The sequence below is a fragment of the Solibacillus sp. FSL K6-1554 genome (assembly GCF_038005185.1).
GTDB classification, from domain to species: domain Bacteria; phylum Bacillota; class Bacilli; order Bacillales_A; family Planococcaceae; genus Solibacillus; species Solibacillus silvestris.
On the sequence record NZ_JBBOSS010000001.1, the window covers coordinates 3,957,672 to 4,052,092 of the forward strand.

Sequence of the window (94,421 nt, forward strand, 5' to 3'; positions counted from 1 at the left end):
GCGCTTCAGATTGGGCAATTTCGTTTTCATGGTGAGGGAATGTTAAATCCTGTCCGCCTGCGTGAATATCGATTGTATCACCTAAATGCTCGCGTGCCATTACAGAACACTCAATATGCCATCCTGGACGTCCTTCTCCCCATGGTGATGCCCACTTAATTTCGCCTGCTTTCGCCGCTTTCCATAATGCGAAATCCAACGGGTCTTCCTTTTTCTCGCCGGCTTCAATACGTGCTCCTACTTTTAAATCATCGATAGATTGGTGACTTAACTTACCGTAGCCATTGAATTTACGTGTACGATAATAAACATCGCCTTGGGATTCATATGCGTAGCCTTTGTCGATCAGCACTTTTATAAACTCGATAATATCATCCATATGCTCTGTTACACGTGGATGGGCATCCGCCTTTTGGCATCCAAGCGCCGTAATATCTTCAAAGTAAGCAGCGATAAAGCGATCTGTTAAGACAGAAGTTTCTTCACCTAATTCATTTGCTGCTTTAATAATTTTGTCATCCACATCGGTAAAGTTCGAAACGAATTTCACCTCATAGCCTGCATACTGTAAATAGCGGCGTACTGTATCATAGACAATTACCGGACGGGAATTCCCAATATGAATGTAATTGTATACAGTCGGTCCGCATACATACATTTTTACTTTGCCTTCCTCCAACGGAATAAATGGTTCTTTTTGTCTTGTCAACGAATTGAAGATTTGAATCGTCATATTGCCTCTCCTTTTTCATAGTGCTCTTTTCGATGTTTATTGGATTAATTTGTCATTCCAATGAAAAAAGCGTCTCCATCACCTAAAGAAGGTGACAGAGACGCTAGATGCGCGGTTCCACTCTGGTTGAAAAAGTAGCCATACTTTTTCCGCTTAAAGTCCTGTAACGTGGACAAATCGATTTAACCTACTGCAAATTCAGTTAAATACTCAAAGGTGCATTTCAGCTTTGCCTTAACCTGGATCACTTTCAGCCGGTGGTGATCCTCTCTAATAAGGGGTGCGCAGCGTACTTCTCCTTCTCAACGTGCTATCACTTATAGAATTATATTCATTTTACATCTATTTTCAGAGAAATCAATCATTTTATCCATTCTAGAGAACTGTTAAGTAAGCTCCCTAGATACAAAATGGATTACTTTGCAAATTTTTCAACACGTGCAATTGTTTTTTCCTTGCCGATTAAAGCAATGGCATTCGGTAATTCCGGACCATGTGTTTGACCAGTCGTCACAACACGGATTGGCATAAACAGATTTTTACCTTTTACACCCGTTTCTTTTTGCACAGCTTTAATCGCCGCTTTAATTGAAGCGGCATCAAAAGTTTCTAAAGCTTCTAATTGAGTTTTAAATGAAGCCATAACAGCCGGCACAGTTTCACCCGCTAACACTTCATTTGCTTCTTCATCATATGCAATTTCTTCTGTGAAAAATTGGCTCGATAATTCTACGATTTCTGCACCGAAGCTCATTTGCTCATGGTAAAGCGCGATTAAATCAGAAGCCCATGCATGTTGCTCTTCTGACAGCTCTTCTGGAAGTAAGCCTGCTTTTTGCAAGTGTGGCAATGCTAAAGCAACTACCTCTTCATGAGACATTTTTTTAATATATTGGTTGTTCATCCATGTTAGTTTTGTTTTATCGAACATAGATGGTGATTTTGATAAGCGTTTTTCATCAAACAGCTTTACAAATTCGTCATGTGAGAAGATTTCCTCTTCTCCTTCCGGTGACCAGCCAAGCAATGCAAAGAAGTTAAACATCGCTTCCGGTAAGTAACCAAGGTCCTTGTATTGTGTAACGAACTGGATGATTGATTCATCACGTTTCGATAATTTCTTGCGCTCTTCATTTACGATTAATGTCATATGACCATATTGCGGATATTCCCATCCGAATGCGTCAAAAATCATCATTTGTTTTGGTGTGTTTGATAAATGCTCTTCCCCACGGAATACATGTGTAATTTCCATGAAGTGGTCATCCAGAACTACGGCATAATTATACGTTGGAATACCGTTTGCTTTTACAAGTACCCAGTCGCCGATATCTTTTGATTCGAACGATACTTCGCCGCGAACTAAATCAGTGAACTTATACGTAACATTTTCCGGAACACGCATACGAATTGTGTGCGGGATACCAGCAGCCTCTTTTTCTGCAACTTCCTCTGCTGTTAAATGACGGCATTTCCCATCATATGCAGGTGCTGCAACACCTTGTGCTTTTTGTTTTTCGCGTGATGCTTCAAGCTCTTCTGAAGTACAGAAACATTTATACGCTTGTCCGTTTTCCAGCATTTTTTCTGCATGCTCTTTATAAATATCAAGACGTTCCATTTGACGGTAAGGTGCATATGGGCCACCGATATCAACGGACTCATCTGGAGTAATGCCTAACCAGCGTAAGTTATCAAGTTGAGAAGCTTCCCCGCCCTCTACATTACGCTCAATATCTGTATCTTCAATACGTACTACAAAAGTACCGTTGTGATGTTTTGCATATAAATAATTGAATAAAGCTGTACGTGCGCCACCGATATGTAAGAATCCTGTTGGCGATGGTGCATAACGAACGCGAACTGTTTTCGTCATAATATTGCCTCCTAATTTTAGCGTCAAAACGCTCTACCTTTTCCGCATATAAAAAGTTTACTTTTATATGGATATGAACGGACATTATATTGTCCAATATCGGCACAATAGATGTCTTTTAAACTTTAACCATTCTACCACTGTAAGTTATTAAATTAAAGTAGCGTGTGCCGATTTTTGACACACGCCCTCAATTTTATCGCACTTTATGCTTTTACTAAAAGAATCGTTGCCATTGCTGCAATTCCTTCTTCACGGCCAACAAAACCTAACTTCTCTGTTGTTGTCGCTTTTACATTAACTTGCGAAGGTTCCGCATTCAGTAGTTGTGCGATACGGTTTTGCATCTGTGAAATATATGGGGCCATTTTCGGACGCTGTGCCATAATCGTACAATCCACATTGCCTAATTTATATCCGCGCTCTTCAACCATCTTCCAGATGTGTTCAAGTAACTTCGCTGAATCTGCATCTTTCCACTCCGGATCTGTATCAGGGAAGTGACGGCCGATATCCCCCTCACCAATTGCACCTAATGCCGCGTCTGTTACTGTATGTAAAAGTACATCGGCATCTGAATGACCTACTAAACCGCGCTCATGTGGAATTGTAATACCACCTAAAATTAATGGACGTCCTTCTGCAAATTCGTGAACGTCAAACCCTTGTCCAATTCGAAACATATCGTTGCTAGCCTACAAAGTAAGCTAGCCTTCACCTTCTTTCTGGTAATCTCATTATCATTAGTATAATCAACTTGTCCGAAAAAAGCCTCGCAAACCTATTTTCTTTTCAAGGTATCTTCTATTTTCGTTGTTTTAAAATAGCTTCCCCAAAAATCAGATCTTCCTGCGTTGTCATTTTTACATTTTCATAACTGCATTCCACAATATGAATATCATGTCCTAAACGCTCCACGAGCATCGCTTCATCCGTTCCTAAAAAACCCACCTTTTCAGCTACATCCTCAGCTTCTGCCAGTAAATCATAACGGAACGCTTGTGGTGTTTGAACCATCCATAAAGACTCCCGGTCAACGGTTTCTTTAATAAGACCGTTATGGACGACCTTCATCGTATCTTTCGCACGAACTCCTGCAATAGCCGCTCCTTTTTCATAAGCGACTTTTGCAAGTTCGGTAATTTTCGGAATAGTAATAAAAGGTCTTGCAGCATCATGAACAAGGACAACATCCACTGCACTCATTTCTTTTATGCACGAATGCACTGAATGTTGGCGTTCTTCACCACCTGTCGGCAGGCCTTTTACTTTTGTAATATTATGTTTATCAATGAGCGCCTGGATAAATGGCCGTTCCTCATCTTTTACGGCAAGCCAAATTCCTGTACAGTTTTCATCATGTTCAAAAACAAGAAGTGTATGAACTAAAATCGGTTTATCCGCTAAGTTTAAAAATAATTTATTTTGCCCGGCACCCATGCGCTTTCCGCTTCCTGCTGCCGGCAAAACGACTTCATAACGCAAAATGCTTCACATCCTAATCCTCTTTTGGCTTGGCGAAAATCATACGCCCTGCCGATGTTTGAAGTACGCTCGTTACCGTCACTGTAATTGCCTGGCCAATATAGCTTCGGCCGCCTTCTACTACAATCATTGTACCGTCATCTAAATAGGCCACACCTTGATTGTGTTCTTTCCCGTCTTTAATGACTACGACTTGCATATCTTCACCCGGAATTACGACCGGTTTCACCGCATTTGCCAAATCATTAATATTCAATACTTGTACACGGTGCAGTTCACAGACCTTATTTAAGTTGAAATCATTCGTCAGTATTTGGGCACTCATGTTTTTGGCTAATCGAACCAACTTTAAATCCACTTCAGACACATCTTCAAAATCAACTTCCGTAATAAGTACCTTCGACGCACGTTCGTCCTGAAGCCGTTTTAAAATATCTAGACCCCTGCGACCACGCGTACGCTTCAATGTATCAGATGAATCCGCGATATGCTGTAGTTCCGTCAATACAAACTGAGGTACAACTAAAACCCCTTCAACAAACCCTGTTGCTGAAATATCAGCAATACGGCCATCAATAATGACACTTGTATCAAGTAATTTATACTGCTCCTGATCCTGAACTTCCTTGACAGAACCGTCACTCTGACGCTTTTTCGTCGATTTCCCGGAAAAAATCTGCAACAGCTCATCCCGTTTACTAAAGCCTAACCGGAAACCAAGATAACCAAGAACAATGGATAAAATAGCAGGAACAACAGCGGTAATAACCGGAATGTTCATTTGATTGATCGCGACACCGACCAATGTTGCTACACATAATCCTACGATTAAACCGAGCGTACCAAATAATAAATCCGCTGCAGGCAATTTGAATAATACTTCCTCTAACCAAGTAATTAATTTCACAAAGTAATCAGATAATGCAAACGATAAAACGAATAACAAAGCAGCACCTATCGCAACACTGAAATATGGATTATTAAGCCAAGGATTGGATGATAAGTTCATGAATGCATATAATGGCGGTAAGAAAATGAGGCCTAATGCTCCACCGATAAATAAAAATGCTACTTGAATTATTTTCTTCAACATTTGTTTCACCTCCAATTAATAATTATACATCTAAAGTTTCATTCATGCGAAGCCCAGGTACCAAAAGCAAGGGTAAATAAACAACAAACGCCAATTGCATTCCAATATTAGGATTTTACCCATTTTTTTAGATTATTCCCTATTTTTTTTAGTTAGATTTGCGCGATATAAATTCAATAATGAAGTACCTCATTCTAAATTCCCGTTCCCTGTAGTTTAAACAAACTAATGAATATATTATATTAATATAATATTTAAACCTAGAAGAGGAGAATACGTTTTGAATACTGCAAAAGAAGTAAAAATTACTACTGTTGATCCGTCTGCAATCGGTCTATTCGGTTTGGCGATTGTAACATTTGTTGCTTCTACTCAAAAGTTAGGCTGGACAGAGGGCTTAGGTTTGGTTATTCCTTGGGCAATATTTTTAGGTGGTATTGCGCAATTTTACGCATCTGTCTTAGACTCAAAACATAATAATACATTCGGTACGACTGCGTTCGGCGCATACGGTTTATTCTGGATGGGTGTAGGTATGAGCTGGTTCGTTCAAGCCGGTGTATTTGGTGCAACATTACAGGCATCTGTATACATCTCAGCTCGGTGTTGTGTATTTAGGTTATTTAATCTTTACCCTATTTATGACGATTGGTGCAGCTGAAACAAATAAAGTTCTATTCGCGATCTTTGTAATGATCGACTTCTTATTTATTGGTCTGGCATTAAGTTCATTTGGAATTATGGAGCACGGTATGCATTTATTAGCAGCCAACTCTGAATTAATCATTGCTCTTTTATCACTTTACGGTGCAGGTGCTAATGTATTGAACAAGCATTTCGGCTTCAATTTCTTACCGATCGGAAAGCCTTTTGGTATTTTCACAAGAGACGCATTTTTAAAGAAGGAAAAAACAGTAAAGCATAATTTAAAAAAGGCATGAAAAGTTTTGACTTTCCATGCCTCTTTTTTGTACGAGTTACTGGAAACCCGTTCCCTATAAATTTTGGAAAGATTCCCGCAGTGCATCACTGATTGTTTCGACACCGACGACTTGTATGTCCGGTGGGAATTCCCATCCCCCAATATTAGAAGCTGGAATAAAGGCGCGTTTAAACCCTAACTTTGCCGCCTCCTGTACACGTTGCTCAATTCTGGAAACACGACGTACTTCACCCGTTAAACCCACTTCACCGATAAAGCAATCTGTCGGACGTACTGTCTGATCTTTAAAGCTTGAAACTATACTTGTTAAGACAGCTAAATCAATCGCAGGCTCATCCAGTTTCACACCACCCGCAACTTTAATATACGCATCCTGTGCCTGAAGCATCATGCCCATACGTTTTTCCAATACCGCCATTAAAAGCTGAACACGGTTTTGATCAACCCCGGTTGCCATACGCTTCGGATAATTAAAACTGGTTGGTGTAACAAGCGACTGTATTTCTACCAAAATTGGGCGTGTCCCTTCCATCGATGCAACGATTGTTGAACCAGGGGCACCTTGTGAACGTTCCTGTAAGAACAGCTCGGACGGATTCAATACTTCCTTTAATCCCCCATGGAGCATTTCAAAAATTGCAATTTCATTTGTAGAACCAAAACGGTTTTTCTGACTGCGTAATATCCGGTGGTTATGGTGACGTTCCCCTTCAAAGTAAAGCACCGTATCTACCATATGTTCTAAAATACGCGGACCGGCAATCTGCCCTTCTTTTGTAACGTGACCAACAAGGAAAATAGCGATATTTTTTGTTTTTGCAATACGCATTAATTCTGCTGTACATTCACGTACTTGTGACACACTGCCCGGTGCACTAGTAACTTCCGGATGGTGCACCGTTTGAATCGAATCGACAATGACAAATTTCGGTTGGACTTCATCGATTGTTTGATTTAAAAATTCCAGATTCGTTTCCGAGTAAATATAAAGCTCCGGCGTATGTACACCTAAACGTTCAGCACGCAGCTTTGTCTGACGTACAGATTCTTCACCGGATATATATAAAACACGTTTTCCCTGATTGGAAAGAAGCGCTGATACTTGCAGTAGTAATGTCGATTTCCCGATACCCGGATCACCGCCTATCAGCACGAGTGAACCTGGTACAATACCGCCTCCGAGTACACGGTTAAATTCATTCATTTCAGTAGCGATACGTGTTTCTTCTTGTACTTCCACATGAATAATAGGGGTTGCTTTTGTAGCCGTTGTAGAATGCTGGAACGCCCCACGTGGCCCTTTTGAGATGACTTCGACTTCTTCATTCATCGTATTCCATTCGCCACAGCCAGGACAGCGCCCCATCCATTTTGCTGCTTCATAGCCACAGCTGCTGCACATAAATTTAGATTTCTTTTTTGCCATTTTGCTAGCTCCTTCGAATGTTTGTTCCTATAATTGTACACGAAACAAAATTGAATACCCACTATTCCGTCGCAAGTTTCTTTTTCGGTTAGCTTTTCATACATATAGCAATTCCTGTAGATTCCGTTTAATTGCGTATGTGTGACCGGCGACCCAGCAACTTCAGTCTGCATAAAAAAGACGAGGCAGGAACTATCCCGACTCGTCTGGTTTTGTTAATTTGTTGCTACTTTTTCTTGTGTACGTACGACAAACTCATCATTTTCATAGTCAAGTACGACTGTTTGTGTTTTATCTAAAGTACCTTTTAACAGTTCTTCGGATAAACGGTCTTCCACATGTTTTTGTAATGCACGACGTAATGGACGCGCACCATATTGTGGATCATAACCTTCTTCTGAAATTTTCTCAAGCGCTGCATCTGTAAGCTGCAGTTCGATATCCTGCTCTTTTAGACGTTTCTTTAATGAATTCGCCATTAATGATACGATTTCTTTTAAGTGATCCTTTTCTAATGAATGGAATACGATCATTTCATCAATACGGTTTAAGAACTCTGGACGGAACGCCTTTTTCAGTTCTTCCAGCATTGTGCTCTTCATGTCTTTATCTTTCGATGCATTTAAACCGGCACCGAATCCAACATGTTTGCGGTATTTCAGTGCATCTGCCCCAACATTCGATGTCATAATGACAACTGTGTTACGGAAATCAACTACACGACCTTTTGAGTCAGTTAAGCGGCCGTCTTCCAACACTTGTAATAAGATGTTGAATACATCCGGGTGCGCTTTTTCGATTTCATCCAGCAGTACAACTGAATATGGTTTACGACGAACTTTTTCTGTTAATTGACCGCCATCATCAAATCCTACATAGCCTGGAGGTGAACCGACTAAACGAGAAGTCGAATGTTTCTCCATATACTCGGACATATCTACACGGATCATTGCATCTTCATCACCGAACATTACTTCAGCAAGTGCTCGTGCAAGTTCCGTTTTTCCGACACCAGTAGGTCCAAGGAAGATAAATGAACCGATTGGACGTTTTGGATCTTTTAAGCCGGCACGGGCACGACGGATTGCACGGGAAATTGCTTCTACTGCTTCACCTTGACCAACTACGCGTTTGTGTAATTCTTCTTCAAGATTTAATAACTTCGCAGATTCAGCCTGAGCAATTTTCGAAACAGGAATTCCCGTCCACATCGCTACCACTTGTGCAATATCGTCTACATATACTGTAGATTCTTCTTTGCCTTGTTTTTCTTTCCACTCTTTTTTCAGTTGTTCAAGCTCTTGTTTCAGCTTCTGCTCCGTATCACGCAATGCAGCAGCTTTTTCAAATTCCTGTCCTGAAACAGCAGCATTCTTTTCAGACTTAATGCCTTCCAGCTTATCTTCTAACTCTTTTAAATTAGGTGGAACAGTATAAGAGCGTAAGCGCACTTTTGAACCAGCCTCATCAATTAGGTCAATTGCTTTATCCGGTAAGAAACGATCCGAAATATAACGATCTGATAATTTTGCTGCTGCTTCTACCGCTTCATCCGAAATTTTCACACGGTGATGTGCTTCATAACGGTCACGCAAGCCATTAATAATTTGGATTGTTTCTTCAACAGATGGCTCATCAACTTGAATCGGTTGGAAACGACGCTCTAATGCTGCGTCTTTTTCAATATATTTACGGTACTCATCCAATGTAGTTGCACCGATACATTGCAGTTCGCCTCGTGCCAATGATGGTTTTAAAATATTCGATGCATCAATCGCACCTTCTGCACCACCTGCACCGATCAATGTATGAAGCTCATCGATGAATAAAATAATATTGCCGGCCTGACGAATTTCATCCATCACCTTTTTAAGACGGTCTTCAAATTCTCCACGATATTTTGTACCTGCAACAACTGTTCCCATATCGAGCGTCATAACACGTTTATCGCGTAATGTTTCAGGTACTTCATTATTGATGATTTGCTGTGCCAATCCTTCTGCAATGGCCGTTTTACCTACACCCGGCTCCCCGATTAGTACCGGGTTGTTTTTTGTACGACGTGACAGTACTTCTACAACACGTGTAATTTCTTTAGAGCGGCCGATAACCGGATCAAGTGAACCTTCACGCGCCACCGCTGTTAAATCGCGGGCTAAACTATCAAGTGTTGGTGTATTTACTGTTTGCGTCATACTGGAATTACCGCTAGTGTTTGAGTCATTGTTACCTAATAACAGTAAAACTTGTTGGCGGGCTTTATTGATACTTACACCTGTATTCGCCAATACGCGGGCAGCAACGCCTTCACCTTCACGAATTAAAGCTAATAAAATATGCTCTGTTCCGACATATGCATGCCCTAATTTACGCGATTCATCCAATGAAAGTTCGATTACTTTTTTAGCACGTGGTGTGTAGTGAACGATAGGACCTACATCTTCTGTGCCTTTCCCAACAAGTTCCTCAATGCCGGTTTCGATCATTTGAGGGCTAATATTAATTGCTTCCAAAGCTTTAGCGGCAATTCCGCCACCTTCACGAATTAAGCCAAGTAAAATATGTTCTGTTCCGATTTCTTTATGCTTAAGACGAATTGCCTCTTCTTGAGCAAGTTGTAATACCTTTTGAGCACGTTGTGTGAATCGATTAAACATCATAGAAAATCCTCTCCTTTTTCCCCATTGTTTGTAGCTTCATCTTGCTCGTTTAACTTTTCTTGCAACAGCTTCGCACGATACATGTCGCGTTCTGCTGGTTGTAACGTAGTACCAATATATTGCTGAATGAGTCCAGGTTGCATAATAAGCATGCACTCATTTAGTTTACGCTGTGAAATTGCTTCTAATAATCCTAAACTTACCCCAAGACGCACATTTGATAAACAGCTTGCCGCTTCTTCACTCGTTAAAATTTTTGCGTACTTTAACGTACCGAGGGAACGGCTTAAACGGTCTTCCAACGCGGAGGGGGCACGCATCAATAAATTTTTGCGTGCAAGCTCTTCCTTTTTGATAACTTGCTCGACAACATCCTGAAGCTCCTGTAAAATTGTTTCTTCTGATTTACCTAATGTAATCTGGTTCGAGATTTGATAAATATTGCCTAAATTTTCACTGCCTTCCCCATATATACCCCGCACAACCATTCCTAATCGTGTCATCATCTGAATTAATGGATTCATCTGTTTCATCATTGTGAGTGCAGGTAAATGGAGCATGACAGATGCTCGAAGCCCTGTTCCGACATTTGTTGGGCAACTTGTCAAATAACCATAGCGGTCTTCATATGCGTAATTAATTGACTTACTTAAGTAGCGGTCAATATTACGAGCCTTATCAAATGCTTCTTTTAAATTCATTCCTTGCGTAAGACTCTGTATACGAATATGATCCTCTTCATTTACTAATATGCTAATGGATTCATCTTTTGTTAAAAAAAATGATCCAATTTTTTTTCTTCGTGCCAAATTCGGACTGATCAAATGCTTCTCCACTAAAATTTGGCGTTGTAAAACGGGCATATCTTTTATTTGGAAATAAGAAAACTGATACGGATTGTCATCTAAAGATAATAATGACTGCATCATTTTTTCTTCGATCATTTGTGCTTCCTGTTCTGTAAAACTAATCGGAAATCGAGTATTGGCAATATTACGAGCAAGCCGAATGCGCGTGCTAATGACGATATCTGAATCGCTTTCGTGCTGCATCCAGCTGGGACTGGCATTCGTTAAAAAATGCTCGATGTTCATGCGTTCCCCTCACCTTCCTGTTTTATTTTACTTTCCAATTCCCTAACTTCATCACGTATGGAAGCTGCATCTTCAAAACGCTCTTCCTCAATTGCTTGCTGCAGTGATGAACGGAGCTCTTGGATTTGTTGTTCCACTTTTTCTTTTGAAGGTCCTTCTTCCACATATCCTACATGCTGAGTACCTGCCTGCAGACGTTCAAGTAGCTGTGGTAATTGCTCACTAAATGTTTCGTAACATTGACCGCATCCAAATTTGCCTTGCTTTAAAAACTGTCGGTACGTAAACCCACAGGATGGGCAGGATTTTGGGCTGGCAGTATTTGTTGTCGTGCTTTCTTTCTTTGCATTCACAGGTACGAAATTAAACCAATTTGAAATAAGCTGCTGAAGTGATGCAGGCTCTTCATTTACGTCAAATTGAAATGGATGAAATTGAGTTGCACATACTTCACAGTAGTGACGCTCGACTTTTTGACCATTGTGAACTTGAGTAACGGTAACATTGGCATGACGCTGTTTACAATGCTCACATATCATAATAATCCACCTCTACTTTTCAAAAGAAATCGTTTGTAGCATTGCGTGCATAATCCGCGCTCTTAGCTGATCACGCAGTGGTAAAGCTACCTGTAATGTGACACGATCTAAAGCGGCCTTCATAATGCTTGCTTCTCGCTCTGTAACGATATCCTCTTCCAATAAACGGAAAATAATACGCTCAGCATTAGTTTGGGCTATGGCGTTACCTATTTGTGTTTCCATTTCGTCCAGTAAATTTTTCTTAGAGTGGATTGTTACACGCAAAATCCGAATATAACCGCCACCACCCCGCTTACTCTCTACATAGTAGCCATGCTCGGTCGTGAAACGCGTATTGATAACGTAATTGATTTGGGAAGGAGCACAGGCAAATTGCTTTGCTAATTCATTTCGCTTTATTTCAATATGTCCCTGTCCCTCTAATTCAATAACTTCCTTCAAATACCCTTCAATTATGTCAGATATATTCCTCATGCTGTCTCTCACCTCTCATCAACTGACTTTGACTATCTTTGACTTAAATATACAATATTTATTTTTCGAAATGCAACTAATCACTCTTGTTTTAGGTTTCCCTATTTTCACATTAATAAATCCCTATTTATGTAAAAAAGCGGTAAGGTGTTTTTTAAACAAACCTTACCGCTTTTATAAACTTTGCCAAGACGAGGATAAATTATACCCAGCGTCCGACGATTGGATAATTCCAGTGCTGATCAGACAATGCTTTAACAATACCGATGATCGGTGCAATCCAGAAGATGGCTAAAAATACCAACAGGAATGGTAAACCAATTAATATAACTGAAAGGACACCTGCAATCGCTATGAAGATACCGAATACGATTTGGAAAAGCAATGCTTGAATCGCTGTACGCTTTACTTCATCTTCAGAACTTATTAAGAAAAACAGAATCGGTACTAAGAACGGCGCAAAGAATGCACTGGCATGAATGATGATTTTCGACCATTTAGATTCCATTTGTTATCAACCTCACTTTAGTTTATTAGCTTATTTACGGATAATATTCGTAAAAGTTTCATAGAGAGGGCAAAAAATCCCGAATTTTTATTTCGAGATTTCCGGTGATGTCTGTAATTGGTCAATATGGGCCTCTATCTTTCGGGTTGTCCCCTTCTTGCGGAAATAAGAAGTAGGAAATAATCGCCGTTAAGATGGTTGCTCCAATAACTATTAATATCCGGTCGCGGCCGCCTACTTCTGCATAATTGTTTACAAGCATAATATACGATGCGATCGCCACCCCAAGTGACAATGGTATAACAAATTTCAAACGCCCTTTATGAAACTTCATTAATACAACGCCTTTCACTATTTACTGCATCCATTTTAATTAGTTATTATATTACCTCATATACAAATTACTGTAAATTTTTTATCCTTATAGAATAATTCTGATATTATCCGATATAAGCAGTAAGATAGTATTATTCTATAAATACACGAAACGAGGAAGAACATGGGTATTCTGTTTTCAAGAGCGACAAAAGTTTCAAACAAGCCATATTTTGATATAGCTAATTATGCACAGCAAGTAAATTTGGATGTTTCAAACTATCCTAACTTACATAAACAGCTTCAGTTGCTAAAATTAACGAAAGAGGATTTAGCTGTTATTAAACAGTTAGAACCTTTTGCACAACAGGTTGTCCCGGATATGGTGGAAAAGTTTTACGGTGCAATCAGTTTAAGTCCGGAACTCGTAGATGTTATTGGGAGTTCAGCTCGAATGGATCGGCTAAAAGGTACATTAACGAAGCATTTAGAAGCGATGTTCAACTGTAATATCGATTCACAATATATAGAGGAGCGACAAACGATTGCGCATGTCCATGTCAAAATCGGACTTCAATCCAAGTGGTATATCGCTTCATTCCAATCGCTAATGACAACGTTTATCGACTTCATCAGTAAAATAGAAATGTCGAATGTTGACATGGCTAAAGCAGTTGATGCTTTTTCAAAACTCATTAACTTCGAGCAACAGCTTGTGATTGAAGCATATGAAAAAGAAGAGCAACGAATACGTACTGAAAGTTTAGATGTAAAATACAGAATTGTAGAGCGAATTCAACATACTGCACAAGAGTTAACACATATTAGTGATCAAACTAATGCATCATTACAGGAAATCGCGAGCCAATCAGAAGAAATTGCTTCCAATACAAAACAAGGTTTAAATTTAGTAGCGGAAACAGAAAACAAATCAACAACAGGCACTACATATTTAATTAACCAGACAGCAATTATGACCAACATTTTGGATCGTGTGGATACACTTGAATCGTCAATGGTTAAACTCCGTCAATCGTCTAAAAAAATTGCTGAAATTGTAGGATTGGTAACAGGTATTGCTGATCAGACAAACTTGCTTGCATTAAATGCATCGATTGAAGCAGCACGTGCAGGTGAACACGGGAAAGGGTTTGCCGTAGTAGCTGATGAAGTCCGAAAGCTTGCTGAAGAAACTAAAAATGCGGTTCAAAACGTCTCTCATTTAATTAAAGAAACCGAACTCAGTATTTCACAAATGTCCGACTCTGTTTCAAGTGTTGATGAGCAAGTAAAAATGAGCGTAGATACGCAAAAAAGCTTGGCGGATTCCTTTACATCGATTACAGAAGCGGTACATGGAATTAAAACGCAATATGAAAACACGAATGAGGACATTCATGCCATTTCTTCTGTTATTACCGGTTTGACACATACAACAAATGATGTCATGACATCATCCGATTCATTGCTGCACATTGTCCAGGAACTGCATGATTAATTTTGCTTAATTACAAAGGGGATATCAACTGGCATTTTGCCTTTGATATCCCCTTTTTTTATGCACGGCGTTTTTTTGATAATGCACGCTTTTGTTTTCGATGTTCCTGACGAATTGGGCCTGTTTCAAATAAATGACGTTCGAAATCCGTCTCCGGTTCAACTCCCGGCACTTCTTTCGGCTTGCCATATTCGTCAATCGCGACCATCGTTACGAAAGATTCCGTCGTTAATTTCTTTGCACCTGTTTTAATATTTCTTGATACAACCCGTACATATACTTCCATCGAAGTACGACCTGTTCCAGATACAACAGCTTCCAGTTCAATCATATCGCCTGCATAGGCAGAGGATACGAAGTCTACTGAGTCAAAAGAAGCAGTAACAACTTCACCTTGGCAATGTTTCATTGCTGCAATCGCAGCAATTTCATCAATATATGCTAACACTTTCCCTCCAAATATCGACTGATGATGATTTGTATCAGGAGGCAGTACTAATCGTGTTTGGATAGATTTTGAAAAGCTCATTGGCAGAGTATTTTTCATAATCTTCCTCCTTTCTAGACTACACTCCATGTTACTATTCGGAAGATGGAAGTGCTAGTACAAACTATTCATAATTCAACTTCATCGTAATAAATTTTAAATCGGTCATTTCTTCCACTGCATACTTAATGCCTTCTTTACCATATCCGCTCATTTTGACGCCCCCATACGGCATATTATCTACACGGAATGTTGGAATATCGTTAATGATGACCGCACCTGCTTCAATTTCTTCCGCGGCTTTCATTGCATCTGTTAATACATTTGTGTAAATACCGGCATTTAACGCAAGCTCCGATTCATTTACAAGTGCAATTGCTTCGTCCAGCGTCTCATATGGCACAATGGATACAATCGGCGCAAAAGTCTCTTGGCAAACAATTTTCATATCGGGCTTCACATTCGTCATGACAGTTGGGGAGCAAGTACGCTCTGTAAATTCAGCTCCCGTTGCAACCGTTGCACCTTGCTGTTTTGCCTGTTCAATCCATTCTTTTATACGGCTAACTTCATCCGGGTGAATCATTGCACTCACATCCGTTTTTTCATTATGCGGATCACCGACAACTAGTTTCTTTGTCTCTTCTACAAATGCCTTTGTAAATGCTTCATAAATTGAAGAATGAACATAAATTCGTTGCAATGAAATACATACTTGTCCAGCAAATCCAAATGCACCGCCTACACAGCGTTTCATAATTTTTTCAAGCGGTGTTGAAGGCTCAACAATGAGTGCCGCATTTGATCCGAGCTCTAGTGTAATTTTCCGCAAGCCGACTTTTTCTTTAATCTTCAAGCCAACCGCACCACTACCCGTAAACGTCACTTTTTTCACAAGTGGATGTGTTACGAGTGTCTCGCTCAATTCCCCGCCGCTACCTGTCACGATTTGCAATGCGCCGTCCGGTAAACCTGCTTCTTTGAAAATTTCCGCCATCGCAAGTGCACTTAACGGGGTTTGAGATGCAGGCTTTAGTACAACTGTGTTCCCTACAGCAAAGGCTGGACCTAATTTATGCGCTACGAGATTAAATGGAAAATTAAATGGTGTAATTGCTGAAACTACGCCTAAAGGTACTCGCTTTGTATAACCGATTCGATCTTTTACACCTGGTGCTGCATCCATCGGAATCGTTTCGCCTGTACTTTGTTTAGCCGCCTCTGCAGCAAATTGATACGTTGCAATAGTACGATCCAATTCAGTAAGCCCTGCAGAGATTGGTTTTGCCGCTTCATCTGCTAAAATTTCTGCAAGCTCGTTTTTACGTTCACGCATGATTTCCACGACTTTGTATAAAATTTCTGCGCGCTCATAAGCAGTCGTATTTTTGAATGATTTGAATGCTTGATGTGCGCCTTCGATTGCGCGCTCCACGTCCCCTGCCGATGCTTTTGCTACATTTGCAAGCACTTCTCCTGTATAAGGTGCCGTTAACTTACTTGTTTCATTTGTACTTTCCCAAATGCCGTTAATCCACAATTTTGTCTGTTTCATTTTATTCACTCCTTACTATTGTTTACCCAAATTAAAAAAATATATCGAGAATATCGATGGCAAGTAAAATTGGGATATCATCTATATAATCGCTCATCTCAAGAGCCTGCAAAAATAATAAACTATCATTGAAATGAGATAACAGTTCGTTTTCAATTAACCTTTTCAGCACATACTGGGCAGCGGTCATTAAAGCATACGCTTGCATCCCAGTAAACATCGGGAGCTTAACGAGTGCTCGTTCCATTTCAACAATTTCATCGACAACTTCCGATGTAGCCCCTACTAACGCCATCAAAGCTAAATATGGATATGACCTTTTCTTCACTTTCACACCATTATTTAAAAATGACTGCTTCATCGCGACTACATACTCAACTAATACCGGCTGAAACTCCTCGTTATACAATGGCAATAGCTGTGTCATTGCTTGCAAGGCATCCCCATTTTTAAAACCTTTGCCGTGCAAGGCATCATAGTATTTCCGCATTGTTTGAGCTAGCTTAACCGGATTATTTTTCTTTTTTGTCAGTAAAACTGCATATGGAATATCATCTTTACCGGTCAGGAAAAAATGATGCTTTTTCATTTCATCATGTAATGCTTTTGCTTTTCCAGCATGTGCTTCATCCACTAAGAAAAGGGCCGCAATTTTTTGATAGCTGCTGTATTTAAACCCTGCATTCAATAATGCCTTTTCATTTAACTTTATACGATGAAGCTCCTGTTCAGGTTGTGGGTGCAAAGCGAAATGGGCTAAAATTTTATATGTTAAAACTGAATTATTTGATGGTGTAGAGAAAAACTCGAAAAATGATTGCCTTGATTTTTGATTATGTATTTCTTTTACATTTTTCTCAAATGCAGGGCCATTAAATGTTTCACGTGAAAATGTAAATTGTACTGCTAATGGTATCCTGGCAGCACTTTGTACGTCCGCACCGAAAAAAAGCTCCATCCGCTCATTATTATTTTTAAGTAATTGTATAAAAGCTGTTTGATCCATCAGTACACCCTCCTTACCTTGATTATACGCCTAAAATTTTAGAGTGAAAAAAATTTGATTTTTTCTCCACAAAAAAGAGGAATGCTGATTGTTGAACCAGCATTCCCTTTTACAACTTTATACTTGAAGCTCATCAAGCTCTTCTTTTGTGAAAGCCCGTGATCTAGATAAAAAGCGTTTTCCTTCGACGCCCTCTAACGAAAACATTCCGCCACGCCCATCGACGACATCAATAATAATCTGTGTATGCTTCCAATAATCATATTGGTTTTTGTGCATATAAAATGGACTTCCGCCAATATGACCGAGCAATATATCTTGGTTGCCGATAATTAAATCGCCATCCGGATAGCACATTGGAGACGAACCATCACAGCAGCCCCCCGATTGATGGAACATAACCGGGCCGTGGCGCCCTTTCAATTTCTCGATCAACTGTAGTGCTGCTTCGGTTGCTATAACGCGATCAACCAAATTCTGCACCCCCTCTCTTAGAAGAAGCCTAAGCGGTTTTCATCATAACTTACTAGCAAGTTTTTCGTTTGTTGATAGTGGCTTAACATCATTTTATGGTTTTCGCGACCAACACCACTCATTTTGTAGCCCCCAAATGCCGCATGTGCCGGATATGCATGATAGCAGTTCGTCCATACACGTCCCGCCTGAATACCACGGCCAAAGCGGTAAGCAGTATTCATATCACGTGTCCATACACCTGATCCTAATCCATATAATGTATCATTTGCGATTTCCAACGCTTCTTCTTTCGTTTTAAATGTTGTTACAGCAACAACCGGGCCGAAAATTTCTTCCTGGAAAATACGCATTTTATTATGACCTTTAAATACAGTCGGTTTAATATAGTAGCCGTCTGCATAATCACCGCCTAAATCATTTTTCTCGCCGCCGATTAAGCATTCCGCGCCTTCCTCTTTACCAATTTGTAAATAGGATTGGATTTTTTCCATTTGTTCCGATGATGCCTGTGCACCCATCATTGTATCTGTATCTAAAGGGTTGCCTGTTTTAATTGCTTCAACACGCTTTAATACGCGCTCCATAAATTTCTCGTAGATTGATTCCTGAATAAGTGCACGAGAAGGACATGTACATACTTCACCTTGGTTTAAAGCAAATAATACGAAGCCTTCAACCGCTTTATCCAAAAATGCATCATCTGCATCCATAATATCTTCAAAGAAAATGTTCGGTGATTTACCGCCCAATTCCAGAGTAACCGGAATCAGATTTTGAGATGCATATTGCATAATAAGGCGACCTGTCGTCGTCTCACCTGTAAATGCTATTTTACCGATGCGCGGATTCGATGCTAACGGCTTTCCTGCTTCTAAACCGAAGCCATTTACAACATTCAGCACACCTGGTGGAAGTAAATCTTCAATCAGCTCAACAAGCACTAAAATTGATGCTGGTGTTTGCTCAGCCGGCTTTAATACGACACAGTTTCCTGCAGCAAGTGCAGGCGCCAGTTTCCATACAGCCATTAATAGTGGGAAATTCCATGGAATAATTTGTCCAACTACACCAATCGGCTCATGGAAGTGATAGGCCACTGTATTTTCATCAATCTGACTAAGAGATCCTTCCTGTGCACGTAAAGCACCCGCAAAATATCGGAAGTGATCAATACCCAAAGGTAAATCTGCATTCAAAGTTTCACGTACCGCCTTACCGTTATCCCATGTTTCTGCAACGGCCAGCATTTCTAAATTTTGTTCCATACGATCTGCAATTTTCAGTAAAATATTCGAGCGTTCAGTTGCCGATGTCTTACCCCAGGCATCCTTTGCCGCATGGGCTGCATCTAAAGCAAGCTCGATATCTTCTTCCGTAGAACGCGCGACCTGGGTAAATACTTTCCCCGTAACAGGAGTAATATTGTCGAAGTACTCCCCCTTTACTGGCGGTGTCCATTTACCACCGATAAAGTTGTCATAACGCTCCTTGAAATTTACTAATGCGCCATCCGTGTTTGGATTTTGATACACTGCTGCCATTGAAATCTCTCCCCTTTGCACAAATTGTGGTGACCATACCTTCTCATAAAAAGGCAGTGCTGACATCCATGCTGTAAAGCTCACTTTTCTGTGAGAGGTATCTTCATCTATTATATTGTCAGAAAAGTTGAATCATTTCAAATATTAAACTACAATTTCCAGATTATTTTATTATTCCCTATTCTGTTATACTGAAAATGAAGAGATTACTATAATAAAAATGTATAAAATGGGTAAATTCCAGTAAAGATAAGTTTATCCATCCATTGGATAATCAACTGTCATTTCGAACGAAGTATTACAAGTACAGATAGACTCCTGTATACTGAAGATATTCTATTAGTAGGTGAAAAATTATGAGAATCAATAAGTTTTTAGCAGAAACCGGCATCGTGTCCCGTCGCGGTGCAGATAAATGGGTAGAAGATGGCCGTGTAAAAATCAATGGGGTTGTTGCGACAAACGGCAGCCAAGTTGAAACAGGCGATGAAGTATTAGTTGACGGTAAGCCTGTAAAAAGACAGGAAGAATTAGTTTACATTGTACTGAACAAGCCTGTTGGGATTACAAGTACAACAGAAAAACAAATTGAAGGAAATGTTGTGGATTTTGTAAATCATCGGCTTCGTATTTTCCATATCGGACGTTTGGATAAAGATTCAGAAGGTTTACTGCTTCTTACAAATGACGGAGATATCGTCAATGAAATTTTAAGAGCAGAAAACCATCATGAAAAGGAATATGTCGTACAGGTAGACAAGCCGATTACCGATCAATTTATTCACGATATGAGCTCGGGAGTGGAAATTTTAGATACAACGACATTACCTTGTCGAGTAGAGAAGGTGTCTTCTAAAGTGTTTAAGATTATTTTAGAACAAGGATTAAATCGCCAAATTCGCCGAATGTGTTCTGCACTTGGCTATTCTGTACAGCGATTACAGCGCATTCGTATTATGAATATTCATATCGGCAATTTAAAGGTCGGACAGTGGCGTGACCTTACAGATAAAGAAAGAAATGAACTATTTCAGTTACTGAACTACACACCAAAGCAATAAGAAATGTTCAAATATCCAGATAACGAATGCATTATTTGGTAGTATTTGTTAGAGTCTTTATAGAACAAGTCCGCTATTTTCGATAGGAAAGTAGCGGACTTGTTATTTTATAATCCGCCTAAATAAGCGGCTCTTACTTCATCGCTCTCCTGCAGTTCTTTTGCTGAACCTGTTAGGACGATTTTGCCTGTTTCCAAAACGTAGGCGCGGTGGGCAACCGATAATGCCATATGTGCGTTTTGCTCTACAAGCAATACTGTCACACCTTCTTTGTTGACCATTTCAATAATGTTGAAGATGTTTTTTACCATAAGAGGGGCTAGACCCATTGATGGCTCATCCATAATGATCAGCTTCGGCTTAGCCATTAAAGCACGGCCCATCGCAAGCATTTGCTGTTCTCCGCCTGATAAAGTCCCTGAAAGCTGCTTGCGTCGTTCCAACAGACGAGGGAACAACTCAAACACATGATTTAAATCCTTTTTTATAGCCTCTCGGTCATTCCGTAAATAGGCACCCAATTCCAGATTTTCTTCCACTGTCATGTTCGAAAATACGCGACGTCCTTCCGGTACATGGGAAAGCCCTGCCTTTACGATCGTTTGTGCCGGCTTTCCATCGATTGCCGCACCTAAATATTCAATCGAACCCCGCTTTGGCTTCAGTAAACCTGAAATTGTTTTTAGCAATGTACTTTTCCCTGCTCCATTGGCACCGATCAGTGTTACAATTTCGCCTTCTTTTACTTCGAGGGAGATTCCTTTCAATGCTTGGATATTACCATAAAATACATCGATATCATTAATTATTAGCATATTATTCTGTAACCTCCTCACCTAAGTAAGCCTCAATTACTTTCGGGTTTGAACGGATTTCTTCAGGTGTCCCATCGGCAATTAACTGTCCGTGGTCAAGTACGTAGATTCGCTCACAAATACCCATAACTAAGTTCATATCATGTTCGATCAATAAAATCGTTAAATCAAATTCCTTACGAATAAAAGCAATTAGCTCCATTAAATCATGCGTTTCCTTTGCATTCATCCCGGCTGCCGGTTCATCCAATAATAATAGCTTTGGTGCAGCAGCCAACGCTCGGGCTATTTCCAGGCGTCGCTGCATTCCGTACGGCAAATTTTTCGCAAGCTCGTCACGGTATACATCAAGCCCGAATATTTTCAAGAATGCTAATGACTCCTGTTCCATTTTCTCTTCGCCTTTAAAGTGACTTGGCAACCTGAAAATGCTCGAAACTAAATTATGTTTTGCCAAACCATGGTTAGCGACCTTTACATTATCCAGTACAGACAACTCTTTAAATAGGCGAATATTTTGGAATGTCCGGCTAATACCTTGGCGTGTCACCTTATATGGATCCAGGCCGCCAATTGCTTTTCCGTTGAATATAATTGTCCCTTCCGTTGGTGTATATACCCCTGTGAGCATATTAAATGTGGTTGTTTTCCCTGCACCATTCGGGCCGATTAAACCTATCAACTCTCCTTGATTCAAATGCATTTCTACATTTTGAACAGCCTTTAAACCCCCAAACTGAATACCTAGCTTTTCTACTTTTAGAAGTGCACTGCTCATACGCGTGTACCTCCTTTTTTACCAAACTTGAAGTATGCTGTGATCTCTTTTGAACCTAATAAACCTGTAGGTCGATAAAGCATAACTAATATTAAAATCAGTGAGTAAATAATCATCCGCGTTTCCGGGAAGTCCTGTAAATACGTAGAGACGAATGTCAGTAATACTGCTGCAATAACAGAACCGGATAAACTGCCTAATCCGCCCAATACGACGAATATTAAAATATCAAATGACTTTAAAAACCCGAATGCTGTCGGCTGAATAATATAATAATTATGGGCATAGATGGCACCCGCCACTCCAGCGAAGAACGAACCGATTGCAAATGCGACAACTTTGTAATAGGTTGTGTTAATGCCCATTGCGTCAGCCGCAATTTCATCTTCACGTATGGAAATACACGCACGACCATGACGAGAATTTGTAAAGTTCGAGATGACGAGAATTGTAATGAATGTCGCAAAAAAGGCATATGTCCATGTTGACTGATGGGCAACTTGCAAGCCTGCTGCACCACCTACATAGTCAGTATTCACAAATACAATTCGAATAATTTCAGCAAACCCTAGCGTAGCAATCGCCAAGTAGTCGCCTTTTAAACGAAGTGAAGGAATTCCTACAAGCAATCCGGCAAGTGCTGCGACAATAGCGCCAATTAAAATGGCTGTAATAAATGGCATGCCAAATTTCATTGTACAAATAGCCGATATGTAAGCTCCGACAGCTAGAAAACCTGCATGCCCTATCGAGAACTGACCTGTAACCCCGATAATGACATGTAAACTTACCGCCAAAATAACATTAATACACATTGCTATGAACATGTTTTGATAGTAGAACTGGATAACACCGTTGGAAATCAATAATTGAACAACTGCATAAATCACAAGTGCTAGGACGGCATAACCCCAAAAGATTTTCGATTTTTTCATGCTGTTCACCTACACTTTCTCGCGCGTATTTTTACCGAAAATACCCGCTGGACGTAATATTAGAATTAAAATCAGGATGACAAATGCGGCTGCATCTCGCCATAATGAATATCCAAGTGCCGAAACAACTGTTTCAACAACCCCTAGTACAAGACCGCCTACCATTGCCCCCGGAATAATGCCAATACCACCTAACACAGCGGCAATGAATGCTTTAATACCAGGCATAATCCCCATTAACGGATCAATACGTGTATAGTAAATACCAAAAATTACGCCTGCAGCTCCTGCCAGTGCGGAACCAATTGCAAATGTGGCTGAAATCGTATTATCTACGTTAATGCCCATTAAACGAGCTGCATCTGCATCATGGGATACGGCGCGCATTGCTTTACCGATCTTTGTTTTATGAACAATGAATTGTAATAAGATCATTAAGAAAATCGAAACAGATAAGATGAATATCGCCAGTGTACTGATTTGTGCACCGAAAATTTCAATATTTTTCGTTGCAAATACAGACGGATACGCCTCTGGTGACGGACCTCTAAAGAAAATTACCGTATATTCAATTAACAGTGAGACACCGATTGCCGTAATAAGGGCTGCGATTCGCGTTGCATTACGCAGTCGCTTATAGGCGACACGCTCGATTATTACTCCAATAACGGCACATAATATCATCGCGATAATAAGGGCTAAAAAGACATTCATTTCCCAACGTGCAATGGCATAAAAGCCGATAAAAGCACCAAGCATGAAAACATCACCATGGGCAAAGTTGATGAGCTTAATAATTCCGTATACCATCGTATAGCCTAGTGCGATTAGTGCATAAATACTACCTAGCGAAATACCATTCACTAATTGTTGGATCCATTCCATACAGTTCACTCCTTTTTTCTCTATTAATGTATGAAAAAAAAAGGGAGGCTAGTTCCGCCCCCCTTACTCGTAAAAAATTAAGGATTAACTTTAGAGTTGAACTGTTGTTTGCCGTCTACGAATTCTAGAACTGTTGCAGATTTTACTGGGTTGTGGTTTTCGTCAACTGTGAAAGTACCTGTTACTAAGCTTAAATCTTTCGTTGATGCAAGCTGCTTTTGAATTGCTTCGCCTGTAATGTCTCCATCTACACGCTTAATCGCATCAACGATAAAGTAAATCGAATCATAACCTAATGCATGGAAAGCATTCGGTGATTTGCTGTACTCATCATTAAATGCTGTAACGAAGTCCTGAATTTTTGAATCCGGATCTTCAGATGAGTAGTGGTTAGTAATAAAGGTATTATTTAACGCATCAGCACCCGCTAATTCAATTAGTGTTGGCGAATCCCAACCATCAGCACCCATAAGCGGTACGGTAATACCTAATTCCCGTGCTTGTTTTACGATAATCCCTACTTCTTCATAGTAGCCAGGGATGAAAATGAAATCAGGATTTTTCCCTTTAATATTAGTTAATTGAGATTTAAAGTCTACGTCCTTTGCAACATACGCCTCTTCTGCGACTACCGAACCGCCATTTGCAGAAATAGTTTCCTTAAATGATGCGGCTAAACCTTTCGCGTAATCTGAAGCATTATCCGCGAAAATTGCCACATTTTTAGCTTGTAGTTCATTTGTCGCAAAGTTTGCTGCTACCGTCCCTTGGAATGGGTCGATGAAACAAGTACGGAATGCATATTCATTTACTGTTCCGTCATCGTTTACTGTTACATTTGGTGCAGTACCTGACCCTGTCACCATCGGAACTTTATGCTGACTTGCGATTTGTACTGTTGCAACGGAGTTCCCTGAAGTAGCCGGCGCTAACATTGCCACTACTTTTTCTTGTTCTGCTAATTTCATGGCAGCAGAAGTTGCTTCCGCTGTTTCTGATTTATTGTCGACTGGAATGTACTCCAGTTTTTTTCCATCTATACCGCCTGCTGCATTAATTTCTTCAATCGCCAATTTTGCTCCATCATTAATCGATGATCCGTATGAAGCTACAGCACCTGATAATTCTAAGTTGGCTCCGATTTTAATCGTGTCGCCAGCTGCATTGCCGCCGTCTCCTGATCCAGAAGAACTAGAGTCATCTGTACCACAACCAGCTAACACCCCTGTTAATAAAGCTGTTGCCATGAATAATGAACCATACTTTTTTGTCTTTTTGTGATTTGTCATCATCATTTCCCCCTTAGTCATACTACAAATGTTAGATATTTCTGATAATTATAACCAATACCCTACATTCGCACAATCTAATTTTTCAATATTCAGAATAAATCCACGAGAATAATATAAACAATTATTCCAACTTCTGTATTGTAATCGAATACTAATTATTAGTCTAGTATGATTATTCTGTTAATTTTATGTATTCTAAATTTACAGTCTACTATTTTCTGATAATAAAAAAACGCCGTTTATTGTTTCGGAATACGAAAAACGACGATACGTTCATTTTCATTTTTTTCATGGCGTAATTTTATATCTAAATAGCAATGTAGTGACTGCTCTTGTTGCAGGAAATCCATATAGTCAGGGGATGGATAATATAAAATAATATCTACTATTCGCGGGTATAACGTGATGGAATCCATAACATGCTTTATAAACTCACGAAATACATGTACTGAAAAGGGGTTGAAGAAGAAAAAGACATTATCGTGCTTTTTAATTTCATATGTCTCGGCGATGATGTTCAAAAATTGAATCGGTGCTTGTTTCTTCTTTACCTTTTTTAAATATTGCTCTGCATTATGTTCCGCTTCTGTAAAAAACTTCTGATCCATTTCAATGCCAATAACGGGAATATGGAAGCGATGATATATATAAATAGGAACACGCCCTTTTCCGCAGCCGATATCCAGAAAATGTGCTTTAGGGGGTAGCTCGTAGGATTCGAATAATTGCTCCAGTCCGCTATAGGGTGTAGGTTCATAGCGATGGTATTTTGCTAATTTGGGAAAACCGTATTGATAGCCGGTTGTTTCGATATTTAGCATATGATCATATTGCTGCTCGTTCATTCATTCACCTCACTAACTAGTTTAAAAAAATATATTTCTATAACGTTAATCTAAATTGAAGCTATATTTAAGCTCATGTTCAAGCAGCCACTGTTTTCTCCATAAACCGCCTGCATACCCTGTAAGTTTACCATTTTTGCCGATAATCCGGTGGCATGGGACGATAATACTTATCACATTTTTGCTATTTGTCATTCCAACAGCGCGGACAGCTTTTTCATTTTCAATCTGTTGGGCAATTTCTTTATAGGAAGCGGTTTTGCCATAAGGAACTGTTGTTAATGCTTGCCATACCGTTGTTTGAAACATTGTTCCTTGCAATTTATAAAGTATCGAAAAATCTTTGCGTCGGCCTTTAAAATATTCATCCAGCTCTGTACTGCAGTCCAATAAAAGCTGAGGGGTATCATTAGCTGGGAAGTTTATAATTTCTTCTCGCTCTGCAAATAATACCGATGCTATAAAATGTTCAGTTCCTGCAATCTCAATAACGCCAATTGGTGAAGCATAATCTAATTTATACATTGTACTCCTCCTTCCCTTCTCCAAATTTACTATAGCGTAATTTCTTTATTAAAAAAAGAACCTTTAATCCGACAATGATTAAAGGTTCTTTCTATTAACAATTATGCTTTGTTTAAACCTAAAGCTTTCGTTGTTGTTTCATGTACTTCTTTAAGAAGTTCTGTATTTTCAACTAAGTTTTCACCGTAAGATGGAATCATTTCCTTAATCTTTGGTTCCCAAGCTTTCATCTCTTCTGGGAAGCATTGGTTGATTACTTTTAACATAACAGATACAGCTGTAGAAGCACCTGGAGATGCACCTAATAATGCTGCGATAGATCCGTCGTGTGCAGTTACAACTTCAGTACCGAATTGTAATGTCCCTTTACCAGCGTCTGTGTCTTTAATTACTTGTACACGCTGACCTGCAACACTAACTTCCCAGTCTTCTGACTTAGCAGTTGGAATGAATTGACGTAATTCCTCCATACGTGCTTCTTTTGAAAGAACTAATTGAGAAACTAAATATTTGCTCAACGACATTTCTTTCACACCACAAGCTAGTAAAGTTAATAAGTTATGTGGTTTAATCGATGCAAATAAGTCCATATTTGAACCTGTTTTTAAGAACTTCGGAGAGAAGCCTGCGAATGGTCCGAATAATAATGATTTTTTACCATCGATATAACGAGTGTCTAAGTGTGGTACCGACATCGGTGGCGCACCAACCGCTGCTTTACCATATACTTTTGCGTGGTGTTGATTCACTACTTCTTCATTGTTACACACTAAGAATAAACCAGAAATCGGGAATCCACCGATATGTTTTGATTCAGGGATACCAGATTTTTGGAGTAACTCAAGGCTACCACCACCAGCTCCAAGGAATACAAATTTCGCAATGTGGTATTCGACTTTACCGTTTTCTTTGTTATGAACTTTTACTTCCCAAGAACCATCTTTTAAACGTTTTACATCTAAAACATTATGGTTGTAGTTTACATCTACATCTTGCTTTTGTAAGTTCGTGATTAACGTACGAGTTAACGCCCCAAAGTTAACATCCGTACCAGAATCGATTTTTGTTGCAGCAATTGGTTCACTTGATTTACGTTCATTCATAATTAAAGGAATCCATTGTTTTAGTGTTTCAGGATCATCCGAGAATTCCATACCTTCGAATAATGGATTTGCTGTCATTGCTGCATGACGCTTTTTAAGATACTCAACATTGCTAGCACCTTGTACCATACTCATATGTGGTAATGGCATAATGAATTCTTCAGGTTTCTCGATTTGCTTTGTGTTAACTAAATGTGTCCAAAATTGTAGTGAATCTTGGAATTGTGTGTTAACGTTAATCGCTTTTGTAATATCAATTGTTCCGTCTTTTTTCTCGCTTGTGTAGTTAAGCTCACATAAAGCAGCATGCCCAGTTCCGGCATTATTTAATTCGTGAGAGCTCTCTTCACCCGCTTTAGCTAGGTTCTCAAATACTTTGATCTTCCAATCCGGTGCTAATTCTTTAAGCATTGTACCTAAAGTAGCACTCATAATTCCGGCACCAATTAAGATAACGTCTGATTTGATATGCTTGTTACTCATTTTTACCTTCCCTTACATATATATTAAGATTTTTAGAATAATGTAAGCGCTCTATTTTACTATCGACAACCCTTTATAGGAGACGATTCCATTGATTCTATATCATTTATTACCTTATTGTAGTGTAACACAATTGTGAAAAGATTAAAATATATACAAACCGAGACAATGCAAGCAAGTGAAAAGGTTGTCTTTTGCGAGAATAGGCTAAACATTTATGAGCATATTTTGTAGAAGCTTAAAATTATTCGTTTATGTTTTCTTTATTTTCTAACAACTTTTTTCTAACTATTTTGTCTATTTTACGTTATGCTACAATGAGAAGCTTATACTTTTCATTAAATGGAATTTCTATAAATATCAACTTGAAATATCGTCAATATTTTGTAAGAATAGTAGGCATCGCTCTGTGCATAAACTATATAATAAATACAGTTATCATAGGAAAAACATGACAAATGTAAATAGTTCATAATTTAAATTAAACTAAAATCTGAGTGAGATAAGGGGGATGTTTATGAAAATTTATACGGATAGTGGTTCTGACTTACCGAAATCATTTTTTGATAACGAAGAAGTACATCTTTTTCCGTTACGCGTGTTAGTGAAAGGTGTTGAGTATGATGACATTATTGGCATCACAACAGACCAGGTATACGCGGCAATTGCTGAAGGTGAGCAACTTAAAACATCACAAGTTTCATTAGAAGTATTTATCAACGCTTTTGAAGAATTAGCAAAATCCGGTGAAGAAGGAGTTTATATTGCCTTTTCATCTGAACTGTCTGGTACATGCCAAACAGCAATTTTAGCAAAAAATCAGGTATTAGAAAGTTATCCGAACTTGAAATTAGAAATTATTGATACGAAATGTGCTTCTTTCGGGCAAGGCTTAGTTGTGAAAGAAGCCGTACGTTTAAATAAATTTGGCATTGAGTTTAATGAAGCCGTTGAAAAACTAACAACAATGGCTAATTCAATGGAACATCTATTTACAGTTGGCGATTTAAACCACTTAGCAAAAGGCGGTCGTGTATCAAAAGCGAGTGCTTTTATGGGTGGATTACTTAATATTAAGCCTATTTTAAATATGGATGATGGTAAGCTTGTACCAATAGAAAAAACACGTGGATTTAAAAAGGCTACCCAACGTATGATTGCCCTTATGAAAGAACGTGGAGGAGACTTTTCGAATAAAGTTGTCGGTATTTCCCACAGTAATGATGAGGAATTAATGCTAGAAATAAAAGCCGCAATTGCAGATTCATTACACCCGAAGGCAATTGAAACCACAACAATTGGTGCGGTGATCGGTGCACATGTCGGTCGAGGCACAATTGCTATTTTCTTTACGGGACAATAAGTATACATTGTAAAAGCTGCCTAGAAAATTACTTTCTAGACAGCTTTTTTTACTTAAATGAAAAAAAGCCCTGCAAGTGCAATACCGGTAATCGCTCCTAAAGCAATGCCATAACCAAATCCAGCCCCGCCAAAGCCCCAAAATCCAATACCATAACCATTTCTATCGGGCATAATCCATACTTGGCGATTATCGACTTGTGTAATTCTGCCTACATGCAGATTACCTTGATTATCTGTAATCCTTACCCGCTTCCCTTGATATTTGCAGCATAAATCATACGCCTCTTTTGGATGCATCTATTTCACTCCTTTCCTTACTTTTTTCTACTATATGTTCAAGCAATTCGCACATACGAGCGCTTCGTCTAATTCATACACTAAGAAAAAGGAGAAAATTATGCCCATTCTGGACACAAAATTATTGTTTGAAAAAACGGAGCATCGTGAGCTGGCAGCCTATCCAATCATCCAATCCATTTTCCCTCGATTTCCACCTGAGGCCGTTCAATTTGAACTTTTACAGCAGGGGCTGCTTCAACATGAGGAACTCCGCTTAACATTGGATGTTTGGCAAATATCAAAAAGACTTTTAGAGGAATTAATACTTTTATGGAACGGTCCGGATATACCTGTTGCCATTTTGCCAATAAAAAACGGATTTGTAAAAAATGGTGTTGCCTATCCTAATGGCATTTGTTTGTATGTATCCCCTCGCGTCACAATAAAAGAACTTCATGCACTGTTTACCCATGAATATCATCATATTTGCAGGCGCAGGTTTTTAATAGAACCCCCTACATTACTTGACTCATTGCTTATGGAGGGACTGGCCGAGCATGCGGTGGAAAGCTTATATGGAGAGTATGCATTAAGTTCATGGACGAAACGGTATTCCATGGAGGAAGTATTAAGTTATTGGGATACTCATTTCACCCAAGCATTGCATGTGTCAGGTTTGCATGAACATCAAGCCTTTTTATTCGGGGACTCGGCATTAAATTTACCCCCTTGGATTGGGTATTGTACCGGGTATCGATTAGTTGAAGCCTTTTTACAAAAGAAAGGTCCTTATGATGTAAAACAACTCCTCTCCATGCCTTCACTTTATTTATTAGAGGGTGCAGGATGGAAAAAGGGAGCAACCGAATAATTATTTACGGTTGCTCCCTTACATATTTATTTTTGAACGACTGGCTCCGGATAATCAAAGCCTTTCGTGTCAACTTCAACTGTTTTTATCTTTTGATCTTCCAGCGGTTTATCATTTTCCGCGCGTTCAGCAGCAACAATCTCATCGACTGTTTCCATTCCTTCAGTTACCTTGCCGAATGCTGCATAGTCACCATCCAAATGCGTTGCTTGCTCCGTCATTATAAAGAATTGTGAGCCCGCCGAATCCGGATCTTGGGAACGAGCCATCGAGATTACACCTCGCTCATGTGTTAACGTATTTTCAAATCCGTTTGAGGTAAATTCCCCTTTAATTGCATAATCAGGTCCACCCATACCTGTACCATCCGGGTCTCCACCTTGGATCATGAAACCGGGAATGACACGATGGAAAATTAATCCATCATAAAACCCATCTTCTACAAGGGAGATAAAATTGGCCACTGTATTAGGAGCTGTTTTTGGCTCTAGCTCAATAACGATCTTTTCATCATTTTCCATTGTGATCGTAACAATTGGATTTTCTGTAACTTCTTCAGCATAATTTACAGTGGTTTCCTGTTCTTTGTTTTCCGCCGTTTCCTTACCGCATGCAGCTAAAATGACGATTAGCACGGTAAATAAAACTATTTGATAATACTTCTTCATTCACATTCATCTCCTTTTTCCAACTTAATTCCATCATACTACGGATATATATATTAGAGCATCAATTGGGAGCAGCGTTTTCATTAAAAAACATCTAAAACTTTGCAGCTGCAAGGTTTTAGATGTTATATAAAATGCTTTTATTTAAATTCGACAGAAAAAACTATGGTTTTAAAATAAATTTAATACTTTGATCTTCATGGTCATGGAATTTCTTATATGCCTCACTAGCCTCAGACAGCGGCACTTTATGGGTAATGATTTCTGTTGGATCAATCTTCCCTTCAGCAACCATTTCATAAAGCATTGGACTATAATGAATAGCCGGTGCTTGTCCCGTTTTCACTGTTACATTGCGCTCGAAAATATTGCCTAATGGGAACATATTGTATTTTGAACCATATACACCTGTCAGCTGAATTGTACCAAATTTTCTGACAGCCTTAATTCCAACATCAATCGCACTCAATGTTCCACCTTGAAGCTTTAGTTTTTGCTGTGCCTTTTCTACAAGGGACATTTTACCATCCATACCTACACAGTCGATTACTACATCGGCACCTCCATGTGTAAGCTCATGAAGATGATTTCCTACATCATCGAAATCATCAAAGTTAAATATTTCTACATTGTTTGTACGTTTTGCATGTTCTAAACGATAGTTTAAAGGGTCTACTACCATTACACGCTTCGCACCTTTCATCCATGCGAATTTTTGTACCATTAAGCCGATGGGGCCAGAGCCTAATACAATAACCGTATCTCCCTTTTTAACTCCCGAATGTTCCACACTCCAATAGGCAGTCGGCAATACATCAGATATAAACAGCAATGCCTCATCTTCTAGTTCACAGTTGTCAGGTACTTTAAATGGTATGAAGTTCCCGTACGGTACACGCAAGTATTCTGCCTGTCCTCCCGGGAAGTTACCATAGCGCTCTGTATATCCAAAATAGGCACCCGAATCAATCGCCGGATTTTCGTTGGCATTGTCACATTGGCTTTCCAATTGATTTTGACAGTAAAAGCATTCTCCGCAAGCAACATTAAAAGGAATAACAACGCGGTCCCCTTTTTTAACTTTTGTCACATCAGGTCCGACTTCTTCCACGATTCCCATAGGTTCATGTCCAATAACAAAATCTTCTCGTGCCGGAACAGCCCCGCGATAAATATGGAGATCTGACCCGCAAATTGCCGTTGAGGTAATACGTACAATAATGTCATCTGGCTTTTCAATTTTTGCATCCGGAACTTCTTTTACTTCTACTTTTTTGGCACCTTGATATGTTACTGCTTTCAATAAGACCCCTCCTGTTGGATAAAGTATTAGAATTAAACTTCGGTAAAGTCATTCTGTAAGTTATATACCCTCCAGATAAGAAAATATACATAAAAACTGCCATTGTGTATTCTATTTACAGCTAAAAAAAACACTGATCCTTAAATAAAAGGCTCAGTGTTTTTATTTATGGCTGCTTAACATTATTACGTTCCAAATAGGCAGTATAGTTCGTCCCTTCTTTTAACGCTTTTTCCTCCAGTGGAATACGAATAGAAAGGATAATGAAATTTAAAATTGTGAAACAGATAGCTGTAAAATATGCCTGGAACATAAGTGGCAATACAGCAATCTCTAAACATACAACCAAATAGTTTGGGTGACGGATAAAAGAATACGGCCCCTTCGCTACTACATTTGCTCCTGGTAAAATAATAATTTTTGTATTCCAGAAAGATCCTAATGAAACTAGACACCATACTCTTAACATCTGCAACAATAAAAATAAAATGAGCCATATATAATGCGGCGCAAACTGTCCACTGAAAAATAAGACTTCAATAAGAAGGCTTACAAAAAAGCCAGTATGCAGTACAATCATGAATGGATAATGAGAGGCACCTACTTCATATGCTCCTTTAGCAAGCATTAATTTTTCATTTCTTTTTGCTATAACCAGCTCTACTAATCTTTGAATAATTACAAAAGCTAGTACAATATAAAAAATCAGCTTACTCCCTCCATTCCAATAATACGACTTCTCCGCTAAAACCTGGCCCTAGAGCAACTAATAAACCTAAAGTATCCGCTCTTTTTTCATTTAACATAAATTGCTCCAAAACATACAGAACTGTAGGAGAAGACATGTTTCCATTTTTTTGAAGTATTTCACGTGAAACATCTGTATGTTCCGTTGTTAAATTCAGTGTTTCCTCGTATGCTTGCAATACTTTTTTTCCACCAGGATGTGCTACAAAGTTTACAATTTGTTCAGGTAAAACATCGTACTTATTTAAAAACTCATGGATAAATGGTCCAAGCCACTTTGAAATAATGACCGGTATGCTTTTTGAAAATACTACATGCAAACCGCTATTTTTTACATCCCAGCCCATTACATCTTCAGAATCCGGCATCCACTTTGAGCCACTTCCCTTAATATAGGGGATTGGTACATTTTGCTCTAGCTCAACATCATCGCCGCACACGAGGGCACAAGCCGCTCCATCAGCAAATAATGAAGTACCTACGAGATTACTTTTAGAATAATCATCTTTTTGGAATGTAAGGCTGCATAGTTCCACACAAACGACAAGTACCTTTGCCTTTGGGTGCGCTTTGCAATAGTCAGAAGCCCTACTAATACCTGCCGCTCCCCCTGCACAGCCTAGCCCCCATAACGGGATTCTGACTAGTTCATTTGAAAAAGGTAGAATATTCATAACACGTGCATCAATACTTGGTGTTGAAATGCCTGTACTACTAATAAAAATAATAGCATCTATATCTTCAGTAGAGATGTCCTGTTGTAAAAAGGTACGATTTGTTAAACATTTTTGAATGACTTCAACACTATACTCAGTAGCCAGTTTTATATAAAGTTCATTGCGTTCTTCAAATGTATGATCTTCACGATACCAGTCAGGTGAAACACATAAATTTCTTGTTTTTATTTCACCATTCTCAAAAACTTTTAATAACCGTTCTAACTTTGGAATTTTATGTTGGAAAAGCTCTTTCGTCAATTGCTCAATATTCGACTGAGCTAATGAAAAAGGCGGTGTATGCGTACTTACTGAAGCGATTTTTGGAATAGTAATTTCTCCTTATATGAGTTATTTTCTTTCAATGTATTGATAAAACCAAAAAAATATACAGAAATAGATGGAATATTTATGTTATTTTTCATGAATAATAGCACTATCCATTAACAGGACGGTGCTATTATCTTTTTTATTAATTTTTAGATGCAATTGTTGAAGAACGACTACCAGCCTCTTCGTTTTGAACAACCACAGTCACCATGTGGTCTAAACGGTGTTCCACACATTGTATTAGTTTCGAAACACTCATTCACAACAGATTGTGTATGAGGGAAATAGTGTTGGTTGTTAATATAATGTTGGTTGACCGTTGTTAAATGTGATGGATGAACGTGTGGCACCACCGTGTTCGATATATTTCTTTGAACATATTGTCTCGTTGGCGATACTTGCGGTGATGCATACTGAGTTGGTCCTGTTTGCGTTGGTAATTGCTGTGCATTATTGAAAAACGATTGACCTCTTTCATCATTAAAAGAATTAAACCAGTTTCTATTAACCAATTTTATCCTCCTTCCTTCATCTTGATGTATCTTTACTAACGTATGAAAGGAATTCGGAATAACCTATTTACTTGCCTATTGTTTAGAAACAAATTTTAAAGAATAGGCTGTAATCTGCAAAAATAGTGAAGTAAAGTCAAAAAATATTTGTCTAGTAAAAACCTATTGAATCTTTTGTGATAATGGCGTGTAAAGTTTTTCCCATATTTCTTTTACACCGGCTGATGCGTGCCCTTTTGCATAATGAATATGGTCATTTTGCGATATTGCTAATATGGCGTCACATGCGTTTCCAACTGCAATTGCAGGATAGCCGAGATTGAAAAGACTGAGATCATTTTCCGAATCCCCCGCTACAACTACCTCGCCATCATAGTTACACTTATTAAGTACATATTTCAGAGCAGCACCTTTATTAATATTTGCAGGGAGAATATCTACATCTCTTTCACTGCTAAAAATAAGATCAACTGCTAAATTATGCTGCTTGATCGCTTTCTTAAGTATTTGAACCTGCAGTTCACTCGCAAAATAGGCCAATCGCCAAGGAGTATCAATTGGCTGTCTGGCGATGTCAATGGATTTTGCAATCGTATTAACCTGTTCAAAGTCTTCCTGCTTAATATTGCTCGCCCATTCCTTATCAAGCTCATATGAAGGACCAAGGTAGATCGAAGCTCCAACGTCACATATTAAAATGTCCGGCTTTGGCAGTTGTTCGCGTTCAATTAAATCAATCGCAGACTGCCTGTATCTTCCTGTAATGTATATAAGAGATGTGTTTTCAAGTGCCAGCGTTTCCCACAAATCGGTATGTGGAACCTTATCGCTAACAATCGTATTATCTAAATCTGTTGCTAAAACACGAGGTTTAAGGTAAGGAAATGTAAGCATTTTTTCGTTCATACAGCTCCTTTACTTTGCGGGAAATGAGAGACCAGTTAAATTCTTTCATTGCATATTGTTTTGCATTACGACGCATTTTTAATAGTTTAGGCGAGCTCTTTAAGAAATACGCCATGCTTTCGCTCAATTTTTGCACATTTGCTTTTGGTATATGAAGCCCAGTCACTCCGGATTTGACGACATCTTTTAGTCCGCCTACATGTGTCGCAATTACAGGACAGCCACAAGCCTGCGCTTCTGCAGCTACCATACCAAATGATTCATAATGTGAAGGCATAATGGTTGCTAAGGCACCACCGTAAAGGTTCTTTAACTGTTTTTCATTTTTGGGGCCGAGGAATAATACACGATCTTCCATTCCTTTAATTGCTTCTTTTAGCGGTTCGCTTTTTGGGCAATAGTTTTTAATATCAATTGATTCCGGACAGCCACCTGCAATAAGCAGTTTCACGTTATCCGGGACATCATACTTTTTCAGCATATGTCTGAATCCTTCTAAAAGATCAAAAATCCCTTTTGAAGTTTCTAAACGGCCGGCATAAAAATAGTATGGAAATGCAAACTGGTCCACTTCCTCAGGGGATGTCAGATACACTGGTGAAACTCCTACCGGCACAACAGATACTGCACTTTTTTTCTTTGTAAAAACTTCAATCTGTTGCTTTTCATTTGGAGTAGTCGCAATAACTACATCCGCTTGCTCCATAATTAGTTTTTCAAAGTGCTTACGCTTACTTTCTATAAAGCCTGTACCTTGCTCTTTTGCAATGGCAAGGGAGTGATTTGTATGGCACCAGTAAAATGAATATTCTTTTTGCAGATTATATGCAAGTACTCCTGATAACCAGTAATGGGTATGAACAACATCATAGCTGCTTATATCCAGTGTTTCGGTCATTTCTTCGTATAAACGAGGAAGTAAAGTAAACATCTGACGCTTATCAACAAAGCCTTTTTGACCACCTGCAAAGCGGTAAACTTTACTGCGCTCACCCAGCTGTTCAACTGCCGGCTTTTGTTCACTACTCCAATGGGTAACAATATCAACACTGTACCCAAGCCCATCAAGCTGCAGGGCTAAATGTTTTACATAATTGTTTTGTCCACCTGCTTGTTTACTTCCAAGTGGAATTAAAGGGTCGCCATGATCGGAAATAAATAATATCTTTCTCAAATGAAATCTCATCCTTTCGTTCTTAAGCAGCGAATCATAGCTGTAAAAATTTACTGCTGTCTTGCTGATTTTTAATGAAATGATGGTAACTTTTCATAAAATTACTCTTCATTAGCTAGGTAGAATTTATAACTTCTTATGCTGTCCTTTATTCTCAATTGATTTAAACACCCTCACACTACCTAGCAAATATTAGAAGAGAGATTAAGGGTGTTGGAATTTAATATTTTATCAATTAGGTTCAATTGATACGTACCCCACTCAGTAAAAATTAAACAAAATATTCTAAAAAATAGTAAAAACAAAACTTTATTAGTACACTATTTTTTCAAAATAGGTTAAAAGTACCTGCATTTGGTAATCTTTATAAGCCAGCACACTTTATTTAAATCACTTCAAGCGTGATCTCAATATTGCCTCTTGTTGCTTTTGAGTAAGGACATACTTCATGTGCTTTATGCACCAGTTCTTCTAATTGATCACGCTCTATATCTGTGCCTTTCACCTGAAGCACAACACCAAGCTTAAACCCCTGATCTTGTTCATCTTTCAATAAGCTGACATTAGCTGTTACTTCAGAAGTGAATTTAATACGGGCTTTACTTGCCGTTAATTGGAGAGCGCTATCAAAGCAAGCAGCATAACCTGAAGCAAATAATTGTTCCGGGTTTGTTGCATTTTCAAGTTTTTTCGCTCGCGGTGTTCCTGGCATTGCTGTTTCAAATTGAATTACCCCATCATCCGACTGTACTTTCCCTTCACGTCCTCCTGAAGCAGTTGCAATAGCAGTAAATAATTTTTCAGACATTCCACTTCCACACCTTTCATTTTTAAATACAACTTATCCTTACCCGTTTTTTTCTTTTTCCAAAAGTGTTTTTGTTAATTAATTGTTAAATTCATGATGAAGTAGCAATAAATTATTCAGCAAAAAATTTTTATAGGTCGATATAATCGCCAAAATGCGTGATGAGGGCTTGTATTTCTTTATTGGATTTATACAGTCCAATACTTTTTTACTATTTCTCTATACTATTTTTTCCCCAAACAAATTGGATGCAAGTGTTGTTAATCAAGCGATTGCTTATGTTTTGAATTGATAATCGGGGGTATCAACTTACAAGTATTCGTTGGGAGGGGATAGTAATATGTTTGGCATATCCGATCTCATTTCACTTGTCATTTCTGCATTTATTATCCTGCCTGCTGTTGTATTTATTCGGGAGATGGGATACGTAATAGTCAGTTGGCTTTTCGGAGTAATTAAACCAAGAGTAACGATCGGATCCGGGCGTAGAGTTTTTAAGTTTGGTATGTTCGATATCCGCAGTTGCTATCATTTTTATAGCTGGTTTTCGTATGACAAATTAAAACATGAAAATAAGTTTGCCTATATTAGCATTTATTCGGGACCTATTTTAATCAATCTTGTATTCGGTCTTACGATTAATTTTCTAATTGCTAATGGGGTGATTGAAGAATATAAAACATTTTGGGATCGCTTTGTTTTTTATGCATTTTATTATGTATTATTCGATGCAGTTCCAATGACCACATTTAACGGAAAACCAAATAACGGGATGATAATTTATAAGATGATTCGTTATGGAAAGCGGATCGACTCATCTAAGGAACACATTCTCCCCTCAACATCGGAAGTGGAGAAAGAATACCAGGAATACATGAAAGAAATTGACGAAAATGAAAAGAAGGTAAATAAGGAAAATCATTACTAAATCAATCAGCTTGTAATTGCCGAACCAAAATGTTAAATGATATAACCTGTTTGCAATATGAAAAGTAACTTTCAATAAAAAAGAACCAAGGCTTATGCCTTAGTTCTTTAATTCAATGTACAAAATAGATGTCAAATATAAATTAGTTCCAGGCAGTTCGTTCACTTTCAGCCTCGTTCATGCCTGTTTTATTTCTTTTAGCAGGAACATTGCTTTCTTTTGCTGGAGCTGCATTAAAAATAAAATCAAGTTCTGATACAAACTCTTCTTGCTTGGAGTTTTTACGATTTTGATTTACTTCTAGCTTATTCGCACTTTGCTTACGACTTGCTTTTGCATAGTTGCGTTTAAAATCCATATTTGACATAGCCATCCTCCATTGATTTTTATTTGAAAAGTATAAAAATCTTTTCCCCTTTATACTTTTCATTTTAAAGTTTAACCACTCTTACTTCCTTTTATTAAAAATATATACAATCTCCTTTCCCAAATTAGTGAATTAGTTCCCACCTTTTTTTATCTCTCGTATGAAAGTTCTACTATTTTACCAAATTACTAGGAAGATAGATTTACCCTATATTTACCATACTGATACTATTTATCAATCTTTTGGAAAATACAGAAATTTCGATATTCGGATAAATTCAATTGTGATAAATTGGTAATACCGCATTAAACAGAATAGTGCGAAAATTTAATACAAAGGGGAAATGAGGATTGAAAAAGTTTAAATTTACGAGATTCTTTAGCAGTATTCTAGCTTTCGTTATGGTGCTCTCTTTATTAGTTCCATTCTCGAATGCAAGTGCTGAGGAATTAAAACCATTCAAGCAGGATGGACAGAGTGAAAGTACCCTCCAGCTAAAAGCGGCGATTGCTGAACAGCTAAGCTTGTCTAAAGATGGTCCAACTCTTCATGAAAGCCTGCAAAATATTTCAGGCAATCAAGAGGTTGCAGTTATCGTTCATTTATCTGAAAAACCGGTAGCTTTAGAGCAAGGAATCAGCCAAATTAAAGGCAAAAAATTTTCTAATGCCCGCGCAAATGAAGTTCGCGCAAATGTAAAAGCACAACAGGCAAAAGTAAAAAAAGAGTTAACTGCCAAACAGGTGCAAATGACTCAAGGATACACTTTTGATACGGTACTAAACGGGTTTGCAGCAACAATTAAAGCAAATGACATTCCAAAACTGCTATCAGTAGAAGGAATCACTTTAATTGAACCGGATGCAACGGTATACGCATCAGAAGAAATTACAACAAAATCGAAATCATCAGAACTTATTAAAGATGAGCAATTGGAAGCACAAATGAATACAAGTATTTCTTTCCTTGGTATTGAAAATCTTTGGAATGAAGGAATTGAAGGACAAGGGATAAAAGTGGCAGTACTTGATACAGGTATTGATGCAGACCACCCTGAATTTGCTGATATTTATAAAGGCGGGAAGAACTTTATTCCTAACTCTTCAACTTACGCTAAACCACGTGCAGATGACGATGCATCGGAAACATTACCTTCAGAGCGCCCAGCAGGTACTCCTGAATTCAATGCAAACGGAAGCTCGTTCTATACTTCTCATGGAACGCATGTTGCCGGGACAATAGCGGCAATTGGCGCTAACGAATTCGGCATTAAAGGAATTGCTCCAAAAGTAGACCTTTATGCTTACCGCGTTCTTGGAGCATACGGAAGCGGTGCGACATCAGGTATTGTTAAAGCAATTGAAACAGCTGTTATAGAAGAAATGGATGTTATTAACCTTTCACTTGGTGGTGGTGCTAACACTGAAACGGATGCAGGATCATTTGCGATCAATAACGCAATGATGGCTGGAACAATCGGTGTTGTTGCAACAGGAAATTCAGGTCCAAACCGTGGAACAATGGGCACACCTGCAACTGCCCGCTTAGGGATTGCAGTCGGTAACACAACAAATCCGGAAACAATGTATAACGGAGAGGTTAATATTACAGTTGGCGACTATAACTTTACAAAACAGCTTCCATTAATGGGAACAACTTTTGGTAAAAACTTAGCAGCTCAGCTTCAAGGTGAGTTTGATCTAGTTGCGATTCCTGGAAACGGGGAAGTGAAAGATTATGAAGGAATTGATGTTGAAGGTAAAGTGGCATTAATTTCGCGCGGAAGTATTGCATTTGTTGATAAAATTGCAAATGCTAAAGCAAACGGTGCAGTCGCTACAATTATCCATAACTTTACCGGTGGAACGAATGCACCGGACATTTCAGGCACATTCCTTGGTGACTCTTTTGAGTTCCTGCCAACATTCGATATGTCAGTAACAGACGGTAATGCAATTCGCACTGCATTGACAGGTGGAACAGGGAAAGTAAGCTTCGGCAAGTTTGCTTCAACTACGACAACTGGAGATGATGTAAACTCTTCCAGTTCACGTGGACCTTCTACACCAAACTTCGATATTAAACCAGATGTCACGGCACCAGGGACAAATATTATGTCAACGATTCCTATGTATAAAGTGGACTTCCCTGAAGCAGTTTACAACGAAGCGTATGCTCGTAAAACAGGAACTTCTATGGCAACACCGCATATTGCAGGTATTGCAGCATTAGTAAAACAAGCAAATCCAGATTGGGATGCTTTCGATGTAAAAGTTGCCCTTTCGAATACAGCAAAAGTGCTGGATACAGCAAAATATGATGTGTTCTCTCAAGGTGCGGGACGCGTAAATGCCTATGCAGCGGCTCACCCGGAAATTCTTGCGTATGCACTTGATACAGCAGTTTTAGATGCTACAGGTGCTGTTGTAGACAACAAAAAAGGGACGGTTACTTTTGGTCCTCAATCATTGAAAGACGGAAATATTTCTGTAACGAAACAAGTATTAGTAAAAGATATGAAAGGAAATGGCGGCAGTTACAACGTATCCGTTGATGTGACAAAAACATTTGGCGATGCAGCTGTTACAGTCGATCAGTCTACCTTTAATTTAGCTGGTGAGCAGCTGTTAAACATTACATTAACTGCTTCACAAGCTGTGGCACCAAATGGCTCTGAAATTTTAGGCTTTATCCATATAAACGGTGGATCTACAGAAGCTTCATTACCTTTCGCAGCTGACTTTGGCAGCGCGGCAGCTACTGAAATTAAAGATTTCAACATTACAGAAACAGACCTGTCCTTTAACGGTGATGGCATCAAAGATTCAGCGGTACTTTCATTTACCCTGACTGGTGATGTTACAACAAACTATATCGAGCTTTGGGACATTATGAATCCTGAAGGCGGAGAATATGGGGACGGTTATATCGGATATCTGCATGCAGGTTCTGCACTAGGAAAAGGATCTTATACGCTGAATGTTGGCGGGCAGTACAAACCTTGGGGCAGTGCACCTTCAACTACGATTCCGGATGGTCTATATACAATTGACTTTACTGGTATGGCAGCTACAGGAACAGTTTCTGATTATGTGGGACCGATTGTTGTAAAAACGACAAAACCGAAAATTGCAGGTTCAGAGGCTGAAGGTATTGTTTCAGGACAAGTAACAGATAAGTATATCGACTACAATGAAGAATTATATTTATACGGCTTAGATTACAATTTAAATGATAAATTAAAAGCTTCATATGTTGCGACTGTAAACGGCGAAGTACAAGCACCGGTTGCATTCGATTTAAATGAGAATGGTAGCTTTACATTCCCGGTAACAGCAGAAACAAATGCTGTAACAGTAGTCATTACAGATGCTGCCGGAAATGTCGGCGAAGCAGTAATTTTTGAAAAAGAATTAGTAGAACCAATTGTCACTCTTTCTGTAAGTCCAACAGAGCTTGATTTAACAGCTGGTGAAACAGCACAGCTTGCGGTAACGGAAACAACAACACCTGCTGAAGGCGATGCAACAGAAAAAGACGTAACTTCACAAGCTACGTATGGTGTGGCAGACGAAAATGTTGCTACAGTTGTAAACGGTTTAGTAACTGCAGTAGCGGAAGGCACAACGACAATTACTGTTAAACATGGTGAAAATGAAGCAACAGTAACTGTAACAGTTAAAGCTCCTGTAATAGAAGAGCCAGTTGTAACACTAGAAGTCGACCAAACTCAAGTTGAGACAAGCATCGGTAAAGAAGTTAAGGTTAAGATTACTGAAGTATCAACATTGAACGGTGAAACAACAGAAAAAGATGTTACAAACCTTGCAAACTACCAAGTTGAAAACGAGAAGATTGCTACTGTTAAAGCAGGCACTGTAAAAGGAAAAGGTCAAGGTACTACTTCTGTTACAGTAACATATGGTGAGCATACATTAACGTTTGACGTGACTGTTGTAAAGCCTGGTAACGGCAATGGCAACGGCAACGGCAATGGCAATGGCAATGGCAACGGCAACGGTAAAGGTCCTAAAAAGAACAATGAAGTTACCGAATTTGAAATTTAATTAAATTAAATGAGAGAAATTGAAATGCAACTTTGCATTTGCAATTTCTCTTTTTATATTTTGATAATTATTAGTGGTCAACAGTATTTTTCCCTTTTTTTCTTAAATTAGTATATTATTAATAGAATAACTTCTCAGAAAAGGAGATTAAAAGAATGAGGATTTTCAAACAACTATGGCCTGTATTTTTCCTAGTTTTATCTTTTGTACTTATTCCATTAACAATTGTTAATGCAACAGCTTTAACAGACAAAGTTACTAACGTGCCTGTTGATAAGGTATGGATGATTACATTTAATCATCCTGTTATAGAATCCAGCATTACACCAAATTCTATTTATATAGTGAATAGTGACAATGTCAAACAAACAGTCAAAATGGTGGTTGAAGACGATATTGTCAAAATCGAGCCCCCTGCTAAAGGCTACGAGTTCAATCAAACTTATACTTTAAAAATCGAAGCTGATGTATCTGGAAAAATAGGCAACAGGGCTGAAAAATTAAACCAGACTATCGCTAAATCGTTTACTACTGTAAATGGCTATGCTGTAGTCAATATTAAGATAGATGGTTCATCTTCACCAATTGCTTACTACCCTACTTTCGAAGAAGCGAATGCCAACTTACAAGAAAGCCAAGGAATCATGCTAGGTAACAAATATATAAAAATACCGTCAGGGGTTATAGCAACAAATTTGAAGGATGTCACTATTATTTACAAACAACCGACTTTTACTACAGCATTATATGAATATGCGGGTGTTAGTACGGATACTGAACTTTTATATGTTGATGCAACAGCTGAGTATGTAAAAGTAAATGCCGCAGGACAGGATATGTACGTAAAACACGGAGATGTCACTCTTATTCCTGCAGCCGCTGCAAAAGGGCAGTCATATTACATTGCAAATGAAAAGGGATTATGGCACCATATTTATCATCATCACCGTGGGAAGTATGACAGCGCCTATTTAGTCGGTAATAAACCCGCCTTTTTAAATGACGGCGTAAAGTATTATAGTACTGACGGAGTGAAGTTTTACAATGCAAACGGTACATTCGTCGGAGAAAGCTATGCCTACTTCCAATACGTTACGCCACGAGTACCGACTACTTACAGTGCAGAACAGTTAGATCAGTACATTGCAAGAGAACTCGAAGCAAAAGAACTATCAGGCAATGTACGTTATATAAACGCGTCCGCAAAAAGTCCGCTCCAAGGATTAGGTACTACACTAAAAACAATTGAAAAAGAGCAGCGAATCAATGCATTGTTTATTTTATCTCTCGCTATCCATGAAAGCGATTACGGTATGAGCTGTCACGCACAAAATTACAACAATTTATTCGGCTTAAATGTGACAGACAGCAATGATGAATGTTTGACAGAAACAGATGTGAATACCGAGTCTAATAAATATTTCCCATCAATTGAAAAAAATATTTCAGATTTCGTTAAACGATTAAATACGAGTTATTTAGATCCACTTAACATGCAAGACTATCGTTACAATGGGCTTGCACTTGGCAATAAAATGATTGGACTCAATGTACGCTACGCTTCCGATCCATACTGGGGAGCTAAAACAGCAGGTCATATGTATCGTATTGATCAAGCATTAGGCAGTCAAGATTACAAGGAATATAAAGTAGGCATTACGGCAAGTTCGCAAGTGAGCGTTCGATATGAACCTATTGTAAAAATAGGTGATGAAGAAAACAGAGCTTATCAGTATAAACTTCCCTGGACGATTAAACGTCTTGATATGATGCCAATTACGTTAGCAAATATGCCCTTAGAAAATAGTGACTGGTTACAAGTCATATCCGAGTTGCCATCTTACGGAAAAGACTTATACACAGTACGTGAAAATGTCCATATTATAACAACACATTAATAATAAAATTAAGCTAAGTTCATACTACATCCTTGATGGAAGATGAACTTAGCTTCTTTTTTTATCCTATTACTATTTCTTTTTTCTTATTAAACTCTTCGTTTTCCAAGTTCACTTTTTCAGGTTTAACAACGAATATACTAATTAAAGTAGCAAGCGTAAACAAAGCTGCAATTACGTATAATACCATGTCATAAGATTGGGTTTTTTCAAGAATAATGGCACTTAGCTGGTTGCCTGTCAATCCTGCAAACGCCCATGCAGATAAGGCTAAGCCATGCACAGTTGAGATACTGTCGATACCAAAGCGGTCTGATAACAGTGGCGGCAACGATGAGAATCCTCCCCCGTAACCTGCATTCACAATACAAAGTAAGGCAATGATAAGAATAGCCATGGAATTATTTATTCCATCAAATATAACGGTACATAAAATAATGACAATGGAAGAAATGAAAATAATTTTATAAATGGAGTTCCGATCTTTTAAACGGTCCCCCCAAGAAGAAAATGCAATTCGTCCGCCTGCATTAAAAATAGCTGTGAGCGAACTAACTAAACCAATCGCTCCAAATCCAATGAAAGATAAAATGCCTTTTTCCTGTGAAATTAACGCTAAGCCACATGTAATGTTAATATAGAACATCAGCCAAATACCGATAAATGTCTTATTCGTTAATACTTTTCTATAACTAAAGCTTTGCATTTGTAAACTTTCTTCTTCATATCCAGCCGGTTTCTTTAAAATTAAGTGTCCGACAACCATCATTACTAAATAGATTGCTGCCAAAATATAAAACATAGTATAGATATTTGTCGGATTCACTAAAATACCTTCACTATTGCGATCACCAAGTAACTTTTCCATTAATGGACTTGCAATAACTTTTGCTAAGCCAAATCCTGCAACAGCAAGACCCGTTGCTAATCCCTTTTGTTCTTTAAACCAAAGCAGCAGTGTTTTTACAGGTGTTAAATAGCCGATTCCAAGCCCAATCCCCATAACAACCCCATATGAAATATAAATTCCGATTAAGGATTTTTGATAAATAAAGAATCCTGTTGCTGCCATCCCTACAACAAAAAATATGGCCGCAAGCAAGGATGACTTATGAATATCTTTTTCAACAAATTTCCCGCCAAAAGCAGCAGACATACCAAGAACAAAAATAGCTATACTGAATGCCCATTCCACTTCACTGACAGGTTTTCCGATGTAAGAGGCAATATCACCCTTAAATAATGACCAGCAATAAACTGTACCAATACTACAGTGAATCAATAAAGCCGGAATGACAGCACGCATCCACTTGTTTTCAAACTTCCCCACATTAAAACTCCTCATTATTCATTTAACCAAAAACACGAACTTTAATTAAAAATAAATAAATATAGTTCGTATATAAACTATATTATTAATTATAATAAGTGTTTTATAGGTTAAATATTTTATTTTCACGAACATTAACAAAGTGATTATATAATAATATTCATGATAAATGAATAATAATTTTAATATAATTTTTAAATTGCGAGAAATGATTCATATATTATTCAAATTATTCTGTACTTAAGAAAATAAAAAACAGCCTAATTTAGTAATTAGACTGTTTGAAGCAGCAAAATATATCTTCTTGTTTAATCGGGTATAATTAAAATCTATTTAAATGTTATTTTCACAGCATAGCCTAGATTTCGGAAAAAACCTGCGAGAACTTTCTCCGCACTTTTTTCTGCTGATTCCAGCAACCCGATTTCAATAGCTTCATCTTTAATTTGCTTTTGCGCTACTGCTGCCAGATTATATCCCTCATCCCACTTCACTTCCCCACGGAATAATCCTTCGTCCGAGAAAGTTTTGACATCTTCCATTTGAATAGCAGGATCCTGTATCAGTGTTGCTCGTGGCAGGACAATCTCTAACTCTTTATCATCTTCGTTGATTTTGATATCATCCGAAGTTATTCCTTTAAGATCAACACCTGCAATGACTGTGGCAGGGACAATTAATAATAGCTCCCTTTTTGTACCTGGTAAATTAACCGAAATATCATTTCCGAACAGCTTATTATCCTTTTGTTCAATGACTACTTTCACATGTGCTTCAGCCGTTGCGAGCGTTGCTAATTCCTGAACCTGTTCTACAAATACTGTACTATCTTTTTTCAATGTATTTCCGAAAAATAACCAAGTACCTCCAAAGGTAATGAGGATTAGGAGCAGTGCAATTAATAAAATCTTAAATCCCCAAAATTTAAATATAACCTTAAATATTGCTCCGGAAATATTGGCGTTTCCTCTGTGCTGTCCTATAACCGCTGTAGCAGCACTTTCTTCCTCACCGTTTTTCAATTCCTTCAATACTTGTTCAATTTGTGTTAATGCTTCTTCTTTTTTACTCATGGCATCTTCCCCCTTCCCGATATCTTGTTAAGGAAAATTAAATTATAGTTTCCAGATTTATACTTGAATATCATATCAAATTATTTACCTTTATTAGTACTAAAAAAGGTGACTACGAGATATAACTCAGAAGGTGTAATCGTTTTTCATTTTTTTCAAATCTTGTTAATAGCAATTTTCATAAAATACATTTAAACTATCGAATGGAATTATATTAAGAGAGGTTACAAAATGAAAAAACAATCGTTGTTTATACGAGGAACTCTATTTGCAGCAATTTTAACAGGTTTATTCTTTGCACTTTACAAAAGCGGTATTTCTGTTTCCGATCTGTCACCCCAGCTTATTTTAGAGCTTGCTCATAATAATCTAACTATCGTTATTTTAATAATGATGTTATTAATGCTCCTGCAAAACTTATTTACATTTATTCCGTTAATTTTAGTTATCACAATTAATATTGCATTGTTCGGGTTTTGGCGTGGTTATTTTTTTAGTACATTCAGCAGTGTTATTGGAAGTACATCGATTTTCATTTCCATCCGCTATTTTTTTGCAAATTTAATTACTTCGGAAAAACTAAAAAAATATGAGCAGAAAATCAATCAAAACAGCTTTCTATTTGTTCTGTCAGGCCGTATTTTGCCATTCCTTCCTACGAATCTAATTAACATCGTATCCGGCTTAAGCAAAATGAAAATATCGTATTTTATCTCAGCTACTACAATTGGTAACATGATTTATGGACTTGTATTAGCCTCTATTTCTTTTGGAATTATCTCTGTCTCACAGCAATATAGACAACTATTTTATGTGATTATTGCAATTGCCGCCATTATCGTTGCGGTTCGATTCATTAAAAAGCAACGTACAAGCAGTATTTAAAAAAGAAGGTATTATACCTTCTTTTTTTATTGCGCTAATTACACAACAGCCTAATTATTTTTCTTTTGGATAAAGGAAATTATATCAATATACAATGCAGTCATCTCTTCAGGAGTCTTGTCTAAATTATTTTGAACCCATTGTTCAATTAATCCTAAAAAAGCAGATGTGATAAAGGCTAAAAAGTACTCCACCGGGACCTTTAAATTTGCATTAAAGCTTTCATTCCCCTCCAAGTTTACACGCACTTTTTCTGAAAAGGCTGCTCTAAACCGAAGATGAAAACCCGCTCTTCCATGTTCACTTAAAAAGATTTTTAAAAATGGTGCCTGCATTTTTATCGAATTAAATAATGCAGAAGCTAATTGCTCTTGTCCTTTTTCAAACGTATGTGTAGATGAGTAGTTTAATTGCAATTCATCAATATGATCCCCTAGCTCTTCAAACAGTTGTAATTCAATCTGATCTAGCAAATCAAACTTATCGATAAAGTGTAAATAAAACGTTCCACGATTAATCTTGGCTGTTTTCGCAATATCCCCTACTGTAATTGAATCGAAAGTTTTCTTTTCCAGCATCTCCATAAATGATTTTTGAATAAGCTCTTTTGTTCTTCGATTTTTTTCTGTATAAACGCTCAAAAAAACACCCTCTTTCACCAAAAATGAACAATCTGTTTATTTTGTTGATTGCTTTGATTTCCCCTTAAATTATAAAATAAACGAGTAATAATAAACAACATGTTGAAATTTGAGAAAGGATGAAATTCATTTGAGATTATTTAAAGAAAAATTAGCATGGGCTGCTCCTATTGCTGTTATATTAATCATTGCACTATTTTCGGTAAACTTATTCGCACAAGGAAATCCACAAGTAAAAAATCTGCCGGTTGCTCTTATTGTTAACGATGAGGGGCAACACGTTGAAACTGTTCGCGCGGCTGTTGAACAAATGAGTAAAGGTATAGACGGTGCAGAACCCGTTATAGCATTTACAAATGAGAATGAAGAAAATATCAAGGCACTTTTTGCAGATAAAAAGTATTATGCAGCACTTGTCATTCCTGAAGGCTACAATGACACATTACAAAATGCACTAACAAAAAATGAAGCGGCAAAACTTCAAATATATATTAACCAAGGCTTTAATATGACAGGTGCAAACTTTGCAAAAACTGCTTTAAACGGTTTTGTAAATGAGGTAAATAGTCAATATTCCGCCAATTTCCTAGCTCAGCTTGGCACTGAAAAAATTGATGCTGCACAGGCTTCTGTTTTAGTAAATCCAATTGTTCCGGAAGAAAAAATATACAATGCTATTACAGCTTCTACTGCAAATGGTAGTGCTCCAACTTTATTGGCAGTACCTGCATGGGTAGGTGCGTTAATCGGTGGATTCATTGTATTTTTAGCAACATCAGGCATCTTTAAGAAAGAACTGTTAACACGTAAACAAACATTAGGCCTTATCGGTGGGCAAGTATTATTCGGCATTATTATCGCCCTATTCTCAGGCTTTACTGTTGCAACACTTGCACAGATCGCCGGTATTAACATGCCAAGCTACTTCCTAGTTGCCTTCTTTGTATCATTTGCGGCATTCTGTTTCTACTTATTAGTATCAGCAATTACCGCATGGATCGGCAAACCGGCCATTACATTATTCATGGTTGTCATGCTTTTAGGTATGGGTGTTCTTATGACACCACAGGAAATGCTTCCAAGTTTCTTCGTAAACTTCATTCGTCCTTGGGTACCAATTCGCTTTGCTTCTGAAGGTTTACGAGAAATTTTCTACTTTGGCAGCGGATTTTACACAGGCGCATCCTTTATCACAATTTTAGGAATTGGTATTGCAGGTTTGGTTATTTTCTTACTGTCTATTTTCAAACCGGTAAAAGTTAAAGAACAACAGAACTAACATATTAAAAAACGTTATTTTGCATTCAGCGCAAAATAACGTTTTTTATTTATTATTTAATTTCTTTGTACATTAAACTGCGCTCTGGATTCTTTATTCTTTCGATGACCCGTCATTTAAATAAACTTCGCCGTCTTTATAAACCATTTGTTCTGGATAACGCAGGTTTATAACTGCATCTTGAAGTTCTTGTGAAGGAGCCCGTGTTGACAGCGAAACAATAATATTAGTAGCGAAGGCTGCAATTGCTCCGAAAACACCAGCACCAGTATCAATAATGCCTAATACCGTAAAGCCACCATACTTCGCGCTAAAGATATAAATAAGTGTTACCGCTAAGCCGACAAGCATCCCCGCTATTGTTCCTTTTGCATTAGCACGCTTCCACCAGACACCTAAAACGAGTGCCGGGAAGAAGGTACCTGTTGCAAGCGCAAATGCCCATGCAACAATTTGAGTAATGGCACCAGGAGGGTTTAATGCAATAATCCCAGCTAATAGTGTTGCAACAACAATTGAAATACGTCCTATTAACAGGCGTTTTTGCTCAGATGCTTGTGGATTGATGATGCGGTAATAAATATCATGTGCAAATGATGAGGATATAGAAATCATTAAACCACCAGCTGTAGATAACGCTGCCGCCATTGCGCCTGCCGCCACGAGTCCAATAACGAATACACCTAGATTTGCGATTTCAGGTGTAGCCATTACGACAATATCGTTGGCAATTTGCAGTTCTGGCCATTGAAGAATGCCATCACCATTCGCATCGGCTATTCCCAATTTTCCAGTATCAATCCATGATTGAGTCCAAGCAGGTAGTTCAGCAATTTTATTACCAGCAACTTCCGTCATTAATATAAAACGAGCAAAAGCTGCATAAGCTGGTGCGCTAAAATATAAAAGTCCGATAAAAACCAATGCCCATGCACCTGACCAACGAGCCGCCTTCATAGTACCTACTGTATAAAAACGTACGATTACATGTGGAAGTCCAGCTGTACCACACATTAATGTAAACATAAGAGCTAAAAACTGCCACTTGGTTCCGTTGGTGAAAGGTGCAAAATACTCAGAAATTCCAAGTTCCCGGTCGAGTTCACCCATTTTCGTTAAAATTTCACCATACGAAATCCATGGTAAGGGATTACTAGTCAAATGTAATGACATAAAAATTACAGGTACCAAATATGCAATAATTAAAATGATGTATTGTGCTACTTGAGTCCAAGTGATACCTTTCATACCACCAAATGCAGCATAAAATGCAATAAGTACAACGCCGATCATTGTTCCTATTTTCGCATCAATTTCAAAGAGGCGCCCGATTACTACACCAGAACCCGATAGCTGACCGATTGAATACGTGAAGCTTATTATAATTGTACATAAAGCTGCTATTATTAGTGCTGCTTTACTATTAAAACGGTCTCCGATAAATTCAGGCACGGTATAACGGCCAAATTTACGCAGCTGCGGTGCAAGTAATATCGTTAAAAATAAATATCCGCCAGTCCATCCCATAATATAAGCCAATCCATCATAGCCAAGTAACATGATCGTACCAGCCATCCCGATAAAGGATGCTGCACTCATCCAGTCTGCCCCAATTGCCATCCCATTAAAAATTGGTGGCACTCCACGACCAGCAACATAGAAGTCCGATGTTTGTTTAGCAGTGTTATAAACTGCAATCCAAATATATAAAGCAAATGTAGCCAGTATAATTAACATTGACACTATAAATTGAGTATCCATAAATTACCTCCCTTCATTAGTGATTCATCATATTGTTTGCGCCTATCTCTTCATTTCGCGCTTCACTAATTCCATACTTTTTATCAATTTTGTCTCCAACAATTGCATTTACAAAAAGTAAAATAATGAAAGTAAGTAAAGCTCCAATTGCCCCCATAAAATAGTGGAATGGGAACCCTAAAAATTGAACTTCAGTTAATGAGTCTGCAAGCGCTACCATAACAAAAGACACTAAAAACCAAATAACAAAATAAATAGCCATGTACGTATTTTTCTCACGGAAATAGGCATCAGCAACTTTTTTGTCAATTTTTTTCATCTAGACCTTCTTTCTTCAAATTTTTATCGTAAATCAAAAATAAAAAGAATTGTTTCCTTTAACGGAAGCGGTACTAAAATCACCTTAACAACCATTAAAATAATAAGTCCTATTACTGGAAAGGTGAGAGCGATGAAACGTTTTTTTATTAGTCCATAAGCAAGACAGCAAATGGAGAAAAGAATAATGAACAGCAGCAACTAATTCCCCCTTTGTCTCCAAGTTTTTTTTAATGTATGTTGAAAATGTCCAGGATAAAACGACTATAGAATAAAAAATCCAGTTGAGTACGAATATTAAAACAGACAAGCATGAAAAATTAAAACCACCTGGAACGATGACAAATCAACGTTCCAGGTGGTATTTATTTAAAACTGCCCCTACTTATAATATGGTTTGTTTCCTCTTTTATCGAATATGATTTTTCTTATAAACTTAAACACAGAATACATAATTATTAATGATTCCACGGTTTACTATGTTATATTGAAATAGTAGTATTTTTGACATCGAAAATGTTAATTTAAGATTGTTAAATCTGCATTATTGGGTGCCAAACCCATTAGAGTTCTTCAGGAACAAAGAATTCTACCGCAGCATCTCCAAGTGGGATGCTGCTTTTTTGTTTGTTTCCGAAACAAGTTAATCTCCTCTAAGCTTTTTCATATCTGTTTTCTTACAGTCCAATAATGGTTCTGAATTTTTAAGATTGCGGCAACCAAATTGTAAAGATTGTGCCTTTTTCCTTCTCACTTTTTACTTTCATTCTTCCTCTATGCAACTCAATAATGTGATAGCTCATCGATAATCCCAGTCCCAACCCGCTTTCTTTCGTTGAATGAAAAGGAGTGGATAGTTTTTCTAACGTATCTTTATCCATTCCAGATCCATCATCTCTGATTGTAATTTCAACCTCACCATCAGATTGATTTTGATCGACAGTAATTGATATATTGCCTTCAAAGTCAATGGCTTCAAAGGAATTTCGTAGGACGTTTAGAAAAACTTGCTTGATTTTATCCTTATCTACACTAATTTTATTTTTAAAAGTAGCCTGATAATGGACCTTTATATTTTTATTTTTAAAATCATTTTCCATTAACGTTAAAATATCTTCTATAATTTCATGTATACTCAATCTGGATTTAGAGACTTCTTTTGCATCTGGTTTAGCCATCATTACAAATTGCTGAACAAGATTTTTTATTCTTTCTAATTCACTGAAGATGATTCTAAAATATTCTTTTTGCTTGTCATTATCTGTTTTTAAATTCACCTTAAAGACTTCTAATAAACCTATGATTGAAGTAAGAGGATTTCTAATCTCATGAGCAAGTCCGGCACTGATCTTTCCTATTGCTGACAATTTCTCACTTAGCATAAGTTGCCTTTCTAATACGAGTCTTTCTGTAATATCTCTAAACTGGCCAAATACTCCGATTATTTGGTTGGATTCATTATAAATTGGAAATGAGTCAAATAAATACGTTTTATTGGATATAGATATTTCAATATCTTCGTACTTTTTACTCCCTTTCAAAACATTTTCCATGTACCCGCCAATTACTGCGATTTCTATAATAGGGCGATTGCATATTTCTTCTTTATTGCAAGATAATACTTTCTCAGCAAAAGGATTTATCTCAATTATTTTTCCGTCCTCATTGGTCATAATGACCCCGTTTCGACTGTTTTCCATCAGCACTTGATTTAAGATTAATAATTTCTTATTCTGCTGCTTTACTTTAACCTCTCGTTCTATAGAATCCACCGCAGACTGGAGTAATCCTGAATGGAACGAACTTGCATGATGAGCAGCCATCATCACCGAAATAGTGCCGCCTATTTTACCTAAAGAATTGAATGGTACAGAGAAACAAGCACTTTCATGTAAACAATGGAAGAAATGGTCTGATCCAATGAGTTGGACAGATTCCCCTAATTTTAGTGCCATTTCAATACTATTCGTTCCCGCATCTTCTTCCTTTAACCTGATTCCGGTAGATAAACCTAACGATTCACTTTGGCACTTAATCATTTCATCTCCGTACAACTCAATAATGTATCCTTCATGATCAGTGATAACGATTAAAACAGCTGTCCCATCAAGTTCAGCTATTAACTTCGTCATAAATTTTCTCGCCACTGTAATGGTATCATCAAGAATCCTCTTCTTTTGTACCAACTCACTTTTTGACAATTCCCCTCCAGGAATAGGAAGTTTATAAGGATCCAATTTCCTATCAAGACATCTTTGATGCGAATTATATATATATTCATTTCTAGTTTCCATTTTTTTAAAGCCACCATTTGCAATTTATTTGTTATTCCATCCAATCTATTAAGAATACCATTACTTGTACATTTAGGTAGATATGCTTATAAAAATATAATACTAGAAACTCTATTAATTATATTTCCAGTTATATCATTGAATAATCTATTAATGCCTTAACTATATAACTTCCCGTAATTGTTCTATTCTTGGTATGATGTTAAGGTTGTGTAATTACTATGTCACACATTTACATTCATCTAAGAAAGAGGTATTTATGCACTCCACAGAATTATCAAAGCAACATTGGTTGCTGATCTTAACACTTTCTTTATTAACATTTGTTCTCGGGACAAGTGAATTTGTTATTGTCGGAATCTTAACAGATATTTCTTCAAGTCTTAATATGACTAATGTAAAAACCGGCACACTCGTTTCTGCGTTTGCAATTACGTTTGCCATCGCTACACCACTGGTGATGTCAGTAACAAGTCATTTACCAAAGCGAAAATGGATGTTATTTTTAATAGCATCTTTCATCATTCTAAATGCTTTGTGCGTAATTTCGACAAGCTATATCATGCTCCTTACACTACGGATTATGACAGCGATTGTAACAGGAGTTTTAATCTCTCTAGCCATGATTGTAGCAAGTGAAATCATACCGATTAAAAAACGCGGACTTGCTATTTCATTCGTTTTCGGTGGTTTCACACTTGCAAATGTCGTTGGAGTGCCAATTGGTATTGTTATCGCCGAAGAGTACAGCTGGAATGCCACTTTCATGTTAACCACTTTCCTAGGAGGATTGGCGTTTTTGGCATCCTTTTTTGTCTTACCTCATAGACTCAGCCAAGTACGCAGTTCGATACGTGATCAGTTTTCTTTATTGACCAAGCCTCGTATATTGATGGCTTTTTTCATTCCTGCGCTCGGATTTGGCGCAACTTATGCAGTCTTTACATACCTTGTACCCATCTTGAAAGAAATGGGAGCACCAAATAAGTCAATTAGTATAATCTTATTTAGTTATGGGTTTATTTCGATTTTCAGCAACATCCTTGCTGGTAAAATTGCTAGCCAAAATGCAATCGGTCGCCTTCGGTTTGTTTTTCTCGTGCAAGCAGTTGTTCTAACAAGTTTATTTTGGACTACCAATCAATTTGTTTTAGGATTAATAAATATTGGATTAATGTCGTTAATGGCTATCCTTTTAACAACATCTACTCAGCTATATTTAATTGACCTTGCAGGAATTTATCAGCCAAAAGCAACAGGACTCGCCGCTTCACTAATGCCAGTGGCAAGCAACGTAGGCATCGCTTTTGGTTCTGCATTAGGTGGAATTGTGTACCATCAAGGAAATTTAATGAATGTAGCTTGGGTCGGTGGGATAATTGCCGTCTGTGCAAGTCTGCTAACTTTCTTTAGTCATCAATTAGACCAAAAACAAAATACATCAGAATAGAAATGATCAATTAAACAAAAGTTAAATTAATTCTACATCGATCATTGCTACCGGTTTATATTTTTCGGCAGATAGAGATGAATTTTCAGAAACAGTTGCCAATTAAAGTGCTTACTTAGTTACAACCTATACTTTAGTAGAAAAACAGGCACAATCGCATGAAGCGAATGTGCCTGTTTTAAAAACCGCACTTACTTATGATACGGTTCACCCTTAATTATTCTAAAACTGCGGTATATTTGTTCTACTAGCACGAGTTTCATCAACTGGTGAGGCAGCGTCATTTTTCCGAAGCACAGCTTTTCATCCGCGCGCTGAAGTACATCCGTATGCAACCCTAATGACCCGCCTATAACAAACGCAACTTTGCTCTTCCCGTAAGTCATCAGCGCCTCTAAATCTGCCGCCATTTCTTCGCTCGTTTTCATTTTACCGTCGAGTGCCAAAGCAATGACATATGTACCATCATTAATTTTCGCAAGGATACGGTCACCTTCTTTTCGTTTGACGATTTCCATATCGGCATCGCTTAACTGTTCAGGTGCTTTTTCATCCGGGACTTCTACTAAATCGATTTTTACATAGCCGCCTAATCGCTTCACATATTCCTCGATGCCCATTTTTAAATACTTTTCTTTTAATTTACCAACCGAGACGATAGTAATATTCACAACTTATCCACCTTTACGTTCCATTTACAAACAAGTTATCCACAAAAGTTATGCACATATCCACAAATAAAAACTATATATTGTGTAAAGTTATTTACTTGATACAACATATGTTGCTGACTGTTCACAGTAAGAACAAGTTGTTGATAACTTTTCCTCTTCCGATAAAAAATCCATCATAGGGAATTTTTCCGTTTCTGCCACATGCATATCTAACGCATGATCTATATGGGTTTCACAGCTGTATGTCTTCATTTTTAAACCTTCTTTCTTTTCTGAAATTTCCACAAACTTATTCACAATTTTTGAAATGTTATCCACAACCCATTGTAACAGACAAAAAACGAGTAGAAAAGACAAGCCTTTTTCTTCTCTACCCGTTGTGTACAATTTCACTCTTTAATTAAGTTATCCACATTTACAATTGTGCATTTTCCACTAACTCTAAATTAGCTTCTACTATTTTACCGTTACGATATACTTTAATTTTTAGTGTATCGCCAATGGATTTTTCATTATATAAATGTTTGCGAAGCTCAATTGCATTTTCAATTTTTTCGCCATCCATCTCCACAATGACATCGTACTGTTGCAAACCAGCTTTATCAGCAGCTGAACCTCGTACAACTTGAGAAATGACAACGCCATTTGTTACTTCTTCAGGCAATTTTAATGTTTGCTGTTGATAATAAGCCGGTACTTCCGTTAAATCGACTAAGGAAATTCCCATTGTTGGGCGTTGTACTTCACCATGCTTTTCGAGTTGTTCAATAATCGGAATTGCTGAATTGATCGGAATCGCAAATCCTAAGCCTTCAACTGAAGACTGGGCAATTTTCATTGAATTTATACCGATTAATTCTCCGGCAATATTGACTAAAGCGCCACCAGAGTTCCCTGAATTGATCGCTGCATCAGTCTGTAATACTTCTGTTGACCAGTCTTCCGCACCATCTTCATTTAAGTCGACTGGTACAGACCGATCTTTCCCTGAAATTACACCTGTTGTTACCGAACCATAAAAATCTAAGCCTAATGGATTTCCGATGGCGATTACCGTTTCACCTTGTTTTAATACATCCGAATCTCCGAAGTTAGCTACTGTTTCAATTCCTTCACTTGGTATTGAAAGTATTGCTAAGTCTGTCCAAATATCAGAACCAATAAGCTCTGCTTTTACTTTCTCACCATCGTCTAAAGTTACTTCAATTTGTTCTGCACCATCCACAACATGGTGATTTGTAACGATAAAGGCAAAGTTCCCTTCTTTTTTATATACAACGCCTGAACCGCTACCTACCGCTTGAGCTTCTCCTGTACTTTGATTCCAGAAGTTCGGTGCTACATTTTGAATATTTGTAATCCCAACAACGGCACTTGATACTTTTTCCACCGCATCTGTTACATTTGTAGTTACCTCTGTAGCAGTTTGACTAATCGTTGAGTTTGGGGAGTCCTTTGTAATCGAGTTTACTTCATTGCCCCCTGGCAACTGATTTGCCAAGGAGGGAAGCAGGAGCCATAATAATAAAGCACCAACGACAACACCGCTCAAGCCAGATAAAAAGTACCCGCCTTTACTGCCGCCTTTTTTTTCTTTTCTATTCTGCCGCTGTTTTTTTTCTTCTTCTTCTCTTTTTAAACGAGCCTCAAGCTCTGCAATACGATCATTTTGGGTTTCTTTCTTATCGTCTTCAGGATAGTATCCCATATCGCTCATCCTTCCTTATTTCTTCTTACTGATAGCATACACACTTAACATTAAAATTAGATGAAAATCTCATAAAACCTAATTAAAAATTGTCAATAAAATTAAAAAGGTATGCTAAAAGTAGAAACTTTTAACACACCTATCTTTTACCCATATTTACTTCAATTATGCCTTGCTGAAATTAAACTGTCACAAGCCTTGTCGGCTCATTTGCATCGGTATCATGCAGATGCAGATATTCCCCTGCCATAATCCCGCAAGACTGCAATGTCTGTTCTACGCTCATCCGCGCCAGATCTTTCATATTGTTGTCTTTACTTAAATGCGCCAAATAAACTTGCGTCGGTTTTTCTGCTACAACATCAGCCATTGCCACTGCAGCATCTTCATTCGATACATGTCCTACATCCGATAATATACGGCGTTTAATACTCCAAGGGTATTTGCCCATTTGAAGCATACTCACATCGTGATTACTTTCAAATACATAGGCATCTGCTGCTGAAATATATCCTTTCATCCGGTCGCTGACATAGCCCGTATCTGTAATGACAACAAGCTTCCGTCCGTTTTCATAGAATGTATAGAACATTGGTTCAGCAGCATCATGAGACACGGCAAACGATTGAATATCCAGTCCGCCAAACGTTTTTACTGTTTCCATATCAAAATCGAAACATAAATCTGTTGGAATTGTTCCTACGAGCCCGTCCATCGCTGTCCATGTTTTTGCATTTGCAAAGACAGGAATATTATATTTACGTGCAATGACACCAAGCCCTTTAATATGGTCACTATGCTCATGAGTTACTAAAATACCTGATAAATTTTTCATATCACGATCTATATTAGCAAACAGTTGCTCCATTTTCTTTCCGCTTAAGCCTGCATCAATCAAAAATGAATGTTCATCATTTTCTACGTAGACTGCGTTTCCTGTACTGCCACTTGCTAAAACGCTAAATCGCATTTTTAAAACTCCCTACTCTTCCAAATCCTCTGTCTGCTCAACAATTTCGGATAAGTCATTTTGGATCTCCACAATTCGTCCTTGTACCGCATTCACAAAATGTATTTCTTCTGTGTCATCAGTCAGCTTTACCCGTACTTCCCATGTCGGTGCAAATACTTGTGTTTGCGTTAATTGAACAATTGTAGAGTAGCCTAGATTCATTTCCGTAATCTGAGAATCCGGTTTTAATAAATTCTTTCCATATAGAATCTGCAATACTTGTCTTGCAGTTAATAGATTTTGCTGTTTATCTAACTTTTCATGCTTTTCCAGCATTGTTTGCTCATAGGAAACAATGCGGTTTTCATCATCCCAATAAAGTTTTACATAACCACGCACATTATAATACAGTGTTACGTCATTCACCTTCTGGAAAAATGTCGCTTCTTTTTTCTCTTTATCGATATCCCAAAGCACATAGGAATCACCTTCATATACATTGTTGTGGACAAAGTCAGTATAGGAATCTCGGGTATCGCTTTTCTGAAGCTTTACAGGCTTGTCCATCGTCACAATCAGCTTATTGTTATTTTCTATCTTTGCGCTTTGATTCTTAAAGTATGGCACTTCAGATGGAGAGAAATTTTTAATTTGTCCGGAATAATATGCTGCACTTTCCTTATTGTTCGGAAGGGCAATATACGTTATATTATCTCCCTTCAAACGTGCTTCAATTTCCATCGTTTCCCCTAAAACATCTATTTCCTGGCCTTCGTTATAGCTCTCTAAATACTGCGTATATAAAAAGATATTCAATACTAGAAAAACCCATATAAAAATAGTTTTCGTTCTACTCCAATCCAACTTCATCACCCCCTATTTCCTCGGGTGAAAGGCGTGTCCATACATTGTTTGTTACGGCAAACCATTTTGGCTCCAATACGAGGACTAAATCCGTATCCTGCTCTGATTCTTCAAGCGTTAATTCGTACCCAACAACGATTTCCTCTGTTTCATTAAATAATTTATTATCATTGGTACGAAGCAACTCAACTATTTGTTCCCCTGATTCCAGATCTCTCTGTACCTTTTCAATATTAGTACCCATTGAATAATAAGGGCGGCGGTAACGGAAAATACGGTTTTCACCCCAAGTAGTTACGAGACGCGTTGCCGTAACATTACTGTATACAGGAAGACCCTGTACAAATAGCTGATATTCTGTAATATGCCTATCAATGTCCATAGAAGACAGGCGGTAATCCATTGTAAATCCACCATGGTCATTTATAAAATTATAACTGTCTATAAATAATCTTGTGGAAGGAATCGGTGCAATACTTTCTGCAGTCGGGTATACATAATTTATAATCCGATTTTGGCTATCAACTGTCATTAACGATGTCCCATCAGTAAACCTTTCAGATTGGGAACTTTCAATATTCCGTTGTACAATTTTTAAATCGGTGAACAGAATCTTTTTAAATAAATCAGGTTTAATCTCTTCAGTTAAATATCTGTACCTTGCTGATTGTATAGGATCTTTGGCCACATATAAAGAGCTTAGAGCATCCCGTTCAACTTCAACATATTGGCTATAATCATTTGCTGGTTCAATTACTTTCTCCATGAAATAATCTTTATCCGGCACGCTCGCATACGCTCTATATAATAATCGCTTTTCTGTGTTTAGGAAAAGCAACTGTAGCTGATCGCTATTCTCTACATTTGACCAGTCTACAATAAGACGTGTAAAGCTTACATCTGGTATTTCATTATCATTAAATGACAAGATATTTGAAAAAACGCGCAAAGGAATTTCTTCTTTAAAAAACATGGTTATACGATTATTCTTCCGCAGCATTTCGTTCATTTTACTGTCTGAAAGGTCACTGTTAATTACATCCATCTCGTAAACTTGCCATGAACGTAAGTGGCTGTATAATTCTTTCAAAGGTGTTGAAGAAACAGTCCCGTAAAATTGCTCATTTTGGCGATACAACAATCTGTATGGTTTTATTACTTCCTGTAAGTCCTTTGGTTTGCCGACAAGTACTTCCTCAATCTGGGTCTCCTTTATCGTTTCATATTCCGGTTTATAATTCCAAATAAGAAGTGTGAACACAATGCTGAGTAAAACGAGGAATGCTAATAAAAGAGATTTTATCTGTTCAACATATTTCATTCCCAATCCCCCGCTTCATCCAATTCATATGGCAATGTGAAGAATATCGTAGTGCCCTGGCCTTCCTCACTTTCTGCCCAAATTTTCCCGCCGTGTGCTTCAATCATTTCACGAGCAATTGCAAGACCTAAACCTGTTCCACCCATCGACCTTGCTCTTGCTCGGTCTACACGATAGAAGCGATCGAAAATTCGCGTCACATTTTCTTTCGGAATTCCCATACCATCATCTGAAATCATAACGCGAATCATATTATCATGAACGGTAAAACCAAAACGAATATTGCCGCCATCCGGAGAATATTTCAATGCATTTGAAATAATATTATCGATCACCTGTGTAAGCTTATCGGTATCAATATCAACAAAATAGCTCTTTTCTGGAAGCAATCGGATAAATTCTACATTCTGTGACTTCGACATTTCAAAACGGTCAATAATTTGCGTGAAAAACTTATTAAATTCAACAAACTCCAGATTCAGTTCATATTCCTGGCTGTCCATTTTTGATAATTGTAGCAAATCATTTACAAGGCGTATCATACGCTCTGTTTCAGTTTGCGTGACGTTTAAAAATGTCGGCGCTATATTTTCATCTTTCCATGCACCTTCTGCAAGTGCTTCTAAATAACTCCGCATCGTCGTTAACGGCGTACGCAATTCATGGGAAACATTCGCAACAAATTCACGACGCTCCATATCAATTTTTTCCTGTTCGGTAATATCATGCAATACCGTAATCAGACCATTTACAAAACCTGTTTCCTTTTGAATTACAGAAAAGTTTGCACGTAACACATACGGTGCATCATTCATACTAAAATCAAGATTCACAGGATCTTTCATATGAATCAAGTCCTCAAAACTATACTCCTGGTCTAAGCGTAATACCGAAGCAATCGGGCGGTTTAACGTTGTTTCACGTGAATCATGAAGCAATTCCAATGCCGGATCATTAATCAATATAATTTTCCCTTTGCGGTCTGTGGCTATTACACCATCTGTCATGTTACTAAGTACACTTGCCAGTTTTCGGCGTTCAGCCTCTGTCGTGGATTGTGCTTCCTGCAGACGATTGGTTAAATGATTGAAGGCAATGGCTAACTGACCTATTTCATCTGTTCCGTATACACGCACTTTCCTTGCATAATTTCCTTTTGACATTGCCTGCGCCTGTTTTCGCATATCGGAAATAGGGCGAGTAATAGTTCGCGCAACTAAAATTCCTAATATAATGGTTATAGCAAGCGATACTGCAATACCTGCCGCAAAAATCCGGTTAATTTCATTTAGTTGCTCGTATACCTTTTCAATATTCGATTGAACGTAAATGACGCCTTTCAAATCCTCTTTAGATCCCACATTATCCATAATAGGAACAGCTAATATCCATATGCGCTGTCCTGTATCCCGATCCAATGAAATCTTATCCAACAGTGTTTCGGAAGACGCGGCCTGTTGTATAATTTCCTCATTTATACGCTGACCAACAATTGCCTGGTCATCTTCGGAAGTAGCCAATATACGGTCGTGACGGTCCACTACATTGATTTTGTTAATATCTTCTGTAGAAAACCCCTGCAAAATCGGTTTTAAACTATCCTCTAATGAAGGCGGGGTATTTTCATCGCGTATCTTTAACATTTCTTCACGTACACTATAATGCACAAGCTCTATTCTTTGGCGAATCGAATCTTGGAAATTCGTTTTTAAATTCGTCTCCAGCTGCTTTGAGAAATAAATACCTATAATTTGAAGAGCAATAATAATTAATAGGACATAAATCAATACAAGCTTTACATGGATGGACTTAAAAAAGCTCACTTTTTGCATGTATTTTACTCCTGTTCAGGGTTTCGTAAGTAATAGCCTACTCCTCGTCTCGTAACAATCCATAAAGGGTGACTTGGATTATCTTCAATTTTTTCACGTAAACGGCGGATTGTTACATCCACTGTTCGTACATCACCGAAATAATCATAACCCCATACTGTTTGCAGCAAATGCTCACGCGTCATTACTTGACCAATATGTTTTGCTAAATAATGCAGTAATTCAAATTCGCGGTGTGTTAATTCAATTGACTCGTCACGCTTTAATACTAAATAGGCATCTGGCTGAATTGTTAAAGAGCCTACTACAATATCATTCGTTTCCGCCTGTGCTTCTTCTATTTGAGCAGGCACATTTAATCTGCGCATATTCGCTTTTACACGGGCGATTAGTTCACGTGTACTGAACGGCTTTGTTACATAATCGTCAGCACCCATTTCCAGTCCTAGCACTTTATCGATTTCCGACCCTTTTGCCGTTAGCATAATAATTGGGAAATCATATTTTTTGCGCACTTCACGACATACTTCCATGCCGTCACGTTTAGGTAACATAATATCCAGCAACATTAAATCCGGCTGTTCCTCTTCTACTCTTTGAAGCGCTTCGTCCCCATCGTATGCACAAATGACGCGATAACCTTCTTTTATTAAATTAAACTGCAAAATATCTGCAATCGGTTTTTCATCGTCTACAACTAATATCGTTTTATCCATCATCTAATTCCTCTTTTCTCATAAATTCTCTATATAATTATGAAAGGTTATCTTTTATTTTTACTATAACTACTCTATCATGCTTTGCAATTTGGTGCATTATACAGCTATATTGCTATGATTATTTTCCGGGAAATATTCCACCCATATAAGAATTTTCTTTGAATTTTACCCATTAAATTAATTAATGACCTTATTATAGAAAAAGCAGCCCAAAACTCCGCTTGGACTGCTAAAAATTAATTTAAATATGATAACGGGTTTACTTCTGTACCGTTCTTATGAATTTCGAAATGTAAATGTGTACCTGTTGAACGTCCTGTTGAACCCATTTGCCCTAAAGCGGAACCTTGTTCAACTACTTGTCCAACTTCTACGTCAATACGAGATAAATGAGCATATAACGATTCAAAACCGTTTTTATGGTTAACCACAACATAATTTCCGTATGTTGAATGCTTACCTGCAGTTTTAACAACACCGTTATCCGATGCTTTTATCGTATAGTTTGATGGTCGGGCAATATCGATTCCGTAGTGGTAACGTCCCCAACGCTCTCCCATATTACTTGATATATAGCCACCAACTGCAGGCCAAGCAAAGGTACCTGTACCAACAGAAGGGATTACTTTAGTTCCGACAACAACAACACGATCTTCAGGCTCGGCTACTACATTTGCCTCTGATTGTATTCTTTCCGTTCGGACACCATTCTCTTCAGTAATTAAGTAGGAAACTTCCTTTTTGCCCTTTTCGCCTTCCTGCTTAACTACTTTTTTGCCTTTAAGCATTGTTTCATCTTCTTTAACGATTTTCGCAAAGTCGATTCCCTCTACTTTTTTCTTTTCATAAACTGCCTTTACCGTAACAAACGGTTTTTGTACTGTTACGTTAACTTGTTCGCCTATACGCAGGACAGTGTCTGCTTTAAGTGTGGGATTGATTTTTAATAAGTCAGCAGTTGTTAAATTGTGAGCTTTTGCAATCGAACCTAACACATCTCCTGCTTTTACCGTATATACTTTTTGCTCTAATGCACCTGTTTGTAAAAGCTGTACCGCTTGTTTGGCTGAGACAATCTCCGCCGGCTCGGCTAACACTTCATCTCCTGTAACCGGAGCTGATAATGTAAGATCAACCAGGCGTGTTTCATCATCCTTCAATTCGGGTATAGAATCTTTAGTAGCATTGTTTTGTAATTCTTTTAAATCGTTTTGTGACACAAACTGAAGCTTTAATCCGTCAATTACAGCTTCGAACTCTTCTCTATCCTTCACTGATGCAACGACTGTTTCCCCTACTTTTAGGGAATGGGCTTTTGCCTGAACAGTTATTGCTTCCTGAAGGTTTTTTAATGTCTGCTCTTCATTAGCTTCGACTGTAAATACTTGCTCTGGGATGATTGAGATATCGGCGCCAGCGTCAATTGTTAAATCTTCATATTGTTCGCTTGCCTCTTGCTCTTTTTGCTCGACAATCTCATTTACTGTTGCTTCATCTGCAACAGAACCTACGTATGTATCAGCTACATAAACGTGGAAAACTTTAGCGAATTTTTCTTTATCTGTTTCATTCGCGAAACCTATATTGAATGTCACTGTAGAAACAAGTAATGCAAATAATGTTGCCATTTTAAGTTTTCTATTATGACGATTCATTAGACTTAGATTACGTTTTTTTAAGTCTAACTTGTTTCCTTTTGAACTCATGATAAAGCTCCTTTCGACTAGATCTGTTCTATAAAAAAATGTTTGTATATTCTTTTAATAACTCGCAATGGTCAAAAAACACACTTCGCTAATGTATCATATTTCACATTTCAAATGAACCGCTCCAGTCTTTTTGTAATGTAAATGTATTATTATCTAAAAATTTGTTACATTTTTATTAGTTAAAATAGTATATTCACCCTCTTAGTATCCTCTTTTTCATTTTATTAGAAATAATAAAAAAGTGTATTAAAAGCCTGTTAGACTTTTAATACACTTTTTTATTCAAACCGGTTATTTCCAGATTTCACTTACGATATTCGTTTGCTCACGTGAAGGGCCAACTGAGAATGTCATTAATGAAATACCTGTAAGCTCAACAATGCGGTGTATATAATTTTTCGCATTATCAGGCAGCTCGTCAAATGTCCGAACGTTCGTCACATCTTCTGACCAACCTGGCAGTTCTTCATAAACAGGTTTGCACTGTTTAATGATTTCCAGGTTCGCCGGGTATTCTGTAATTTGTTCTCCGTTATATTCATACGCTGTACAAATTTTGACCGTTTCAAGACCTGATAATACATCAATAGAATTTAATGCTAAATCCGTAATTCCCGAAACTCGGCGTGAATGGCGAACAACGACCGAGTCAAACCAACCAACACGACGTGGGCGGCCCGTTGTTGTACCATATTCACGGCCTACTTCCCGAATTTGCTGACCAATTTCATCATGAAGTTCAGAAGGAAATGGACCATCTCCAACACGAGATGTATATGCCTTACAAACGCCAACGACGCGTTCTACTGCTGTTGGACCAACTCCTGATCCAATTGCTATCCCGCCTGCCACTGGATTTGAAGAAGTTACATATGGATAAGTACCTTGATCGACATCAAGCATAATCCCTTGGGCCCCTTCAAACAGCACTTTACCGCCTTCTTCAATAACATCATTCAGCACTTTCGATGTATCCGTTACATATTGGGCAATTTCCTGCCCATAAGCAAAGTATTCCTCGAAGATATCATCAAATTGTAATCCTTCTACTTCATAGAACTTTGTAAATAAGCGATTTTTTAATGTTAAATTTGCGCGTAATTTCTTTTCAAATGTTTCTTTATCTAATAGGTCTGCTACACGAATCCCGATCCGGGCAACTTTATCTTGGTAGCATGGGCCAATTCCTTTTGCTGTTGTGCCTATTTTTTCATCACCACGTGCCTGTTCCTCTGCAATATCCTGATAAATGTGATACGGCAAAATTACATGTGCACGATTGGAAATTCTTAAATTCGATGTATCAATTCCTCTAGCTTGCAGTCCTTTTAATTCCGTTACTATTGATTTCGGATTAAGAACAACACCATTTCCTATAACCGAAAGCTTCTCCGGATAAAAAATTCCTGAAGGGATTAAATGCAATTTATATGTTTCTTCACCAATCTTTATTGTGTGACCCGCGTTATCCCCACCAGCATAACGTGCGATTGCATCTGCTCTTTTTGAAAGGAAATCTGTAATTTTACCTTTTCCTTCGTCTCCCCATTGCGTACCTACTACAACTACAGCTGTCATCTATGTGCACCTCCGACGAATGATTCACCTAATGAAAATTATATATTAAGTATTTCATTCTTTTTCATAAGAATTTACCTTTTAATTCCTTAATGATGAAACATGAACATTTTAACAATTCCAAATCCTAAATGTCAACAAAAAACACGAACGTACACATTCAACTAATGTGAAACGTTCGTGTTTAAGGGTTATTCCTCTCGTGGAGGTGGGGTAAATTCTAGATTTAAGAACTTATTGTACTCTTTACGGAATGCCAAGCTTACCGTGCCTGTTGGACCGTTACGTTGTTTTGCAATAATGATTTCGATAATATCCTTACTTTCCGATTCTTTATCGTAGTAATCATCACGGTATAAGAAGGCTACGATATCGGCATCTTGCTCAATCGAACCAGATTCACGCAAGTCACTCATCATCGGTCGTTTATCTTGACGTTGCTCTACACCACGCGACAGCTGTGATAGGGCAATTATAGGTACCTTTAGTTCACGCGCTAAACCTTTTAATGAACGGGAAATTTCCGATACTTCCTGCTGACGGTTCTCTCCTGGTTTACCGCTACCTAAAATAAGCTGCAAGTAATCGATCATAATCATTCCTAAACCGTTTTCCTTAGCTAATCTTCGGCATTTGGCACGTATATCTGTCATGCGCACACCCGGAGAGTCATCGATGTAAATACCGGAATTTGATAAACTTCCCATAGCCATTGTCAGCTTGCTCCAGTCCTCTGTTTCTAAAGCGCCTGTACGCAAGCGTTGTGCATCGATATTACCTTCTGCACATAACATACGCATGACAAGCTGGTCTGCTCCCATTTCAAGAGAGAAAATCGCTACATTTTCACGGGCCTTTACAGCAACACTTTGGGCTACGTTTAAGGCAAAGGCTGTTTTACCAACCGATGGACGGGCTGCCACAATAATTAAATCGTTGCGTTGGAAACCGGCCGTCATCTTGTCCAAATCACGGAAACCGGTAGGAATACCTGTCACATCCCCCTCACGTGACTGGAGCTGTTCAATATTATCAAATGTTTGAACGAGTACATCTTTTACGTGCTTAAAATCGCCCGCATTTTTACGGTTCGAAACTTCAAGCATTTTCTTTTCAGCTTCTGCTAAAAGAATTTCTACCTCATCTTCGCGCGTATATCCATCATCTGCAATTTTAGATGCAACGCGAATAAGGCGACGTAAAATCGCCTTTTCCTCTACTATCTTAGCGTAATGTGCAATATTGGCAGCCGTCGGAACAGCACTCGCCAATTCCGTAATATAGCTTAATCCGCCGATATCCTCGAGCTCTTTTTTTGCTGATAATTCTTCCGTTACAGTGACAAGATCAATTGCTTTTCCCTGATCGCTCAAGTTCAGCATCGTTTGGAAAATCTTTTGATGGGCAATATGATAAAAATCATCTGCTATAACAATTTCGGATGCTGTTATTAGAGCTTGTGGTTCAAGGAAAACGGCTCCAATGACCGATTGTTCCGCTTCACTATTATGTGGAGGAACACGGTCCATCATGGATTCGTTCATTGTTGTCGCTCCTTACTCTTCAATTACATGTACCTTTAAAGTAGCCTTTACATCTTGATGTAACTTCACTGGTACATTGGCAAAACCTAATGAACGAAGTCCTTCATTACAATCCATTTTACGTTTGTCTACTTTAAAACCATGTTTCTTTTGTAGTGCATCTGCAATTTGCTTTGTAGATACCGAACCGAATAGGCGACCACCTTCACCTGATTTCGCTTTTACTTCTACTGTAATTGCTTCTAATTGCTCTTTTAAATCTTTTGCTGCCTGCAACTCTGCTGCCGCATTTTTTTCTTCTAATCGCTTTTGACCTTGCAGTTCGCTAATTGCTTGGTTATTAGCTTCTTTTGCATAACCGTTTTTAATTAAAAAGTTGCGTGCATAACCTTCTGCTACTTCTTTAATTTCACCTTTTTTGCCTTTACCTTTTACGTCTTTTAAAAATACTACTTTCATGATTCTTTACTCCCTTCAATTACTTCATTAATTGCTTCATATAAATACTTTTTCACTTCGTCAATGGATTGTGCTTCCATTTGGGTAGCGGCATTTGTTAAATGACCTCCACCGCCAAGCCTTTCCATGACAAGCTGGACATTTACTTCTCCTAATGAACGTGCACTAATACCAATTAATCCATCATTGCGATGAGCAATGACAAACGAGGCACCGACATCCTTCATTGTAAGTAAAATATCTGCCGTTTGTGCGATTAGTACGGAATCGTATATTTTTGAATCTTCACCATTTGCAATCGCAATTCCTGCAAACGGAAATTCAACAGTTTGAATAATTTTTGAACGGGCGACATATGTTTCTACATCTTCTTTTAACAGACGTTGAATCAGCACGGTATCAGCACCAAATGTTCGTAAATACGAAGCGGCTTCAAATGTACGCGCCCCTGTTCTTAATGTAAAGCTTTTTGTATCGACTATAATACCAGACAATAATGCTGTTGCTTCAAGCGGCAATAACTTTTCATTTTGAGGCTGGTATTCTAGCAGCTCCGTAACGAGTTCTGCTGTAGATGATGCATATGGCTCCATATATACTAACGTCGGATTATTGATGAATTCTTCTCCGCGACGGTGATGATCGATGACAACAACCTTATCTGTTCTGCTTAATATTCGGCTATCAATTACCATGCTCGGCTTATGTGTATCGACAATGACTACAAGTGATTTTGGAGTTATTTTAGATAAAGCTTCGTCCGGTGTAATAAAGCGATCGTAAAAATCGGTTTTTTGCTCCAACTCGGTCATTAAGCGGTCTACACTTCCTCGAACTTCATCAAAATTGACTACGACAAAGCCTTCAATCCCGTTCATCGCAACCATTTTGCGTACACCGACAGAGGCTCCTATCGAGTCCATATCCGGGCTTTTATGACCCATCACGAAAACACGGTCACTATCTTGTATTAAATCACTTAGCGCATGTGATATTACACGTGCACGTACTCTTGTGCGCTTTTCAACAGGGTTTGTTTTGCCCCCATAAAAGCGAATCTTACCATTGGACTGCTTAATGGCAACTTGGTCACCACCACGACCTAGAACTAGATCAAGTCCCGACTGTGCTAATTGCCCAAGCTCTACAAGTGATTGGGAACCTGCTCCAATTCCGATACTTAATGTTAGTGATAAATTTTTCTGCATCAACGTTCGTTCCCGGATGACGTCTAAAATTGAAAATCGCTTCTGCTCAAGCTCCGATAAAATCGATTCATTTAACACAGCCATGTAACGGTCCGATGCAATTCTTTTAACAAAAATATCATAATGTGCTGCCCATTCATTAATAATCGAGGTCATCATCGTGTTGGTGACGCTTCGTGCCTGGTCATCCATGCCCGAAGTAAGCTCATCATAATTATCGATAAATAAAATTGCAAGTACTGTACGGTCCGCCATATATTGCTTTTCAATCTGTACTTGTTTTGTAATATCAAAGAAGTAAAAAAGTTTCTCTTCTTCTTTGTAATAAATATGATATTTGCGATCATTAATAGCAATGACCGTTTCATTTTTTTGTTCCTGATTAACAAGTATAGGCAGCTCTTCTGATATCATTTCCAGTTCATATCCGACTAGCGATTCTTGCTGTAGGACGCGAAGCATAAACGGATTCGCCCATTCCACCGTCATTTCATCATTCATTAAAAGGATTCCGAATGGCATTTCCAGAAATGCCTCTTTTCCAACATCCTCCATCCGGTAAGAAAGTGTTTGAATATGCTTTTCAGTTTCTACATATGTTAATAATTCAACTTTTACCGTGTAGTAAGCTGCTACTGCATAAATAGCTATAAAGGCTATTCCCACCCATACATTCCACATCATAATAAGGATAGCTGCTACTGCACCAAGTAAAAATAATACTAATAGTGGATATCGAATTGGTCTTTTACGAAAAATCCCCATTCCCATCAGCTCCTCATTTCTGACTCTTTTCTTGAATGTAATTACGTGCATTAAAGCCTAAATCAACAATACCTACTAAAATGACAAACGAATAGAGAGGTATTGCCAAAATTGTACTTAAAACTTTTATAAACTTCGGATAGCCAAAAGCATCAATGACAAAATGAATAAATGAGATACCTTGTATTGTTAATAATACCCATAATACCATCGAAATATTTAGGATGATAATAGCCAATGACGAATCCGCCTCTGGACGAATGAATAAATTCACCGATAAAACGATTAAATAATACCATAATACCGCTCGGGGTAAACGTAATTCACTAAACTTCGCAAATTTTGGAACGTCTACTTTTAAACGCTTTAAAATCGGTAAATTAACGGTAATAATAATAAATGCCAAAAATAACATGGCAAATGTAATGGAAGCCGGAATTGTCATTTCCAACGTATCTAACATAGTATTCGCCAGATCCATTGTTTCTTTGGGCACAGGTTGTCCAGTCAGATTTTCGGTCATTTTAATCGACTCCATATAGCTCGTCTTCATGAGCGCGATAGAATCTCGAATAAAATCTACTTCAAACAAACGCAAAGAAATTAAATACTGAATTGCAAATGTGAACAGCAGGACGATACTCGTTGAGATAAACATAAATACTTTACTTTTTTTATGATAAATAGCATCCCCTATCGCTACACCTGCTGCTGCAAAGATTAATGAAGCGGGTAGTAAAAGCAGTCCACCTATAAAAAAGGTAATAAATACAGCAATCACTGCGACTAAAAGCGATGACTTTCGATTATAGTTTGCGCTATACCAAATCATCGGTAATGGAGCAATAATCGCCGCGATGATATTCGCCAATGGAATATAAAATACGATTGCCATCAGCACAGTGAACAGCGCAATCATCATCGCACCATGTGCCAGCTTTCTTGTTTGATTATTTTGCATGGAGAACCTTCCTTATCTGTTGTTCGTAAGACTTTATAATGCAACGGTTATTTAAACCTAGTTATTACATTTGGTCGGCTTTTTGACCAGTCTACTTTCAACTTTTCTCACGTTTCTATTGTACCATTTTTGCATGCCCAAACAAAATAACCGTCATGACAAGAAGAATGATTAAACGTATAGATGATGATATCCCCTTTGACTTCTCCTCTACTTACCAAATCTGTATCCATCCAAAACTGTGCGGGAGCATGTAAATACTGGAATACCACCAATAAATAGGATTGAAATCCATAGGCTAAAATGCAAAAGAAACCAATAGTATGTCATTATAATTTTTTTAGTATAACTTAATATGGGGTAATTTTCGTTTGAATAACTAGATTCTACGTATAAAAAGCATTTTTTCTGTTCTTTATGTCATCTATTTCGTTGACAATTTGTATTGTATAGCATATATTATGTAACCGGTAACACATTTTGTTTTAGGGGGGCGGATAAATGGTTAACATTAAAGATGTAGCAAAGGTTGCAAATCTTTCTGTAGCAACAGTATCACGCTACTTAAACCAAAATGGTTATGTCAGTAAAAATTCATCAGAACGTATTGAACAGGCGATTCGTGAGCTGGATTATAAACCAAGCAGCGTTGCACGTTCATTAAGTAAAAAACAATCCAATATTATTGGCCTTATAGTTCCTGATATAAAAAATCCGTATTTTCCAGAATTGGCGCGTGCTGTGGAAGACATGGCATGGTCTTATGGCTATACAGTTGTTCTTTGTAATTCAGACGACCAAATGGAAAAGGAATTGTTATATTTAGAGCGCTTATCACAAACTTATGTTGCCGGCTTAATTGTGGCAACAAGCTTATTAGATCCCTCTGTATATCTATCCATCAATACACCAATTGTTGCCCTTGACCGAATAATCGATGCAACTGTCCCGACCGTGGCAACCGATAACCAAAAAGGAGCAAGGCTTGGGGGTGAGTACTTACTCACAAATGGTGCGAGAAATTTATTATGTATAGGTGGTCCACACGGTTTAAAAACGGCGGATGACCGTCTTACAGGGTTTCTAGAAGCAACGGATAAACATGGATTAGATCCAATAGTTATAACATCGTCATTTGATTTTAAAGTTGCTGCTAAAGCGATTGAACAGTGTTTAGCAATAAATCCGCAGATTGATGGTATTTTTGCAAGCAGCGATACATTAGCCATTGCTGCACTTCACATTGCACATAAGCTTGGCAAGCGCGTACCAGAAGAACTGCAAATTGTTGGCTTTGATGGTATTGCGCTCGGTGAGATGGTATCACCGCCTTTAACAACGGTCGGTCAGGATTTATACAAGATGGGTACTGCAGCCGCAACAATGTTAATCGAACAGATTGAAGGCAAAGAAATAAAACAAACGGTATTAAATATAGATCCGCAATTAATTGTGCGAGGGACGACAAGAAAGGAAGCTGCAAAATGATAACGGTAATAGGAAGTATCAATATGGACTTAGTCGTTCAAATGGATGTATTCCCTAAAAAAGGGGAAACCGTTTTAGGGAGCTTATTTACAACGGTTCCAGGCGGAAAAGGTGCGAATCAGGCAGTAGCAGCTGCACGTTTAGGCAGCCAAGTAAAAATGTTAGGCGCTGTCGGCTCGGATAGCTTCGGTACGGAACTCCGTGCGAACCTGAATGAAGAAAATATAGATACGAGCTTAGTTATGAATACAAGTGGTGCTACAGGCATTGCAAATATTTTACTCCACGAATCGGACAACCGTATTGTCGTTGTACCAGGCGCCAACTCTAAAGTATCTCCAGAAGTGATCGCTTCTGCAAAAACTGTTATTGAAAATAGTCAGTTAGTTGTAATGCAGCTTGAAATTCCAGTAGAAACGATAAAGTATAGCCTGAATTTATGTAAAGAGCTTCAAGTACCAGTACTATTTAATCCTGCTCCAGCAGCAAACTTCGACATTGAATGGATGCCGTATATTAAGTACTTAACACCGAACGAAACTGAATGTGCCCTACTATTTGGAGATGATGTTGAAGCAGCATTGGAAAAATATCCGAATCAGTTAATTGTGACATTAGGTGAAGATGGTGCACGCTACTTTGATGGGACAAAACATGTACATGTAAAAGGGTTCAACACAACAGCTGTCGATACGACAGGTGCCGGTGATACATTTAACGGTGCCTTTGCACATGCTATTACAAACGGTCAATCGATTGAAGAAGCAGTATTTTTTGCGAATATAGCAGCGTCATTGTCCGTTGAAAAATTTGGAGCCCAAGGTGGGATGCCAAAATTAGAAGATGTAATTGTTCGAAAGGAAGGCGCAAAATGAAAAAACAAGGCATTTTAAACCGGGAATTAGCCGGTATATTTGCACGTTTAGGTCATACTGACAAAATTGTTATTGCCGATTGCGGCTTACCAATTCCGGACGGTGTTACATGTATCGATTTAGCATACAAACTGGGAGAACCAGGATTTAACGCGATTTTAGAAGTTGTTCTAGAAGATTTAAAAGTAGAACATAGTTACTTAGCCGAAGAAATAAAAACTGCTAACGAAACTATTCATTCTTCTATATTGCAAAAAGTGGAACCGGTTACATATATATCCCACGAACAATTCAAGAAGATGTCGAGCGAAGCAAAGGTCATTATTCGTACAGGTGAAATAACACCATACGCCAATATCATGCTACAAAGCGGCGTAATTTTTTAAGGTAGGTGACGGAACATGATTGAAATGAAGGGCATAAGAAAAGCATTCAATGGAAACGTCGTTTTAAACAATGTTGAGTTCACCCTGTTAAATGGGGAAATCCATGCCTTAATGGGTGAGAATGGTGCCGGTAAATCAACAATGATGAAAATTTTGGCCGGCATCTACTCGCGTGATAATGGTGAAGTGCTAGTTGACGGTCAGTCGTATACATTTACTTCAGCAAAAGACGCAGAAAGTTTAGGCATTCACGTAATTCACCAAGAATTAAATATTCTGCCGCATTTATCGGTAGCGGAAAACTTATTTTTAGGGAAAGAAAAAACAGTCGGTCGTACAGGATTACTGCGTACCCGTGAAATGAATAAAGAAGCACAGACACTATTAGCAAAACTCGGTTTGCATATTGATGTTCGCCAGCCTGCCGGTTCGCTATCTGTCGGAAAACAACAGCTGATTGAAATTGCCAAAGCAATTAATTCAGAAGCAAAATATATCGTAATGGATGAACCGACAGCTGCCCTTACAGATCGTGAAATTGAAACACTTTTTGAAACGATTAGAGAACTAAAAGCAAAAGGTATTTCGTTTGTCTATATTTCACATCGTATGGAAGAGATTTTTGCAATTTGTGATCGTATTACAATTTTACGTGATGGTGAGTATGTTGGTGTTCGTGAAATTCCAAAAACAACTTTTGATGAAATTGTAAAAATGATGGTCGGACGTGAACTTGGTGAACGTTATCCAAGCCGTAATGCAAAAATTGGGGACATTGCTTTAGAAGTAAAAGGGCTAACATGTCCCGCGGTATGCAAAGATATTAACTTCCAGATTCGTAAAGGGGAAATCTTAGCGTTTGCAGGTTTAATGGGCGCAGGCCGTACAGAAGTGGCACAGGCCATTTTCGGTAACCTTAAAAAGTCCAAAGGTGATATTTTCATCCATGGGGAAAAGGTGTCGATTAAAAACCCGATTCAAGCAATGAAATACGGAATTGGCTTTGTAACGGAAGACCGTAAAACAGAAGGTCTTGTACTAGATTTTTCAATTAAGGAAAATATGTTTTTAACAAACTTGAAAACAATTGCAAAAAGCGGCTTTATTCAACCACAACAAGAGGAATCACATGCTGCAAAATATATTGAGCAGTTAAATATTCGCTGCAGTGATGCAACACAGGCTGTCGGCTCACTAAGCGGCGGTAATCAGCAGAAAGTAGTTATTGCGAAATGGTTAAGTACAAAACCGGATATTTTAATCTTGGACGAACCGACTCGTGGTGTTGATATCGGTGCAAAAAAAGAAATCTACTCGATTATGAATCAGTTAGCCGAGCAAGGTGTAGCCATTTTAATGATTTCCTCAGAGCTAACGGAAGTGTTAGGTATGGCGGACCGTGTAATGATCATGCACGAAGGACGTCAAACAGCTATTTTAGACAACGTTGACTTAACACAAGAAACTATTATGCATTACGCAACAGGAGGAGAAGAAGTTGTTAAAAACTAGCTCAAAAGAAATGTTAGGAAAGCTAGGTCCTCTCTTAGGATTATTTCTAATTGTAATTGTCATTACGATTTTAAATCCAAGCTTTATGACAACAGATAATATTTTAAATATTTTACGTCAAGTATCGATTAGTGCGCTCATTGCATTCGGTATGACTTTTGTTATTTTAACCGGCGGCATCGATTTATCGGTTGGCTCGACATTAGCCCTTACAGGTGCAGTTGCTGCCACAATGCTTGCTTCAGGAATAGATCCTGTGTTAACGATTCTTGCAGCCTTATTATTAGGGGCCATTCTTGGTGCTGTAAATGGTGTCATCATTGCAAAGGGTAAAGTAGCACCATTCATCGCAACATTGGCAACCATGACAATTTACCGTGGATTAACGTTAGTGTATACGGATGGTCGCCCTGTTTCTGACTTAGGAAATGAAATTACATTCCAGATGTTAGGTAAAGGATACTTCTTCGGTATTCCAGTTCCAGTATGTACAATGATTCTAGCTTTCATTGTGTTATATGTAATTATGCATAAAACAACATTCGGTCGCCGTGTTTATGCAGTAGGCGGCAATGAAGCGGCTTCTAAATTATCAGGAATCAATGTGGACCGTGTAAAAATTGCTGTATACTCATTAACTGGTATGTTAGCAGCTTTATCCGCACTGATTTTAACATCTCGTCTAAACTCTGCACAGCCAACAGCAGGTACATCTTATGAGTTGGATGCAATTGCAGCAGTTGTTTTAGGTGGGACAAGTTTAACAGGCGGTAAAGGCTGGATTTTCGGTACATTAGTAGGTGCCTTAATTATCGGAGTATTGAATAACGGATTGAACTTAATCGGCGTTTCTTCATTCTTCCAGCAAGTTGTAAAAGGGATTGTTATTTTAATCGCGGTGTTAATTGACCGTAAAAAAACAGCGTAGATGGAGGTCATAAGCGTGAAAAAACAATTAATATTATTAATGGCACTTTTGGCCACTGTGATGCTATCGGCTTGTTCGGTAAAACCTGGCTTCTCTTTGGAACCTTCTTTCGGAACATCTGCCACATCTACAAAAGGCAGTAGTGATACATTGACAATCGGTTTATCGATTTCAACTTTAAATAATCCATTTTTCGTGACGCTAAGTGAAAATGCGGAAGCAAAAGCAAGAGAACTTGGTGTAAATACAACGATTGTAGATGCCCAAGATAATGCGTCTAAACAAGCTTCCGATATTGAAGATTTAATCCAGCAAAATGTTGATTTGATCATTATTAATCCTGTAGATTCTGTTGCTGTTGCAACTGCTGTTGAATCTGCTAATGCTTTAAATATTCCCGTCATTACGGTAGACCGTTCTTCTGAAGGTGGAGAAGTCGTATCGCATATCGCCTCTGATAACGTAGCTGGCGGAAAACTGGCAGGAGAATATATTACAGAGTTGGTTGGTGAAGGTGCCAAAGTCGTCGAGTTGGAAGGTGTCGCAGGTTCATCTGCTGCACGTGATCGTGGACAGGGGTTCAATGAAGCTGTAACAGGCATCTTAGACGTCGTTGCAAAGCAAACAGCGAACTTTAACCGTTCAGAGGGCTTAACAGTCATGGAGAATATTCTGCAGTCTAATCCGGATGTTACAGCAGTATTTGCACACAATGACGAAATGGCATTAGGTGCGCAGGAAGCAATTTCAGCTTCAGGTAAGAAAATTGTAGTAGTCGGCTTTGATGCAACAGACGATGCGGTGGCTGCTGTAAAAGCAGGAAATCTAGCTGCAACCGTTGCACAAAAACCTGATGAGATTGGAAAGATCGCGATGGAAACAGCGATTGCTTATTTAAACGGTGAAACGGTTGAAGAAGTTATTCCAGTCAATCTTGATTTAATTACAAAATAATAATGTATGCAACAGCCTGCAAATGGGCTGTTGCACTTCTCAGGCTGTCACAAGTTGTTTTGTGGCAGCCTTTGTTTATGGATCTATAAAAAAACTTTATACAATAAAAAAAGTACAGCAGAAGACAATTAAGCCTTTGCTGTACATTTTAAGAAATTATTTTTCTTCAGCTACGAATGGTAATAATGCCATAATACGTGAAACTTTGATTGCAGATGTAAGTTTACGTTGGTATTTAGCAGAAGTACCAGTTACGCGACGTGGTAAAATTTTACCGCGCTCAGAGATGAATTTCTTTAAAAGATCTACATCTTTGTAGTCGATGTGCGTAATGTTATTTGAAGTGAAGTAGCAAACTTTACGGCGTTTGCGGCCTCCGCGACGTGGTGCCATTATCGTGTTCCTCCTTTTAATTTTTAATTATAGATGTGAAATTCTTAGAACGGTAAATCGTCTTCAGAAACTTCAATCGGTCCTTTACTGTTTGCAAATGGATCTTCATCTACACGTGTATAGTTTTGCTGATTTTGAGCTGGCTGTTGATAAGAACCGTAAGAATCCTGTGATTGCGCGCCTCCAAATTGTTGGTTAGGCTGATTATAAGATGGCTGACCACCATAATTCTGCCCTCCACTGTATTGTTGGCTTGGTGCACCTTGTGATGCATTAGCTCCTCCACGTGGTTCTAAGAACTGCACTGAATCAGCAACGACATCTGTTGTATACACACGCTTTCCATCTTGTCCTTCAAAGCTACCTGTTTGAATACGACCCTCTACACCAATCAAACTCCCTTTTCTCATGAAGTTTGCTAAGTTTTCAGCTTGTTTTCTCCAGGCGATACAGCCTATGAAATCTGCTTCGCGTTCACCCGACTGGCTCGAAAATGTACGGTTTACGGCAATCGTAAAACGTGCCATTGGAACTCCACTCGGTGTGTAACGAAGCTCTGGATCCTTTGTAAGCCTTCCGACTAATACGACACGGTTAATCATCAATGCACCCTCCTTTTTTCAGCATTTAAGTTTAAAAATTATTTGTCTTCTTCGCGTACTGCGATGTGACGGATGATGTCTTCGCTGATGTTAGCTAGACGAGTGTATTCGTTGATAGCTTCAGTACCAGCGTTAACTTTCACGATTTGGTAGAAACCTTCGCGGAAGTCATTGATTTCGTAAGCTAAACGACGCTTACCCCAATCTTTTGCTTCTGTGATCTCTGCACCATTTGAAGTTAAGATTTCTTGGAAACGCTCTACTAAAGCTTTCTTCGCTTCTTCTTCAATGTTTGGGCGGATGATGTACATTAATTCGTACTTTCTCATTTGTGTTTGCACCTCCTTATGGACTTGGGCTCTCCTACTAAATAGGGAGCAAGGAGCAAGTAACTTCTATTACTCACATCAATGAATTGTATCATAGTTGTTATTTCTATGCAACTGGCTACGTCTTTTAATATTAAGGAAATAGCTTATTTTCATATATAAATAAACGCTTTGTGAGGATATATTTATACTCACAAAGCGTCTACTAATTATACGTTAAATAAGAACTCTAATACATCGCCGTCTTGTACAACATACTCTTTACCTTCAGCGCGTACTCGGCCTGCTTCTTTTGCGGCTGGCTTTGAACCGTATTCTACTAAATCCGTATATGCCACTGTTTCAGCACGGATAAAGCCGCGTTCAAAGTCAGAGTGAATAATACCAGCACATTGTGGTGCTTTCATGCCTTTACGGAATGTCCATGCACGAACTTCCTGCACACCAGCTGTAAAGTAAGTAGCCAAACCTAATAGGCTGTACGAAGCTTTAATCAATTGGTCTAATCCTGATTCAGCAATTCCTAATTCAGCTAAAAATTCTTTTTTCTCATCGTCTTCCAACTCAGAAATTTCTTCCTCAATTTTCGCGCAAACAGTAATTACTTGTGCGCCTTCAGCTGCTGCGTATTCTTGTACCATTTTTACATACTTGTTTTCAGATGGATCTGCTACCTCGTCCTCAGAAACGTTCGCAACATAAAGCATTGGTTTAATCGTTAATAGATGTAAACCTTTGATCACTTTTTTCTCGTCATCGGATAGATCTGCCGCGCGAGCAGGTTTTTCAGCTTCTAATACGTCTTTAAGCTTTTGAAGAATTGGCTCTTCTACCATTGCTTCTTTATCTTTTTGCTTTGCCATTTTTGCTACACGTGCAATACGTTTATCTACTGATTCCATATCCGCTAAAATTAATTCTAAATTAATTACTTCAATGTCATCGATAGGATTTACTGTGCCTGAAACGTGCGTAATATTTTCATCTTCAAAACAACGTACAACTTGGCAAATTGCATCCACTTCACGAATGTGGGCAAGGAATTTGTTTCCTAAACCTTCACCAGTAGAAGCACCTTTTACGATACCCGCGATATCAGTAAACTCAAAAGTTGTCGGAACTGTTTTCTTTGGTACTACTAATTCTGTTAATTTGTCTAAACGCTCATCCGGAACAGTTACGCTGCCAACATTCGGTTCGATTGTTGCGAACGGATAGTTAGCCGCAAGTGCACCTGCTTTTGTAATTGCGTTGAATAAAGTCGATTTTCCTACGTTAGGTAAACCAACAATACCAGCTGTTAATGCCATATTGACACAACCTTTCTATGTTCAGTTCATTTAAATTTATGATTAATTCTTTTATGGATTTTTCTGTCCATTAAATTTTACAACCTTGTCTATTATATTGATTGCGCGCATAAAAGTCTATTTTGCTTTTAGACTTCTTCTGCCTGGCGTAAAATTTTCTTCATTTTCTTCTCAAACTCGCGGCGTGGAATCATAACGCTATGTCCGCAACCTTCACATTTTATACGAATATCGGCACCTAATCGAATTACTTTCCATTCGTTCGTGCCACAAGGATGTTGCTTTTTCATTTCCACAACGTCATTAAGACTGTACTGCTTTGCTTCCATCTATTATTCTCCTCCCTGATTTCGCTCATAAAACATCATTTTCGGTACAGCAAGAGGAATGCCGTTACGAGTCAGGATATCCATTACATCTTTTCGGATAATACGGGAAATGGAATACTGCTGTAAAGGCAATGTTTCCAGCGTAATACCAATTGTCGCTTCTGTGCTTGTCGTATTTGTTACGCCTAGAAAAACCGGAGCAGTGACAAGCTCCTCATACTTTTCCGGTAATGTATCCAGATAGCTTTGTATAACCATTTGGACTTTTTCAATATTGACATCAAGCGGAATTTGCATATTAATCGTAGCTTTTGAGTTGTTGATAGAATAGTTGATAACATCTACAATACTGCCGTTTGGAATAATAAATTGCTCTCCTGTTATCCCTTTCACTTTCGTTGTACGAAGACCAATCTCCATCACGGTACCTTCTGCCGTATTAATTTTCACAAAATCCCCTACTCCAAACTGATCCTCTAAAATAATGAAGAACCCTGTAATAACATCCTTCACTAAGTTTTGCGCACCAAAGGCAATGGCCACAGAAGCAATACCTGCCCCTGCCAGTAACCCGGCAATTTGTATATTCATAGCCGATAAAATTCCCATAATGGCAGAGAAGTACACTAAATAGCTCAATACGCTTTGCAGCAGCTTTACAATCGTAAGCTGTCGACGCTCATTATTCCTTACACGTAGCATAAACACTCGGTGAATAATCTTCTTGCCGATAAAAACGACAAGATATGAAATAACGATAATCGCCAGAATCTTCGCGCTGGCTGCAATAATCTTTACCAAAAACTCCGCACTTGTGACGTATTCCCAAAGTTCTGTCGTATAGTGTGCAAGCCCTTTAATATCCGTTTCAGCAAATTCCTCTAAATCTAATTTCAAATCTTTTTCCAAATTTACCACCTCTTGTATAACAAACTTTAAAATTGAATATACTGCATAAATATATCGTATTTTAGCTTATTTCTCGAGTAATCTATTTAAATTTAAAAATTAAAGGAGTGATAATATGACACAAGCCTGTCCTCAAAATTATAGTGTACATTACGAACAGACGAGCGCTGTTTGGGAGCTGAGCGAAATCTTTTTAAAAACGATTCCGTTTGATCATGAAGAACTTATCTTTTGCTGTATCGGTACAGACCGATCTACAGGAGATGCATTAGGCCCGATTATCGGCAGCCAGCTGCACCAAACTTTCTCATTTCCATTTCCGGTTGTTGGAACTTTGCAGGCACCACTTCATGCCCTCAATATTGTAGAGCGTTACGAGCAGTTGATTAATGAAAAAGAGCAACCTTTTATTATTGCCATTGATGCTTGTTTAGGTGAATCAAATGCGATTGGTTCTATTCTAATCCAACAGGGCCCTCTTTATCCCGGAAAGGCCGTGAAAAAAGAGTTGCCCCCTATCGGTAATATTTCTGTAAAAGGAATTGTTAACGTCGGAGGCTTTATGGAAGCTAAAGTATTACAAAATACGAGACTGCATGTTACGTATTCTATGAGTGATAAAATTGTTCGAGCACTTGTTTTGGCATGGCAGCGTCACTTACTGAAACGGAAAAATAATCGCAACGAGTATCCCGACCATCAAAATCGCTGGCAGCAAATTGGCTATACGGATTTTCGTTAATCCGGCAATATTCAAACCGATTGCCATAATCATAATACCGCCCGTTGCTGTCATTTCTGTGATAAATAGATCCAGTGCTTCACTAGGAATATATGTACTAATAACACCTGCAAATAATGCAATCGAGCCTTGATATAAAAGTACAGGAATTGCTGATAATATGACACCGATCCCTAAAGTTGAACTTAATATAATGGACATAAATCCATCAATAATCCCTTTAGTGATGAGTATATTGTGATCGTTGCGCAAGCCACTATCAAGAGCACCTAGAATTCCCATTGAACCAATAACAAAAATGAGCGTTGCAGTAACAAACCCCTCTGCAATCGTTCCTTTTTGTGCACGTTTTCCAAAAAGGGACTCAATCCATTGACCGAAGCGATTAAACTTTCCTTCAAGGTCGAGCCATTCACCGATGACCGCACCAATGATTAAACTGACTATAAGCAGAATAAAATTCGTACTCTCCAGTCCCATTTGGATTCCTAATAGCGCAACAACTAACCCGATAATGGATAACACTGTCTGCTGCATGGATTCTGGAATATTTTTAAAAATACGGCCGACCAATGCACCGATTACGATAAATAATGCATTTAACAGAGAACCTAGTAATACCATGAAATTTTCCTCTTTCTATTTGCTGTCCTACAAATTCAATTTTAACACTTATAACGGATAGTAATTTGACTGCATCTGAAGAATTGAGGCAGGGGTAAGACTCCCTTTATGTATTAGGTAAGTATTAGTCTTTTTTATATTATAACTGTTCATAAAAAAAGTGCTGAAACTTTTCGCTCAGCACCTTTTTATTGTTGTTCCATATTTAATATTTCCAAAATGCGATGCAGATCATCATCTGAATAAAATTCGATTTCAATTTTACCTTTGTTCTTAGCTTTTTTGATTTGTACTTGTGTTCCAAAATAATCGCGTAGTTGGGACTCTGTTGCCTGGGTATGAATATCCTTTTTGGTAGGCTTTGTTTCACGTGAAACAGCTTCATTTAAATCTTGAATATACTTTTCCAACTGACGGACATTAAGGTGGTCTTTTATAACTTTTTGAGCTACTTCAGGTATACGTCGTTTATTTTTTAAACCAAGCAATGCTCGTCCATGCCCCATTGTAAGCTTTCCTTCGTTGACAAGGTCCCGAATATCTTCCGGTAACTGCAACAGACGAATTAAGTTGGCAATATGTGGACGACTTTTCCCTAATCGTTTCGCTAAATCATCTTGTGTAAAATTCAGTTTCACAATTAAACTGTTGTATGCTTCTGCTTCTTCAATTGGTGTTAAATCTTCGCGTTGCAAGTTTTCCAATATAGCAACTTCCATCATTTGCTGCTCATTGAAATCTTTTACAATGACAGGGACTTCTGTCAAACCTGCACTAACCGCCGCACGATAACGGCGTTCACCTGCTACAATTTCATATTTCCTTCCGTTTTTACGGACGACAATCGGTTGAATAATACCATGTTCATGAATAGAGCTAGCTAATTCTTCGATTGCAGTTTCATCAAAAATTTTACGTGGCTGAAATGGGTTTGCTAAAATTTTTCCGACTGCAATTTGCTGTACCTGGTCTTCTTTATGTACGGCCTCTTCACGAAAAAGCGCATCAATCCCTTTACCTAAACCTTTAACCATTTTTAATCACTTCCCTTGCAAACTCTAAATAAATTTCTGCCCCGCGCGATTTTGCATCATATAAAATTACCGGTTTCCCATGACTCGGTGCCTCACTTAACCGCACATTACGCGGAATAATTGAGCGATATACTTTATCCTGGAAATAGCGCTTTACTTCGTCAATTACTTGAAGCCCTAAATTCGTACGGGCATCCAGCATTGTGAGTAGCACTCCATCAATCATTAACTCCTTGTTCAAATGCTTTTGGACAAGGCGGACGGTGGAAAGCAACTGACTCAGCCCTTCTAATGCATAATATTCACATTGTACCGGGATAATCAGTGCATCGGAGGCAGTCAGCGCATTAATAGTTAATAAGCCAAGTGATGGCGGACAATCAATAATAATGAAATCAAAGTTATTTTTAATCTCCTGTAATGACTTTTTCAGTCGAACTTCACGGGAGATTGTGGAAACAAGCTCAATTTCAGCACCTGCCAATGAGATTGTAGCAGGGACAATATATAAGTTTTCTACATCTGTTTGTTGAATAACGCCTTTAATATCTTCATCATTAATTAATACATCGTATATACAGCTTTCCAAATCACCTTTTCGAACACCTAATCCGCTTGAAGCGTTACCTTGTGGGTCGATATCGATTATTAATACTTTCTTTCCTAAAAAAGCTAAACATGCACTTAAGTTAACAGAGGTTGTCGTTTTTCCAACGCCACCTTTTTGATTGGCTATCGCAATAATACGTCCCAATATCCGCACCTGCTTTCATCACTTCAATTTAGGTATATTTTTAAAGTCTAAAAATCTTGGATGATTAAATCTTCCTTTTATAATACTGTTTCTTTTATCTTAACAAAAAATGTTAGAAAACGATGCTATGAAACTAAATTTATTTTCAAAAAACTTACTGCTTCTACTAATCTACTAAAAAAACTGCCTAGAAAGTCGTTATCTTTCGGGCAGTTCACTAATTTATTTTTTCTTCGGAATTTTTACAGTGATTTGGTAGTAATCATCTGTATCTTCTTCCTCCGTTTTAACATTAATTCCACTTTTCGTCACCATTGATAACGACTGCTTGATCGTATTAAGGGCAATACGTACATCTTTGCTAATCGCTTTTCTGCTTGGTTTACGTTTTTTTATCTCAGGTTCATCGGGATTTAGAATTTTTTGAATTTGTTCTTCAAGCTGTCTAACATTCCAATCAAACTCTTTTGTCGCTGCAATGAGCTGCATTTGTAATTGCTCATCTTTGATTACAATTAAAGCTCGGGCATGACGTTCCGAAATTTCACGATTTAAAATAGCATCCTGAACAAATTGAGGCAACTTTAATAAACGCAATTTATTAGCAACTGTTGATTGTCCTTTACCAAGACGTTGTGCAAGCGCTTCTTGTGTAAGCTGATGCAATCCTAATAATTGTTGATAAGCAAGCGCTTCTTCAATTGCTGTTAATTCCTCACGTTGAAGGTTTTCAATAAGGGCAATAGACGCCGTTTCTCGATCATTTAAATTACGTACAATAGCAGGTACTTCTGTCCATTGTAGGGATTTCATCGCTCGATAACGTCGCTCACCGGCAATTATTTCATATTTATCCGCGTCATCATTTATTGGACGAATCACAATTGGTTGAATGACGCCGTGTGTATGAATCGTTCTTGCTAATTCTTCAATCTTCTCATCATCAAAAACTGTACGTGGCTGATAACGGTTCGGAATGATTTTGTCTATTGGAATTTTAACTACTTCTTCTGAAGCCATCGAGATATTCTCTATTACTTCTACTTCACTTTTTACTTCTGGCTCTTTGCTCCCGCCTCCGAAAAAACGTGAAAAAGTACTTTTCATCCGTGTGGCACCACCTTTAGGAAACTGTCTACCTCATATACAATATTATTTCTGATTCAATCAAAAATGTACAGTGTTCAATGAATAGTAATTTAGGTGATAGACTGAATTCGCCTAAAATAGGACAAAATAGTGTCTATACCCATTTGTATTTCAAAATAAACTTATATTTTTCTATCCACTAAAAAAACATAAATATAAATATATATGCAGCAAAAGACGGATATATTTCAAATTTGGCAAATTTATTTATTTAATTGGTGTTTTATTCGGAACACCTGGTTTACGCGGGTATTTTTTCGGTGTCGATTTTACTTTATCAAATACATAAAGTGAACGTTCGCTTTCCTCAACCGGTAAATGGAATGCAAACTCCTCTATTAATTTTCCGCCTAACGTAGAAATGGCTTTTGTCGCATCTTTTAATTCCTCTGCACCTGCTGCAGCTTTTAATGCAACAAAATAACCGCCTTCTTTTGCTAAAGGAATACATAACTCTGATAAAACAGAAAGACGTGCTACCGCGCGGGCTGTTACAACATCAAACTTTTCACGATATGCTGCATTTTGACCGAACTCTTCAGCACGGGCATGAACAAATGTCATATGATCCAAGTTTAACTCATTTGTTAAATGATTTAAAAATGTAATTCGTTTGTTAAGTGAATCGACAATCGTAATTTGTAAGTGAGGGAAGCAAATTTTAATCGGAATACTTGGGAAGCCTGCACCTGCACCAACGTCGCATACCGTTGTCACTTTTGTAAAATCAAAATAAAAAGACGCACTGATTGAATCATAGAAGTGCTTTAAATAAACACCTTCCAAATCCGTAATTGCCGTTAAATTCATTTTTTCATTCCACTCAACCAATAGCTCAAAATATTTTTTAAACTGCGCAATCTGGTGTTCTGATAGCTCAATACCCTTTTCCTTCAATGCTTCGATAAACTGCTTTTCGTTCATAAAATGATTCCTCCATATTAAAGAATGAGCGTCTTTCTGGTTAAAGACGCTCACATCATTCAGTTCGTAGTTACTTTTGCAATTTTACCTTGCTCAATATAGACAAGTAAAATTGAAACATCTGCAGGGTTAACACCTGAAATACGCGATGCTTGAGCAATAGAAAGCGGCTGAACACTTTTCAGTTTCATACGTGCTTCTGTTGCTAAGCTTGGAATGGCATCATAATCGATATTTTCAGGGATTTTCTTATCCTCAAGCTTCTTCATTTTCTCTACTTGCTGAAGCGCTTTTTGAATATACCCTTCATATTTTAATTGAATTTCAATTTGCTCTTTTACATCATCCGAAAGTTCGATTTCCGATGGAGTAAGGGAAGCAACTAAATCATACGTCATTTCTGTTCGTTTTAAAAGGTCTGCTCCGCGGATACCATCTTTTAGCTCCGCGCCGCCAGCATTACGGATTACTTCCTGCGTTGTCGCATTTGGTTTAATAATAATTTCACGCAGACGGGCAATTTCCTGCTCAATCTGTGCTTTTTTATGCTGGAATTTCACATAACGCTCTTCCGTAATCATCCCTGCTTTATAACCGATTTCCGTTAAACGTAAATCTGCATTGTCATGACGTAACAGAAGACGGTACTCTGCACGAGATGTTAATAAACGGTAAGGCTCATTTGTACCTTTTGTAACTAGATCGTCGATTAATACACCGATATAAGCATCTGAACGGTCTAAAATGATTTCTTCACGGCCTAAAACTTTTGCTGCTGCATTCATCCCGGCCATTAAACCTTGGCCTGCTGCTTCTTCATAACCTGAAGTACCATTAATTTGACCTGCTGTATAAAGACCTTGAATTTTTTTCGTTTCTAATGTTGGCCATAATTGTGTAGGAATGACTGAATCATACTCAATGGCATAACCAGCACGCATCATTTCCGCATTTTCCAACCCTGGAATAGAAGCAATTAATTTCTTTTGAACATGCTCAGGTAAGCTTGTCGATAAACCTTGGACATATACTTCACGTGTATTGCGTCCTTCTGGCTCAAGGAAAATCTGGTGACGCGGCTTATCGTTAAAGCGTGTTACTTTATCTTCAATGGATGGGCAGTAACGTGGACCTGTCCCTTTAATCATCCCTGAAAACATTGGGGATAGGTGCAGATTTTCCTCAATTGTACGATGTGTTTCTTCTGTTGTATAAGTTAACCAGCAAGGTAGCTGATCCATAATATATTCTGTTGTTTCAAAACTGAATGCACGGGGTACATCATCACCAGGTTGAATTTCCGTTTTAGAATAATCAATTGTACGGTTGTTTACACGTGGTGGTGTCCCTGTTTTAAATCGGATTAAGTCGAATCCTAATTCTTTTAAATTATCCGCTAATTTGATTGATGGCTGCTGGTTGTTTGGACCTGAAGAATATTTCAGATTTCCTAAAATAATTTCCCCACGTAAAAACGTACCTGTAGTAATGATGACAGCCGGTGCACGGTAAATTGCTCCAACTTGTGTAATAACACCCTTTACTTCGCCATCCTCTACAATTAGTTCATCGACCATTGCCTGATGAATTTGAAGGTTTTCTTCTTCTTCCAAAACCCGTTTCATTTCATGCTGATACTGGAATTTATCGGCTTGTGCACGTAAAGCACGTACTGCTGGACCTTTCCCGGTATTTAACATGCGCATTTGAATATGTGTTTTATCGATAATGCGTCCCATTAAACCGCCAAGTGCATCAATTTCGCGAACAACGATTCCTTTTGCAGGTCCGCCGACTGATGGATTACAAGGCATAAACGCAATCATATCTAAGTTAATTGTAAGCATGAGTGTTTTAGCACCCATTTTCGCAGCTGCATAGGCAGATTCCACACCTGCATGTCCTGCACCAACAACGATTACGTCAAAATTACCTGCTTCGTATTGTATTGACATGTTGTTCTTCCTCTCTTTTATTCCGATTTATTTCCCTAAACAGAACTGCGAGAATAGCTGATTGATCAAGCTTTCCTGTACAGTATCTCCAATAATTTCACCAAGAATTTCCCATGTACGTGTCACATCGATTTGAATCATATCGACAGGTACACCTGACTCAGCTGCAGCAAGCGCATCCTCAATCACCTGTTGAGCTTGATGCAATAGCGCAATATGTCGCGCATTTGATACATATGTTAAATCATTCGCTTCTACTTGCCCTTCAAAGAACAATGCTGCAATCGCTTCTTCCAGCTCGATTACACCTTCTTCTTTCAATAACGAAGTCGTTACGACACGATGTTTTCCAGCCAATTCATGAACACGGTTTAAATCGATTTTGCGTTCGATATCTGTCTTGTTGACAACGACAATATAATCCATCGCCTGAATCGTTTCAAAAAGGCGTTCATCTTCTTCTGTAAGCTCTTCTCCGTAATTTAATACAAGCAATATTAAATCGGCATCTTTTAGTGCCTCTCTCGAACGTTCAACTCCGATTCGTTCAACAATATCTTCTGTTTCCCGAATACCTGCTGTATCAACTAAACGTAAAGGAACTCCACGTACATTTACGTATTCTTCAATAATATCACGAGTTGTACCTGCAATGTCGGTTACAATCGCTTTATTTTCTTGAACTAAACTATTTAAAAGAGATGATTTACCTACGTTTGGACGTCCTAAAATAACGGTAGATAAACCTTCACGTAAAATTTTACCTTGGGATGATGTTTGAAGTAATTTAATAATTTCCTCTCGTACCCAACCGCATTTTTCAAGAAGTACAGGAATCGTCATTTCTTCTACATCGTCATATTCAGGATAATCAATATTTACTTCCACTTGTGCCAACGTCTCTAATAATGCCTGGCGTAAAGATGTAATGAGACGAGAAAGCTTTCCATCCATCTGGCCAAGCGCAACGTTCATCGCGCGGTCAGTTTTCGCACGAATTAAATCCATTACAGCTTCTGCCTGTGATAAGTCGATACGGCCATTTAAAAATGCACGTTTCGTAAATTCCCCAGGCTCTGCTAAACGTGCACCGTAACGTAAGACAAGCTGTAATACTCGGTTAACAGACACAATACCGCCATGACAATTGATTTCGACAACATCTTCTCGCGTAAATGTTTTCGGTCCGCGCATTAAGCTCAACATAACTTCCTCTACCACTTCATCCGTTTTCGGGTCGATCAGATGTCCGTAATGGATCGTATGTGTCGCAACTTCCGTCAAACGCTTATGATTTGGTGATTTAAATATTTTATCTGCAATCGCTACCGCCTCATCGCCGCTCAGACGAACAATCGCAATAGCTCCTTCTCCCATTGGAGTGGAAATCGCAGCAATCGTATCGAATTCCATTTATATCCTCCTATTTCAGTGTTATCCACATGTGGATAAATCACATCCGTGCTATACTAACTAACAATTTAGACTAACATATTTTAATTAAAATCTAAAGTAATGTAGATTTGGTTCCATCTTTCATTAAAAAAACGACCTATCCAAAAGAATAGGTCGAAAACTGTCTGTATATTATTTTACTGGCTCTATGACTAAATATCGATTTGGTTCGACACCTTCTGAGTGCGTTTCAATATCTATACGATTTGCCAGGGCATTATGAATAATTTTTCGTTCATAAGATGCCATCGGTTCAAATGATACGGGTTTTCGTGTTCGAAGAGCCTTGTCCGCCATGCGTAATGCCAGCTGTTCAAGGGCAACTTGACGTCGCTCACGATAATCTTCCACATCCATTTGTAAAATCATAAACGATTTGGCTGTTTTATTAAGAATGAGCTGAGTTAAATGTTGAAGCGCATTTAATGTAAGACCACGCTTCCCAATTAATAATGCTGCTTTCTCGCTCGATAACTTAAATGAAACATGTTTACCATCTGTTTCATGGTCGATTGTTAAATCTGTAATTCCCATTCCTAAAGCAATATTCGTTAAATACTCTTTTGCTTCTTCAATAGGATCCACTTGTTGTTGTTCATGGTGAATTGGTTGATCTTCATTAGCTAAAACCGGCTCATTCTCGATTGTTTTCTCGACAATTGGTTGTTCTTCCACATCAGGTGCAGAATCTGAAGTCGTCTCTTGATCCACTTGCTGCTGAACAATTTCCTTTACAGTTACACGAACTTCAGCATTTCGTGCTCCAAAACCTAAAAATCCTTTTTTACCCTCTTGTAAAACTTCCACATCAACTTGTTCACGAGTATGGCCAAGCTTTTGTAACGCTAATGAGATCGCTTCTTCTACTGTTGCGCCTATTTGCGTAGTTTGTTTCACTTATTTCGCTCCTTTTGCATCGGTAGCATCCGGTTTATTTTTATTCCAAGGTTTGTAAATAACAAGGTTTTGTAATACAGATACAAAGTTTCCAACTACCCAATATAATGATAAAGCGGCAGGTAAAATAATACCGAAACCAACAATCATTAATGGCATGATGTACATCATAATTTTCATTTGCGGATTATCTACAGCGGGACCAGTCATTAATACAACATACTGGATCAGACCTGCGATTACAGCAAATACAATACTTGGCTCCGCTAATGGAACCGCTAAAAATGTCCCTAGTTCAAATGCATCCGGTGTTGCATTCATACGGCTAATTGCATGATAGAAACCGATTAAGATCGGCATTTGAATAAGAATCGGTAAACATCCAGCTAATGGGTTAACACCTGAAGTCTGCATTAACTGCATCATTTCCTGCTGGTATTTTTGCTGAGTTGCCGCGTCTTTTGAGCTGTATTTTGCTTGCAGCTCTTTTAACTTCGGTTGCATTTCCTGCATTTTCTTAGAACTTTTTACTTGTTTAATAGTTAAAGGCAGAATGATTAGACGAATAATAACAGTTACGATAATAATTGCAAATGCATAATTCGCGGCATTACCTTCAAACATATCAGCAAAAAGCTTGATAAATGATACTAATGGCCAAACAATATATTCATTCCAAAAGCCATTACTTTCAGATGAAATTGGTTGGTCAAATTCTGTACAGCCTGATAGCAGTAATACTACTGAAACAAGTGACAGCATTATCCATAGATTTTTCTTCAACCTTCTTCCTCCTAAAGCAAACCTATTCAATTTTTATGACAATATTTTACCATGTACGGACGTTCGTACACTACTAATTGTTCTGTATATTCAAAGTTTCAAGTAATGAATGATAAACAATTAATTATGGAACTATCCTTTATATACTCTTGCAACCTTTAAAACATGCTGCAAGCTTTTTTTTGTTTCGTGAAAATCCAGTGTGGCCGCCTGCGTTCTGGCGATAATAACATAATCCATATCTTGTTTTACTTCATCTTTTAATTCCAGAAAAGCTTGGCGAATATAGCGTTTCACTTGAACCCGAGTGACCGCATTTCCTACTTTTTTGCTCACTGATAAGCCAATACGAAACGCCTGTTGTTCTTCCTTCTTCAAGCAATATACAACAAATTGGCGATTCGCAAACGACTTACCTTTTTTAAACACCTTTTGAAAATCTTCATTTTTCTTTATACGTTGGCGTTTATTCATGATCCATTCACCTGCTCCATCTAATCATTGGTACTTTTTTTGCTCATTCAACAACGATAAAAGAAAAAAAAGACCACTGATGTGGCTCAGTGGACTTATGCTGATAATACTTTTCTTCCTTTTTTACGACGGCGAGCTAATACGTTACGGCCGTTTTTAGTGCTCATACGAGCGCGGAAACCGTGAACTTTAGAGTGCTTACGTTTTTTAGGTTGGTACGTGCGTTTCATTTATATACACCTCCTGAATTCGAGCGTTACTATATCTATCTCTACATACAGACCATGATATTATATAAAGAATAAAACCTGTTTGTCAATGCCTCATTATAATTTTTCTCTTTTTCTATATAAACCTCATATAAATCCCTTTCCTGATTCACACTCTCAGTTATCCACAATTTATAAAATTAATTTACGTTTATGCTGTGAATAGTATTTTTGCTCTTAAAAATTATCCACAACGCTTATCTACAGGTTTTTCACATATAACAAACCTGTGGACAACTGTTATGTATATAACATATGATTATGTGGATAAGATCGTTTAAGTATTGAAATACCTAACTTTATTTGATACGATAACTGTGTTTTACTTTGTGGAATTCTTTTCTGGGAAATATATTATCCACAATTGTTGATAATCTGTGGACAAAGATTTCCCATACTCTAGAACAACCTTTATCCACAACTTGTGGTTATGTGTATGAACTCCTTTTTAATTATAAAATATATATTTTATAGCTCTGTTTACTATTAATCATTTAACAGAGCCTTTCTTTTTTCGTAAGCAAGAAAGTTTGCATTGTAAGGAAATTCACATAAAAAAGACTCTCATCTAATTTTCGTTAGTATGAGCCTTGTCATTTAAATATACGAATCGAATGTGAAATGAATTAATGAAAGGAAGAAAGAGC

89 protein-coding genes, 1 pseudogene and 1 other annotated feature (1 of these 91 only partly in view) are annotated in these 94,421 nt (G+C 38.1%); of the genes and pseudogenes, 18 read left to right on the forward strand and 72 right to left on the reverse strand.

Annotation, left to right across the window (positions count from 1 at the left end; translation table 11 throughout):
• The 5 genes from cysS to MHB58_RS19785 all read right to left on the reverse strand — a co-directional run.
• Positions 1 to 733: the 5' portion of a cysteine--tRNA ligase gene (gene cysS / locus MHB58_RS19765; protein WP_087617868.1), read on the reverse strand. It extends 671 nt beyond the left edge of the window; only the first 733 of its 1,404 coding nucleotides appear in the window; its start codon is at positions 731 to 733; its stop codon lies beyond the left edge, outside the window.
• Between the two features lie 93 nt (positions 734 to 826).
• Positions 827 to 1,048 (reverse strand) — a binding site (T-box leader).
• A 100-nt stretch (positions 1,049 to 1,148) separates the two neighbouring features.
• Positions 1,149 to 2,609 carry a glutamate--tRNA ligase gene (gltX, locus tag MHB58_RS19770; RefSeq protein WP_340735857.1) on the reverse strand — a complete coding sequence of 487 codons (1,461 nt, stop codon included), beginning with the start codon at positions 2,607 to 2,609 and terminating at the stop codon, positions 1,149 to 1,151.
• A gap of 206 nt (positions 2,610 to 2,815) precedes the next feature.
• Positions 2,816 to 3,292: a 2-C-methyl-D-erythritol 2,4-cyclodiphosphate synthase gene (gene ispF, locus MHB58_RS19775; RefSeq protein WP_008407014.1), complete on the reverse strand. Its 477-nt coding sequence runs from the start codon at positions 3,290 to 3,292 to the stop codon at positions 2,816 to 2,818.
• Positions 3,293 to 3,413: 121 nt separating this feature from the next.
• Positions 3,414 to 4,094, reverse strand: a complete 681-nt coding sequence (ispD, locus tag MHB58_RS19780) for a 2-C-methyl-D-erythritol 4-phosphate cytidylyltransferase (protein ID WP_014822401.1) — start codon at positions 4,092 to 4,094, stop codon at positions 3,414 to 3,416.
• A 13-nt stretch (positions 4,095 to 4,107) separates the two neighbouring features.
• A complete protein-coding gene (locus MHB58_RS19785) occupies positions 4,108 to 5,187 on the reverse strand; it encodes a PIN/TRAM domain-containing protein (RefSeq protein WP_008407019.1) in 1,080 nt (359 codons plus the stop codon).
• Positions 5,188 to 5,467: 280 nt separating this feature from the next.
• Here MHB58_RS19785 and MHB58_RS19790 point away from each other — a divergent pair.
• A pseudogene (locus MHB58_RS19790) lies at positions 5,468 to 6,128 on the forward strand (acetate uptake transporter).
• Positions 6,129 to 6,182: 54 nt separating this feature from the next.
• On the opposite strand, the gene radA reads toward MHB58_RS19790, so the two are convergent.
• The 7 genes from radA to MHB58_RS19825 all read right to left on the reverse strand — a co-directional run bounded on the left by radA (position 6,183) and on the right by MHB58_RS19825 (position 13,168).
• On the reverse strand, positions 6,183 to 7,556 hold the full coding sequence (gene radA, locus MHB58_RS19795; RefSeq protein ID WP_008407021.1) for a DNA repair protein RadA: 1,374 nt from the start codon (positions 7,554 to 7,556) through the stop codon (positions 6,183 to 6,185).
• Between the two features lie 215 nt (positions 7,557 to 7,771).
• Entirely contained in the window at positions 7,772 to 10,216 is a 2,445-nt protein-coding gene (locus tag MHB58_RS19800) for an ATP-dependent Clp protease ATP-binding subunit (protein ID WP_340735858.1), read from the reverse strand.
• The gene (locus MHB58_RS19805) at positions 10,213 to 11,310 is read right to left on the reverse strand and encodes a protein arginine kinase (protein WP_014822399.1); all 1,098 of its coding nucleotides are present in this window, start codon (positions 11,308 to 11,310) and stop codon (positions 10,213 to 10,215) included. Before MHB58_RS19805 ends, MHB58_RS19800 begins: the two co-directional genes overlap by 4 nt.
• Complete coding sequence (locus MHB58_RS19810; RefSeq protein ID WP_008407026.1) at positions 11,307 to 11,849, reverse strand: UvrB/UvrC motif-containing protein; 543 nt, start codon at positions 11,847 to 11,849, stop codon at positions 11,307 to 11,309. Before MHB58_RS19810 ends, MHB58_RS19805 begins: the two co-directional genes overlap by 4 nt.
• Before the next feature lie 12 nt (positions 11,850 to 11,861).
• On the reverse strand, positions 11,862 to 12,326 hold the full coding sequence (locus MHB58_RS19815; protein WP_087617872.1) for a CtsR family transcriptional regulator: 465 nt from the start codon (positions 12,324 to 12,326) through the stop codon (positions 11,862 to 11,864).
• A gap of 202 nt (positions 12,327 to 12,528) precedes the next feature.
• Complete coding sequence (locus MHB58_RS19820) at positions 12,529 to 12,834, reverse strand: DUF4870 domain-containing protein (RefSeq protein ID WP_008407029.1); 306 nt, start codon at positions 12,832 to 12,834, stop codon at positions 12,529 to 12,531.
• A gap of 121 nt (positions 12,835 to 12,955) precedes the next feature.
• Entirely contained in the window at positions 12,956 to 13,168 is a 213-nt protein-coding gene (locus tag MHB58_RS19825; RefSeq protein ID WP_087617932.1) for an acyltransferase, read from the reverse strand.
• 165 nt (positions 13,169 to 13,333) lie between these two features.
• Here MHB58_RS19825 and MHB58_RS19830 point away from each other — a divergent pair, with 165 nt between their 5' ends.
• Positions 13,334 to 14,647 carry a globin-coupled sensor protein gene (locus MHB58_RS19830; protein WP_340735859.1) on the forward strand — a complete coding sequence of 438 codons (1,314 nt, stop codon included), beginning with the start codon at positions 13,334 to 13,336 and terminating at the stop codon, positions 14,645 to 14,647.
• Between the two features lie 58 nt (positions 14,648 to 14,705).
• Here the strand turns inward: MHB58_RS19830 and MHB58_RS19835 are convergent, their stop codons facing one another.
• The 5 genes from MHB58_RS19835 to adh all read right to left on the reverse strand — a co-directional run bounded on the left by MHB58_RS19835 (position 14,706) and on the right by adh (position 19,713).
• A complete protein-coding gene (locus MHB58_RS19835; protein ID WP_340735860.1) occupies positions 14,706 to 15,194 on the reverse strand; it encodes an acyl-CoA thioesterase in 489 nt (162 codons plus the stop codon).
• 64 nt (positions 15,195 to 15,258) lie between these two features.
• On the reverse strand, positions 15,259 to 16,689 hold the full coding sequence (locus MHB58_RS19840) for an aldehyde dehydrogenase family protein (protein WP_087617875.1): 1,431 nt from the start codon (positions 16,687 to 16,689) through the stop codon (positions 15,259 to 15,261).
• Between the two features lie 31 nt (positions 16,690 to 16,720).
• Complete coding sequence (locus tag MHB58_RS19845; RefSeq protein ID WP_340735861.1) at positions 16,721 to 17,695, reverse strand: DUF4003 family protein; 975 nt, start codon at positions 17,693 to 17,695, stop codon at positions 16,721 to 16,723.
• Between the two features lie 117 nt (positions 17,696 to 17,812).
• Positions 17,813 to 18,169, reverse strand: coding sequence for a DUF779 domain-containing protein (locus tag MHB58_RS19850; protein WP_014822393.1), 357 nt, complete (start codon positions 18,167 to 18,169; stop codon positions 17,813 to 17,815).
• Positions 18,170 to 18,186: 17 nt separating this feature from the next.
• Complete coding sequence (gene adh, locus MHB58_RS19855) at positions 18,187 to 19,713, reverse strand: aldehyde dehydrogenase (protein ID WP_014822392.1); 1,527 nt, start codon at positions 19,711 to 19,713, stop codon at positions 18,187 to 18,189.
• A 356-nt stretch (positions 19,714 to 20,069) separates the two neighbouring features.
• Between adh and rluF the strand changes: the two genes are divergently transcribed.
• Positions 20,070 to 20,774: a 23S rRNA pseudouridine(2604) synthase RluF gene (rluF, locus tag MHB58_RS19860; RefSeq protein ID WP_014822391.1), complete on the forward strand. Its 705-nt coding sequence runs from the start codon at positions 20,070 to 20,072 to the stop codon at positions 20,772 to 20,774.
• A 107-nt stretch (positions 20,775 to 20,881) separates the two neighbouring features.
• Here the strand turns inward: rluF and MHB58_RS19865 are convergent, their stop codons facing one another.
• From MHB58_RS19865 to mqo, 8 genes are all read right to left on the reverse strand, one after another.
• Positions 20,882 to 21,589, reverse strand: coding sequence for an ABC transporter ATP-binding protein (locus MHB58_RS19865; RefSeq protein ID WP_008407040.1), 708 nt, complete (start codon positions 21,587 to 21,589; stop codon positions 20,882 to 20,884).
• Position 21,590: 1 nt separating this feature from the next.
• Positions 21,591 to 22,367, reverse strand: coding sequence for an ABC transporter ATP-binding protein (locus MHB58_RS19870; protein WP_008407042.1), 777 nt, complete (start codon positions 22,365 to 22,367; stop codon positions 21,591 to 21,593).
• On the reverse strand, positions 22,364 to 23,302 hold the full coding sequence (locus tag MHB58_RS19875; RefSeq protein ID WP_014822390.1) for a branched-chain amino acid ABC transporter permease: 939 nt from the start codon (positions 23,300 to 23,302) through the stop codon (positions 22,364 to 22,366). Before MHB58_RS19875 ends, MHB58_RS19870 begins: the two co-directional genes overlap by 4 nt.
• Before the next feature lie 9 nt (positions 23,303 to 23,311).
• Positions 23,312 to 24,187, reverse strand: a complete 876-nt coding sequence (locus tag MHB58_RS19880; RefSeq protein WP_008407046.1) for a branched-chain amino acid ABC transporter permease — start codon at positions 24,185 to 24,187, stop codon at positions 23,312 to 23,314.
• Between the two features lie 77 nt (positions 24,188 to 24,264).
• The gene (locus MHB58_RS19885) at positions 24,265 to 25,476 is read right to left on the reverse strand and encodes an ABC transporter substrate-binding protein (RefSeq protein WP_014822389.1); all 1,212 of its coding nucleotides are present in this window, start codon (positions 25,474 to 25,476) and stop codon (positions 24,265 to 24,267) included.
• 242 nt (positions 25,477 to 25,718) lie between these two features.
• Complete coding sequence (locus tag MHB58_RS19890) at positions 25,719 to 26,324, reverse strand: class I SAM-dependent methyltransferase (RefSeq protein WP_014822388.1); 606 nt, start codon at positions 26,322 to 26,324, stop codon at positions 25,719 to 25,721.
• Positions 26,325 to 26,369: 45 nt separating this feature from the next.
• Positions 26,370 to 26,849 (reverse strand): methylated-DNA--[protein]-cysteine S-methyltransferase, encoded by a 480-nt coding sequence (locus MHB58_RS19895; RefSeq protein ID WP_014822387.1) that lies wholly within the window; start codon positions 26,847 to 26,849, stop codon positions 26,370 to 26,372.
• Between the two features lie 101 nt (positions 26,850 to 26,950).
• Positions 26,951 to 28,435: a malate dehydrogenase (quinone) gene (gene mqo, locus MHB58_RS19900; protein WP_014822386.1), complete on the reverse strand. Its 1,485-nt coding sequence runs from the start codon at positions 28,433 to 28,435 to the stop codon at positions 26,951 to 26,953.
• 517 nt (positions 28,436 to 28,952) lie between these two features.
• Between mqo and MHB58_RS19905 the strand changes: the two genes are divergently transcribed.
• Positions 28,953 to 29,798: a DegV family protein gene (locus MHB58_RS19905; protein ID WP_065217689.1), complete on the forward strand. Its 846-nt coding sequence runs from the start codon at positions 28,953 to 28,955 to the stop codon at positions 29,796 to 29,798.
• Between the two features lie 53 nt (positions 29,799 to 29,851).
• Here MHB58_RS19905 and MHB58_RS19910 read toward each other — a convergent pair whose 3' ends face one another.
• Positions 29,852 to 30,097 (reverse strand): hypothetical protein, encoded by a 246-nt coding sequence (locus MHB58_RS19910; RefSeq protein WP_014822384.1) that lies wholly within the window; start codon positions 30,095 to 30,097, stop codon positions 29,852 to 29,854.
• A 100-nt stretch (positions 30,098 to 30,197) separates the two neighbouring features.
• Here MHB58_RS19910 and MHB58_RS19915 point away from each other — a divergent pair, with 100 nt between their 5' ends.
• Positions 30,198 to 30,950: a DUF2268 domain-containing protein gene (locus MHB58_RS19915; RefSeq protein ID WP_340735862.1), complete on the forward strand. Its 753-nt coding sequence runs from the start codon at positions 30,198 to 30,200 to the stop codon at positions 30,948 to 30,950.
• Between the two features lie 26 nt (positions 30,951 to 30,976).
• Here MHB58_RS19915 and MHB58_RS19920 read toward each other — a convergent pair whose 3' ends face one another.
• The 8 genes from MHB58_RS19920 to MHB58_RS19955 all read right to left on the reverse strand — a co-directional run bounded on the left by MHB58_RS19920 (position 30,977) and on the right by MHB58_RS19955 (position 38,114).
• Positions 30,977 to 31,618 carry a peptidylprolyl isomerase gene (locus MHB58_RS19920; protein WP_014822382.1) on the reverse strand — a complete coding sequence of 214 codons (642 nt, stop codon included), beginning with the start codon at positions 31,616 to 31,618 and terminating at the stop codon, positions 30,977 to 30,979.
• Between the two features lie 163 nt (positions 31,619 to 31,781).
• Positions 31,782 to 32,921, reverse strand: a complete 1,140-nt coding sequence (locus MHB58_RS19925; protein ID WP_008407061.1) for a zinc-dependent alcohol dehydrogenase — start codon at positions 32,919 to 32,921, stop codon at positions 31,782 to 31,784.
• A gap of 166 nt (positions 32,922 to 33,087) precedes the next feature.
• A complete protein-coding gene (locus MHB58_RS19930; protein WP_445683162.1) occupies positions 33,088 to 33,630 on the reverse strand; it encodes an isoprenylcysteine carboxyl methyltransferase family protein in 543 nt (180 codons plus the stop codon).
• 1 nt (position 33,631) lies between these two features.
• Positions 33,632 to 34,714, reverse strand: coding sequence for a type III polyketide synthase (locus tag MHB58_RS19935; protein WP_041865669.1), 1,083 nt, complete (start codon positions 34,712 to 34,714; stop codon positions 33,632 to 33,634).
• A 173-nt stretch (positions 34,715 to 34,887) separates the two neighbouring features.
• Complete coding sequence (locus MHB58_RS19940) at positions 34,888 to 35,226, reverse strand: CotD family spore coat protein (RefSeq protein ID WP_008407064.1); 339 nt, start codon at positions 35,224 to 35,226, stop codon at positions 34,888 to 34,890.
• Positions 35,227 to 35,388: 162 nt separating this feature from the next.
• Complete coding sequence (locus MHB58_RS19945) at positions 35,389 to 36,132, reverse strand: HAD-IIB family hydrolase (protein ID WP_340735864.1); 744 nt, start codon at positions 36,130 to 36,132, stop codon at positions 35,389 to 35,391.
• A complete protein-coding gene (locus MHB58_RS19950) occupies positions 36,098 to 37,306 on the reverse strand; it encodes a glycosyltransferase (RefSeq protein WP_340735865.1) in 1,209 nt (402 codons plus the stop codon). The genes MHB58_RS19945 and MHB58_RS19950 overlap by 35 nt, the downstream gene beginning before the upstream one ends.
• 385 nt (positions 37,307 to 37,691) lie before the next feature.
• Positions 37,692 to 38,114, reverse strand: a complete 423-nt coding sequence (locus tag MHB58_RS19955; protein ID WP_340735866.1) for an organic hydroperoxide resistance protein — start codon at positions 38,112 to 38,114, stop codon at positions 37,692 to 37,694.
• 340 nt (positions 38,115 to 38,454) lie between these two features.
• Between MHB58_RS19955 and MHB58_RS19960 the strand changes: the two genes are divergently transcribed.
• Positions 38,455 to 39,042, forward strand: coding sequence for a hypothetical protein (locus MHB58_RS19960; RefSeq protein ID WP_014822377.1), 588 nt, complete (start codon positions 38,455 to 38,457; stop codon positions 39,040 to 39,042).
• A gap of 142 nt (positions 39,043 to 39,184) precedes the next feature.
• Here the strand turns inward: MHB58_RS19960 and MHB58_RS19965 are convergent, their stop codons facing one another.
• A complete protein-coding gene (locus tag MHB58_RS19965) occupies positions 39,185 to 39,409 on the reverse strand; it encodes a hypothetical protein (protein ID WP_065217695.1) in 225 nt (74 codons plus the stop codon).
• A gap of 350 nt (positions 39,410 to 39,759) precedes the next feature.
• Between MHB58_RS19965 and MHB58_RS19970 the strand changes: the two genes are divergently transcribed.
• Together MHB58_RS19970 and MHB58_RS19975 are read left to right on the forward strand one after the other, a co-directional pair.
• Complete coding sequence (locus MHB58_RS19970; protein WP_340735867.1) at positions 39,760 to 43,476, forward strand: S8 family serine peptidase; 3,717 nt, start codon at positions 39,760 to 39,762, stop codon at positions 43,474 to 43,476.
• Between the two features lie 155 nt (positions 43,477 to 43,631).
• Positions 43,632 to 45,374 (forward strand): glucosaminidase domain-containing protein, encoded by a 1,743-nt coding sequence (locus tag MHB58_RS19975; protein ID WP_340735868.1) that lies wholly within the window; start codon positions 43,632 to 43,634, stop codon positions 45,372 to 45,374.
• Between the two features lie 61 nt (positions 45,375 to 45,435).
• On the opposite strand, the gene MHB58_RS19980 is transcribed toward MHB58_RS19975, so the two are convergent.
• Together MHB58_RS19980 and MHB58_RS19985 are read right to left on the reverse strand one after the other, a co-directional pair.
• On the reverse strand, positions 45,436 to 46,704 hold the full coding sequence (locus MHB58_RS19980; RefSeq protein WP_340735869.1) for an OFA family MFS transporter: 1,269 nt from the start codon (positions 46,702 to 46,704) through the stop codon (positions 45,436 to 45,438).
• 329 nt (positions 46,705 to 47,033) lie between these two features.
• Positions 47,034 to 47,777 carry a DUF4230 domain-containing protein gene (locus tag MHB58_RS19985; RefSeq protein WP_014822375.1) on the reverse strand — a complete coding sequence of 248 codons (744 nt, stop codon included), beginning with the start codon at positions 47,775 to 47,777 and terminating at the stop codon, positions 47,034 to 47,036.
• Positions 47,778 to 48,008: 231 nt separating this feature from the next.
• Between MHB58_RS19985 and MHB58_RS19990 the strand changes: the two genes are divergently transcribed.
• Positions 48,009 to 48,662 carry a TVP38/TMEM64 family protein gene (locus tag MHB58_RS19990; protein WP_014822374.1) on the forward strand — a complete coding sequence of 218 codons (654 nt, stop codon included), beginning with the start codon at positions 48,009 to 48,011 and terminating at the stop codon, positions 48,660 to 48,662.
• Positions 48,663 to 48,712: 50 nt separating this feature from the next.
• Here MHB58_RS19990 and MHB58_RS19995 read toward each other — a convergent pair whose 3' ends face one another.
• Positions 48,713 to 49,303: a TetR/AcrR family transcriptional regulator gene (locus MHB58_RS19995; RefSeq protein WP_340735870.1), complete on the reverse strand. Its 591-nt coding sequence runs from the start codon at positions 49,301 to 49,303 to the stop codon at positions 48,713 to 48,715.
• A gap of 130 nt (positions 49,304 to 49,433) precedes the next feature.
• Here MHB58_RS19995 and MHB58_RS20000 point away from each other — a divergent pair, with 130 nt between their 5' ends.
• Positions 49,434 to 50,582: a YhgE/Pip domain-containing protein gene (locus MHB58_RS20000; RefSeq protein WP_340735871.1), complete on the forward strand. Its 1,149-nt coding sequence runs from the start codon at positions 49,434 to 49,436 to the stop codon at positions 50,580 to 50,582.
• A 93-nt stretch (positions 50,583 to 50,675) separates the two neighbouring features.
• Here the strand turns inward: MHB58_RS20000 and MHB58_RS20005 are convergent, their stop codons facing one another.
• From MHB58_RS20005 to MHB58_RS20015, 3 genes are all read right to left on the reverse strand, one after another.
• Positions 50,676 to 52,343: a sodium:solute symporter family protein gene (locus tag MHB58_RS20005; protein WP_251690991.1), complete on the reverse strand. Its 1,668-nt coding sequence runs from the start codon at positions 52,341 to 52,343 to the stop codon at positions 50,676 to 50,678.
• A gap of 16 nt (positions 52,344 to 52,359) precedes the next feature.
• Positions 52,360 to 52,662, reverse strand: coding sequence for a DUF4212 domain-containing protein (locus tag MHB58_RS20010; protein WP_008408321.1), 303 nt, complete (start codon positions 52,660 to 52,662; stop codon positions 52,360 to 52,362).
• A gap of 703 nt (positions 52,663 to 53,365) precedes the next feature.
• Entirely contained in the window at positions 53,366 to 54,955 is a 1,590-nt protein-coding gene (locus MHB58_RS20015) for an ATP-binding protein (protein WP_340735872.1), read from the reverse strand.
• A 259-nt stretch (positions 54,956 to 55,214) separates the two neighbouring features.
• On the opposite strand from MHB58_RS20015, the gene MHB58_RS20020 reads away from it, so the two are divergent.
• Positions 55,215 to 56,405: an MFS transporter gene (locus MHB58_RS20020; protein ID WP_340735873.1), complete on the forward strand. Its 1,191-nt coding sequence runs from the start codon at positions 55,215 to 55,217 to the stop codon at positions 56,403 to 56,405.
• Between the two features lie 191 nt (positions 56,406 to 56,596).
• On the opposite strand, the gene rlmH is transcribed toward MHB58_RS20020, so the two are convergent.
• The 14 genes from rlmH to MHB58_RS20090 form a co-directional block, all read right to left on the reverse strand.
• The gene (gene rlmH / locus MHB58_RS20025; protein ID WP_340735874.1) at positions 56,597 to 57,076 is read right to left on the reverse strand and encodes a 23S rRNA (pseudouridine(1915)-N(3))-methyltransferase RlmH; all 480 of its coding nucleotides are present in this window, start codon (positions 57,074 to 57,076) and stop codon (positions 56,597 to 56,599) included.
• Positions 57,077 to 57,166: 90 nt separating this feature from the next.
• Positions 57,167 to 57,331, reverse strand: a complete 165-nt coding sequence (locus tag MHB58_RS20030; protein WP_340735875.1) for a CxxH/CxxC protein — start codon at positions 57,329 to 57,331, stop codon at positions 57,167 to 57,169.
• 163 nt (positions 57,332 to 57,494) lie between these two features.
• On the reverse strand, positions 57,495 to 58,787 hold the full coding sequence (locus MHB58_RS20035) for a S1C family serine protease (protein WP_340735876.1): 1,293 nt from the start codon (positions 58,785 to 58,787) through the stop codon (positions 57,495 to 57,497).
• Between the two features lie 181 nt (positions 58,788 to 58,968).
• Positions 58,969 to 59,757 carry an MBL fold metallo-hydrolase gene (locus MHB58_RS20040; protein WP_340735877.1) on the reverse strand — a complete coding sequence of 263 codons (789 nt, stop codon included), beginning with the start codon at positions 59,755 to 59,757 and terminating at the stop codon, positions 58,969 to 58,971.
• Positions 59,758 to 59,769: 12 nt separating this feature from the next.
• Positions 59,770 to 60,603: a two-component system regulatory protein YycI gene (locus tag MHB58_RS20045; protein WP_008408335.1), complete on the reverse strand. Its 834-nt coding sequence runs from the start codon at positions 60,601 to 60,603 to the stop codon at positions 59,770 to 59,772.
• Complete coding sequence (locus MHB58_RS20050) at positions 60,590 to 61,924, reverse strand: YycH family regulatory protein (RefSeq protein ID WP_008408336.1); 1,335 nt, start codon at positions 61,922 to 61,924, stop codon at positions 60,590 to 60,592. The genes MHB58_RS20045 and MHB58_RS20050 overlap by 14 nt, the downstream gene beginning before the upstream one ends.
• A complete protein-coding gene (gene walK, locus MHB58_RS20055) occupies positions 61,921 to 63,756 on the reverse strand; it encodes a cell wall metabolism sensor histidine kinase WalK (protein WP_014822362.1) in 1,836 nt (611 codons plus the stop codon). Before walK ends, MHB58_RS20050 begins: the two co-directional genes overlap by 4 nt.
• A gap of 5 nt (positions 63,757 to 63,761) precedes the next feature.
• Positions 63,762 to 64,472 (reverse strand): response regulator YycF, encoded by a 711-nt coding sequence (yycF, locus tag MHB58_RS20060; RefSeq protein WP_008408338.1) that lies wholly within the window; start codon positions 64,470 to 64,472, stop codon positions 63,762 to 63,764.
• Between the two features lie 239 nt (positions 64,473 to 64,711).
• The gene (locus MHB58_RS20065) at positions 64,712 to 66,181 is read right to left on the reverse strand and encodes a peptidoglycan DD-metalloendopeptidase family protein (protein ID WP_340735878.1); all 1,470 of its coding nucleotides are present in this window, start codon (positions 66,179 to 66,181) and stop codon (positions 64,712 to 64,714) included.
• 294 nt (positions 66,182 to 66,475) lie between these two features.
• Complete coding sequence (locus MHB58_RS20070) at positions 66,476 to 67,762, reverse strand: adenylosuccinate synthase (RefSeq protein ID WP_008408340.1); 1,287 nt, start codon at positions 67,760 to 67,762, stop codon at positions 66,476 to 66,478.
• A gap of 191 nt (positions 67,763 to 67,953) precedes the next feature.
• Positions 67,954 to 69,306 carry a replicative DNA helicase gene (gene dnaB, locus MHB58_RS20075; protein WP_008408341.1) on the reverse strand — a complete coding sequence of 451 codons (1,353 nt, stop codon included), beginning with the start codon at positions 69,304 to 69,306 and terminating at the stop codon, positions 67,954 to 67,956.
• A gap of 12 nt (positions 69,307 to 69,318) precedes the next feature.
• Positions 69,319 to 69,765, reverse strand: a complete 447-nt coding sequence (rplI, locus tag MHB58_RS20080) for a 50S ribosomal protein L9 (RefSeq protein WP_008408342.1) — start codon at positions 69,763 to 69,765, stop codon at positions 69,319 to 69,321.
• A complete protein-coding gene (locus MHB58_RS20085; RefSeq protein ID WP_008408343.1) occupies positions 69,762 to 71,738 on the reverse strand; it encodes a DHH family phosphoesterase in 1,977 nt (658 codons plus the stop codon). Before MHB58_RS20085 ends, rplI begins: the two co-directional genes overlap by 4 nt.
• Before the next feature lie 13 nt (positions 71,739 to 71,751).
• Positions 71,752 to 72,699 (reverse strand): YybS family protein, encoded by a 948-nt coding sequence (locus MHB58_RS20090; protein WP_340735879.1) that lies wholly within the window; start codon positions 72,697 to 72,699, stop codon positions 71,752 to 71,754.
• A gap of 501 nt (positions 72,700 to 73,200) precedes the next feature.
• Here MHB58_RS20090 and MHB58_RS20095 point away from each other — a divergent pair.
• From MHB58_RS20095 to rbsB, 6 genes are read left to right on the forward strand one after another with little or no spacing between them, the layout of a single operon-like run.
• Positions 73,201 to 74,187 (forward strand): LacI family DNA-binding transcriptional regulator, encoded by a 987-nt coding sequence (locus MHB58_RS20095; protein WP_340735880.1) that lies wholly within the window; start codon positions 73,201 to 73,203, stop codon positions 74,185 to 74,187.
• A complete protein-coding gene (gene rbsK / locus MHB58_RS20100) occupies positions 74,184 to 75,062 on the forward strand; it encodes a ribokinase (protein WP_008408346.1) in 879 nt (292 codons plus the stop codon). The genes MHB58_RS20095 and rbsK overlap by 4 nt, the downstream gene beginning before the upstream one ends.
• On the forward strand, positions 75,059 to 75,448 hold the full coding sequence (gene rbsD, locus MHB58_RS20105; protein ID WP_340735881.1) for a D-ribose pyranase: 390 nt from the start codon (positions 75,059 to 75,061) through the stop codon (positions 75,446 to 75,448). The genes rbsK and rbsD overlap by 4 nt, the downstream gene beginning before the upstream one ends.
• Before the next feature lie 15 nt (positions 75,449 to 75,463).
• Complete coding sequence (locus MHB58_RS20110; protein ID WP_340735882.1) at positions 75,464 to 76,960, forward strand: sugar ABC transporter ATP-binding protein; 1,497 nt, start codon at positions 75,464 to 75,466, stop codon at positions 76,958 to 76,960.
• Positions 76,947 to 77,888, forward strand: coding sequence for a ribose ABC transporter permease (gene rbsC, locus MHB58_RS20115; RefSeq protein WP_340735883.1), 942 nt, complete (start codon positions 76,947 to 76,949; stop codon positions 77,886 to 77,888). The genes MHB58_RS20110 and rbsC overlap by 14 nt, the downstream gene beginning before the upstream one ends.
• 15 nt (positions 77,889 to 77,903) lie before the next feature.
• A complete protein-coding gene (rbsB, locus tag MHB58_RS20120; protein WP_340735884.1) occupies positions 77,904 to 78,842 on the forward strand; it encodes a ribose ABC transporter substrate-binding protein RbsB in 939 nt (312 codons plus the stop codon).
• Positions 78,843 to 78,998: 156 nt separating this feature from the next.
• Here rbsB and rpsR read toward each other — a convergent pair whose 3' ends face one another.
• The 6 genes from rpsR to MHB58_RS20150 all read right to left on the reverse strand — a co-directional run bounded on the left by rpsR (position 78,999) and on the right by MHB58_RS20150 (position 82,714).
• Complete coding sequence (gene rpsR / locus MHB58_RS20125; protein WP_172954456.1) at positions 78,999 to 79,238, reverse strand: 30S ribosomal protein S18; 240 nt, start codon at positions 79,236 to 79,238, stop codon at positions 78,999 to 79,001.
• Positions 79,239 to 79,279: 41 nt separating this feature from the next.
• On the reverse strand, positions 79,280 to 79,837 hold the full coding sequence (gene ssb, locus MHB58_RS20130; RefSeq protein ID WP_014822353.1) for a single-stranded DNA-binding protein: 558 nt from the start codon (positions 79,835 to 79,837) through the stop codon (positions 79,280 to 79,282).
• A gap of 38 nt (positions 79,838 to 79,875) precedes the next feature.
• On the reverse strand, positions 79,876 to 80,166 hold the full coding sequence (gene rpsF, locus MHB58_RS20135) for a 30S ribosomal protein S6 (protein ID WP_008408357.1): 291 nt from the start codon (positions 80,164 to 80,166) through the stop codon (positions 79,876 to 79,878).
• A 209-nt stretch (positions 80,167 to 80,375) separates the two neighbouring features.
• Positions 80,376 to 81,476 carry a redox-regulated ATPase YchF gene (ychF, locus tag MHB58_RS20140; protein WP_014822352.1) on the reverse strand — a complete coding sequence of 367 codons (1,101 nt, stop codon included), beginning with the start codon at positions 81,474 to 81,476 and terminating at the stop codon, positions 80,376 to 80,378.
• A gap of 128 nt (positions 81,477 to 81,604) precedes the next feature.
• The gene (locus tag MHB58_RS20145) at positions 81,605 to 81,805 is read right to left on the reverse strand and encodes a DUF951 domain-containing protein (protein WP_008408362.1); all 201 of its coding nucleotides are present in this window, start codon (positions 81,803 to 81,805) and stop codon (positions 81,605 to 81,607) included.
• A gap of 3 nt (positions 81,806 to 81,808) precedes the next feature.
• Positions 81,809 to 82,714 carry a mechanosensitive ion channel family protein gene (locus MHB58_RS20150; RefSeq protein ID WP_014822351.1) on the reverse strand — a complete coding sequence of 302 codons (906 nt, stop codon included), beginning with the start codon at positions 82,712 to 82,714 and terminating at the stop codon, positions 81,809 to 81,811.
• A 115-nt stretch (positions 82,715 to 82,829) separates the two neighbouring features.
• Here MHB58_RS20150 and yyaC point away from each other — a divergent pair, with 115 nt between their 5' ends.
• A complete protein-coding gene (gene yyaC / locus MHB58_RS20155) occupies positions 82,830 to 83,456 on the forward strand; it encodes a spore protease YyaC (RefSeq protein ID WP_008408365.1) in 627 nt (208 codons plus the stop codon).
• On the opposite strand, the gene MHB58_RS20160 is transcribed toward yyaC, so the two are convergent.
• The 11 genes from MHB58_RS20160 to rpmH all read right to left on the reverse strand — a co-directional run bounded on the left by MHB58_RS20160 (position 83,373) and on the right by rpmH (position 93,735).
• Positions 83,373 to 84,080 carry a DUF554 domain-containing protein gene (locus tag MHB58_RS20160; RefSeq protein WP_065217711.1) on the reverse strand — a complete coding sequence of 236 codons (708 nt, stop codon included), beginning with the start codon at positions 84,078 to 84,080 and terminating at the stop codon, positions 83,373 to 83,375. The genes yyaC and MHB58_RS20160 overlap by 84 nt on opposite strands.
• Positions 84,081 to 84,268: 188 nt before the next feature.
• Positions 84,269 to 85,114 carry a ParB/RepB/Spo0J family partition protein gene (locus MHB58_RS20165; RefSeq protein WP_014822349.1) on the reverse strand — a complete coding sequence of 282 codons (846 nt, stop codon included), beginning with the start codon at positions 85,112 to 85,114 and terminating at the stop codon, positions 84,269 to 84,271.
• Positions 85,107 to 85,868 carry a ParA family protein gene (locus MHB58_RS20170; RefSeq protein ID WP_014822348.1) on the reverse strand — a complete coding sequence of 254 codons (762 nt, stop codon included), beginning with the start codon at positions 85,866 to 85,868 and terminating at the stop codon, positions 85,107 to 85,109. The genes MHB58_RS20165 and MHB58_RS20170 overlap by 8 nt, the downstream gene beginning before the upstream one ends.
• Positions 85,869 to 86,090: 222 nt before the next feature.
• Positions 86,091 to 86,975 (reverse strand): nucleoid occlusion protein, encoded by an 885-nt coding sequence (noc, locus tag MHB58_RS20175; protein WP_008408374.1) that lies wholly within the window; start codon positions 86,973 to 86,975, stop codon positions 86,091 to 86,093.
• A 249-nt stretch (positions 86,976 to 87,224) separates the two neighbouring features.
• Entirely contained in the window at positions 87,225 to 87,941 is a 717-nt protein-coding gene (gene rsmG, locus MHB58_RS20180) for a 16S rRNA (guanine(527)-N(7))-methyltransferase RsmG (protein WP_014822346.1), read from the reverse strand.
• 59 nt (positions 87,942 to 88,000) lie between these two features.
• Positions 88,001 to 89,896, reverse strand: a complete 1,896-nt coding sequence (gene mnmG, locus MHB58_RS20185; protein WP_014822345.1) for a tRNA uridine-5-carboxymethylaminomethyl(34) synthesis enzyme MnmG — start codon at positions 89,894 to 89,896, stop codon at positions 88,001 to 88,003.
• A gap of 27 nt (positions 89,897 to 89,923) precedes the next feature.
• Complete coding sequence (mnmE, locus tag MHB58_RS20190) at positions 89,924 to 91,309, reverse strand: tRNA uridine-5-carboxymethylaminomethyl(34) synthesis GTPase MnmE (RefSeq protein WP_008408382.1); 1,386 nt, start codon at positions 91,307 to 91,309, stop codon at positions 89,924 to 89,926.
• A gap of 174 nt (positions 91,310 to 91,483) precedes the next feature.
• Positions 91,484 to 92,248, reverse strand: coding sequence for an RNA-binding cell elongation regulator Jag/EloR (gene jag, locus MHB58_RS20195; RefSeq protein ID WP_008408383.1), 765 nt, complete (start codon positions 92,246 to 92,248; stop codon positions 91,484 to 91,486).
• Entirely contained in the window at positions 92,249 to 93,031 is a 783-nt protein-coding gene (gene yidC, locus MHB58_RS20200; protein ID WP_008408385.1) for a membrane protein insertase YidC, read from the reverse strand.
• Between the two features lie 132 nt (positions 93,032 to 93,163).
• Positions 93,164 to 93,505, reverse strand: coding sequence for a ribonuclease P protein component (gene rnpA / locus MHB58_RS20205; RefSeq protein ID WP_008408387.1), 342 nt, complete (start codon positions 93,503 to 93,505; stop codon positions 93,164 to 93,166).
• A 95-nt stretch (positions 93,506 to 93,600) separates the two neighbouring features.
• On the reverse strand, positions 93,601 to 93,735 hold the full coding sequence (rpmH, locus tag MHB58_RS20210; RefSeq protein ID WP_008408389.1) for a 50S ribosomal protein L34: 135 nt from the start codon (positions 93,733 to 93,735) through the stop codon (positions 93,601 to 93,603).
• Between the last annotated feature and the right edge of the window lie 686 nt (positions 93,736 to 94,421).

Bases quoted from the DNA above. Each gene is read 5' to 3' on its own strand.
- gltX (WP_340735857.1), bottom strand. From the start codon at position 2,609: ATGACGAAAACAGTTCGCGTTCGTTATGCACCATCGCCAACAGGATTC.
- ispF (WP_008407014.1), bottom strand. From the start codon at position 3,292: ATGTTTCGAATTGGACAAGGGTTTGACGTTCACGAATTTGCAGAAGGA.
- MHB58_RS19785 (WP_008407019.1), bottom strand. From the start codon at position 5,187: ATGTTGAAGAAAATAATTCAAGTAGCATTTTTATTTATCGGTGGAGCA.
- radA (WP_008407021.1), bottom strand. From the start codon at position 7,556: ATGGCAAAAAAGAAATCTAAATTTATGTGCAGCAGCTGTGGCTATGAA.
- MHB58_RS19800 (WP_340735858.1), bottom strand. From the start codon at position 10,216: ATGATGTTTAATCGATTCACACAACGTGCTCAAAAGGTATTACAACTT.
- MHB58_RS19805 (WP_014822399.1), bottom strand. From the start codon at position 11,310: ATGAACATCGAGCATTTTTTAACGAATGCCAGTCCCAGCTGGATGCAG.
- MHB58_RS19810 (WP_008407026.1), bottom strand. From the start codon at position 11,849: ATGATATGTGAGCATTGTAAACAGCGTCATGCCAATGTTACCGTTACT.
- MHB58_RS19815 (WP_087617872.1), bottom strand. From the start codon at position 12,326: ATGAGGAATATATCTGACATAATTGAAGGGTATTTGAAGGAAGTTATT.
- MHB58_RS19820 (WP_008407029.1), bottom strand. From the start codon at position 12,834: ATGGAATCTAAATGGTCGAAAATCATCATTCATGCCAGTGCATTCTTT.
- MHB58_RS19825 (WP_087617932.1), bottom strand. From the start codon at position 13,168: ATGAAGTTTCATAAAGGGCGTTTGAAATTTGTTATACCATTGTCACTT.
- MHB58_RS19830 (WP_340735859.1), top strand. From the start codon at position 13,334: ATGGGTATTCTGTTTTCAAGAGCGACAAAAGTTTCAAACAAGCCATAT.
- MHB58_RS19835 (WP_340735860.1), bottom strand. From the start codon at position 15,194: ATGAAAAATACTCTGCCAATGAGCTTTTCAAAATCTATCCAAACACGA.
- MHB58_RS19840 (WP_087617875.1), bottom strand. From the start codon at position 16,689: ATGAAACAGACAAAATTGTGGATTAACGGCATTTGGGAAAGTACAAAT.
- MHB58_RS19845 (WP_340735861.1), bottom strand. From the start codon at position 17,695: ATGGATCAAACAGCTTTTATACAATTACTTAAAAATAATAATGAGCGG.
- adh (WP_014822392.1), bottom strand. From the start codon at position 19,713: ATGGCAGCAGTGTATCAAAATCCAAACACGGATGGCGCATTAGTAAAT.
- rluF (WP_014822391.1), top strand. From the start codon at position 20,070: ATGAGAATCAATAAGTTTTTAGCAGAAACCGGCATCGTGTCCCGTCGC.
- MHB58_RS19865 (WP_008407040.1), bottom strand. From the start codon at position 21,589: ATGCTAATAATTAATGATATCGATGTATTTTATGGTAATATCCAAGCA.
- MHB58_RS19870 (WP_008407042.1), bottom strand. From the start codon at position 22,367: ATGAGCAGTGCACTTCTAAAAGTAGAAAAGCTAGGTATTCAGTTTGGG.
- MHB58_RS19875 (WP_014822390.1), bottom strand. From the start codon at position 23,302: ATGAAAAAATCGAAAATCTTTTGGGGTTATGCCGTCCTAGCACTTGTG.
- MHB58_RS19880 (WP_008407046.1), bottom strand. From the start codon at position 24,187: ATGGAATGGATCCAACAATTAGTGAATGGTATTTCGCTAGGTAGTATT.
- MHB58_RS19885 (WP_014822389.1), bottom strand. From the start codon at position 25,476: ATGACAAATCACAAAAAGACAAAAAAGTATGGTTCATTATTCATGGCA.
- MHB58_RS19890 (WP_014822388.1), bottom strand. From the start codon at position 26,324: ATGAACGAGCAGCAATATGATCATATGCTAAATATCGAAACAACCGGC.
- MHB58_RS19895 (WP_014822387.1), bottom strand. From the start codon at position 26,849: ATGTATAAATTAGATTATGCTTCACCAATTGGCGTTATTGAGATTGCA.
- mqo (WP_014822386.1), bottom strand. From the start codon at position 28,435: ATGAGTAACAAGCATATCAAATCAGACGTTATCTTAATTGGTGCCGGA.
- MHB58_RS19905 (WP_065217689.1), top strand. From the start codon at position 28,953: ATGAAAATTTATACGGATAGTGGTTCTGACTTACCGAAATCATTTTTT.
- MHB58_RS19910 (WP_014822384.1), bottom strand. From the start codon at position 30,097: ATGCATCCAAAAGAGGCGTATGATTTATGCTGCAAATATCAAGGGAAG.
- MHB58_RS19915 (WP_340735862.1), top strand. From the start codon at position 30,198: ATGCCCATTCTGGACACAAAATTATTGTTTGAAAAAACGGAGCATCGT.
- MHB58_RS19920 (WP_014822382.1), bottom strand. From the start codon at position 31,618: ATGAAGAAGTATTATCAAATAGTTTTATTTACCGTGCTAATCGTCATT.
- MHB58_RS19945 (WP_340735864.1), bottom strand. From the start codon at position 36,132: ATGAACGAAAAAATGCTTACATTTCCTTACCTTAAACCTCGTGTTTTA.
- MHB58_RS19955 (WP_340735866.1), bottom strand. From the start codon at position 38,114: ATGTCTGAAAAATTATTTACTGCTATTGCAACTGCTTCAGGAGGACGT.
- MHB58_RS19960 (WP_014822377.1), top strand. From the start codon at position 38,455: ATGTTTGGCATATCCGATCTCATTTCACTTGTCATTTCTGCATTTATT.
- MHB58_RS19965 (WP_065217695.1), bottom strand. From the start codon at position 39,409: ATGTCAAATATGGATTTTAAACGCAACTATGCAAAAGCAAGTCGTAAG.
- MHB58_RS19975 (WP_340735868.1), top strand. From the start codon at position 43,632: ATGAGGATTTTCAAACAACTATGGCCTGTATTTTTCCTAGTTTTATCT.
- MHB58_RS19985 (WP_014822375.1), bottom strand. From the start codon at position 47,777: ATGAGTAAAAAAGAAGAAGCATTAACACAAATTGAACAAGTATTGAAG.
- MHB58_RS19990 (WP_014822374.1), top strand. From the start codon at position 48,009: ATGAAAAAACAATCGTTGTTTATACGAGGAACTCTATTTGCAGCAATT.
- MHB58_RS20005 (WP_251690991.1), bottom strand. From the start codon at position 52,343: ATGGATACTCAATTTATAGTGTCAATGTTAATTATACTGGCTACATTT.
- MHB58_RS20010 (WP_008408321.1), bottom strand. From the start codon at position 52,662: ATGAAAAAAATTGACAAAAAAGTTGCTGATGCCTATTTCCGTGAGAAA.
- MHB58_RS20015 (WP_340735872.1), bottom strand. From the start codon at position 54,955: ATGGAAACTAGAAATGAATATATATATAATTCGCATCAAAGATGTCTT.
- MHB58_RS20020 (WP_340735873.1), top strand. From the start codon at position 55,215: ATGCACTCCACAGAATTATCAAAGCAACATTGGTTGCTGATCTTAACA.
- MHB58_RS20030 (WP_340735875.1), bottom strand. From the start codon at position 57,331: ATGAAGACATACAGCTGTGAAACCCATATAGATCATGCGTTAGATATG.
- MHB58_RS20035 (WP_340735876.1), bottom strand. From the start codon at position 58,787: ATGGGATACTATCCTGAAGACGATAAGAAAGAAACCCAAAATGATCGT.
- MHB58_RS20040 (WP_340735877.1), bottom strand. From the start codon at position 59,757: ATGCGATTTAGCGTTTTAGCAAGTGGCAGTACAGGAAACGCAGTCTAC.
- MHB58_RS20050 (WP_008408336.1), bottom strand. From the start codon at position 61,924: ATGAAATATGTTGAACAGATAAAATCTCTTTTATTAGCATTCCTCGTT.
- walK (WP_014822362.1), bottom strand. From the start codon at position 63,756: ATGCAAAAAGTGAGCTTTTTTAAGTCCATCCATGTAAAGCTTGTATTG.
- yycF (WP_008408338.1), bottom strand. From the start codon at position 64,472: ATGGATAAAACGATATTAGTTGTAGACGATGAAAAACCGATTGCAGAT.
- MHB58_RS20065 (WP_340735878.1), bottom strand. From the start codon at position 66,181: ATGAGTTCAAAAGGAAACAAGTTAGACTTAAAAAAACGTAATCTAAGT.
- MHB58_RS20070 (WP_008408340.1), bottom strand. From the start codon at position 67,762: ATGACAGCTGTAGTTGTAGTAGGTACGCAATGGGGAGACGAAGGAAAA.
- dnaB (WP_008408341.1), bottom strand. From the start codon at position 69,306: ATGAACGAATCCATGATGGACCGTGTTCCTCCACATAATAGTGAAGCG.
- rplI (WP_008408342.1), bottom strand. From the start codon at position 69,765: ATGAAAGTAGTATTTTTAAAAGACGTAAAAGGTAAAGGCAAAAAAGGT.
- MHB58_RS20085 (WP_008408343.1), bottom strand. From the start codon at position 71,738: ATGGGGATTTTTCGTAAAAGACCAATTCGATATCCACTATTAGTATTA.
- MHB58_RS20090 (WP_340735879.1), bottom strand. From the start codon at position 72,699: ATGCAAAATAATCAAACAAGAAAGCTGGCACATGGTGCGATGATGATT.
- MHB58_RS20095 (WP_340735880.1), top strand. From the start codon at position 73,201: ATGGTTAACATTAAAGATGTAGCAAAGGTTGCAAATCTTTCTGTAGCA.
- rbsK (WP_008408346.1), top strand. From the start codon at position 74,184: ATGATAACGGTAATAGGAAGTATCAATATGGACTTAGTCGTTCAAATG.
- rbsD (WP_340735881.1), top strand. From the start codon at position 75,059: ATGAAAAAACAAGGCATTTTAAACCGGGAATTAGCCGGTATATTTGCA.
- MHB58_RS20110 (WP_340735882.1), top strand. From the start codon at position 75,464: ATGATTGAAATGAAGGGCATAAGAAAAGCATTCAATGGAAACGTCGTT.
- ssb (WP_014822353.1), bottom strand. From the start codon at position 79,837: ATGATTAACCGTGTCGTATTAGTCGGAAGGCTTACAAAGGATCCAGAG.
- rpsF (WP_008408357.1), bottom strand. From the start codon at position 80,166: ATGAGAAAGTACGAATTAATGTACATCATCCGCCCAAACATTGAAGAA.
- ychF (WP_014822352.1), bottom strand. From the start codon at position 81,476: ATGGCATTAACAGCTGGTATTGTTGGTTTACCTAACGTAGGAAAATCG.
- MHB58_RS20145 (WP_008408362.1), bottom strand. From the start codon at position 81,805: ATGGAAGCAAAGCAGTACAGTCTTAATGACGTTGTGGAAATGAAAAAG.
- yyaC (WP_008408365.1), top strand. From the start codon at position 82,830: ATGACACAAGCCTGTCCTCAAAATTATAGTGTACATTACGAACAGACG.
- MHB58_RS20160 (WP_065217711.1), bottom strand. From the start codon at position 84,080: ATGGTATTACTAGGTTCTCTGTTAAATGCATTATTTATCGTAATCGGT.
- MHB58_RS20165 (WP_014822349.1), bottom strand. From the start codon at position 85,114: ATGGTTAAAGGTTTAGGTAAAGGGATTGATGCGCTTTTTCGTGAAGAG.
- noc (WP_008408374.1), bottom strand. From the start codon at position 86,975: ATGAAAAGTACTTTTTCACGTTTTTTCGGAGGCGGGAGCAAAGAGCCA.
- rsmG (WP_014822346.1), bottom strand. From the start codon at position 87,941: ATGAACGAAAAGCAGTTTATCGAAGCATTGAAGGAAAAGGGTATTGAG.
- mnmG (WP_014822345.1), bottom strand. From the start codon at position 89,896: ATGTCAATACAATACGAAGCAGGTAATTTTGACGTAATCGTTGTTGGT.
- mnmE (WP_008408382.1), bottom strand. From the start codon at position 91,309: ATGGAATTCGATACGATTGCTGCGATTTCCACTCCAATGGGAGAAGGA.
- rnpA (WP_008408387.1), bottom strand. From the start codon at position 93,505: ATGAATAAACGCCAACGTATAAAGAAAAATGAAGATTTTCAAAAGGTG.
- rpmH (WP_008408389.1), bottom strand. From the start codon at position 93,735: ATGAAACGCACGTACCAACCTAAAAAACGTAAGCACTCTAAAGTTCAC.